109 protein-coding genes, 4 tRNA genes and 1 riboswitch (2 of these 114 only partly in view) are annotated in these 113,022 nt (G+C 61.3%); of the genes, 41 read left to right on the plus strand and 72 right to left on the minus strand.

Annotated elements, in window-relative coordinates; translation table 11 throughout:
- The 4 genes from E9677_RS13575 to E9677_RS13590 all read left to right on the plus strand — a co-directional run.
- On the plus strand, positions 1-382 hold the 3' portion of the coding sequence (locus tag E9677_RS13575; RefSeq protein ID WP_136558606.1) for a hypothetical protein. Its footprint begins 254 nt before the window's first position; 382 of the gene's 636 nt are visible here — the last part of the coding sequence; the start codon falls outside the window, past its left edge; it ends in the stop codon at positions 380-382.
- A 91-nt stretch (positions 383-473) separates the two neighbouring features.
- The gene (locus tag E9677_RS13580; protein ID WP_136558607.1) at positions 474-1,757 is read left to right on the plus strand and encodes a DNA polymerase IV; all 1,284 of its coding nucleotides are present in this window, start codon (positions 474-476) and stop codon (positions 1,755-1,757) included.
- An 8-nt stretch (positions 1,758-1,765) separates the two neighbouring features.
- Positions 1,766-2,563: a YoaK family protein gene (locus tag E9677_RS13585; RefSeq protein ID WP_235882951.1), complete on the plus strand. Its 798-nt coding sequence runs from the start codon at positions 1,766-1,768 to the stop codon at positions 2,561-2,563.
- Between the two features lie 128 nt (positions 2,564-2,691).
- Positions 2,692-3,924: a L,D-transpeptidase family protein gene (locus tag E9677_RS13590; protein WP_136558608.1), complete on the plus strand. Its 1,233-nt coding sequence runs from the start codon at positions 2,692-2,694 to the stop codon at positions 3,922-3,924.
- 3 nt (positions 3,925-3,927) lie between these two features.
- Here E9677_RS13590 and dnaE read toward each other — a convergent pair whose 3' ends face one another.
- Entirely contained in the window at positions 3,928-7,428 is a 3,501-nt protein-coding gene (gene dnaE, locus E9677_RS13595) for a DNA polymerase III subunit alpha (RefSeq protein WP_136558609.1), read from the minus strand.
- Between the two features lie 119 nt (positions 7,429-7,547).
- On the opposite strand from dnaE, the gene E9677_RS13600 reads away from it, so the two are divergent.
- Entirely contained in the window at positions 7,548-7,751 is a 204-nt protein-coding gene (locus E9677_RS13600) for a hypothetical protein (RefSeq protein WP_136558610.1), read from the plus strand.
- A 9-nt stretch (positions 7,752-7,760) separates the two neighbouring features.
- Here the strand turns inward: E9677_RS13600 and E9677_RS13605 are convergent, their stop codons facing one another.
- The 25 genes from E9677_RS13605 to E9677_RS13725 all read right to left on the minus strand — a co-directional run bounded on the left by E9677_RS13605 (position 7,761) and on the right by E9677_RS13725 (position 31,698).
- Entirely contained in the window at positions 7,761-8,450 is a 690-nt protein-coding gene (locus E9677_RS13605) for an ABC transporter ATP-binding protein (RefSeq protein ID WP_136558611.1), read from the minus strand.
- Positions 8,451-8,464: 14 nt separating this feature from the next.
- On the minus strand, positions 8,465-9,772 hold the full coding sequence (locus E9677_RS13610; RefSeq protein ID WP_136558612.1) for a lipoprotein-releasing ABC transporter permease subunit: 1,308 nt from the start codon (positions 9,770-9,772) through the stop codon (positions 8,465-8,467).
- A 64-nt stretch (positions 9,773-9,836) separates the two neighbouring features.
- Entirely contained in the window at positions 9,837-11,159 is a 1,323-nt protein-coding gene (gene proS / locus E9677_RS13615) for a proline--tRNA ligase (protein ID WP_136558613.1), read from the minus strand.
- A gap of 509 nt (positions 11,160-11,668) precedes the next feature.
- The gene (locus tag E9677_RS13620) at positions 11,669-11,941 is read right to left on the minus strand and encodes a DUF1467 family protein (protein WP_136558614.1); all 273 of its coding nucleotides are present in this window, start codon (positions 11,939-11,941) and stop codon (positions 11,669-11,671) included.
- A 153-nt stretch (positions 11,942-12,094) separates the two neighbouring features.
- On the minus strand, positions 12,095-12,499 hold the full coding sequence (gene mce / locus E9677_RS13625) for a methylmalonyl-CoA epimerase (protein ID WP_136558615.1): 405 nt from the start codon (positions 12,497-12,499) through the stop codon (positions 12,095-12,097).
- Positions 12,500-12,554: 55 nt separating this feature from the next.
- Positions 12,555-14,222: a ribonuclease J gene (locus E9677_RS13630; protein WP_136558616.1), complete on the minus strand. Its 1,668-nt coding sequence runs from the start codon at positions 14,220-14,222 to the stop codon at positions 12,555-12,557.
- 18 nt (positions 14,223-14,240) lie between these two features.
- Positions 14,241-15,008: a biotin--[acetyl-CoA-carboxylase] ligase gene (locus E9677_RS13635; protein WP_136558617.1), complete on the minus strand. Its 768-nt coding sequence runs from the start codon at positions 15,006-15,008 to the stop codon at positions 14,241-14,243.
- On the minus strand, positions 15,005-16,450 hold the full coding sequence (nuoN, locus tag E9677_RS13640) for an NADH-quinone oxidoreductase subunit NuoN (protein WP_136558618.1): 1,446 nt from the start codon (positions 16,448-16,450) through the stop codon (positions 15,005-15,007). Before nuoN ends, E9677_RS13635 begins: the two co-directional genes overlap by 4 nt.
- A gap of 18 nt (positions 16,451-16,468) precedes the next feature.
- Complete coding sequence (locus tag E9677_RS13645; RefSeq protein ID WP_136558619.1) at positions 16,469-17,980, minus strand: NADH-quinone oxidoreductase subunit M; 1,512 nt, start codon at positions 17,978-17,980, stop codon at positions 16,469-16,471.
- Complete coding sequence (gene nuoL / locus E9677_RS13650; protein WP_136558620.1) at positions 17,980-19,974, minus strand: NADH-quinone oxidoreductase subunit L; 1,995 nt, start codon at positions 19,972-19,974, stop codon at positions 17,980-17,982. Before nuoL ends, E9677_RS13645 begins: the two co-directional genes overlap by 1 nt.
- 7 nt (positions 19,975-19,981) lie before the next feature.
- Complete coding sequence (gene nuoK / locus E9677_RS13655; RefSeq protein ID WP_136558621.1) at positions 19,982-20,290, minus strand: NADH-quinone oxidoreductase subunit NuoK; 309 nt, start codon at positions 20,288-20,290, stop codon at positions 19,982-19,984.
- Between the two features lie 29 nt (positions 20,291-20,319).
- Positions 20,320-20,934 (minus strand): NADH-quinone oxidoreductase subunit J, encoded by a 615-nt coding sequence (locus tag E9677_RS13660; protein WP_136558622.1) that lies wholly within the window; start codon positions 20,932-20,934, stop codon positions 20,320-20,322.
- A 152-nt stretch (positions 20,935-21,086) separates the two neighbouring features.
- Positions 21,087-21,578, minus strand: a complete 492-nt coding sequence (gene nuoI, locus E9677_RS13665; RefSeq protein WP_136558623.1) for an NADH-quinone oxidoreductase subunit NuoI — start codon at positions 21,576-21,578, stop codon at positions 21,087-21,089.
- Positions 21,579-21,617: 39 nt separating this feature from the next.
- Positions 21,618-22,661 (minus strand): NADH-quinone oxidoreductase subunit NuoH, encoded by a 1,044-nt coding sequence (gene nuoH, locus E9677_RS13670; RefSeq protein WP_136558624.1) that lies wholly within the window; start codon positions 22,659-22,661, stop codon positions 21,618-21,620.
- Between the two features lie 12 nt (positions 22,662-22,673).
- Positions 22,674-24,755 carry an NADH-quinone oxidoreductase subunit NuoG gene (nuoG, locus tag E9677_RS13675; protein WP_136558625.1) on the minus strand — a complete coding sequence of 694 codons (2,082 nt, stop codon included), beginning with the start codon at positions 24,753-24,755 and terminating at the stop codon, positions 22,674-22,676.
- 142 nt (positions 24,756-24,897) lie between these two features.
- Positions 24,898-25,734 (minus strand): 5' DNA nuclease, encoded by an 837-nt coding sequence (locus E9677_RS13680; protein ID WP_136558626.1) that lies wholly within the window; start codon positions 25,732-25,734, stop codon positions 24,898-24,900.
- A gap of 11 nt (positions 25,735-25,745) precedes the next feature.
- Entirely contained in the window at positions 25,746-27,050 is a 1,305-nt protein-coding gene (nuoF, locus tag E9677_RS13685; RefSeq protein ID WP_136558627.1) for an NADH-quinone oxidoreductase subunit NuoF, read from the minus strand.
- 11 nt (positions 27,051-27,061) lie between these two features.
- Positions 27,062-28,189 carry an NADH-quinone oxidoreductase subunit E gene (locus tag E9677_RS13690; RefSeq protein ID WP_136558628.1) on the minus strand — a complete coding sequence of 376 codons (1,128 nt, stop codon included), beginning with the start codon at positions 28,187-28,189 and terminating at the stop codon, positions 27,062-27,064.
- Between the two features lie 18 nt (positions 28,190-28,207).
- A complete protein-coding gene (locus E9677_RS13695) occupies positions 28,208-28,450 on the minus strand; it encodes a hypothetical protein (protein WP_136558629.1) in 243 nt (80 codons plus the stop codon).
- Positions 28,450-29,640, minus strand: coding sequence for an NADH-quinone oxidoreductase subunit D (locus E9677_RS13700; RefSeq protein WP_136558630.1), 1,191 nt, complete (start codon positions 29,638-29,640; stop codon positions 28,450-28,452). Before E9677_RS13700 ends, E9677_RS13695 begins: the two co-directional genes overlap by 1 nt.
- A gap of 17 nt (positions 29,641-29,657) precedes the next feature.
- Positions 29,658-30,260 (minus strand): NADH-quinone oxidoreductase subunit C, encoded by a 603-nt coding sequence (locus E9677_RS13705; protein ID WP_136558631.1) that lies wholly within the window; start codon positions 30,258-30,260, stop codon positions 29,658-29,660.
- A gap of 18 nt (positions 30,261-30,278) precedes the next feature.
- The gene (locus E9677_RS13710) at positions 30,279-30,860 is read right to left on the minus strand and encodes a NuoB/complex I 20 kDa subunit family protein (protein WP_112242695.1); all 582 of its coding nucleotides are present in this window, start codon (positions 30,858-30,860) and stop codon (positions 30,279-30,281) included.
- Entirely contained in the window at positions 30,851-31,216 is a 366-nt protein-coding gene (locus E9677_RS13715; RefSeq protein ID WP_006727567.1) for an NADH-quinone oxidoreductase subunit A, read from the minus strand. The genes E9677_RS13710 and E9677_RS13715 overlap by 10 nt, the downstream gene beginning before the upstream one ends.
- A 265-nt stretch (positions 31,217-31,481) precedes the next feature.
- Positions 31,482-31,558: transfer RNA gene (locus tag E9677_RS13720), tRNA-Asp, on the minus strand.
- Between the two features lie 63 nt (positions 31,559-31,621).
- Positions 31,622-31,698, minus strand: a tRNA-Asp gene (locus E9677_RS13725).
- A gap of 338 nt (positions 31,699-32,036) precedes the next feature.
- Here E9677_RS13725 and E9677_RS13730 point away from each other — a divergent pair.
- A tRNA-Val gene (locus E9677_RS13730) sits at positions 32,037-32,112 on the plus strand.
- A gap of 22 nt (positions 32,113-32,134) precedes the next feature.
- Here E9677_RS13730 and E9677_RS13735 read toward each other — a convergent pair.
- The 7 genes from E9677_RS13735 to E9677_RS13765 form a co-directional block, all read right to left on the minus strand.
- On the minus strand, positions 32,135-32,854 hold the full coding sequence (locus E9677_RS13735) for an NYN domain-containing protein (RefSeq protein WP_136558632.1): 720 nt from the start codon (positions 32,852-32,854) through the stop codon (positions 32,135-32,137).
- Positions 32,855-33,014: 160 nt separating this feature from the next.
- Entirely contained in the window at positions 33,015-33,917 is a 903-nt protein-coding gene (locus E9677_RS13740) for a dihydrodipicolinate synthase family protein (protein WP_136558633.1), read from the minus strand.
- A 97-nt stretch (positions 33,918-34,014) separates the two neighbouring features.
- Positions 34,015-34,746 carry a GntR family transcriptional regulator gene (locus E9677_RS13745; protein WP_136558634.1) on the minus strand — a complete coding sequence of 244 codons (732 nt, stop codon included), beginning with the start codon at positions 34,744-34,746 and terminating at the stop codon, positions 34,015-34,017.
- A gap of 112 nt (positions 34,747-34,858) precedes the next feature.
- Positions 34,859-35,875 (minus strand): NAD-dependent epimerase/dehydratase family protein, encoded by a 1,017-nt coding sequence (locus E9677_RS13750; RefSeq protein ID WP_136558635.1) that lies wholly within the window; start codon positions 35,873-35,875, stop codon positions 34,859-34,861.
- Positions 35,876-35,877: 2 nt separating this feature from the next.
- Positions 35,878-37,194, minus strand: a complete 1,317-nt coding sequence (locus E9677_RS13755; RefSeq protein ID WP_136558636.1) for a UDP-glucose dehydrogenase family protein — start codon at positions 37,192-37,194, stop codon at positions 35,878-35,880.
- 205 nt (positions 37,195-37,399) lie between these two features.
- A complete protein-coding gene (locus E9677_RS13760; RefSeq protein ID WP_136558637.1) occupies positions 37,400-38,725 on the minus strand; it encodes an MFS transporter in 1,326 nt (441 codons plus the stop codon).
- A gap of 32 nt (positions 38,726-38,757) precedes the next feature.
- Positions 38,758-38,922: a DUF2256 domain-containing protein gene (locus E9677_RS13765; RefSeq protein ID WP_136558638.1), complete on the minus strand. Its 165-nt coding sequence runs from the start codon at positions 38,920-38,922 to the stop codon at positions 38,758-38,760.
- Positions 38,923-39,060: 138 nt separating this feature from the next.
- Between E9677_RS13765 and E9677_RS13770 the strand changes: the two genes are divergently transcribed.
- Positions 39,061-40,047, plus strand: a complete 987-nt coding sequence (locus E9677_RS13770; protein ID WP_136558639.1) for an aldo/keto reductase — start codon at positions 39,061-39,063, stop codon at positions 40,045-40,047.
- Between the two features lie 45 nt (positions 40,048-40,092).
- Here the strand turns inward: E9677_RS13770 and E9677_RS13775 are convergent, their stop codons facing one another.
- The 7 genes from E9677_RS13775 to E9677_RS13805 form a co-directional block, all read right to left on the minus strand.
- Entirely contained in the window at positions 40,093-40,299 is a 207-nt protein-coding gene (locus E9677_RS13775; RefSeq protein WP_136558640.1) for a hypothetical protein, read from the minus strand.
- A gap of 161 nt (positions 40,300-40,460) precedes the next feature.
- Positions 40,461-42,659, minus strand: a complete 2,199-nt coding sequence (locus tag E9677_RS13780) for an esterase-like activity of phytase family protein (RefSeq protein WP_136558641.1) — start codon at positions 42,657-42,659, stop codon at positions 40,461-40,463.
- A gap of 98 nt (positions 42,660-42,757) precedes the next feature.
- Positions 42,758-43,660 carry a DMT family transporter gene (locus E9677_RS13785; RefSeq protein WP_136558642.1) on the minus strand — a complete coding sequence of 301 codons (903 nt, stop codon included), beginning with the start codon at positions 43,658-43,660 and terminating at the stop codon, positions 42,758-42,760.
- Between the two features lie 130 nt (positions 43,661-43,790).
- A riboswitch (FMN riboswitch) is annotated at positions 43,791-43,944 on the minus strand.
- Between the two features lie 140 nt (positions 43,945-44,084).
- Positions 44,085-44,360: a DNA-binding protein HupB gene (hupB, locus tag E9677_RS13790; protein ID WP_006727558.1), complete on the minus strand. Its 276-nt coding sequence runs from the start codon at positions 44,358-44,360 to the stop codon at positions 44,085-44,087.
- Between the two features lie 206 nt (positions 44,361-44,566).
- Entirely contained in the window at positions 44,567-46,984 is a 2,418-nt protein-coding gene (gene lon / locus E9677_RS13795; protein WP_136558643.1) for an endopeptidase La, read from the minus strand.
- 463 nt (positions 46,985-47,447) lie between these two features.
- A complete protein-coding gene (gene clpX, locus E9677_RS13800; protein WP_112242673.1) occupies positions 47,448-48,725 on the minus strand; it encodes an ATP-dependent Clp protease ATP-binding subunit ClpX in 1,278 nt (425 codons plus the stop codon).
- 285 nt (positions 48,726-49,010) lie between these two features.
- Positions 49,011-49,646 carry an ATP-dependent Clp protease proteolytic subunit gene (locus E9677_RS13805; RefSeq protein WP_136558644.1) on the minus strand — a complete coding sequence of 212 codons (636 nt, stop codon included), beginning with the start codon at positions 49,644-49,646 and terminating at the stop codon, positions 49,011-49,013.
- Between the two features lie 358 nt (positions 49,647-50,004).
- Here E9677_RS13805 and E9677_RS13810 point away from each other — a divergent pair, with 358 nt between their 5' ends.
- Complete coding sequence (locus tag E9677_RS13810; protein ID WP_136558645.1) at positions 50,005-51,261, plus strand: GGDEF domain-containing protein; 1,257 nt, start codon at positions 50,005-50,007, stop codon at positions 51,259-51,261.
- Positions 51,262-51,312: 51 nt separating this feature from the next.
- The gene (locus tag E9677_RS13815; protein ID WP_136558646.1) at positions 51,313-52,557 is read left to right on the plus strand and encodes a cytochrome P450; all 1,245 of its coding nucleotides are present in this window, start codon (positions 51,313-51,315) and stop codon (positions 52,555-52,557) included.
- Here E9677_RS13815 and E9677_RS13820 read toward each other — a convergent pair.
- Positions 52,547-53,530, minus strand: coding sequence for a helix-turn-helix transcriptional regulator (locus E9677_RS13820; RefSeq protein WP_136558647.1), 984 nt, complete (start codon positions 53,528-53,530; stop codon positions 52,547-52,549). The two genes, E9677_RS13815 and E9677_RS13820, sit on opposite strands and share 11 nt — an antisense overlap.
- A 118-nt stretch (positions 53,531-53,648) precedes the next feature.
- Here E9677_RS13820 and E9677_RS13825 point away from each other — a divergent pair, with 118 nt between their 5' ends.
- Positions 53,649-54,308: a glutathione S-transferase family protein gene (locus tag E9677_RS13825; RefSeq protein WP_136558648.1), complete on the plus strand. Its 660-nt coding sequence runs from the start codon at positions 53,649-53,651 to the stop codon at positions 54,306-54,308.
- A 76-nt stretch (positions 54,309-54,384) separates the two neighbouring features.
- Here the strand turns inward: E9677_RS13825 and E9677_RS13830 are convergent, their stop codons facing one another.
- The 3 genes from E9677_RS13830 to E9677_RS13840 all read right to left on the minus strand — a co-directional run bounded on the left by E9677_RS13830 (position 54,385) and on the right by E9677_RS13840 (position 56,411).
- Positions 54,385-54,621 carry a hypothetical protein gene (locus tag E9677_RS13830; RefSeq protein WP_136558649.1) on the minus strand — a complete coding sequence of 79 codons (237 nt, stop codon included), beginning with the start codon at positions 54,619-54,621 and terminating at the stop codon, positions 54,385-54,387.
- Positions 54,622-54,725: 104 nt separating this feature from the next.
- Positions 54,726-55,070, minus strand: a complete 345-nt coding sequence (locus E9677_RS13835) for a cupin domain-containing protein (protein ID WP_136559062.1) — start codon at positions 55,068-55,070, stop codon at positions 54,726-54,728.
- A 54-nt stretch (positions 55,071-55,124) separates the two neighbouring features.
- On the minus strand, positions 55,125-56,411 hold the full coding sequence (locus E9677_RS13840; protein ID WP_136558650.1) for an O-acetylhomoserine aminocarboxypropyltransferase: 1,287 nt from the start codon (positions 56,409-56,411) through the stop codon (positions 55,125-55,127).
- 169 nt (positions 56,412-56,580) lie between these two features.
- Between E9677_RS13840 and E9677_RS13845 the strand changes: the two genes are divergently transcribed.
- On the plus strand, positions 56,581-57,012 hold the full coding sequence (locus tag E9677_RS13845) for a DUF6455 family protein (RefSeq protein WP_136558651.1): 432 nt from the start codon (positions 56,581-56,583) through the stop codon (positions 57,010-57,012).
- Positions 57,013-57,016: 4 nt separating this feature from the next.
- Here the strand turns inward: E9677_RS13845 and E9677_RS13850 are convergent, their stop codons facing one another.
- A complete protein-coding gene (locus E9677_RS13850) occupies positions 57,017-57,448 on the minus strand; it encodes a CoA-binding protein (RefSeq protein ID WP_136558652.1) in 432 nt (143 codons plus the stop codon).
- 118 nt (positions 57,449-57,566) lie between these two features.
- Here E9677_RS13850 and E9677_RS13855 point away from each other — a divergent pair, with 118 nt between their 5' ends.
- Positions 57,567-57,911 (plus strand): hypothetical protein, encoded by a 345-nt coding sequence (locus tag E9677_RS13855; RefSeq protein WP_136558653.1) that lies wholly within the window; start codon positions 57,567-57,569, stop codon positions 57,909-57,911.
- A 9-nt stretch (positions 57,912-57,920) separates the two neighbouring features.
- Here the strand turns inward: E9677_RS13855 and E9677_RS13860 are convergent, their stop codons facing one another.
- Positions 57,921-58,385: a CoA-binding protein gene (locus tag E9677_RS13860; RefSeq protein WP_136558654.1), complete on the minus strand. Its 465-nt coding sequence runs from the start codon at positions 58,383-58,385 to the stop codon at positions 57,921-57,923.
- A gap of 114 nt (positions 58,386-58,499) precedes the next feature.
- A complete protein-coding gene (locus E9677_RS13865) occupies positions 58,500-58,931 on the minus strand; it encodes a VOC family protein (RefSeq protein ID WP_136558655.1) in 432 nt (143 codons plus the stop codon).
- Positions 58,932-59,363: 432 nt separating this feature from the next.
- Between E9677_RS13865 and rplM the strand changes: the two genes are divergently transcribed.
- The 6 genes from rplM (at position 59,364) to E9677_RS13895 (ending at position 63,693) form a co-directional block, all read left to right on the plus strand.
- The gene (rplM, locus tag E9677_RS13870; RefSeq protein ID WP_136558656.1) at positions 59,364-59,828 is read left to right on the plus strand and encodes a 50S ribosomal protein L13; all 465 of its coding nucleotides are present in this window, start codon (positions 59,364-59,366) and stop codon (positions 59,826-59,828) included.
- 2 nt (positions 59,829-59,830) lie between these two features.
- Positions 59,831-60,295 (plus strand): 30S ribosomal protein S9, encoded by a 465-nt coding sequence (rpsI, locus tag E9677_RS13875; protein ID WP_112242644.1) that lies wholly within the window; start codon positions 59,831-59,833, stop codon positions 60,293-60,295.
- Between the two features lie 153 nt (positions 60,296-60,448).
- Complete coding sequence (gene speB / locus E9677_RS13880) at positions 60,449-61,402, plus strand: agmatinase (RefSeq protein WP_136558657.1); 954 nt, start codon at positions 60,449-60,451, stop codon at positions 61,400-61,402.
- Between the two features lie 68 nt (positions 61,403-61,470).
- Positions 61,471-62,403: an N-acetyl-gamma-glutamyl-phosphate reductase gene (gene argC / locus E9677_RS13885; RefSeq protein WP_136558658.1), complete on the plus strand. Its 933-nt coding sequence runs from the start codon at positions 61,471-61,473 to the stop codon at positions 62,401-62,403.
- Positions 62,404-62,441: 38 nt separating this feature from the next.
- A complete protein-coding gene (locus tag E9677_RS13890; RefSeq protein WP_328591160.1) occupies positions 62,442-62,762 on the plus strand; it encodes a VOC family protein in 321 nt (106 codons plus the stop codon).
- A 106-nt stretch (positions 62,763-62,868) separates the two neighbouring features.
- Entirely contained in the window at positions 62,869-63,693 is an 825-nt protein-coding gene (locus E9677_RS13895; protein ID WP_136558660.1) for a DODA-type extradiol aromatic ring-opening family dioxygenase, read from the plus strand.
- A gap of 1 nt (position 63,694) precedes the next feature.
- On the opposite strand, the gene E9677_RS13900 is transcribed toward E9677_RS13895, so the two are convergent.
- Entirely contained in the window at positions 63,695-64,798 is a 1,104-nt protein-coding gene (locus E9677_RS13900; protein ID WP_136558661.1) for a COX15/CtaA family protein, read from the minus strand.
- A gap of 116 nt (positions 64,799-64,914) precedes the next feature.
- Between E9677_RS13900 and E9677_RS13905 the strand changes: the two genes are divergently transcribed.
- Together E9677_RS13905 and E9677_RS13910 are read left to right on the plus strand one after the other, a co-directional pair.
- Entirely contained in the window at positions 64,915-65,142 is a 228-nt protein-coding gene (locus E9677_RS13905; protein WP_136558662.1) for a DUF2842 domain-containing protein, read from the plus strand.
- A 113-nt stretch (positions 65,143-65,255) separates the two neighbouring features.
- Positions 65,256-66,521, plus strand: coding sequence for a GNAT family N-acetyltransferase (locus tag E9677_RS13910; RefSeq protein ID WP_136558663.1), 1,266 nt, complete (start codon positions 65,256-65,258; stop codon positions 66,519-66,521).
- 19 nt (positions 66,522-66,540) lie between these two features.
- On the opposite strand, the gene E9677_RS13915 is transcribed toward E9677_RS13910, so the two are convergent.
- Positions 66,541-68,745, minus strand: coding sequence for a GumC family protein (locus tag E9677_RS13915; protein ID WP_136558664.1), 2,205 nt, complete (start codon positions 68,743-68,745; stop codon positions 66,541-66,543).
- Between the two features lie 185 nt (positions 68,746-68,930).
- Between E9677_RS13915 and E9677_RS13920 the strand changes: the two genes are divergently transcribed.
- From E9677_RS13920 to E9677_RS25200, 6 genes are all read left to right on the plus strand, one after another.
- Complete coding sequence (locus E9677_RS13920; protein ID WP_136558665.1) at positions 68,931-69,506, plus strand: polysaccharide biosynthesis/export family protein; 576 nt, start codon at positions 68,931-68,933, stop codon at positions 69,504-69,506.
- Positions 69,507-69,509: 3 nt separating this feature from the next.
- On the plus strand, positions 69,510-70,652 hold the full coding sequence (locus E9677_RS13925; protein ID WP_136558666.1) for a glycosyltransferase family 4 protein: 1,143 nt from the start codon (positions 69,510-69,512) through the stop codon (positions 70,650-70,652).
- 109 nt (positions 70,653-70,761) lie between these two features.
- Positions 70,762-72,315, plus strand: coding sequence for an undecaprenyl-phosphate glucose phosphotransferase (locus E9677_RS13930; protein WP_136558667.1), 1,554 nt, complete (start codon positions 70,762-70,764; stop codon positions 72,313-72,315).
- Positions 72,312-73,544 (plus strand): O-antigen ligase family protein, encoded by a 1,233-nt coding sequence (locus tag E9677_RS13935; protein ID WP_136558668.1) that lies wholly within the window; start codon positions 72,312-72,314, stop codon positions 73,542-73,544. Before E9677_RS13930 ends, E9677_RS13935 begins: the two co-directional genes overlap by 4 nt.
- Positions 73,545-73,642: 98 nt before the next feature.
- On the plus strand, positions 73,643-73,900 hold the full coding sequence (locus tag E9677_RS13940; RefSeq protein WP_235882952.1) for a hypothetical protein: 258 nt from the start codon (positions 73,643-73,645) through the stop codon (positions 73,898-73,900).
- Positions 73,901-73,977: 77 nt separating this feature from the next.
- On the plus strand, positions 73,978-74,127 hold the full coding sequence (locus E9677_RS25200) for a hypothetical protein (protein WP_168801209.1): 150 nt from the start codon (positions 73,978-73,980) through the stop codon (positions 74,125-74,127).
- On the opposite strand, the gene E9677_RS13945 is transcribed toward E9677_RS25200, so the two are convergent.
- From E9677_RS13945 to E9677_RS13985, 9 genes are all read right to left on the minus strand, one after another.
- Positions 74,087-75,166, minus strand: a complete 1,080-nt coding sequence (locus tag E9677_RS13945; protein ID WP_136558670.1) for an extracellular catalytic domain type 1 short-chain-length polyhydroxyalkanoate depolymerase — start codon at positions 75,164-75,166, stop codon at positions 74,087-74,089. The genes E9677_RS25200 and E9677_RS13945 overlap by 41 nt on opposite strands.
- A 204-nt stretch (positions 75,167-75,370) precedes the next feature.
- Positions 75,371-75,447: transfer RNA gene (locus E9677_RS13950), tRNA-Pro, on the minus strand.
- A 163-nt stretch (positions 75,448-75,610) separates the two neighbouring features.
- Positions 75,611-76,036 (minus strand): hypothetical protein, encoded by a 426-nt coding sequence (locus E9677_RS13955; RefSeq protein WP_136558671.1) that lies wholly within the window; start codon positions 76,034-76,036, stop codon positions 75,611-75,613.
- A 91-nt stretch (positions 76,037-76,127) separates the two neighbouring features.
- Positions 76,128-76,661: a MerR family transcriptional regulator gene (locus E9677_RS13960; protein ID WP_136559063.1), complete on the minus strand. Its 534-nt coding sequence runs from the start codon at positions 76,659-76,661 to the stop codon at positions 76,128-76,130.
- Between the two features lie 125 nt (positions 76,662-76,786).
- Positions 76,787-77,125, minus strand: a complete 339-nt coding sequence (locus E9677_RS13965; RefSeq protein ID WP_006727522.1) for an integration host factor subunit alpha — start codon at positions 77,123-77,125, stop codon at positions 76,787-76,789.
- A 108-nt stretch (positions 77,126-77,233) separates the two neighbouring features.
- A complete protein-coding gene (locus tag E9677_RS13970) occupies positions 77,234-78,205 on the minus strand; it encodes a beta-ketoacyl-ACP synthase III (RefSeq protein ID WP_136558672.1) in 972 nt (323 codons plus the stop codon).
- A gap of 16 nt (positions 78,206-78,221) precedes the next feature.
- The gene (plsX, locus tag E9677_RS13975; RefSeq protein WP_136558673.1) at positions 78,222-79,268 is read right to left on the minus strand and encodes a phosphate acyltransferase PlsX; all 1,047 of its coding nucleotides are present in this window, start codon (positions 79,266-79,268) and stop codon (positions 78,222-78,224) included.
- Between the two features lie 101 nt (positions 79,269-79,369).
- The gene (locus E9677_RS13980) at positions 79,370-79,930 is read right to left on the minus strand and encodes a YceD family protein (RefSeq protein ID WP_136558674.1); all 561 of its coding nucleotides are present in this window, start codon (positions 79,928-79,930) and stop codon (positions 79,370-79,372) included.
- Positions 79,931-79,993: 63 nt separating this feature from the next.
- Positions 79,994-80,533 carry a ubiquinol-cytochrome C chaperone family protein gene (locus E9677_RS13985; protein WP_136558675.1) on the minus strand — a complete coding sequence of 180 codons (540 nt, stop codon included), beginning with the start codon at positions 80,531-80,533 and terminating at the stop codon, positions 79,994-79,996.
- A gap of 255 nt (positions 80,534-80,788) precedes the next feature.
- On the opposite strand from E9677_RS13985, the gene E9677_RS13990 reads away from it, so the two are divergent.
- Positions 80,789-81,277 (plus strand): outer membrane protein assembly factor BamE, encoded by a 489-nt coding sequence (locus E9677_RS13990; protein ID WP_408014717.1) that lies wholly within the window; start codon positions 80,789-80,791, stop codon positions 81,275-81,277.
- 96 nt (positions 81,278-81,373) lie between these two features.
- Here the strand turns inward: E9677_RS13990 and E9677_RS13995 are convergent, their stop codons facing one another.
- The 4 genes from E9677_RS13995 to ribH all read right to left on the minus strand — a co-directional run bounded on the left by E9677_RS13995 (position 81,374) and on the right by ribH (position 85,842).
- Positions 81,374-83,512, minus strand: a complete 2,139-nt coding sequence (locus tag E9677_RS13995; protein WP_136558676.1) for a sodium-translocating pyrophosphatase — start codon at positions 83,510-83,512, stop codon at positions 81,374-81,376.
- 154 nt (positions 83,513-83,666) lie between these two features.
- Entirely contained in the window at positions 83,667-84,893 is a 1,227-nt protein-coding gene (locus E9677_RS14000) for an MFS transporter (RefSeq protein WP_136558677.1), read from the minus strand.
- Between the two features lie 10 nt (positions 84,894-84,903).
- Entirely contained in the window at positions 84,904-85,380 is a 477-nt protein-coding gene (nusB, locus tag E9677_RS14005) for a transcription antitermination factor NusB (RefSeq protein ID WP_136558678.1), read from the minus strand.
- 3 nt (positions 85,381-85,383) lie between these two features.
- Complete coding sequence (gene ribH / locus E9677_RS14010; protein ID WP_136558679.1) at positions 85,384-85,842, minus strand: 6,7-dimethyl-8-ribityllumazine synthase; 459 nt, start codon at positions 85,840-85,842, stop codon at positions 85,384-85,386.
- Positions 85,843-86,171: 329 nt separating this feature from the next.
- Here ribH and E9677_RS14015 point away from each other — a divergent pair, with 329 nt between their 5' ends.
- A complete protein-coding gene (locus E9677_RS14015) occupies positions 86,172-86,534 on the plus strand; it encodes a hypothetical protein (RefSeq protein WP_136558680.1) in 363 nt (120 codons plus the stop codon).
- A 221-nt stretch (positions 86,535-86,755) separates the two neighbouring features.
- On the opposite strand, the gene ribD is transcribed toward E9677_RS14015, so the two are convergent.
- From ribD to E9677_RS14045, 6 genes are all read right to left on the minus strand, one after another.
- Positions 86,756-87,844, minus strand: coding sequence for a bifunctional diaminohydroxyphosphoribosylaminopyrimidine deaminase/5-amino-6-(5-phosphoribosylamino)uracil reductase RibD (gene ribD / locus E9677_RS14020; protein ID WP_235882953.1), 1,089 nt, complete (start codon positions 87,842-87,844; stop codon positions 86,756-86,758).
- Between the two features lie 3 nt (positions 87,845-87,847).
- On the minus strand, positions 87,848-88,324 hold the full coding sequence (gene nrdR / locus E9677_RS14025; RefSeq protein WP_112242592.1) for a transcriptional regulator NrdR: 477 nt from the start codon (positions 88,322-88,324) through the stop codon (positions 87,848-87,850).
- 12 nt (positions 88,325-88,336) lie between these two features.
- Positions 88,337-89,626 (minus strand): serine hydroxymethyltransferase, encoded by a 1,290-nt coding sequence (gene glyA / locus E9677_RS14030; RefSeq protein WP_136558681.1) that lies wholly within the window; start codon positions 89,624-89,626, stop codon positions 88,337-88,339.
- A gap of 182 nt (positions 89,627-89,808) precedes the next feature.
- On the minus strand, positions 89,809-91,137 hold the full coding sequence (locus E9677_RS14035; RefSeq protein WP_136558682.1) for a L,D-transpeptidase family protein: 1,329 nt from the start codon (positions 91,135-91,137) through the stop codon (positions 89,809-89,811).
- Between the two features lie 300 nt (positions 91,138-91,437).
- Positions 91,438-91,947, minus strand: coding sequence for a transcriptional regulator LdtR (gene ldtR / locus E9677_RS14040; RefSeq protein WP_136558683.1), 510 nt, complete (start codon positions 91,945-91,947; stop codon positions 91,438-91,440).
- A 132-nt stretch (positions 91,948-92,079) separates the two neighbouring features.
- Positions 92,080-92,517, minus strand: coding sequence for a DUF6163 family protein (locus E9677_RS14045; protein ID WP_136558684.1), 438 nt, complete (start codon positions 92,515-92,517; stop codon positions 92,080-92,082).
- Positions 92,518-92,691: 174 nt separating this feature from the next.
- Here E9677_RS14045 and hemB point away from each other — a divergent pair, with 174 nt between their 5' ends.
- The 3 genes from hemB to E9677_RS14060 all read left to right on the plus strand — a co-directional run bounded on the left by hemB (position 92,692) and on the right by E9677_RS14060 (position 95,117).
- Entirely contained in the window at positions 92,692-93,708 is a 1,017-nt protein-coding gene (gene hemB, locus E9677_RS14050; protein ID WP_136558685.1) for a porphobilinogen synthase, read from the plus strand.
- Between the two features lie 69 nt (positions 93,709-93,777).
- Positions 93,778-94,236: an RDD family protein gene (locus E9677_RS14055; protein WP_136558686.1), complete on the plus strand. Its 459-nt coding sequence runs from the start codon at positions 93,778-93,780 to the stop codon at positions 94,234-94,236.
- 119 nt (positions 94,237-94,355) lie between these two features.
- A complete protein-coding gene (locus E9677_RS14060) occupies positions 94,356-95,117 on the plus strand; it encodes an arginyltransferase (protein ID WP_136558687.1) in 762 nt (253 codons plus the stop codon).
- Positions 95,118-95,202: 85 nt separating this feature from the next.
- On the opposite strand, the gene E9677_RS14065 is transcribed toward E9677_RS14060, so the two are convergent.
- Positions 95,203-96,246: a methyltransferase domain-containing protein gene (locus E9677_RS14065; protein WP_136558688.1), complete on the minus strand. Its 1,044-nt coding sequence runs from the start codon at positions 96,244-96,246 to the stop codon at positions 95,203-95,205.
- Positions 96,247-96,410: 164 nt separating this feature from the next.
- On the opposite strand from E9677_RS14065, the gene E9677_RS14070 reads away from it, so the two are divergent.
- The gene (locus E9677_RS14070; RefSeq protein WP_136558689.1) at positions 96,411-98,474 is read left to right on the plus strand and encodes a putative bifunctional diguanylate cyclase/phosphodiesterase; all 2,064 of its coding nucleotides are present in this window, start codon (positions 96,411-96,413) and stop codon (positions 98,472-98,474) included.
- A gap of 72 nt (positions 98,475-98,546) precedes the next feature.
- Here the strand turns inward: E9677_RS14070 and parC are convergent, their stop codons facing one another.
- Positions 98,547-100,823: a DNA topoisomerase IV subunit A gene (parC, locus tag E9677_RS14075; protein WP_136558691.1), complete on the minus strand. Its 2,277-nt coding sequence runs from the start codon at positions 100,821-100,823 to the stop codon at positions 98,547-98,549.
- A 206-nt stretch (positions 100,824-101,029) separates the two neighbouring features.
- Here parC and E9677_RS14080 point away from each other — a divergent pair, with 206 nt between their 5' ends.
- Positions 101,030-102,226 carry a hypothetical protein gene (locus E9677_RS14080; RefSeq protein WP_136558693.1) on the plus strand — a complete coding sequence of 399 codons (1,197 nt, stop codon included), beginning with the start codon at positions 101,030-101,032 and terminating at the stop codon, positions 102,224-102,226.
- Positions 102,227-102,352: 126 nt separating this feature from the next.
- Here E9677_RS14080 and aspS read toward each other — a convergent pair whose 3' ends face one another.
- Positions 102,353-104,143: an aspartate--tRNA ligase gene (aspS, locus tag E9677_RS14085; RefSeq protein ID WP_136558694.1), complete on the minus strand. Its 1,791-nt coding sequence runs from the start codon at positions 104,141-104,143 to the stop codon at positions 102,353-102,355.
- Between the two features lie 391 nt (positions 104,144-104,534).
- Between aspS and E9677_RS14090 the strand changes: the two genes are divergently transcribed.
- Entirely contained in the window at positions 104,535-105,515 is a 981-nt protein-coding gene (locus tag E9677_RS14090) for a restriction endonuclease (RefSeq protein ID WP_136558695.1), read from the plus strand.
- Positions 105,516-105,590: 75 nt separating this feature from the next.
- Here E9677_RS14090 and E9677_RS14095 read toward each other — a convergent pair whose 3' ends face one another.
- Positions 105,591-106,199 (minus strand): TetR/AcrR family transcriptional regulator, encoded by a 609-nt coding sequence (locus E9677_RS14095; RefSeq protein ID WP_136558696.1) that lies wholly within the window; start codon positions 106,197-106,199, stop codon positions 105,591-105,593.
- Between the two features lie 99 nt (positions 106,200-106,298).
- Here E9677_RS14095 and E9677_RS14100 point away from each other — a divergent pair, with 99 nt between their 5' ends.
- From E9677_RS14100 to E9677_RS14130, 7 genes are all read left to right on the plus strand, one after another.
- Positions 106,299-106,730, plus strand: coding sequence for an ABA4-like family protein (locus E9677_RS14100; RefSeq protein ID WP_136558697.1), 432 nt, complete (start codon positions 106,299-106,301; stop codon positions 106,728-106,730).
- A gap of 3 nt (positions 106,731-106,733) precedes the next feature.
- Positions 106,734-107,579, plus strand: coding sequence for a hypothetical protein (locus E9677_RS14105; protein ID WP_136558698.1), 846 nt, complete (start codon positions 106,734-106,736; stop codon positions 107,577-107,579).
- Between the two features lie 134 nt (positions 107,580-107,713).
- Positions 107,714-108,952 carry an MFS transporter gene (locus E9677_RS14110; RefSeq protein WP_136558699.1) on the plus strand — a complete coding sequence of 413 codons (1,239 nt, stop codon included), beginning with the start codon at positions 107,714-107,716 and terminating at the stop codon, positions 108,950-108,952.
- A 97-nt stretch (positions 108,953-109,049) separates the two neighbouring features.
- Positions 109,050-110,459: a multicopper oxidase family protein gene (locus tag E9677_RS14115; protein ID WP_136558700.1), complete on the plus strand. Its 1,410-nt coding sequence runs from the start codon at positions 109,050-109,052 to the stop codon at positions 110,457-110,459.
- A 1-nt stretch (position 110,460) separates the two neighbouring features.
- On the plus strand, positions 110,461-111,348 hold the full coding sequence (locus tag E9677_RS14120; protein ID WP_136558701.1) for an MBL fold metallo-hydrolase: 888 nt from the start codon (positions 110,461-110,463) through the stop codon (positions 111,346-111,348).
- A 115-nt stretch (positions 111,349-111,463) separates the two neighbouring features.
- Positions 111,464-112,609 carry a ribonuclease D gene (rnd, locus tag E9677_RS14125; protein WP_136558702.1) on the plus strand — a complete coding sequence of 382 codons (1,146 nt, stop codon included), beginning with the start codon at positions 111,464-111,466 and terminating at the stop codon, positions 112,607-112,609.
- A gap of 3 nt (positions 112,610-112,612) precedes the next feature.
- Positions 112,613-113,022, plus strand: the 5' portion of a protein-coding gene (locus E9677_RS14130) for a GNAT family N-acetyltransferase (RefSeq protein ID WP_136558703.1). The gene runs 88 nt beyond the window's last position; only the first 410 of its 498 coding nucleotides appear in the window; it begins with the start codon at positions 112,613-112,615; the stop codon falls past the right edge of the window.

Genomic DNA, 113,022 nt, shown 5'->3' on the forward strand with positions numbered 1-113,022 from the left:
TGCCGATGCGGTGGACAGCCTGCATGCGCTCGGCACAGATGCCGACCTCGTCTTCCTGACGGCCATGCCGCCGCGCCATGCCGAGGTACGTCGGAGACTGCTCGACCAGTTGACGCTGACCTTTCCGCTGATCGCGACGGAAGAGGCCAAGGGGCCGATGGTCGCGAAGCTGCATGGCGCAAGGCCCCTGCCCGTCGCCTTCGTCGATGACATGGTCCACAATCTCCACTCCGTCGGAGAACACGTGCCGGACTGCCTACTCGTCTATCTGCCGCCGCCTCTCGAGATCTTCCGGTTCGCCCCCGACCCGCAGGAAACGGTCCGCCGAGTCGAGAACTGGACAGAGGCTTCGAAGCTCATCCGCTCACACTTCACCGCCTGACGAAAGCCGAAGTTTCCGTTGCAAGAACGCGGGCACTTGTCTCGCCTGGACACGCGGCCTATGGTCGATATGTTCAACCTTTGTTCCAGCCATGACCCGCGTTGCCCCGACCCATCCCGGTTTTTGTCGCGACTGCCTGACCGGGCAGGCGGCGGGCCTGCGCCGATGCCGTTCCTGTGGCAGTCCGCGCCTCGTCTATCATTCGGAACTCTTCGACCTTTCGATCGCCCATATCGATTGTGATGCCTTCTACGCCTCGGTGGAGAAGCGCGACAATCCGGATCTCATCGACAAGCCCGTCATCATCGGCGGCGGCAAGCGCGGTGTCGTGTCCACCGCCTGCTACGTGGCGCGCATTCACGGCGTGCGTTCGGCCATGCCGATGTTCAAGGCGCTGGAGGCCTGTCCGCAGGCGGTGGTGATCCGGCCGGACATGGAGAAATATGTGCGTGTCGGCCGGCAGATTCGGACCATGATGGAGGAGCTCACGCCGCTCGTGCAGCCGATCTCGATCGACGAGGCATTCCTGGACTTGAGAGGCACCGAGCTCCTGCACCATGACCCGCCGGCACGGGTGCTCGCCCGCCTCGCAGGACGGATCGAAAAGGAAATCGGCATCACGGTTTCCGTCGGGCTCTCGTATTGCAAGTTTCTGGCCAAGGTGGCTTCCGACCTGCAGAAACCGCGCGGCTTCTCCGTCATCGGCGAGGCAGAGGCGCTGTCCTTTCTTGCCGACAAACCGGTGACGATGATCTGGGGCGTCGGCAAGGCCTTTGCCTCGACGCTGCAGGCCGATGGCATACGCACGATCGGCCAATTGCAGGTTATGGACGAGACCGAGCTGATGCGCCGCTACGGGGTGATGGGACAGCGGCTGGCAAGGCTTTCGCGCGGCATCGATGACCGCACGGTGCATCCCAACGATCCGGCGAAAAGTGTTTCGGCCGAGACGACCTTTTTCGACGACATCCATCGGCTCGACGACCTTGTCGTGCATCTGCGCGAGCTTTCCGAAAAGGTCGCCTGGCGGCTGAAGCGGCACGAGATCGCAGGACAGACTGTCGTGCTGAAGCTGAAGACCTCGGATTTCAAGCTGCGCACCCGCAATCGGCGGCTCGACGATCCGACGCAGCTTGCGGACCGGATTTTCCGGACCGGCATGTCGCTGCTGGAGAAGGAGACCGACGGGACGAAGTTCCGTCTGATCGGGATCGGCGTGAGCGATCTGCAGGATCCCACGCTCGCGGATCCGCCCGATCTGGTAGACGAGCAGGCCGGGCGCCGGGCCGCGGCGGAAGCGGCGATGGACAAATTGCGCGACAAGTTCGGCAAGGGCACGGTCCAGACGGGCTACACCTTCCCGCCCAGGAGATAGTTTGAACCGTGACGCATTTATCCACCAGCATCGGCAACAACCCGAATCAGCGCCAGCCCCCCAAGTCCACCCGGTTGCGGCTGTTGCGGATCACGGTATCCCATCGGCGCATGCGCCGCAACGACCTGATGCTGGGCATGATTCTCGCCTTTGTCGCCGGCGCCATCAATGCGGGCGGGTTTCTGGCGATCGGGCACTACACATCGCATATGACCGGCATCGTCTCATCGATTGCCGACAATCTCGCACTCGGGATCTTTAGGCTGGTCGGCTCCGGGATCGCGCTCCTGGTCAGCTTCACGCTGGGGGCGGCCTGCTCGGCAATCCTGATCAACTGGGCGAGACGGCATGCCCGTCGCCAGCAATATGCCTATCCGCTGGCGCTCGAATCCGTGTTATTGATCGCCTTTGCCGGGATCGGCGCCGTCATTCCGCCGGCTGCCGCAGCACCCGTGACGGCGGTGCTGCTCTGCTTCGTCATGGGGCTGCAGAATGCGACGATCACCAAGATTTCCGGCGCGCGCATCCGCACCACCCATCTGACGGGCATGATCACAGATATCGGGATCGAAACGGGAAAGCTCGCCTATGGACTGGTTGCGCGGCGTCTCAACCATCCGCCGATCGTGACGGATGTCCGGAAGCTCTCCATCCTCCTGCCGATCGTCGGCATGTTTTTTCTCGGCGGATTGATCGGCGCGCTGGGCTTCAAGCATCTCGGCCATGCCTTTTCGCTCCCGGTTGCGGCCCTGCTTCTCGCCGTCGCCTCCCCGCAGCTGCGCCTGCGTCCGCTGTCGCCGCAGTGAGCGCGGAAAGCTGGGGAGACATGATCACAGCCGCGTGACGGCTTGCATCACCCACCCACTGCGAAACTTTTCTTAAACATCGTCACATAGACTTCGGAGGCTTTGTCTCGCGTTCCAAGTGGTCGACCATGTTCCAGCGTTTCGCCCTCGCCTTCAGCTTTTCCCTTCTGGCCAGCACGGCGCTTGCCGCAGACGGCCCCCTGCAGATATTCGTCTCCAAGGCAGATCAGACGCTCACCGTCTATGACGGTGACACGGTGGTCGCGACGACGAAGGTCTCGACCGGCAAGCCGGGACACACGACGCCATCCGGCATCTTCTCGATCCTCGAGAAGCGCAAGTATCACGAGTCCAACCTGTATTCGAATGCGCCGATGCCCTTCATGCAGCGGCTGACCTGGTCGGGAATCGCGCTGCACGAGGGCAAGATTCCGAATTATCCGGCCTCGCATGGCTGCGTGCGCCTGCCGAACGGTTTTGCCAAGACGCTCTTCCAGATGACCGAGCGCGGAGCGCATGTGATCATCACGGATGATCCGGTTGTGCCGCGGCAGGTGACGCATGCCAACCTCTTCACGCCACGGCTGCCGATAGACGATGGTGGTTTGCTGTCCGATGTCGAACTGCGTCCAGGCCGCGTGGAAGCGGCTCTGAAGCCTGTGGAAGTGGCGATGAATGCCGTGCCGCCACGCAGCGGCGCCGAAGCGAAGCTCACGATCGAGGAACCGCCGCCGCTCAGGATCCTGATTACCCGGCGCACGCAGCGCGACGTCGCGACCGATGTCCAGCGCCTGTTAAACAAGGTCGGCTTCGACGCCGGAGTTCCCGACGGCTTGCTCGGCACGCGCACGATTGCGGCGGTCAGGGCCTTCAAGGAGAAACATGCGGTCGAGAAGGATGGTGAGATCCTGTCGAAGCCCTTCCTCGCCGCCCTCTATACCGAGGCCGGCGAAGACCATCCGCCGATGGGGCAGTTGATGATCCGGCAGAAATTCCAGCCGCTGTTTTCTGCAACTGTCGACATCAAGGAGCCCGAAAAGGCGCTCGGCACTCACTTTCTCGAAGCAACCGATGTCGACCGGTTCAAGCGCAAGGCTGAATGGCGCGGCGTGACGCTGGATGACCACCTGGCCGCCGCCACGCAGAAGCGGCTCGGCATCTCAACGCCCGCCGATGACCGTGATGTCTTCACGGCAGAAGCGGCGCTCTCGCGCATCGTCATTCCGGACGACGTTCGCGCCCGCATCGAGACCATGCTGAGCGAAGGTTCGTCGATCACCATCCAGGACACGGGCCTTGGCCCGGAAACTGGAGACGGCACGGATTTCATAACCGTCACCCGTTCGAAGCCGCGCGTCTGATCCTCACACCAGTTCGACATCCAGCACGCCCGGGGTCGAGCGCATGGCGGCGGCGATCTCCGGCGAGATGCGAAAGCGTTCTGTGAGTTCGACCTCGATCTCGCGCTGTCCCTCGTCCTTGATGACGATGAAGGAGACGAGACCGTCACCCCGGGCGTTGAGGCGGGCTGCCACCGCGCGCAAGGGACCGGAATCCCTCACATAGACGCGCATGGCCTTCTGCATGCGGATCGATTGCTCTTCGAGCGATTGGGCCGTCTGGACACGCAGGCCGATGCCCTCGGGGCGCTCCTCGGCCTGGACGGTCAGCACCAGCGATTTTCCCGCCTCTAGCAGGTCGCGATACTGATTGAGCCCTTCCGAGAAGAGCACGGCTTCATACTGTCCAGACGCATCCGAGAAGGTGATGATGCCCATCTTGTTGCCGGTTCGGGTCTTGCGTTCCTGGCGGGAGATGACAGTGCCGGCGAGACGGCCCGCAGAGGCACCCTGTTTCACGGCCATGGAGAAATCGGCGAAGTTCTGCACACGCAGCTTGTCCAGCAGGTCTCTGTAAGCGTCGAGCGGATGGGCGGAGAGATAGAAGCCAAGCACCTGAAATTCGCGCATCAGCTTTTCGGACGAAAGCCAGGGGGTGTAGGGTGCAAAGGCGATACGTTCGGGGCCGCTCGCACCGCCGGAGCCGAACATGTCGGACTGGCCGCTCACCGCATTTTCCTGCGCGCGCTGGGCATACCCCATGATCCGATCGATGCTACCGACGAGCTCAGCGCGGTCGCGGCCGAAGCAGTCGAAGGCGCCGGCCGCGATCAGACTTTCGAAGACGCGACGGTTGATCTGCTTCGGGTCGATCCGCAGGCAGAAATCTTCGATGCTCTCGAAGGGCGTGTCGCCCCTGACATCGACGATGTGGTCGACCGCGCCTTCACCGACACCCTTCAAGGCGGCGAGGGCGTAATAGATGCGGTTGGGGCCGGTCTGGAAGTGACGGAAGGAGGTCTGGACAGAGGGCGGCACGACCTCGATGCCAAGGCGGCCGGCATCCTGACGGAAATCGACCAGCTTTTCGGTGTTCGACATGTCGAGCGTCATCGACGCGGCAAGGAATTCGACCGGATAATGCGCCTTCATATAGGCGGTCTGGTAGGAGACGATGGCGTAGGCTGCGGCGTGCGACTTGTTGAAGCCGTAGTTGGCGAATTTCGCTAGCAGTTCGAAGATGTTGTTGGCCTGGGGCTTGGAGACGCCATTTTTCATCGCGCCGTCGACGAAACGGGCGGACTGCTGGTCCATCTCCGCCTTGATCTTCTTACCCATGGCGCGGCGCAGAAGGTCGGCTTCGCCGAGCGAATAACCCGACAGGACCTGCGCGATCTGCATGACCTGTTCCTGGTAGACGATAACGCCTTGGGTTTCCTTGAGCAGGTAGTCGATCTTCGGATGGATGGAGGCGACTTCTTCTTCGCCGTGTTTGCGGGCGTTGTAGACCGGGATGTTCTCCATCGGGCCCGGGCGATAGAGCGCTACGAGCGCGATGATGTCCTCGATGCAGTCGGGGCGCATGCCGATGAGGGCCTTGCGCATGCCGGCACTTTCCACCTGGAACACGCCGACCGTTTCGCCGCGCGAGAGCATCTCGTAAGTCAGGGTATCATCCAGCGGGATGGCCGCGAGATCGACCTTGTGGCCGCGCTGTTCCTCGACAAAGTCGACGGCGGTCTTCAGGACCGTCAGCGTCTTCAGGCCGAGGAAGTCGAATTTCACGAGGCCTGCCTGCTCGACCCATTTCATATTGAACTGGGTGACCGGCATGTCGGAGCGCGGATCGCGATACATAGGCACCAGCTTCGACAGCGGGCGGTCGCCGATGACGATGCCGGCGGCGTGGGTCGAGGCGTGGCGGTAAAGGCCCTCGATCTTCTGGGCGATTTCGAGAAGACGCGCGACAACCGGCTCTTCGGCGGCGGCCTCCTGCAGCTTGGGTTCTTCCTCGATCGCCTTGGAGAGGGGCGTCGGGTTGGCCGGATTGTTCGGCACGAGCTTGCAGATCTTGTCGACCTGTCCATAGGACATTTCAAGCACGCGGCCGACGTCGCGCAGGGCCGCGCGGGCCTGCAGCGATCCGAAGGTGATGATCTGCCCGACCTGTTCGCGGCCGTATTTCTTCTGCACGTAACGAATGACCTCTTCGCGACGTTCCTGGCAGAAGTCGATGTCGAAGTCGGGCATCGAGACGCGTTCCGGATTGAGGAAGCGTTCGAAGAGCAGCGAGAAGCGCAAGGGATCGACGTCGGTGATGGTCAGGGCATAGGCGACGAGCGAGCCCGCACCCGAACCACGGCCCGGCCCGACCGGGATGTCGTTCTGCTTGGCCCATTTGATGAAGTCGGCAACGATCAGGAAGTAGCCGGGGAATTTCATGCGCTCGATGACCGAGAGCTCGAATTCCAGGCGGTCGCGGTATTCCTTCTCTTCGTAGCCGGGCGCCATGCCGAGGGCGGCGAGACGATGATCGAGCCCCTCCTCCGCCTGGCGGCGCAGTTCGAGCGCTTCCTCTCGTTCGGCTTCTTCCGGATCGTCGCTGCCGCCGGTGAAGCGCGGCAGGATGGGCTTGCGGGTGTCGAGCACGAAGGAGCAGCGACGAGCGATCTCGACCGAATTCTCCAACGCCTCCGGCAGATCGGCGAAGAGCTTCATCATGTCCGCCCGGCTCTTCAGATAGTGGTCCGGGGTGAGGCGGAAGCGGTCGTCGTTTGAGACGATGGCGTTGTGGGCCACGGCCATCAGGGCGTCATGGGCGTCGTAATCGTCACGAGCCGGGAAAAAGGCCTCATTGGTCGCGACCAGCGGCAGGTCATGTTCATAAGCGAGCTGGACCATGCGGCGCTCGTGGCTGCGATCATAGTCACCGTGGCGCTGGAGTTCGACATACAGGCGATCGCCGAACATGCGCTTCAGGGACAGGAGGCGGCTTTCGGCCTGGGCCTTGTGGCCATCCTTGAGCATACGATCCACCGGCCCACCGCCCGCGCCCGTCAGCACGATCAGACCTTCGGTGCCGCTCTCCTCGAACCAGGAGAGTTTGACATGGGTCGGCTGCCCGGCATCACCGCCGAGATAGGCCCGGCTGACAAGGTCGACGAGGCGTTCGTAACCGTCCGCATCCGATGCCAGGACGACGACGGCGGGCAGATCCGGCATGTGGCCGTTACCGCCGCGCTTCTCGCCGGTGGCATCCTCCATGTCGATCGACAGCTGACAGCCGATGATCGGCTGAATGCCATCGCCGAGCGCTTTTTGCGAGAATTCGAGCGCAACGAAAAGATTGTTGGTGTCGGTAATTGCGATCGCCGGCTGCTCGTCGGCGACGGCCTTGCCGAGGATCTTCTTGAGCGGCAGCGCGCCTTCGAGAAGCGAATAGGCGGAATGCACCCGCAGGTGCACGAAACCCGGACCATTGCCCGCTACACCGGTCGCCTGGTCGTCGACGCTGTGTTCGCCCATACCGCTTCTTCCCTGACTGTCTGAATCGGTCGGGATTTTCGGCTTTTGCGGTTGCGAAGTCCAGAAAGAAGTCGGGCGGCAAAGCCTTCCTCACCAGCTTTGCCGCCCGGGAATGTCAGATGGCCATCATCAGCAGAGTCATGCTGGATACGAACACGGCCATCGAGGCAAATGCAGCAACGTCGCGAAGAATTTCGGTCATTTCTGTCTCCTTGTCCCTTTATGTTTTTATTTTGTTCCCTTCTTGTTCCAAAGTCAACCCAAAAAAACCGTGCGCCCCGGCGGAACAATTTCCGCCGGGGTTTAAGAAGACTCAGACTTGAAGGGTGAGGTCAGACCTCGAATTCGACGACCTTGCCGTCCACCAGGGTCACACAACGGTCCATGCGCCGCGCGATGTCGTGATTGTGGGTCGCGATCATCGCCGAAAGGCCCGACTGGCGGACCAATGCTTCGAGGGCGGTGAAGACGTAGCTTGCGGTCTCTGGATCGAGATTTCCGGTCGGTTCGTCGGCGAGCAGCACCAGCGGCGCATTCGCGACTGCACGGGCGATCGCCACGCGCTGCTGTTCGCCGCCCGAGAGTTCGGACGGGCGGTGGTCGGCCCGATGCCCGACGCGCATATAGTCGAGCAGCTGCTTGGCACGCTCGGCAGCTTCCGGCTTGGCGAGGCCGGCGATCAACTGCGGCATCATCACGTTTTCCAGCGCCGAGAATTCCGGCAGGAGATGGTGGAACTGATAGACGAAGCCGACCGATTTCCGGCGGATCGCGGTGCGTTCCTCGTCGCCGAGCTCCTGGCAAGCGACCCCACCGACGGTCACTTCGCCACCGTCGGGATGCTCCAGCAGGCCGGCGACATGCAGTAGCGTCGACTTGCCCGTGCCGGAGGGTGCGACCAATGCCACGGTCTCGCCCGTTCTGAGGGTGAAATCAGCACCTTTGAGAATCGAAAGCACAGTCTCGCCCTGGCCATAATGGCGATCGATGCCGGCAAGCGAGAGAACCACGTCTTTTGCCATGAGTTTCGGCATCCTCATTCGTAACGCAGGGCCTGGACGGGATCCAGGCGCGAGGCCCGCCAGGCCGGAAATATGGTGGCCATGAAGGACAGGCTGAGCGCCATGACGACAACAGAGATCGTCTCGCTCATGTTCATGTCGGCCGGCAGCTGGCTCAGGAAGTAGAGTTCGGGATCGAAGAGTACAGTCCCCGAAATCCAGGAGAAGAACTGACGGATGCTCTCGATGTTGAGACAGACGATCACACCCAGCGCGACGCCGGCCATGGTTCCGACCGTGCCGATCGCAGCCCCCGTCATGAAGAAGATGCGCATGATGGCGCCCGAGGTGGCCCCCATGGTGCGCAGGATCGCGATGTCGCTCGCCTTGTCCTTCACCAGCATGATGAGGCCGGAGATGATGTTGAGTGCCGCCACCAGAACGATCAGCGTCAGGATCATGAACATGACATTGCGCTCGACCTGCAGCGCCGAGAAGAAGGTCTGGTTGCGCTGGCGCCAGTCGGTCAGGAAGATCTGCCGGCCGGCGGCTTCCTCGATCAGCGGGCGCAGCTCGTCGACCGCGTCCGGATCCGAGATAAAGAGCTCGATCGACTGAACGATGCCTTCGACATTGAAATACAGCTGCGATTCCTCGAGGGGCATATAGATGATCGAGGCGTCATATTCCGACATGCCGATCTCGAAGATGCCCGAGACGGGATAGGACTTCACCCGCGGGTTGACGCCGAGCGGCGTGACATCCCCCTCGGGAGAGACGAGCGTGATCGTGTCCCCTGCGGAAAGGCCAAGTTGGGCCGCCATGCGAGATCCGATTAACACGCCCTGCCCCGTGGCAAAGCCGACCAAGTCGCCGGAGCGGATATTGGACGAGACGACCGAGAGCTTGGTGAGATCATCCGGCCGGATGCCTCGGACGAGTGCACCAGTGCCGGCGCCTTCGCGACCCGAGGCAAGGGTCTGGCCCTCGACGAGCGGCAGCGCCATGGTGACGCCGGGCACGGCGGCGAAGCGTTCGGCAAGGCCGGCATAGTCGCTCAACGGCTGGTCGACCGCCTGGACGATCATGTGGCCGTTGATGCCGAGGATGCGCGAGACGAGCTCCGTCCGGAATCCGTTCATGACCGCCATGACGATGATCAGCGTCGCGACACCGAGCATGATCCCGATGAAGGAGAAGCCGGCGATCACGGAAATGAAGGCTTCCTTGCGCCGGGCGCGCAGGTAGCGCCAGGCCACCATGCGCTCGAAGCCGGAAAAGGCCTTAGCGGATGCCGCCTTGCCGGGTGCTGCCGTCTCGTTGCCAGCGTCCGTCGTCGCCATGGTCTCTCCTTGCCTCGGGATCGCGATCTCGGTCACCCACCTCGTGTCGGCTGAGGCTGATGCCTCAAGCCGTCAGCTTGTTGATCGCCGCCTCGATGGTCAGGGTCTCGCGGGCGCCGGTCTTGCGATCCTTGAGCTCGACCTCACCAGCCGCAACAGCCCGTGGGCCCGCGATCACCTGGACCGGAACGCCGATCAGATCGGCCGTCGCGAATTTCGTGCCGGCGCGATCGTCGGTATCATCGTAGAGCACATCCTTGCCGGCGTTCTGCAGGGCGGCATAGAGACGCTCGCAGGTCGAATCGCAGGCCCCGTCGCCAGCCTTCATGTTGATGACAACGGCATCGAAAGGCGCGACCGAGGCCGGCCAGATGATTCCGTTCTCGTCATGCGAGGCTTCGATGATGGCGGGAACAAGGCGCGTCGGGCCGATGCCGTAGGAACCCATGTGGACAAGGTGCTCCTTGCCGTCTGGTCCCTGGACCTTGGCGCCCATCGGCTCGGAGTATTTGGTGCCGAAATAGAAGATGTGGCCAACCTCGATGCCGCGGGCAGACAGGCGATCGCTGTCCGCAATCGTATCGAAGGCTGCCTCGTCATGCATTTCTGATGTGGCGGCGTAAACCGAGGTCCACTTGTCGAAGATCGACTGCAGGCCGTCGACATTGTCAAAGTCGGTATCGACCGAGGGAATGTCGAAATCGACGAAGCTCTTGTGGCAGAAGACTTCCGATTCACCGGTATCGGCCAGAATGATGAACTCGTGGCTGTGATTGCCGCCGATCGGGCCGGTGTCGGCACGCATCGGAATGGCGCGCAGGCCAAGGCGATCGAAGGTACGAAGGTAGGCCACGAACATCTTGTTGTAGGAATGGATCGCATCAGCCTGGGTCAGGTCGAAGGAATAGGCATCCTTCATCAGGAATTCGCGCGAACGCATCGTGCCGAAACGCGGGCGGATCTCGTCGCGGAACTTCAGCTGGATGTGGTAGAGGTTGAGCGGCAGGCTCTTGTAGGACTTGACCGACGAGCGGAAGATGTCGGTGATCATCTCCTCATTGGTCGGGCCATACAGCATGGGGCGATCTTGCCGGTCGCGAATGCGCAGCATTTCCTTGCCATAATCCTCGTAGCGACCGCTTTCCTGCCAGAGCTCGGCCGACTGCAGGGTCGGCATGGAGAGCTCGATGGCGCCGGCGCGGTTCTGTTCTTCGCGGATGATGGCGTTGACCTTGTCGAGCACGCGCTTGCCGAGCGGCAGCCAAGAATAGATGCCCTGGCTCTGCTGGCGGATCATGCCCGTCCGCAGCATCAGGCGGTGGGAGACGATCTCGGCTTCCTTGGGGTTTTCCTTCAGGATCGGCAAGAAATAGCGCGACAGACGCATAACGAATTCCAGATGGTTGTCGATGCCGCCAGATCAGGCGGAATCAGCGATTGAAACGGGTTGTCAGGAAGCGTTCATAGCCGGTTGAACATGAGAAGAAAACCCGCAAGCGCCGTTCGCCCTCCTCGCCCACAGAGGGATATCCCAAGCGGCGGCCGATGGGCGTAACCGCGTCGGTCCGGAGCGGAGAAACTCTGCAAATCCGGTCATTGCATGACCTTCATAAGACAAAATCCGCATCAGAATTTTTTTTGGATGAGTGTAACAATTCTGCAAGATTCAGGGGTGACAACGACCATCGTTTGGGCTAGGTTCAGCCCATAAAAGAGGCAGGGAGTACAAATCTTTGCCACACTCGCGGTCAAGTCTTGGGAGGATCAGATCTCGGCGCGCCAGTTCGCAGCCCCTTAAATGGTGAAGGATCACGCGATGATTTGGAACAAGGTCTTTGGACCTTGTTTTTTTTTGCCTTGCATTCTGGACGGCCCGTTTCAGGGACGTTCCAGGCTTCAGGAGTCCAGGCCCGGCATGATGACGGGGAGGTCATCGAAGCCAATCCCGAAATAGGTGCCAGCGACATACCAAGCGCCATAGATCAGCCCGGAAACCACCGTGTTCAGCAGGAAGATCCGCACCGCACGAAAACGGGTGGGCGCGCTTGCAACCGTTCCCGGCACAACGTTCTGATCCTCGTCCTGGGTCCGCAGGCCGATCGGTAGGACGGCAAACAAAGTCAGCCACCAGATCACAAAATATACAGCCAGTCCCGACAGGATCGACATGATGTCTCACTCCAGACTTGATCAGACACGAGCTCACCCGCCCGAACCGTTCGTCACCCTATAATCGCGGAAGCCGTTCGGCACAAAGACAAAAGCGTCGCAGGGCTTCATGCCGCCCGATCAACAAGACTTCAGCATTTTGTGATTGCTGCGTCAGACCTGCTCGAGCTCGATCAGCGTGCCGAAGAAATCCTTCGGATGCAGAAAGAGCACCGGTTTGCCATGGGCGCCAGTCTTCGGTTCGCCGCTGCCGAGCACGCGGGCTCCGGTGGCCGCAAGCTGGTCACGGGCGGCCAGGATGTCGGTCACCTCGTAGCAGATGTGGTGCATGCCGCCCGACGGGTTCTTGTCCAGGAAGGCCGCAATCGGGGAAGCTTCGCCGAGCGGCTCCAGGAGTTCGACCTTGGTGTTCTCAAGCTCGACGAAAACAACCGTCACGCCATGCTCTGGCAAAGCTTGCGCCTGGGACACCTTGGCGCCCAGCGTGTCGCGGTAGCTCGCGGTTGCAGCGGCGAGATCCGGAACGGCAATGGCGATGTGGTTGACGCGGCCGAGCATGACTTCCTCCTGACTTTGCGGGCAAAGATTAGGTCATCCCTGCCCGCGTCGTCCCTCAGACTTTGGTCAGGAAAACCGTGACGATCGGTTTCTTGCCCCAGACCTCGTTGGCCGTCGAGCGCACCGCACGGCGGACAGCTTCACGGACAGTTTCCAGATCCTTGCGGCGGCTGCGCGGAATGCTCTCGACGGCGCCGAGGACGGCATCATACAGCGTGTCCTCCATCAATTCGCCCTCATGGTCGAGTTCGGGCAGACCAAAAGCCACGACATCGGGGTCGCCGAGGAAATCAAGGCGGCTGTCGAGCAGTACGCTGACGGCAACGTGGCCGACATAGGAGAGCTTCTTGCGGTCGGCGATGCCCATTTCCTCGATGTCACCGACCAGCCTGCCGTCCTTGTAGACGCGGCCGAAGTGGGCCTTGTCGATGACTTCGGCCGGGCCCGGCGCAATGCGCAGCATGTCACCGTTGCGGACGCGGGGAACCGTCGGGACGCCTGCCTGGAGCGCCAGTTCCGTCTGCGCCACGAGATGGGCAGCTTCGCCGTGGACGGGCACGAGGATCTGCGGACGTACCCATTGATACATCTGGAGAAGTTCGTTGCGGCGCGGATGGCCCGAGACGTGCACCAGAGCATCGCTGTCGGTGATGATGTGCACGCCCTGTTCGATCAGGCCGTTCTTGATCTCAAGGATCGCCTTTTCGTTGCCGGGTATGGCGCGTGAGGAGAAGACCACTGTGTCGCCAGCGGTGAGCGCCACATTGCGCATCTCATCACGCGAGAGCTTGGCGAGCGCTGCACGTGCCTCGCCCTGGCTGCCGGTCAGGATGACGACAACCTTGTCGCGCGGGATGAAACCGTACTCGTCCTCGGCGATGAACGGCCGAATGCCCTCCATGATGCCGATGTCCTGGGCGACATTCGTGACGCGCTTCAGCGAACTGCCGAGCAGCAGCACCTCGCGGCCCGCCGCTTCCGCCGCCTGAGCGATCGAACGGATACGTCCGACATTCGAAGAGAAGGTGGTGATCGCCACGCGGCCTTCGGCGGCCTCGATGATCTTCTGCAATCCAGCCGAGACTTCTTCCTCTGACGGGGAGACCCCGTCTCGGACGGCATTGGTCGAATCGCAGAACATCGCCAGCACGCCCTCGTCACCGACGGCGCGGAAGCGGGCTTCGTCCGTCAGGGGGCCGAGCGATGGATTGTGATCGATCTTCCAGTCGCCCGTATGGACGAGATTTCCGAGCGGCGTGCGGATCACGAGCGACATCGGCTCCGGGATCGAGTGGTTGACGCCGATCGCCTCAATTTCGAAGGGACCGACATTGATGCGGTCGCCCTGCTTGAAGGGTGTGATCGGTATTTCGGCGCGCGAGCCTTCGTAGTCGCGCTTGGCTTCCAGCATGCCGGCGGTGAAGCGCGAGGCATAAACGGGAACGTTGAGGCCCGGCCAGAGGTCGTTCAGCGCACCATAATGGTCTTCATGGGCATGCGTGATGATGATGCCCTTGAGATTCTTCCTCTGCTTCTTGATGAAGCGGATATCGGGCAGGACGAGGTCGACGCCTGGCAGATCGGGACCGGCAAAGGTCACGCCGCAGTCGACCATGATCCATTCGCGATTGGACGGCGGACCGTAGCCGTACAATGCGAGGTTCATGCCGATTTCACCCACGCCGCCCAGCGGCAGGAAAACCAGTTCGTCGTTCTTGGCCATTCTTCTTTCCGATCCAGTCTACCCGAAAAACACATCTCCAGCGGCGACCGACATTATTCCGTCGGGGCCCCGGTCGAGCAATAAAATTCCCTTATCATCGATTCCGGAAAATATACCGGAAATCGAGCGGTCCGGCAGGTTCACCGTAATTTTCTCACCGATGCCACAGGCGACACGGCGCCAGCGCCGCACGATCTCTGCAATGCCCCTGCCCTCGTCCCAGAACGCTAAAACCTCGGCCATCTCGGCAAAGAGACGGGCGAAGAACTCCGGCGCCGAGACCGATACACCCTGATCTGCGAGCGAGGTGACCGGATAGAGCGTCAGGTCCGGGCGATGGGCGATGTTGATGCCGATGCCGATGGCCAAAGCCATGCGCCCATCCGTGACGCGCTCGGCTTCCAGCAAAATACCCGAGGTCTTCTTGCGGCCGATCAGCACATCGTTCGGCCACTTGATCTCGACCGGTTCACCACTGGCTGGCATCACTGACAGCACGGCGGCATGCACGGCGACAGCGACGGCAAGCGGCAGCGAGCCGAGTTGTTCTGTCGGCGCAGGATCGATCAGCAGCAGTGACGAATAGAGGTTGCCACGTTCCGATACCCAGGGACGCCCGCGGCGGCCGCGGCCACCGGTCTGGCGTTCAGCCGTCAGCCACAGAAAACCGGAATCGCCCGCGCGAGCGCGGGCGAATGCCTCCGTATTGGTCGACGAGACTTCGTCGAGGGCTTCGTGCCGGAAATCGTCGAGCGAAATCCGGCGCGGTCTTCCGAGGCTGGTCAATTAAACAACGTCTTTGCTGCTGCCTCCGCAGCGGTCCCGAGCGGGCCACCGAAGAGGACGTAACCGACCACGAAGAGACCGGAGAGACCGAAGACGAGACGCAGTTCGATCGAGGTGCGAGCGAACTCACCCTTGGGTTCGTCGAACCACATGACCTTGATGATGCGCAGGTAGTAGTAGGCGCCGATGACAGAGGCCAGAACGCCGATGATGGCGAGCGCATAGAGCTTCGCTTCGATCGCGGCAACGAAGACGAAATACTTGGCGAAGAAGCCTGCGAGCGGCGGAATACCGGCAAGCGAGAACATCAGCGCCGTCAGCACGAAGGCCATGAAGGGACGCGTCGTGGAAAGGCCAGCGAGATCGTCGATGTTCTCGACATTGCCGCCTTCCTTCTGGCGCATCGCCATGATGCAGGCAAATGTGCCGAGCGTCATGACCAGGTAGATCATCATGTAGAGCAGGACGCCGGCAACGCCGGTGTCATTGCCGGCGGCAAGGCCGACCAGCGCGTAGCCCATGTGACCAATGGAGGAATAGGCCATCAGTCGCTTGATGTTCTTCTGGCCGATGGCCGCAACCGAGCCCAGCACCATCGAGGCAATCGCGATGAAGACGACGATCTGCTGCCATTCGGCGAAGATCGGCAGGAATGCGTCGATGACGATACGGACGAAGATTGCCATGGCGCCGATCTTCGGAGCAGCCGCCAGGAAGGCGGTGACCGGCGTCGGGGCGCCTTCGTAAACGTCCGGCGTCCACATGTGGAACGGAACGGCCGAGATCTTGAATGCCAGACCGGCGAGGACGAATACGAGACCGAAGATCAGGCCGAGCGAGGGTTCACCCTGCGACAGAACGGCGGAGATCTGTTCGAAGCCGGTATTGCCGGTGAAGCCGTAGACCAGGGACATGCCGTAGAGCAGCATGCCCGAGGAGAGCGCACCCAGGACGAAATACTTCAGGCCGGCTTCCGTCGAGCGCAGGCTGTCGCGGTTGATGGCGGCCACGACGTAGAGCGCGAGCGACTGCAGTTCGAGCGCCATGTAGAGCGTGATCAGGTTGTTGGCCGAGATCATCAGCATGATGCCGAGGGTCGCGAGTACCAACAGGACCGGGAACTCGAACTTGTCGAGATGGTCGAAACGGGCATGACCGACGGCCATGATCATCGCTGTCACCGAACCGATGAGCGCAAGGATCTTCATGAACTTGGCATAGCCGTCGGCGATGTACGCACCGTTGAAGGCCTGGCCCTCGGCGCCCGAGAAGACGAGCCAGGCGCCGGAGAAGATCAACAGCGCAATCGCCAGGCCCGTGACGACACTGTTCGACCGATCGCCCGAAAACACGCCGATCATGAGCAGCACCATGGCGCCCACGGCCAGGATCAGTTCCGGCGTGACCAGATGCAGGCTAGCAATGAGAGTTTCAACGGTCATGTCCAAAGGATCCTGTCGTCAGTTCGCAATCAGCGCCAGGGACTGGGCTGCTTGCAAGGCTGCGGAGTAGTTGTTCACCAGATTGTCGACGGAGGCTGCGGTCGCATCAAGGATGGGGGCCGGGTAGACGCCGAAGAAGATGGTGAGTGCGATCAGCGGGTAGAGTACGAGCTTTTCGCGGGCATTGAGATCGAGCATGCTCTTCAGGCTCTCCTTTTCGAGCGCGCCGAAGACGACCCGGCGATAGAGCCAGAGTGCGTAGGCTGCCGAAAGGATGACGCCGGTCGCGGCGAAGAGCGCAACCCAGGTGTTCACCCGGAAGATGCCGATGAGGGTCAGGAATTCGCCGACGAAGCCCGAGGTCCCCGGCAGGCCGACATTGGCCATGGTGAAGACCATGAAGGCCAGCGCATATTTCGGCATGTTATTCACGAGGCCGCCATAGGCCGCGATCTCGCGGGTGTGGAGGCGGTCATAGATCACACCGACGCAGAGGAAGAGGGCGCCGGAGACGAAGCCGTGGCTGATCATCTGGAAGATCGCACCCTGCACGCCCTGCTGGTTGGCGGCAAAGATACCCATGGTCACGTAACCCATGTGGGCGACGGATGAATAGGCAATCAGCTTCTTCATGTCTTCCTGCATCAGGGCGACCAGCGAGGTGTAGACGATGGCGATGACCGACAGCGTGAAGACGAAGGGCGCGAAGAAATCGGAAGCCAGCGGGAACATCGGCAGCGAGAAGCGCAGGAAGCCGTAGCCGCCAAGCTTCAGGAGGATGCCTGCCAGGATGACGGAGCCTGCCGTCGGTGCCTGAACGTGGGCATCCGGCAGCCAGGTGTGCACCGGCCACATCGGCATCTTCACCGCGAAAGAGGCGAAGAATGCAAGCCATAGCCATGTCTGCATCTGCGGCGGGAAGTCGTGCTGCAGAAGCGCTGCGATATCGGTCGTGCCGGCATCCCAGTACATCGCCATGATGGCCAGCAGCATGAGCACCGAGCCGAGCAGCGTGTAGAGGAAGAACTTGTAGGATGCGTAGACGCGATCCTTGCCGCCCCAGACACCGATGATGATGAACATCGGGATCAGGCCGGCTTCGAAGAAGACGTAGAAGAGCACGATGTCGAGCGAGACGAAGACGCCGATCATCAGGGTCTCGAGGACCAGGAAGGCGATCATGTATTCCTTCAGGCGCTTCTCGACCGAGGTCCAGCTGGCGAGAACGCAGAAGGGCATGAGCAGCGTCGTCAGAATGACGAACAGCATCGAGATGCCGTCGACGCCGAGATGATAGGAGATCCCCGTACCGAGCCAGGCATGCTTCTCGACCATCTGGAAACCGACATTCGAATTGTCGAAGTTGATCCAGATGAAGAGCGACACGACGAAGGTGAAGACCGTCGTCAACAGCGAGACGTTCAGGATGTTGCGGCGGCCGAGAGAAGTGTCACCACGGGTCAGCAGCAGCAGCGCCACGCCGACCAGGGGCAGGAAGGTGACCGTCGAGAGAATGGGCCAATCGGTCATCAGAGGGAGCTCCCGAGCATCATCCAGGTAACGAGGGCCGCAATGCCGATGAGCATCGCGAAGGCATAGTGGTAGAGGTAGCCAGACTGCAGGCGGACGACCCGCTGGGTCAGGCCGCCGACAGCCGAGGCAACACCGTTCGGGCCATAGGCGTCGATGGTGGCAACGTCACCCTTCTTCCAGAGGAAGCGGCCGAGCGCCTTGGAGGACCGAACGAAGAGGAAGTCGTAGAGCTCGTCGAAGTACCACTTGTTGAGCAGGAACTGGTAGAGCATCCACTGCTGTTCAGCGAGCTTCTTCGGCGCCGACGGGTTCTTGATGTACATGTACCAGGCGGTGACGAAGCCGAGGGCCATGGCGAAGAAGGGGCTCCACTTCACCCACAGCGGAACGTGGTGGAACTCTTCAAGGATCTGGTTGTCGGGAAGCGTGAAGAGCGCGCCCTTCCAGAATTCGACATAGTGGTGACCGAAGAAGTAGTCGTGGAAGATCACGCCGGCGAAGATCGCGCCAATGCCGAGCAGGAGCAGCGGCAGCAGCATGACCATCGGCGACTCGTGCACATGGTGCATGACATCGGCGGAAGCGCGGGGCTTGCCGAAGAAGGTCATGAAGGCCAGGCGCCAGGAATAGAAGCTGGTGAAGAGAGCCGCGATCACGAGCAACGTAAAGGCAAAGCCGCCGACGGCCGAGTGCGATGCGAAGGCCGATTCGATGATGGCATCCTTCGAGAAGAAGCCGGCGAAACCGATTATCGTGCCGGGGATACCGACGCCAGTCAGGGCGAGCGTGCCGATGGTCATCGCCCAGAATGTATAGGGGATGTGCTTCCGCAGGCCGCCCATGTAGCGCATGTCCTGCTCGCCATCGACTGCATGGATGACGGAACCGGCACCCAAGAACAGCAGCGCCTTGAAGAAGGCATGCGTGAAGAGGTGGAAGACGGCCGCGCCATAGGCACCGACACCGAGTGCCACAAACATGTAGCCGAGCTGCGAGCAGGTCGAATAGGCGATGACGCGCTTGATGTCGTTCTGCACGAGGCCGACGGTCGCGGCGAAGAAGGCCGTGATCGCGCCGACGATCGTGACGATCATCAGGGCATCGGGCGAAAGTTCGAAGACGGGCGACATGCGGGCGACGAGGAAGACGCCGGCGGTGACCATGGTTGCGGCGTGAATAAGCGCCGAAACCGGGGTCGGGCCTTCCATGGCGTCAGGCAGCCAGGTGTGCAGCAGGAACTGCGCAGACTTACCCATCGCGCCCATGAAGAGCAGCAGGCAGGCGCCAGTCAGGGCGTGGCTGCGGTCGAGCTGCATGCCGAAGAGGTTCAGAACAACTTCCGGAGCCGCTGCAGGATCGGTCGGCAGATAGGACTGGGCCGAAGCGAAGATCGTCTCGAGGTTGATCGAACCGAACATCACGAAGAGTGCAGAGATGCCGAGGATGAAGCCGAAGTCACCGACGCGGTTGACGATGAAAGCCTTCATGGCGGCAGCCGAAGCCGACGGCTTCTTATACCAGAAGCCGATCAGCAGATAGGACGCCAGGCCTACGCCTTCCCAGCCGAAGAACATCTGCAGCAGGTTGTCCGACGTGATGAGCATGAGCATCGCGAAGGTGAAGAGCGACAGATAGGCAAAGAAGCGCGGCCGATGCGGATCGTGATGCATGTAGCCGATCGAATAGAGGTGCACGAGGCACGACACCGAGTTGACGACCACGAACATGACGGCCGTCAACGTGTCGATACGGAAGGCCCATTCGACGTCGATACCGCCGGACTGGATCCAGCGCATCACGGGAACCTTGATGACCTCGTGGGCCTCATGGCTCATGGCGACGTTGAAGAAGACGATCCAGGAGAGGACCGCGACGATGATCATCAGACCTGTGGTGATGTATTCCGACGCCTTGGCGCCGATCTGGCGGCCAAGCAGGCCGGCGATCAGGAAGCCGATCAGGGGGAGAAAGACGATAGCCTTGTAGATCATGACCCGATCAGCCCTTCATCATGTTGACGTCTTCGACGGCGATGGAGCCGCGATTACGGTAGAAGACCACCAGGATCGCGAGACCGATGGCCGCTTCAGCGGCCGCGACCGTCAGAATGAACAGCGCGAAGACCTGGCCGACGAGGTCGCCGAGGAAGCTCGAGAAGGCCACCATGTTGATGTTGACCGCGAGCAGGATCAGTTCGATCGACATCAGGATGACGATGACGTTCTTGCGGTTCAGGAAGATGCCGAAGACGCCCAGGGTGAACAGCAGGGCACTGACTGTCAGGTAGTGGGAAAGACCGATTTCCATATTTCTTGTTCCTTGACCTCGTGCTCGGCTCAGACGCCCTGGCCCGGCTTGACCTTGACAACCTTGACGGCGGTTTCCGGCGTGCGGGCGACCTGGGCGGAAATGTCCTGGCGCTTGATATTGGTGCGGTGGCGCAGCGTCAGCACGATCGCGCCGATCATGGCGACGAACAGGACGAGACCCGCGATCTGGAAGAAGAAGACGTAGTCCGTATAGAGCACGTCGCCGAGCGCCTGGGTGTTCTGGCGATCCACTACTGCGGGAATAGGCTGGGTGATCGCATTCAGCGCTTCCGGGCTGATCGTGGTTCCGCCGATGACGACGACGAGCTCGACCGCAACGATGAGGCCCACGAGCGCGCCGACCGGTGCGTATTTCGCAGCCCCTGCCCTCAATTCCGTGAAGTCGATGTCGAGCATCATCACCACGAAGAGGAAGAGGACCGCGACCGCGCCGACATAGACGACGAGCAGGATCATCGCCAGGAATTCAGCTCCGGTGAGGAGCAGAAGACCCGCTGCGTTGATGAAGGTCAGAATGAGGAACAGGACCGAATGGACCGGATTCCGAGCCGATATCACCATGAAGGCCGAAGCCACAGCGACAAAGGCGAAGAGATAGAAAAAGAGAGCCTGAAGACCCATGTTGGTGCCTTTTCATCTTCCCCCGGACGAGGGCCCTGCCCCGCCGCCCGATAAGGCGTGACCGATATCCCCATCGGCACGCCCGTTACAAAATTCATCATGTGCCTCGGCGAAGCCCCGCGCTCCGCCCAAGGCGATCGATCCCGAAGGGATCAGCGGTAAGGCGAGTCGATCGCGATGTTGCGAGCGATTTCCCGTTCCCAGCGGTCGCCGTTGTCGAGCAGGCGTGCCTTGTCGAAATAGAGTTCTTCGCGGGTCTCGGTGGCGAACTCGAAGTTCGGTCCCTCAACGATCGCGTCGACCGGGCAGGCTTCCTGGCAGAAACCGCAATAGATGCACTTCACCATGTCGATGTCGTAGCGCACCGTGCGGCGGGTGCCGTCGTTGCGGCGCGGACCGGCCTCGATCGTGATGGCCTGGGCAGGACAGATCGCCTCGCAGAGCTTGCAGGCGATGCAGCGCTCTTCGCCGTTCGGATAGCGGCGCAGCGCATGCTCGCCCCGGAAGCGCGGCGAAACCGGCCCCTTCTCGAACGGATAGTTGATCGTCGCCTTCTGCTTGAAGAAGTAGCGCATCGACAGAAAGAAGGCGCCAACGAACTCCTTGAGGAAGATCGAATTGATAGCCTGGGTCAGAGCAGCCATCTTGTTCTCCTAATCAGCGAAGTGTCCGGGCGGGCGTCATCACGCCCAACCCATCAGCTTCAGCACGAATGCAGTGATGATGACCATGGCGAGCGAGATCGGAAGGAAGACCTTCCAGCCGAGACGCATCAGCTGGTCATAGCGGTAGCGAGGAACGAAGGCTTTCACCATGGCGAACATGAAGAAGACCATCGACGCCTTCAGCACGAACCAGATGATACCGGGTACCCAGTTCAGGAACCAGACGTCGACCGGCGGCAACCAGCCTCCGAGGAAGAGGATCGTGGTCAGCGAGCACATCAGCACGATGGCGGCATATTCGCCGAGCATGAACATCATGTAGGGGGTCGAGCCGTATTCGACCATGAAGCCGGCAACGAGTTCGGATTCGGCTTCGGGAAGGTCGAAGGGCGGACGGTTGGTTTCTGCTAATGCCGAGATGAAGAAGATCACGAACATCGGGAAGAGCGCAAGCCAGTGCCAGTCGAGGAACGAGGCCGGTAGACCCATCATCGTGCCGAGGCCGTCGTTCTGGGCCAGCACGATGTCGGTCAGGTTCAGCGAGCCGACGCAGAGCAGGACGGTCACGATGACGAAGCCCATGGAGACTTCATAGGAGACCATCTGCGCTGCCGAGCGCAGCGCGCCGAGGAAGGGATATTTCGAGTTCGACGCCCAGCCACCCATGATGATGCCGTAGACTTCGAGCGACGACACCGCAAAGACGAAGAGGATGCCGACATTGATGTTGGCGATCACCCATCCGGCGTTGACCGGAATAACGGCCCAGGTCGCGAGCGCGAGCGTCACTGCGACGAGCGGCGCGAGTAGGAAGACGCCCTTGTTGGCGCCGGCCGGAATGACCGGCTCCTTGAAGACGAACTTCAGAAGGTCGGCGAAGGACTGGAAGAGACCCCAGGGGCCGACGACGTTCGGGCCGCGACGCAGCTGAACAGCCGCCCAGATCTTGCGGTCTGCGAGCAGGATATAGGCGATGAAGACCAGAAGGCAGACGAGCAGCAGCAGGGACTGCCCGATCATGATGGCCGCCGGCCACACATAGGTGGAAACGAAATTATCCATGGTCCCCTGCCCTTACTCTGCCGCGGCCTTAAAATTGTTGCGGGCCAATGCCGAGCACTCTGCCATGACGGCCGAAGCGCGTGCGATCGGGTTCGTCAAATAGAAGTCTTTGACCGGCGACGCAAACAGAGACTTGCCCATCTTCCCGGGTTTTTTCGCCAGTGCAGCAATATCGGCCGAAGAGCCGGCTGCAATCTCGTCGATCTCGGCGATATGCGGGTAGGCTTCATAGAGCAGGCCACGCAGCTGCGACAGCGAATCAAAGGGCAGCTTCTTGCCGAGCACGTCGGACAGTGCACGCAGGATCGCCCAGTCTTCGCGGGCCTCGCCCGGTGCGAAACCGGCGCGGTTGCCCATCTGGACGCGGCCTTCTGTGTTGACCCAGGTGCCCGACTTCTCGGTGTAGGTCGCGCCCGGCAGGATGACGTCGGCATAGTGCGCGCCGTTGTCGCCGTGGCTGCCGATATAGACGACGCATTTGGCAGTCTTCGCGGAGAAATCGAGTTCGTCGGCGCCGAGCAGGAAGACGACGTCGAGCGAAGTCAGCATCTGGCCGGCAGCAACCGCACCTTCGCCCGGCACGAAGCCGAGGTCGAGACCACCGACGCGCGAGGCAGCCGTGTGCAGGACAGAGAAGCCGTTCCACTCATCGGTGATGGCGCCGACATCGGCTGCGAGCTTGGCGGCGTTCGCGAGAACCGCCTTGCCGTCGGCACCCGTCAGGGCGCCCTGGCCGATGATGATCATCGGGTTCTTGGCGGCCTTCAGCGCTTCGGCAAAGTTGTTCTTGCCGGAGACGAGTTCGGAAAGGGTTTCCGTGCCGGCGCCGAGATATTCGTAAGGGTAACGCAGGTCGCCGCCTTCGCCGATCACGCCGATCGGCAGGCCGCCACGGCGCCAGCGCTTGCGAATGCGGGCATTGAGAACGGCTGCTTCGTAGCGCGGGTTGGCGCCCACGATGAGGATGGCGTCGGCAGCTTCGATGCCTTCGATGCCGGTATTGAAGACATAAGTCGAGCGACCGAGCGACGGATCGAGTGCCGTCCCATCCTGGCGACAGTCGGTATTCGAAGACCCCAGAGCGTTGACGAGCGACTTCAGCGCGAAGATTTCTTCAACGGAAGCAAGGTCACCGGCGACTGCACCGATCTTGTCAGCTGAGGTCGAGGCAACGGCCGACTTGATGGCGGCGAAGGCTTCGGCCCAGCTTGCAGGCTGCAGACGGCCATCCTTCTTCACATAGGGGCGGTCGAGACGCTGGGTCTTCAGACCATCCCAGATGAAGCGGGTCTTGTCGGAGATCCACTCTTCATTGATCTGCTCGTTGACGCGCGGCATGATGCGCATGACTTCGCGGCCACGCGTATCGACGCGGATCGCTGAACCCAGCGCGTCCATGACGTCGACCGACTCGGTCTTGTTCAGTTCCCACGGACGGGCCGTGAAGGCGAAGGGCTTGGAGGTCAGCGCGCCAACCGGGCACAGGTCGACAACATTGCCCTGAAGCTCCGACGACATCGCCTGCTCGAGATAGGTCGTGATCTCAGCGTCCTCGCCGCGGCCGATCAGGCCGAGTTCGGCGATGCCGGCGACTTCGGTGGTGAAGCGGACGCAGCGCGTGCAGTGAATGCAGCGGTTCATCACGGTCTTGACCAGCGGTCCGATATACTTGTCTTCGACGGCGCGTTTGTTTTCGGTGTAGCGCGAGCTATCGATACCGAAGGCCATGGCCTGGTCCTGCAGGTCGCATTCGCCACCCTGGTCGCAGATCGGGCAATCCAGCGGATGGTTGATCAGCAGGAATTCCATGACGCCTTCGCGGGCCTTCTTGACCATCGGCGTGTTGGTGAAGACTTCCGGCAATTCGCCGTTCGGGCCGCCACGGATGTCGCGCACGCCCATGGCGCAGGAGGCTGCCGGCTTCGGCGGGCCACCCTTCACCTCGACGAGGCACATGCGGCAATTGCCGGCGACCGACAGCCGTTCATGGAAACAAAAGCGTGGAACTTCGGCGCCTGCTTCCTCGCACGCCTGCAACAGCGTGAAATGATCCGGAACCTCGATCTCTTTGCCGTCGATCTTCAGCTTAGTCATATTCGCCTTCCTGCCTCACGCTTCCGCGCATCCTGCCGGGGCATTCCTGCCGCGACTGACAGCCTTTTCCGCACCGGATCAAAAGCCGCCCGATTTATCCCTCAAGCCCGGCGCATCGCCCCCGCGCGGCCGGACACTAGTCTCACTTGCCTGACCGAGCCTTGCCGCCCGCCAACTGGCGCGCCTGGCCTGCCCAGTCGTCTCGCAACACGCGGCCGTCTAGACCCAAATCCTTGTCCAGCGCCGACAGCGCCTTTTCGTCCATGGCCGCCAGGTCCTGGAAGCGGGTGATCCCCCTGCCCTTCAGGACCTGTTCGACCTTCGGCCCGATGCCGTCGATCTTCTTCAGATCGTCGGCCTTGCCAGATACCGTCTTAGGCGCCTTCTTCGGCTTCGGCGCCGGAGCGGCAGCTTCAACCTTGGCCTCGACCTTCGGCTTTGCCTCAGCCTTGGGTGCAGCCTTGGTTTTCGGCGCAGCCTTGACCTTCGGCTTCGGCGTCACCGCGGCCTCGGGCACAGCCTTGGCTTTCGGCGTTGCTGCGGCCTTTGCCTTCGGCGCGGGCTTCGGCTTTTCAACCTTAACAACCGCTGCCTCAACAGGCGCCTTGGCCTTTGCTTTCGGTGCGGCCGGCTTTGCGGCTTTTACCTTTGCACTGGCCTTCGGCGCAGGCGGCTCCGTTCGCGTAACCCCGACTGGCGCTTCCGTCTTCACATCAGGCGCGGCCGCCTTTTCTGCTTCCGCCGCCTTGCGTTCATCTTCAAGCTGGCGTGCGAGCTGGCCGGTCACATCCATGGCGCCCTGGAGGGAGCCGAGGAAGAGCCTGCCCATCTGCGCGGCCATGCCCAGACCAAAGGCCGTGGCAGCGGCCATGGCAGCCGCCGGATTGGAGATGAAGTCGTCGAGACCTTCGGGGGCGCGAGTGTCCGAAGCCTTCTCGTCCGGCCCCTTCTTCCCGCCCTTGTCCGAAGAGCTCGCCATCTTCGTTTCCTTTACTCTGCCGCTTCCATGACCACCCCGTGGGCGATCGCGTTGCGGGTGTATTGATCGATGCGCTTTTCCATCTCCGGACGGAAATGCTTGATGAGGCCCTGGATCGGCCATGCGGCCGCATCACCCAGCGCACAGATCGTGTGGCCTTCGACCTGCTTGGTCACCTGGAAGAGCATGTCGATTTCACGCTTCTGGGCATTGCCCTTCACCATGCGTTCCATGACGCGCATCATCCAGCCGGTGCCTTCGCGGCACGGCGTGCACTGGCCACAGCTCTCGTGCTTGTAGAAGGCAGAGAGGCGCCAGATGGCCTTCACGATGTCGGTCGACTTGTCCATGACGATGACGGCGGCAGTGCCGAGGCCGGAGCCCAGCTCGCGCAGACCGTCATAGTCCATGATGGCGTCCTTCATCTGGGCGCCCGGCACGCAAGGCACCGAGGAGCCGCCCGGGATGACGGCGAGCAGGTTATCCCAGCCGCCGCGAATGCCGCCACAATGCTTCTCGATCAGCTCCTGGAAGGTGATCGACATGGCATCCTCGACCGTGCACGGCTTGTTGACGTGGCCGGAGATCGAGAAAAGCTTGGTGCCGGCATTGTTCGGACGGCCGAAGCTCGAATACCAGGACGCACCGCGACGAAGGATGGTCGGGGCAACGGCGATCGATTCGACATTGTTGACCGTGGTCGGGCAGCCGTAGAGGCCCATGTTCGCCGGGAATGGGGGCTTCAGACGCGGCTGGCCCTTCTTGCCTTCCAGGCTTTCCAGAAGTGCCGTCTCTTCGCCGCAGATATAAGCGCCCGCGCCGTGATGCACGACGATGTCGATGTCGTAGCCGAGCTTGTTGTTCTTGCCGAGCAGACCGTAGTCGTAGCACTCGTCGATCGCAGCCTGCAGGGCTTCACGCTCGCGCATGAATTCGCCGCGGACATAGATGAAGGCATGATGCGCGTTCATGGCAAAGGAGGCGATGACGCAGCCTTCGATCAGGGTGTGCGGATCATGGCGCATGATCTCGCGGTCCTTGCAGGTGCCGGGTTCCGACTCGTCGGCATTGACGACGAGATAATGCGGACGGCCGTCTGATTCCTTCGGCATGAAGGACCACTTAAGACCGGTGGGGAAGCCTGCGCCGCCGCGACCGCGAAGACCGGAGGCTTTCATCTCGTTGATGATCCAGTCCCGACCCTTCTCGAGGATCTGCTTGGTGCCGTCCCAATGGCCGCGCGACATCGCGCCCTTCAGGGACTTGTCCTTGAGGCCGTAGATATTCGTAAAGATGCGATCCTGATCTCTCAACATATCCTAACCTCTCAGCGCGGCTTCTTGCCGAAGACCTTGATGTATTCCGCTTCGCCGCCCTTGGCGAGCGCCTTGGCCTGCTTGACCCAGTCGTCACGTTCGATGCGGCCGGAGAACTTGAGATAGGTGTCGACCCACTCACGCTCCGCCTTCTTCCACTTGGCGATCTGCTCGAACTTGTAGACGCCGAGACCGTTCAGCGTCACCTCGATCTTCGGACCGACGCCCGAAATCATCTTCAAGTCGTCTGGCGTTTCCGGACGCTCGATGCCTGCGGGTCGGTTCTTCTCGTCCATGACGGGAGCAACAGGCGTCGCTGCGGCTTCCTTTTCGACCGGGCGGGCCGTATCGGCATTGTCGCCCTTCTGCTTGACGTTCTCGGCGGCCGCCTTCTTGGCGGTTGCCGGAGTCTTCAGGGTCTTGTCGGTTTCCGGCGCATCCGTCACGGGCTTGGCCGCGTTCGCCGGCGGCACAGACACCTCTTCGGTCTTTGCCGGTGCCGGCGTGTCGTTGAAACGGATCGGCTGAATGTCGTCGGTCAGCGTGGTCGGACCACCGACGGGTGCCGAGAAGATGCGATCGACCTGCGGACCCGGCTTGATGTCGGAACCCTTGCCTGCAGCGAAACGATCGATGATGTGCTCGAGCTGCGTGACCGTCAGATCTTCATAGGCATCCTTGAAGATCATCACCATCGGCGCATTGACGCAGGCGCCCTGACACTCGACCTCTTCCCAGGACAGCGTGCCTTCGGCATTGCGCTCGAAGGGCTCCGGATGGATCCTGGACTTGCAGACGTGAATGAGATCCTCGGCGCCGCGCAACATGCAGGGCGTAGTACCGCAAACCTGGATATGCGCGCGGGTGCCGACCGGCTTCAGCTGGAACTGCGTGTAGAAGGTCGCGACTTCGAGGACGCGGATGAAGGGCATGTCGAGCATCTCGCCGACGTGCTCAATCGCGGCCTTCGTGACCCAGCCTTCCTGCTCCTGCGCCCGCATCAACAGCGGGATCACCGCCGATTGCTGGCGGCCAGCCGGGTATTTGCGGATCGTTGCCTCAGCCCAGGCGATGTTTTCCGCATTGAAGGAAAACCCTGCGGGCTGGAATTGCTCTTCGGCTAGTCGACGAACGGACATACTTCCTCACGCCTTGTCTCAGTTTATGGAACCACACCGCGTATTCGTCACATTGGCGAATTCGCAGGCATAGGCCGAATTGTCTTTCTGGAGGAATACGAAAAGCTTCGAGCCGGTCCAGCTGGAGCTCTTGATCTCGTATCCATCCTTGATCAGCTTGGCCATCGACACTGAATCCCTCGACGAGATCGCGCCGCTCTCCTGGGCCACCGCCTGGGTGGCACCGAGACAGATCAGCGCTGTGACGAGGATTTTCAGCATCAGCGGTCTACTTCCCCGAACACGATGTCGAGCGAGCCGAGGATCGCCGAGACGTCGGCCAACTGGTGGCCGCGGCACAGGAAATCCATGGCCTGCAGATGCGCATAGCCCGGGGCGCGGATCTTGCAGCGATAGGGCTTGTTGGTGCCGTCGGAGACGAGGAAAACGCCGAATTCGCCCTTGGGGGCTTCGACAGCGGCATAAACCTCACCGGCCGGCACGTGATAGCCTTCGGTGTAGAGCTTGAAGTGGTGGATGAGCCCTTCCATCGAGCGCTTCATCTCGCCACGCTTCGGCGGAACGACCTTGCCGTCCAGCGACGAAACCGGACCGGTCTTCGCATCGCCCAACAGACGGTTGACGCACTGCTTCATGATCTTCACCGACTCGCGCATTTCGAACATGCGGATCAGGTAACGGTCATAGCAGTCGCCGTTCTTGCCGACCATGATGTCGAAGTCGAGATCGGCGTAGCACTCGTAGGGCTGCGACTTGCGCAGATCCCAGGCAGCGCCGGAACCGCGGACCATGACGCCCGAGAAGCCCCAGGCCCAGCAATCGTCCAGGCTGACAACGCCGATATCGACGTTGCGCTGCTTGAAGATACGGTTGCCGGTCAGGAGGTCGTCGATGTCGTCGAGTTTTTCCGGGAACTGGTCACACCACTTGCCGATGTCCTCGACCAGCTGGTGGGGCAGATCCTGGTGAACGCCGCCGGGACGGATATAGGCGGCATGCATGCGCGAGCCGGAGGCACGCTCATAGAACACCATCAGCTTTTCGCGCTCCTCGAAGCCCCAGAGCGGCGGCGTCAGCGCGCCGACGTCCATGGCCTGCGTGGTGACGTTCAGGAGATGCGACAGGATACGGCCGATTTCCGAATAGAGAACGCGGATCAGCTGGCCGCGGATCGGAATTTCGATGCCGAGCAGCTTTTCGACGGCCAGCGAATAGGCATGTTCCTGGTTCATCGGCGCGACATAGTCGAGACGATCGAAATAGGGCAGCGCCTGCAGATAGGTCTTTGTCTCGATCAGCTTTTCGGTGCCGCGATGCAGAAGGCCGATATGCGGATCGACGCGCTCGACGATTTCACCATCGAGTTCCAGAACAAGGCGCAGAACGCCGTGCGCGGCCGGATGCTGCGGGCCAAAGTTGATGTTGAAGTTGCGGACGTTGTGTTCGTTCATGGTCCCTGCCCTTCCGCTCACTTGGCCGCTTTTTCATCGCCGGGCAGCACGTAATCCGTGCCTTCCCAAGGCGAGAGGAAGTCGAAATTGCGGAATTCCTGCTTGAGCTCGACCGGTTCGTAAACGACGCGCTTGGCGCTGTCATCGTAGCGAACCTCGACGAAGCCGGTCGTGGGGAAGTCCTTGCGGAGCGGATGCCCTTCGAAGCCGTAATCCGTCAGGATGCGTCGCAGGTCCGGGTGATCCGTGAAGAGGATGCCGTACATGTCCCAGGCTTCACGCTCGAACCAATCGGCGCCCGGATAGACGGGGCAAGCGGACGGCACCGGCTTGAACTCGCCGGTCGCGACCTTGATGCGGATGCGAAGGTTCTGGCGTGGCGACAGCAGGTGATAGACCACGTCGAAGCGGTCTTCGCGCTTCGGGTAGTCGACACCGCAGATGTCGATCAGGTTGACGAAGGCGCATTGCACATCGTCCCGCAGGAAGGTCAGGAGCGAGATCAGGTTTTCCGACTTCGCCGTCAGCGTCAGCTCACCGTAATGGATTTCGCTCGACGCGATCAGCGCACCCCGCATTTCGGCGAGGTAGGAGGCAAGCTCGTTCAGGGCTTCACTCATGTTTTCAGTCCCTTCGCCTTACCGCTCGATCGTGCCCGTGCGCCGGATCTTCTTCTGCAGGAGCATCACGCCGTAAAGCAGAGCTTCTGCCGTGGGGGGACAGCCCGGCACGTAGATATCGACCGGCACGACGCGGTCGCAGCCGCGCACGACGGAATAGGAATAATGATAGTAGCCGCCGCCATTGGCGCAGGAGCCCATCGAGATGACATAACGCGGCTCCGGCATCTGGTCGTAGACCTTGCGGAGTGCTGGCGCCATCTTGTTGGTCAGCGTGCCGGCAACGATCATCACGTCGGACTGGCGCGGCGAGGCGCGCGGCGCAAAGCCGAAGCGCTCGGCGTCGTAACGCGGCATCGACAGCTGCATCATCTCGACGGCGCAGCAGGCCAGACCAAAGGTCATCCACATCAGCGAGCCGGTGCGGGCCCAATTGATCAACTCGTCGGTCGAGGTGACGAGAAAGCCCTTGTCGGCGAGCTCGTTGTTGATCTCGCCGAAGAAACGGTCGTCGCTGCCGATAGGCTTGCCCGTGTTGGGGTCAATGATGCCCTTGGCCTGAGGCGCCACCATCGTGGCGTCGGATTGGATCACTCCCATTCGAGCGCCCCCTTCTTCCATTCATAGATAAAGCCGACGGTGAGAACACCGAGGAAAACCATCATCGACCAGAAGCCGAACCAGCCGATCTCACCGAAAGACACCGCCCAGGGAAACAGGAAGGCGACTTCGAGGTCGAAGATGATGAAGAGGATCGACACCAGGTAGAAGCGGATGTCGAACTTCATGCGCGCATCGTCGAACGCATTGAAGCCGCACTCGTAGGCCGACAGCTTCTCCGAATCGGGCGCCTTGTAAGCCACGGCAAACGGCGCCACGAGAAGCGCGATACCGATGATCAAGGATATACCGATGAAGATGGCGATCGGAAGGTAAGAACCGAGCAGTTCAGTCATCATATCACCCTGCTTGTCTCGCATGCCTGATGGCATCTAGGGCGGAGTCGACAAGCCGTAAAGAGAGTTGCAACGGGCCGTGGTTAGCGCAGGCAGCCACCCAGCGCAAGTCCAACCAAAGCCTTTTCACCCGATACCGGACCGCACCTTACCAGCGGGTAAAATGCCTGTCTCGCGCAATCGCGCGTGCACTGCAAAAAGACACAGCAATGATCCCGCCATCGGCGGCGCGCACTTGGGAGATTTCACTTCGGAGAATTAGAAGTGGCGCGAGTGACGGGGCTCGAACCCGCGACCTCCGGCGTGACAGGCCGGCACTCTAACCAACTGAGCTACACCCGCGCATTTCATGGGGTTGGTCCCATGTCTTCGCTGCCTGAGCAGCATGCCCTGAAGGCTTTGGAATGGCGCGAGTGACGGGGCTCGAACCCGCGACCTCCGGCGTGACAGGCCGGCACTCTAACCAACTGAGCTACACCCGCGCATTTCCAAATCGGGGTTCAAGGCGATCCCCGTCGAGCGGCTTGCCGTTCGATGACCGGCTCTCTACGGGGTTCATTTGGAGGTGTCAAGCAGCTTTCAAGACAAAACCGTGACCGCCCGATTTTTCTGTCGCAGCCCTCCTCCGGGCTCGTCGGCAGCATCTTCTTCGCGACAACGCGCCGCAGGCGGAAAACAAGGATTCTCGTCGCTTATCCACATGACGCGAGCATGCCGCATGACAAAAAAACAAAAAATCTGCATAATCGCTCTTGCGGATTTTCCACGATCCGCATAGATCACGGCCACCGACGCGGCGGACATGATCCGATCAGCGCCCGGGCGATTAGCTCAGTTGGTAGAGCGCCTCGTTTACACCGAGGATGTCGGCGGTTCGAGTCCGTCATCGCCCACCATATTTTCCGTTGCATCTACCGTTCAAGTTTTGCGCAGTCTGATGCGCATTCCTTTTCCTTCGGATTGTTCGACATCGAACGCACCCGATTTGCGAATTAGGTCGCTCAATTTGGACGAACCATAGGTCCGCGAATCGAAATCTGACTTCAGATTGGACAATTGTGTGCCGAGCGCGGACAGCGCGACCCAGCCGTCCTCACTGTCGATATCGGCCAAAACGCGTTTAATGATCGGCACTGCAGCACTCGGCGGTTTCAGCAGCGAAGCACTCTTCGCATCACCACCGGCGACTGGCTGAACTCCAATGTTCTCCGTGTAGATGAACCGTCGGCAGGCCTGCCGAAAGCTCTCAGGCGTCTTCTGTTCGCCAAAACCAAACACGTCAACACCCTGCTCGCGTATCCGCGAAGCGAGCCGGGTGAAGTCGCTGTCGGACGAAACCAGGCAGAACCCATCGAAACGTCCACTGAGCAACAAATCCATCGCATCGATGACGAGGGTTATGTCAGAGGCGTTCTTGCCGGTCGTATATGCGAATTGCTGCTGCGGTATGATGGCATGGCGGGTCAGCGTTTCGATCCAGCCCCGAGATCGTGGGCTGGAGAAATCCCCATAGATGCGCCTGACGCTTGCCTCCCCCAAGCGGGCAATTTCCTCGAACAAGCCGTCGGCGATCTTGCTGGAAGTGTTATCAGCATCAATCAGAACAGCGAGGCGCTTCAGGCGATCGTTGGCTGCCATTCCACATCTCCTGATTTATGGCCAAAGCAAATTGCCACCCCAACCGGCAGTCGTAAAGTTCAACCGTCATGTAAGCATTAGCAAACAAGGCGGTGCCGAAACACCAAAGGCCCGCCGGATCGCTCCGACGGGCCTTTCTCATTCGGATGAAGTCTAAAGCTTACTTCCCGCCCACAGGCCGCGTCGCCGCCGCCTTCTCGACCATCGCAGTCACTTCCGCACGGCGGGCGCCTTCCAGCGGCATGCGCGGCATGCGGACGCGCTCGGAACCGCGACCCATGATCTGCTCGGCGAGCTTGATCGACTGGACGAGGTCGTGTTCAGCATCGAGATGCAAGAGCGGCATGAACCAGCGGTAGATGCGGCGGGCTTCCATCCAGTCGCCACGGTCGGCGGCGGCAACCAGCGCCACCGATTCGGCCGGGAAGGCGCTGGTGAGGCCGGAGACCCAACCCTTGGCGCCCAGCATCAAACCTTCGAGGGCCACGTCGTCGAGGCCGGCGAAGATGTCGTAGCGGTCGCCGAAGGCGTTGATCAGGTCGGTGAAGCGGCGCGGATCCGGCGCGCTTTCCTTGACGGCCTTGATGTTCTTCACGCCGTCGAGGGCTTCCAGCACTTCCGCGCCGATGTTGACGCGGTAGGCGGGCGGGTTGTTGTAGAGCATGATCGGCAGGCCGGTCGCCTCGGCTACCGTCTTGAAATGGGCGACCAGCTCATGCGGCTTCGGCACATAGACCATGGCCGGCAGGAGCATCAGGCCGTCTGCGCCGATCTTTTCCGCGTCGCGGGCATAGGCCGAGGCGCGGCGGGTATCGAATTCCGACACGCCCGTCACGATCGGCACGCGGCCATTCACCACCTCGACGGCGGCCTTCAGAATCGTGCGCTTTTCTTCCGGATCGAGCGAGTTGTTCTCGCCGCAGGTGCCCATGACGATCAGGCCGTTGACGCCATCGTTGACGAGGGCGTCAAGCACACGCTGGGTCGCGTCGATGTCGACCGAGAAATCTTCATGGAATTGAGTTGTTGCGGCGGGGAATACGCCGTGCCAGCCAGTGGTCATGGGAAGCTCCTGTTGATGAGGTGACTTAACCGTATACAGTTTGTCGACAAAAGCAAGAGGCGTGTTTCAGCTACCGCTGAAACGGGTGATTTGCGGGTCAGAGGTTTGGGAGTTTGGCCGCGGCGGCAATGTTGCGCGCCACGTAATCCTGGATCTGGCGGACGATCTGGTCGGCATGGGCAATCGACAGCCTGTCCGCCTCTTGCACATCGCCTGATCGGATCGCCTCGATGATCTTCTCGTGTTCCTCGACATAGCGGCGCGGCAGACGGTCGTCGAAAGTCTGATAGTAGAGGCGCAGGATCCGGCGTCCCTCATCGAGCAGGCGGGCGAAGAATGTGGTGTAGTAGGAATTGCCGGCACGTTCGGCGATGGCGACGTGGAATTCCCTGTTGGCCTCGATCATGGCGAAGGCGTCCTGCGCCTCGACCGCCTGGGCAAAAGCATGCTGGTGGCGGACGATTTCTGCCATCCAGGCCTCGCCGGAGCGCTGGGCAGCACCGCGCGTCGTCACGCGGTACATCAGGCAGAGCGCTTCGAAATAGGTGGGCAGGCTGGAGAAATCGATGACCGCGACGATGGTGTTGCGGTTGGGCAGGCTGGTGACCAGGCCGTCAGAGGTCAGGCGCAGCAGCGCCTCGCGAATCGGTGTGCGCGACATGCCGAAATGCTCGGAGAGGCGCGTTTCGTCGAGCGGGCTGCCCGGCGCGCGCTCCATGGTCAGGATTTCGTGGCGTAGCGCCTTGTAGACCGATTCGCTGCCGGAGCCGCGGATGCGTGCCCCCTCGCCCTTCACGGCCTCGGTGTCTGCGCTGCTTGCCTCGTCCATGCCTGTCGTCCCGCTCTATCGGCAAACGCCGCAGCCTACCGTTCGGTGCCAGAACAGCTGTTAACGGCCACGAAAGTCAAGGCTGGGGTCAACGCCAATGCAGCGTGCTCTCTCAGCCCTGCAATTCCGGGCGGGCCTCGAGATACCATTCAACGAAGGCCTTCACGCCGTCTTCGAGCTTCGTGGTCGGGGTGTAGCCGGTCAGCGCCTGCAGGAGATCAGGTGCTGCATAGGTGCGCGGCACGTCGCCCTTCTGCATCGGCAGCATGTGGCGGATCGCCGGCTGGCCGAGCGCCCTCTCCACCATTTCGACGAAGTCCATCAGGTTTTCAGGTTGGCCGCCGCCAATATTGACGAGGCGGAACGGTGCCTGACGCGACAGGGTCTCGATGTGATCGTCGGGAACGCGATTCGATTCGTCCGGGATCACATGCGAGATGCGGACGATCGCCTCGACGAGATCGTCGATATAGGTGAAGTCGCGGCTCATCTGGCCTTCGCCATAGATCTCGATCGGCTGGTCGTTCAGCATCAGATCGACGAACTTAAACAGCGCCATGTCCGGCCGGCCCCAGGGGCCGTAGACCGTGAAGAAGCGGAAGGCCGTGGTCGGCGTCTTGTAGAGATGGGCATGGGCATGCGCCATCAGCTCCATCGACTTTTTCGTCGCGGCATAGATGGTCAGCGGCTCGTCGGCCCGGTCCGTCTCGCGGAAGGGCACCGTCGGATTGGCGCCGTAGATCGAGGAGGTGGAGGCGAGCATCAGGTGCTTGACCTTGTGGCGCTCGGCAAGCTCGATGATGTTGTAAGAGCCGGTGACGTTGGAGGTCAGATAGGATTGCGGATTTTCCAGGCTGTAGCGTACGCCTGCCTGGGCTGCGAGGTGGATGACCACATCCGGCTTGGCCGTCGCCATGGCCTCTTCGACCGCTGAACGATCCTCCAGCCTGGCAATGACTGGTGTGAATGAGGGATACTGCGCCAGCGCCGCGTGGCGCATCTGCTTGAGCTTGACGTTGTAATAGGGCGTCAGGCCGTCGAAGCCGGTCACGTCATGCCCGTCGGCCAGGAGACGCCGGGCGAGATGAAAGCCGATGAAGCCGGCGGTGCCGGTGATGAAGTAATGCATGCTCAGGCCTTCACCTTCCGCTTGCCGATCGGGACATGGCTGAAGCCGTATTTCTCCATCTCCTCCGGCTTGTAGATGTTGCGCAGGTCGACGATGACGGGCGCCTTCATCTCCTGCTTGAGGCGGCGGAAATCGAGCGCGCGGAACTCGTCCCATTCAGTAACAACAACGATCGCCTCGGCATCGATCGCGATCTCGTAAGGGTTCTTGCCATAGGTCACGGGCCCGAGCACGGCCTTGGCCGCTTCCATGCCTTCGGGGTCGAAGACATGGACGTCTGCACCGCCGTCGAGCAGCGCCTGGACGATGGTGATGGCGGGTGCATCGCGCATGTCGTCGGTGTTCGGTTTGAAGGTCAGGCCGAGCACGGCGATCTTCTTGCCACGCACAGTGCCGTCACAGGCGGCGATCACCTTGCGGCCCATGGCCCGCTTGCGGGTATCGTTGATGGCAACCGTCGTCTCGATCAGCCGCATCGGGCTGCCGTAGTCCTGTGCCGTCTTGACCAGCGCCAGCGTGTCCTTCGGAAAGCAGGAGCCGCCATAGCCGGGGCCGGCATGGAGGAACTTGTCGCCGATGCGCTTGTCCATGCCGATGCCCTTGGCGACCTTCTGCACATCTGCCCCGATATGCTCGCAGAGATCGGCAATCTCGTTGATGAAGGTGATCTTCATCGCCAGGAAAGCGTTCGCCGCGTATTTGATCAGCTCGGAGGTGCGGCGTTCGCAGAAATAGAGCGGTGCCTCGTTGAGATAGAGCGGGCGATAGACCTCACGCATCAGTTCGGTAGCGCGCTCTTCACTCGTGCCGATGACGATGCGGTCCGGGCGCTTGAAGTCGGTGATGGCCGCCCCTTCGCGCAGGAATTCCGGGTTCGAGACGACGGCGATGTCCTTCTCGGGAAACTCCTCGCGGAAGATGCGCTCGATCTCATCACCTGTGCCGACAGGCACCGTAGACTTGGTGACGACGACCGTAAAGCCGGTCACGGCAGCGGCGATCTCGCGGGCGGCGGCGTAGACGTAAGTGAGGTCGGCATGACCGTCGCCTCGGCGAGACGGCGTGCCGACAGCGATGAAGACGACATCGGCATTGGCGACCGGGCCGGCGAGATCGAGCGAGAAGCTCAGGCGGCCGGAGGCGCGGTTATGGGCGATGATCGCCTCCAGCCCGGGCTCGAAGATCGGCACTTCACCCCGCTCCAGCGCCTCGACCTTTTCCGTCGACTTGTCGACACAGATCACCTCGTGACCGAAGTCCGCCAGACAGGCTCCCGACACCAGGCCGACATAACCCGAACCGATCATAACAATGCGCATTCAACACCTATATCGACCAAATATTGTACCCACCCCCGGGCTTGGCCGGTTGTGAAGCATAAAACACGACGCGGAGATGACAAACCGTGAACGCGAGCAGCGTTCTGCAATGAAAATGAAAAAAGTCGTAATCTTCACGCGAGCCTACTGACTCATAGGGCCGATCTAGCTGCCGCCTGCAGATCTGTCAAAGACACTCAAGCTCTCAGGTCTTGCCGACAAGGCTCGAGCGCAGCCTTTGATGAGCCGCCTCATCAAGGGAGAAATTCCACATCAAGGCAATGGCTGCCAGTTTCGGCAGAATGGGCAGGAAGGCATAGAGCGCGGTCAACGTCGTCAGCGCCTGTGGCGTCTGGGTCGCCGTCTGACTTCCGATGAAGCCCGCGAGGTCGAGCAGCGGGAAAACGACGCCAGCGGACAGGGCGACAGCGAGCTTGGTGATGAAACTCCAGGCAGCGAAATAGAGACCGGAGCGCTGTTCGCCTGATGACACGGTGTCGTTGTCGATGACATCGGCCTGAATGGCCGGTGGCAGCGTCAGATCGAAGCCAAGCAGCAGGCCAGTGACGACACAGACGACGGTGAAGGCGAGAACATCGCCCTCCCCGAGGAAGCCGGCGACCGAGAAGACCGCACAGGCGAGTATCATGGCGAAGCACCAGGCGCGGTGTTTGCCGAGGCGTTTCGCGGTTGCGACCGCCAGCGGCACACCGGCGATCGCGCAGAGGAAATAGATGAAGAGCAGAGGGCCCTGCATGGCGGGAGCACCGAGGCGCTGGCCGACGAAATAGATGAAGAGTGATGCGGGGATCGCATTGGCGAAGCTGTTGAGCAGGAAGGCGGAGGCGAGCCGCAGGAAGGGGCCGTTGGCGCGCAGATGGCGGAAACCCTCCCGCAAGGACAGCTTGCGCCGGGAGAAGTCTACCGGCTCGGGCACATTTGCCACGGCAAGCAGGCCCGCGAGAGGCAGGGCGACGGCAATGAAGACGGCGATCCAGGCAAGGCCATGGAAGCCGACCGCCGTATCCAGGCCGCCGACGAAGGGCAGCGTGATGGCAATCAGCGAGCCGACGAGGGTCGCCCCTTCCCGCCAGGCGGAGAGCTTGACGCGGGCCTGGTAGCCGGTCGCAAGTTCCGCCCCCCAGGCCGTGTAGGGCAGCAGAGACCAGGTGGCGCCAATCGAGAGCGCGACACCCCAGAAGGCAAGATAACCGACACCGGCATCCTGAGGCGGCCAGAAGAGCATGAAGGCCGCGAGCGCCGTCAGCGGCGTCGAGATCAGAAAGAAGAAGCGGCGACGACCGAAGCGGGAGCGGACCCGATCGGAAAGCCAGCCGAACAGTGGATCGGTGATCGCATCGATCAGGCGGATACCGAGCAGCACGGCCCCGATCGTCGCCAGCGACATGGCGAAGTGATCGGCATAGAAGGTCGGCAGCACGATGTAGAAGGGAAGCGCGATCGCAGCCATGGGGATCGCGGGCAGAGCGTAGAACGCGAGGCGGGAGGACGCCGGAGCCTGGTCTGTCATGGGTGTCCGATCACTGGTCTGTTTGTACTTGTTTACGGCTTGTCGGCGCTTCCGGTTTTGCCGGATCGACGGCACCGTTCGGAACAGTAGACGACGTTCTCCCAGTCCCGCTCCCACTTCTTGCGCCAGGTGAAGGGTTTGCGGCAGACCGGACAGGTCTTCTGGGGCAGATCGCCCTTGCGGATCATCTTCGACATTCACTTCTCCGGCTTCCTGCCCTCGCAATTCGGATTTGACGCCGGAGCGGATCACTTCAAGACAATCAAGCAGTTGAAGCTTGCCACCCCCTGCCCCACTTGCTAGCTCGGAACCGCAATCACGGGAGAGACAATACGATGCGAGAACATTCCTTCGGCCGGACAGAATTCACCGTCAGCGATATCGGCTTCGGTGCCTGGCAGATCGGTGGATCCTGGGGCGAAGTATCGGAGGCCGACGGTCGGGCGGCACTCAATGCGGCCCTAGATGCGGGCATGACGTTTATCGACACGGCAGACGTCTACGGCGACGGCCGGTCGGAGAAGATCATCGCCGAGGTGCTGAAGGCGCGGGGCGGCACGCGGCCGATGGTGGCGTCCAAGGCCGGGCGGAGGCTCAACCCGCATGTGGCTGATGGTTACACCAAGGCCAATATCGAGGCCTTCATTGACCGGTCGCTGAAGAACCTCGAAATCGACAGCCTTGATCTCGTGCAGCTGCACTGCCCGCCGACCGACGTCTACTACCGTCAGGAGATGTTCGAGGGGCTGGAAGAGATCCGCAAGTCCGGCAAGATCAAGCATTACGGCGTGTCGGTCGAAAAGGTCGAGGAAGCGCTGAAGGCAATCGAATATCCGGGCGTCGTCTCGGTGCAGATCATCTTCAACATGTTCCGCCAGCGCCCGGCTGCCCTCTTCTTCCAGGAAGCCAAGCGGCGCAATGTGGCCGTGATCGCGCGCGTGCCGTTGGCAAGCGGTCTGCTTTCGGGCAAGATCACGGCTGCGACGCAGTTTGCCGCCGAAGATCACCGCAACTTCAACCGCAATGGCGAGGCCTTCGACGTTGGCGAGACCTTTGCCGGCGTACCCTTCGAGACGGGTCTTGCTGCGGTCGAAGAAGTTCGCAAGCTGGTGCCGGCTGACGCCTCGATGGCGCAGTTTGCGCTGCGCTGGATCCTGATGCACGAGGCCGTCACCGTGGTGATCCCCGGTGCACGCAATGGCGAGCAGGCCAAGGCAAACGCTGCGGCCTCCGATCTCGCGGCCCTGTCTGCCGATGTCATGGCAGCGTCGCGCGAGGTCTATGAGCGGCTGATCGCGCCGCATGTGCATCACCGCTGGTAACCAGGCTTCAGGGGCGCCGTCACCGGCGCCCTTCTTTTTCTGCGATCAGCGACCGGTAATGCGGCGAGGATCATCTATGTAGCAGATCAAAGTCGAACCGATCATCAGAGCCAGATAGGTCAGAAAAAGCTTCCAGAGTGTGGCCATCGTTACCAACTCTATACCCCAGAAGCAGAGAGCGAACAGCGTCGCGAGCGCGATCGTCGCCACCACGCAAACAGGTCTCAGAACGTTGACGACTTGAGTGATCATCACAATCTCCTTCATTGCCATCGCGATTGTATATCGCCACACAGCACAATCAACCGCTGAAGGGTGAGACTGGTTAACTGCGCAAGGAACGGGTTCAAACATGGAAAAGGTCGGGTGAGCGATCACCCGGCCTTTTCTGTTTCGGAGCTTGGATCTTTCGATCAGTTGGTGCCCTGCAGGTTCACTTCCCAGAACAGGGTCTCGCCAGACGAGTCATCCACGCCGTCGTTGTCGGTGACGGCAAAGGCCTTGCCCGATGCGTCGAAGGCGAAGCCTTCGAGCTTGTCGACGACGTAGCCGTTGGTGGCAGCCTTCAGGTCGGGGATGAAGTCATGAACTTCTTCCTTGGTGACGGTCGGCAACTGCTCGCCGATCTTCCCAGGCTTCAGATCGGCAATGGCGACGCGGTAGAGCTTCTTGAGCTTGGCGTTGTCGCCGATCTGGTTGTCACGTTCGACGATGTAGACTTGGTCGCCATGAGCAGTGATTTCCGACAGGCCGACCCAGCCTTCACCAGCCGCTTCCAGCGGATAGCGAACGGCGCCCCATTCCTTGGACTTCGGGTTGTAGGAGAGGAGTTTGACCGAACCCTTTTCGTCATCAGCCCACTCGCGCTGAACGGCCATCCAGAGCGTCATGTCGTCACCGGTACCGACACTGGTGATGCCTTCGAGCCCGAAGCGGGTCTGGCCGGCGAGCAGTTCCACGGGGAAGCCGATCTCGGCCTTGATCTCGCCCTTGGCATCGACGTTGTAGAGGCCGTGGCCGACGAGCTTGGCAGCATCGCCTTCCGACGCCAGCCAGAAGCCGCCCTTGCCGTCGAGTGTGATGCCCTCGAGGTCGAGCTTCTGGGCAGCAGAACCGCCGCGCGTGATCGGCAGGGCCGTGGTGATGACGGCCGGCTTCTGCGTCGCGTCGATCGTGAAGATCGTCGGCTGCATGGCATAGAAACTGTCATTGACGGCATAGAGCGTGCCGGCCTTCTCGGCATCGCCGACGAGACCCGAGAGAGCGCCCCAACCGATCGGCGCGCCATCGACCATGGCGGACTGGATCATCGGATAGGCGGGCGTGCCTTCAGCCAGCTCATAGAGCATGACATGCGACCGCGCCCCACCGTCTTCCCCGAGATCGACCTCGTTCGCCGTGACGAACAGGTTGCGCGAGGGAATGGCAACGGCGCCTTCAGGGGAGACGCCCGACGGCAGAAGCTGGGTGAGTTCCGGCTCGGCGCCGGTATCCTTGTAGACGGCGGCGATCGACGAACGCTCGGCGAGAACGAAGAAATAGTTCTGGTCGCCGAAGGTTGCGGCTTCCAAGCCTTCCGGCTCGACGCCCTTAGAGCGGGCGCGCTTGTCGGGGAAGTGACCGATCTGGGCGATCGCCATTTCCAGCGAAGCACCCGATTCGTAAGCAACCTTGCCAGTCTTGTCGAAAATGGTGAAGCCGCGTGAACCGCCGTTCCAGTCGCCTTCATTGGCGATGACGAGGCGGTCGTTGTCGAGCCACTTCACAGCGTCAGGCTCGCGCGGAACGCCGTCCTTGGTGCCGGTGAACTTCAGCGCACCGTCCGACTTGGTGTCGATGCCGGTGAGATCGACCGTACCGGCGGAGAAATGGGCCTTCACTTCGCCGGTCTTGCCGTCGACGATGGCAATGTGGTTGTTTTCCTGCAGCGTCACGGCGATTTCGCCGAGATCGTTGATGGAGACAAATTCCGGCTCCGGATCTTCAGGCGAGATCTCGGCGAGGCCGGTCAATGCGACCCGCTTCATGGTGCCGCAATCGGCAACGCCGTCCGTCAGGGAGAAAATGACCAGATCGCCAGCCGGCATCTGCGGCAGGGCGCCATCATTGAGCTCTTCGTCGCGTTCGTTCTCAATGGCGATGGCAACAAAGCTCTTGTCCGGCGACACGGCAACCGAATCCGGCTGGCCGCCGATGTCGCAGGTGCCCTCGACAGTCTTGCCGGCGATGTCGACCACGGCGAGCTTGCCCGACGGGTTGGTGAAGCTCTCAGACGTGTTGACGCCGACGAGAACCTTGCCACCGGCGACGGAAACAGAAGTCGGTTCGCCGTCCATCATCAGCACACCGGCAGCCTTCGGTGCTTTGGCGTCCGTGATGTCGATGAAGCCGATGCCGCCGAGCGGGCTGTCGGAATAGATCAGGGTATTGCCGTCTTCCGAGGCCGTGATGATCTCGGCCGAGGTGGTGGAAAGCTTTTCCTTGTCAGCCGGCAGATTGGTGGCGACCGGGAAAGCGGCAATACGGTTGAAGACTTGCTCAGCTGTGGCCGGCAGGGCCACGGATGCGAAAAGCGCCGCCGTCAGGGCGACGCGGGAAAGACCATGGGTCATCGGGAAACCTCCAGTATCCAGAAATGGAACAAGGGGGTTTTGGGGCAGTCCGATGACAGTCGGATGACAGTTGGCCGGTCATCCGACGAATCCTCACATCAGGCCGCCTGGGACGTTTCCTTGCCCGCCTCGCGCAGCATCAGGAAGAGCGAAGCTCCGAGGATCAGCAAAGCCCCGAGCCAGAGATAACCGCTCGGCGCGTAGCCAAAGACGACCCAGCCGGCAAAGACGTTCAGCGGCAGCTTGAGGTCGTCGAAAGGCTGGACATAGGCTGCATCCGCCGCGTTGTAGGCGAGCGTGAGGAGGTATTGGCCGAAGGCCGTCAGCAGACCGGCGGCAAGTAGCAGCCAGAGAGTGAGCCCTTCCGGAACGGCAAAGCCACCGGCGACCGCGAGCCCCGCATTGATCGGTGTCAGCAAGACGAGGAGCCAGACGGTCACGGTCTCGGGTGCTTCGTAGTGCGTGAGGTTCTTCATGATGAGGGAAGAGCCGCCCCAGAGAAGTGCTGAAATGACCGGCAGGAGGGAAGCCAGCGTGAACGTATCCGACCACGGCTGCAGGATGATCATCGCGCCGATGAAACCCGTGAGCGTCGCGAGCCAGCGATCGCGACCGACGGTCTCGCCGAGGAAGAGGCGTGCCCCGATGATGATGAAGAAAGGCGAGGTCATGACGAGTGCGATGGCCTGCCAGATCGGCACGGTGGCGAGGCCCGTCACCCAGGCCTGGACACCGAAGGCGGCGAGCAGGACGCGCAGGATGTGGCGGACCCGATAGGCCGTCTTCATGGCGCGCAGGCCGAGCCGGAAGAGCAAGGGAAGCGAGAGGACGAGGGCGAAGCCATATTGCCAGAAAGCGGTCGAGGCCGGCGGGAAGCCGAGCGTCATGGCGAGCCACTGCGTGACGACATTGAGTGCGGCGAAGGCGATGCCCGCAAGCACCATGAAACCGGCGCCGAGAACGGCCCGGGAGCGCAGAATAGAAACCGAGCTCTGATTCATGTCATGTTTCCTTTCCAAAGGACCAACACAAATCAGGACAGATGAGGGCGAAAACCGCACCCGGACGGGCACGGACCTGCGCAGCAACGCCTCCCGGATCCGCAGCGAGCGGATGAAGGGCGCGGCCTGACCTCATTCTCTTTCATCCGGACTTTAACCGTCGGCTCCGGAATCACACCGGATCTGCTGACCCTGCCCTCCCCTAGGTGAAGACAGGCGCTCGCGGGCTTCGAGGTTTCCCCCTTACCGCCGGTGGGGAGTTTCACCCCGCCCTGAGAACGAATGCCGGATAATCCGGCACGACAGAAATATGACACGTTTTGCTGCAGCGCAAGATGGGCAAAAAGAAAGCCCGGCACGAAGCCGGGCTCACCAGAGTGTCAGCTGACCATCGGCACCGAAGGGTGGCGACGGTCACGACGGATCAGCTGTTGACAGCGTCCTTCAGGCCCTTGCCAGCCGTGAACTTCGGAACGTTGCGAGCCGGGATATCGACTTCAGCGCCGGTGGACGGGTTGCGGCCCTTGGAGGCTTCGCGACGGGCGACGGTGAAGGCGCCGAAGCCAGCGAGACGGATGTCGCCGCCGTTCTTCAGTTCAGCCTGGACCGTTTCAAAAACGGCATCAACGGCAGAGGCAGCGTCAGCCTTGGTGAGGCCAGCCTTCTCGGCGACCGCGGATACGAGTTCGTTCTTGTTCATGTTTCCACCCTTTCTGATTGGTATGAAACGACTCAAATGATTAAGTCGGGCGGAGAATACGAAAGCTTCTGCCCTTCGCAACTCAAAAGCACCCGAAAGCCCCGGAAAACAAGCCTTTTAAGCGGCTTTTCACAAAAAAGGCTGGCATAAATGCCAGCCTTTTTGTCGGTTTTGGAGCTTTGTGGCTCACTTATGGCAGATTTGCCTCAGTGAGCGATGGTTGCACCGGTTTCATCGGTGCCGTCGACCACGCCGATCGCCGGCGTTTCAACGGTTCCATCCCACTCGATCGGCTCGGGTACACGGACCAGAGCGTGGCGGATAACCTCGCCCATCCGGGATACCGGAACGATCTCCATGTTGTTCTTCACGTTGTCCGGAATGTCCGCCAGATCCTTGGCGTTCTCTTCCGGGATCAGCACCTTCTTGATGCCACCGCGAAGGGCTGCGAGCAGCTTTTCCTTCAGGCCACCGATCGGCAGGACACGACCGCGCAGGGTGATTTCACCCGTCATGGCGACGTCCTTGTTGACTGGGATCCCAGTCATGATCGAGACGATGGCCGTTGCCATGGCAACACCGGCGGAAGGACCATCCTTCGGGGTGGCGCCTTCTGGAACGTGGACGTGGATGTCGGACTTGTCGAAGCGCGGAGGCTCGACGCCGAAATCGACGGCGCGCGAGCGGACGTAGGACGCCGCTGCGGAAATCGATTCCTTCATCACTTCCTTCAGGTTGCCGGTCACCGTCATGCGGCCCTTGCCCGGCATCATGACACCTTCGATGGTCAGCAGTTCGCCGCCTACTTCCGTCCAGGCAAGACCCGTGACAACACCGACCTGATCCTCGCCCTCGGCTTCGCCATGGCGGTAGCGCGGGACGCCCAGATATTCGTTGATGTTGTCACCGGTGACAGCGACCGAGGTCACCTTGCCCTTGATGATTTCGGTCACGGCCTTGCGGGCGAGCTTCATCAGTTCGCGTTCGAAGGAGCGCACGCCGGCTTCGCGGGTGTACTGCTGGATGATCGCCATGATCGCCGAGTCGGCCACGGAGAATTCCTCCGGACGCAAGGCATGTTCCTTGATCGCCTTCGGCAGCAGATGCCGCTTGGCGATTTCGAGCTTCTCATCCTCCGTGTAACCAGCAATGCGGATGATCTCCATACGGTCCATCAGGGGACCCGGGATGTTCAGCGTATTGGCGGTCGTCACGAACATGACGTTCGACAGGTCATATTCCACCTCAAGATAGTGGTCCATGAAGGTCGAGTTCTGTTCCGGATCCAGCACCTCGAGCAGGGCCGAGGACGGATCGCCGCGGAAATCCATGCCCATCTTGTCGATTTCGTCGAGCAGGAAGAGCGGATTGGACCTCTTGGCCTTCTTCATCGACTGCACGATCTTGCCGGGCATCGAGCCGATATAGGTGCGGCGGTGACCGCGGATTTCGGCTTCGTCACGAACGCCACCGAGCGCCATGCGCACGTATTCGCGGCCGGTCGCCTTGGCGATCGACTTGGCGAGCGAGGTCTTGCCGACGCCCGGAGGGCCGACGAGGCAGAGGATCGGGCCCTTCAGCTTCGTCGCACGTGCCTGGACGGCGAGATATTCGACGATGCGTTCCTTGACCTTGTCGAGGCCGAAGTGGTCCTCATCGAGGGTTTTCTCAGCCGCGTTGAGGTCGATCTTGACCTTGGACTTCTTGTTCCAAGGCAGGCCGAGCAGCCAGTCGAGATAGTTGCGCACGACGGTGGCTTCCGCCGACATCGGACTCATGTGGCGCAGCTTCTTCAGCTCGGCATCGGCCTTTTCCTTGGCTTCCTTGGAAAGCTTGGTCTTGGCGATGCGCTCTTCCAGTTCGGCCATCTCGTCACGGCCGTCTTCGCCGTCGCCGAGTTCCTTCTGGATCGCCTTCATCTGTTCGTTGAGGTAATACTCGCGCTGGGTCTTTTCCATCTGGCGCTTGACGCGCGAGCGGATACGCTTCTCGACCTGCAGGACCGAAATCTCGCCTTCCATGAAGCCGAGCGCCTTTTCAAGACGCGTCTTCACGCTCACCGTTTCCAGCATTTCCTGCTTTTCGGTGATCTTGATGGAGAGATGCGAGGCAACGGTGTCGGCCAGCTTCGAGTAGTCCTCGATCTGGCTCGCGGCGCCGACGACCTCGGGGGAGATCTTCTTGTTCAGCTTGACGTAGTTCTCGAACTCCGAAACCACCGAGCGGGACAGAGCCTCGATCTCGACCGGATCTTCGGCCGGTTCGGCCAGAATGCTCGCCTTGGCTTCGTAATAATCTTCGCGGGCCGTATAGGCCTCGACCTTGGCGCGGGCACGTCCTTCGATGAGCACCTTGACGGTGCCGTCGGGCAGCTTCAGGAGCTGCAGGACATTGGCGACGGTGCCAACTTCGTAAATGGCGTCCGATGCCGGATCGTCATCACTCGCATTGATCTGCGTGGCCAGCATGATCTGCTTGTCGGAGCCCATCACCTCTTCAAGAGCGCGAATGGATTTCTCTCGTCCGACGAACAGCGGGACGATCATGTGAGGAAACACCACGATGTCGCGCAGAGGAAGCACCGGATAGGTGTTCGCCTCATTTGCAGCTGACGTATTCGTCATTTCACTTCCTTTCCAAGATCCCGGGGAAACCGGGACAAAATGCCGACCCAAAAAGCGGCGTCAGGCATATTTTTCGATCCTCCAACAAGTGGAGTGGCATTCCCACCAATTCAAGCCTGTCACCGGGGCCGATCCCGAATCTGTGACATCAGCATGACAGACCTTGTCGGCTTTCACACTACTCCGTGTAGCTGATGCGAACCATACGCGTGACCTCGTCGCTCCGATGGTCGTCGGCCAGTCGCATGGATGATCAGGGACGCGGATACGCGGTATCAGCAGGGCGACGCACAAGCGCTCACTATTGCTTCAGTTCTAGCCCAATCGGCGGGCCTGACAACAGCGCAATACCGTAAAAGGGCACCGGGCCTGGGATAACCACAGGCAGCACCAAAAAAAGATCGCCGAAAACGAAAGAGCCCGCCACGAGGGCGGGCTCTTCGTCAGGATCGATGTGGTGCGATCAGGCGGAGGCGTTGGCCTTCTCTTCCTGACGATCAGCATAGATGTAGAGCGGACGAGACTTGCCGTTGACGACGTCGTCAGAGATGACAACCTCGCGAACGCCTTCCAGTTCCGGCAGTTCAAACATCGTGTCGAGCAGGATCTTTTCCATGATCGAACGAAGTCCACGGGCGCCGGTCTTGCGGGTGATCGCCTTGCGAGCGATTTCACGAAGCGCGTCCTCGTGGAAGGACAGTTCGACGTCCTCCATTTCGAACAGGCGCTGGTACTGCTTCACAAGCGCGTTCTTCGGCTCGGACAGGATCTGGATCAGTGCGTCCTCGTCCAGGTCTTCAAGCGTCGCCAGGACTGGCAGACGACCGATGAATTCCGGGATGAGGCCGAACTTGACGAGATCTTCCGGCTCCAGTTCACGCAGCACTTCCCCGACGCGGCGATCGTCTTCCGCCTTCACCGTTGCGCCAAAACCGATCGAGGTCTTTTCGCCACGGGCGGAGATGATCTTGTCGAGGCCGGCAAAGGCGCCGCCGCAGATGAACAGGATGTTGGTCGTATCCACCTGCAGGAATTCCTGCTGCGGATGCTTGCGACCGCCCTGCGGCGGAACGGAAGCGACCGTGCCTTCCATGATCTTCAGAAGCGCCTGCTGGACGCCCTCGCCCGATACGTCGCGGGTGATCGAAGGATTATCCGACTTGCGGGAGATCTTGTCGACTTCGTCGATATAGACGATGCCGCGCTGAGCGCGCTCGACATTGTAGTCCGCCGACTGCAGAAGCTTCAGGATGATGTTTTCGACGTCCTCACCGACATAGCCGGCTTCGGTCAGCGTCGTTGCATCCGCCATGGTGAAGGGCACATCGATGATGCGGGCCAGCGTCTGGGCAAGATAGGTCTTGCCGCAGCCGGTCGGGCCGACGAGCATAATGTTCGACTTCGCCAGTTCGACATCGCCGCCCTTGGAGGCATGCGACAGGCGCTTGTAGTGATTGTGCACGGCCACCGACAGGATCTTCTTCGCCTGCTTCTGACCGATCACGTATTCATCGAGAATCTTGATGATGTCCTGCGGCGTGGGAACGCCGTCGCGAGACTTGACCATCGAAGACTTGTTCTCTTCGCGGATGATGTCCATGCAGAGTTCGACGCATTCATCACAGATGAACACAGTCGGTCCGGCAATCAGCTTGCGGACCTCGTGCTGGCTCTTGCCGCAGAAGGAACAATAAAGGGTATTCTTGGAGTCACCGCCGTTGCTTCCGCTGACTTTGCTCATGTCTTTATCCTTCCAGCACGCCGCGCCACCGCAGTCACGGCAGGGCGGTCACTCACACTGTCCGGCTCCCACCGCCGCCGTTGGGGGGAACCTCTTCCGATCCGGAGCTACTAGCCGATCCGACCATGTCGGAGCGGCGGCAACGAAAACTCCCAGTCTCGGCAGACTATGTCACAAAGATTCAACATAGCCTTAATCACACTATTAGCGCTTTTACGCCGACTTTAAACCCCGCCTGCCATCACGTCTGCCGGCATCTGGTGATGCCGGCAGCAGAAGCGTGGATCAAGCCGACGGTGCGACGCCTTCCATTTCGACGCGCGATGTCAGGATACGGTCGATCAGACCCCATTCCTTGGCTTCGCTCGATTCCATGAAGTGGTCGCGATCGAGCGTGTTGTCGACTTCGTCATATGTCTTGCCGGTATGCTTGACATAGATCTCGTTCAGACGACGCTTCATCTTAATGATGTCACGAGCATGGCGCTCGATGTCGGAAGCCTGTCCCTGGAAGCCGCCCGACGGCTGATGAACCATGATGCGGGCGTTCGGGGTGGCAAAACGCATGCCCTTCTCGCCGGCGGCCAGCAGCAGCGAGCCCATGGAAGCGGCCTGGCCAACGCAGAGCGTGGACACAGCCGGGCGAATGAACTGCATCGTGTCGTAGATCGCCATGCCGGCGGTGACGATGCCACCCGGCGAATTGATGTAGAGCGCGATTTCCTTCTTCGGGTTTTCGGCCTCGAGGAAGAGAAGCTGGGCGCAGACGAGCGAGGCCATGGTGTCTTCGACCGGCCCCGTCAGGAAGATGATCCGCTCCTTCAGCAGTCGAGAAAAAATGTCGTAGGAGCGCTCGCCACGATTGGTCTGCTCGACGACCATCGGCACCAGAGCGAGAGCGGTATCAACGGGATTTCTCATGTCGGTCCTTTTTAAGCCTCTCCCCGACACATCCGGTGGCGGGAATCACGTAATCTTTGTCAATCCCTACATAGAGTGTCCGCACCCCGACATTCAAGACACGAGGGCGGGATATCCTTAATGGTCGAAATGCGCTCAGCGCTGCAGATCCTGACTTTCCGGCCAGTCGACAGAGCCGTGGTAGCCATCACGTCTTATCGATACACAAGAAACGGCTAACATGGTGAAATTTCGGTAACTCTGCCCGTTGCACACGTCCGGGAACCAACAGGATCCTGCTGGTTTTAATAGTGACTGTTTAACCTGCTTGAGCCATTCTGGGGCGATAGTCTGCCTAAATCATTTCAGGAATTGCATCGTGATCGACGTGAAGACTGCGTTTTTGCTCTGGGTTATCCAGGCCAACACGCTCGCGATTCTGCTCATCGCCATATGGCTGCACGCCCGCGACCAGCGACATTTCCTCTGGTTCGGCCTCGGCTTTCTCCTGCATGCCAGCGGCCTAGGCCTGGTCGGCATCCGCGGGCAGATCCCCGATTTTCTCTCGATCCAGGTGGCCAACACTATTTCGCTGGTCGGCTTCAGCCTCTGGGCAAAGGGGTTGGCCGCCCTCGACCATAGGCCGGCGCCGCGTCTTATCTGGATCCCGCCGACCCTCTGGATCGTCCTAAACCTCGTGCCTTTCATCCGGGACGAGTTCGCATTCCGGGTCTCCCTCTACAATGCCGGCGCCTCGATCGGTTTTCTGATGCTCGCGGTGATCGCATCCCGCGCCCGCTTCAGTACGAGCCGCAACCGGGCTCTTCTTACCTTTCTCTGGGGTGCACAGGCCATTGCTGGCATCGGCTACACCGTCTTCGTGCTCTTTCAACGTCCGACGAGTTTCTCCGACAATTTCTTCGGCATGTGGATGGGAACGATCGCCGTGATCGGCTTCATCACATCGGTCGTGATCCTCGCCAAGATCACGATGGATCGCTCGGAGGAGCAACTGCAAGCGCTGGTTCGCACGGATCCGCTGACAGGGGCACTCAACCGGCGCGGTTTCGCCGAGGCCTATCAGGGGCTGGTGGAGAGTTCGCCCCTCGACACGCTGGGGGTCCTGGTATTCGACCTCGATCACTTCAAGCAGATCAACGATCGGCATGGCCACACGACCGGCGACCGGGTGTTGCAGGAATTTGCGCAGGTCTGCCGGTCGCTGCTACCCCAGCGCGCGGTCTTTGCGCGTACCGGCGGCGAGGAATTCGCGGCCGTGCTGGCGATCTCGGAGCCCAGGGATGCAGCGCTCTTTGCCGAAACCGTACGCCTGGCGCTCGCCGATCGCAGCATCCCGACGGATGATGAGGCGATCTCCGTCACGACCAGCGTCGGCATTTCGGTAAGCCCGCTCCGTTCGGCCAATCTCGACCACCTCCTGTCGGAAGCCGATCTCGCGCTCTACACGGCGAAGGCGCAGGGGCGAAACCGGACCTCGGTTCGCGCCGGAAACAGGATCGTCACCGTTCCGCCGAGCCGCGAAGAAAGTCCGCTGCAAGAGGTCGATCGCCAGGCCGACCGCCAAGTGGCCATCCTCAATCGCATCTCCGCCGTTGCCCACAACCTGGAAGACTGAGTGCCAGCGACTGCCCTTGCGCTCGGGAATGCAGAGGATAAACAGAACGGCATGACACAGCATTCCTTCCTCGCCATCGATCCGGCTACGCGCCGGGTCTCGCTCGATGCCCGCGATCCGGCCTTTTACGGCGATCCGAACCGCGCTTACGCCGCGCTGCATGCGGCCTGTCCCACCTTTTACTGGGAAGAGCAGAAGCAGTGGTTCTTCACCGGCTACGACCATGTGAACGCCCTTCTTCGCGATCGCCGATTCGGCCGACAGATCCTGCATATCGCGACGCGCGAGGAACTGGGCATGCCAGAACCCGCTGAGCACACCCGGCATTTCGACAAGGCAGAGGAACACTCGCTGCTCGAAATCGAGCCACCGGAGCACACGCGCCTCAGAACGCTGGTCAACCGCGCCTTCGTCTCGCGTCATGTGGAGAAGATGACGCCGGAGATCGAGGCGCTCGCCAACCGGTTGATCGACGGCTTCGAAAATGACGGCAAGACGGAGCTTCTCGCGAGCTTTGCCGACATCATTCCCGTGACGATGATCGCGCGAATGATCGGGATCCCTGAGGAAATGGGCCCGCAGCTCCTGAAATGGAGCCACGACTATGTCGGCATGTATATGTTCAAGCGCAGCCGCGCCGACGAAGAGGCCGCCGATCGTTCGGCGAAGGAGTTCGCCGATTATGTGCGACAGGTGATCGCCGAGCGGCGGGCCGAGCCACGCGACGATCTGCTCAGCCACATGATCCATACCGAGCACAAGGGCCAGTTCCTTACTGAAGATGAGCTGATCTCGACGACAATCGTGCTGTTGAATGCCGGGCACGAGGCGACCGTGCATCAGATCGGCAATTCGGTTCGGGTCATCCTAGAAAGCGGCATCGATCCGGCGACGATGTTCAGCGACGAAAAGACGACCGAAAGAACCGTCGAGGAGACGCTTCGTATCGGTGCGCCCGTACATATATTCCAGCGCTGGTGCCTGGAACCCTGCGAGATCGACGGCGTGTCCTTCAAGCGTGGCGACAAGGTGAGCCTGATCCTGGCGGCTGCCAATCTCGATCCGCAGAAGTTCTCCGATCCGCTGACCTTCAAGCCTGCCCGAGACGAAGGTGCCAATCTCTCCTTCGGCGCCGGCATTCATTTCTGCATCGGTGCGCCGCTCGCCCGTCTGGAACTCAACATCGTGTTGCCGCTGCTCTTCCGGCGCCTGCCGGGTCTGAAGATCGCCGAGGCACCCACCGTCAAGGATGTCTATCATTTCCATGGCCTGGAGCGGCTCGACCTTACCTGGTGAGGTCGGCCGCGTCGGCGTAGCGGGCAGTCAGGGTTTCGACTGCTTGACGCATGGCGAGACGCAAGTCCGGCGGGTCGATGACCTCGGCCTCCGTTCCGAGCTTCAACATTTCCGACACGGCCATGCGTTCGTGCGCCACGGGCAAACGGACCGTCCGCCAGCCGTTTTCGTCGGCCTCGCCGATGTATTCGAGGTTGGCTCGCACATAAGGGGGCGCCATGTGCTCGATCTCCTTCAGCCCCCATGCCGAGAGACGGATCGTGGCCCGGTTGGGATAGAGCTCCACTTCGAGCCGCCGCGTGTTCTCTGTCCAGTAGGTGGCGAGATCAAAATCTTTCGGCCAGTCGAAGCGCTCTTCGGTGACGATCAGGTCGAGCACGCGGGAAATGCGGTAGGTCCTCGGCGTCTCGTCGACACGCGCAACGAGATACCAGGCGCCGCCCTTCATGACGATGCCGAGAGGCTCGGCGACCCTGTTCTTCTCCGCCTTCCAGGAGCGATAGCGCATGCGGATGCGCTTGGAATTCCAGACAGCATCGGCGATCGCCTGTAGATAGGCGGGCTGCTCACCCTCGGCGAGCCAGGCCGGGGCGTCGAGGTGGAACTTCGACTGTATCCGACGCGCGCTTTCGCGCAGATCCTCGGGCAAGGCAGCGGTGAGCTTCTTCTGGGCACCCGCCATCAGCGAACCCAGGCCGAGATCGGCGGCAGCACCCGGGATGCCGGAGAGAAACATGGCCTCCGCTTCGGCTGGGGTCAGACCATTGAGGCGAACGCGATATCCGTCGAGGAGCCTGTAGCCGCCATCGGAGCCGCGCTCGCTGTAGACAGGGATGCCCGAGAGGGAGAGGGCATCGACATCGCGGTAGATGGTGCGCACCGAGACATCGTTTTCCTCGGCCAGCGCCTCGGCGGTCACCAGCCCCTTCGCCTGCAGGGTGGTCAGAATGTTGATCAGGCGGCTGGCACGCATCGAAAAAATCCTCATCTCGACGAGAACACTAAACCAACCTGACACATTCTGACAGGTATGGTGGCGCAATCTCTCTTCATCGCCACACGGCGTGATGCATTTCAAAGGGAGACACAAGATGACCAAGAACCAGCCGATCACCCTCTTCTATTCGCCCCAGACCCGCGCCACCGGTGCGCGTGTGCTGCTGGAAGAACTGAACGTTCCTTACGAATTGCATGTTCTGAACATGAAGGCCGGCGAGCAACGGCAGCCGGCCTATCTGGCGATCAACCCACTCGGCAAGGTGCCGGCGGTGCGCGTCGGTTCGTCGCTCGTGACCGAGCAAGCAGCCATCTATCTCTATTTGGCAGATCTGTTTGCCGAGGCCGGCCTCGCGCCGGCATTCGACGATCCCGATCGCGGTGCCTATGTCCGCTGGCTGTTCATCGCCGGTAGCTGCTTCGAGCCGGCTGTGGTGGACCGCTACCTGAAGCGGGAGCCGGCATCTCTCAATGACACGCCTTATGCGAGCTACGAGTCCCTTATCGACATGCTGGAAAACGCGCTGACGCCTGGCCCCTACCTACTCGGCGAGCGCTTCTCGGCAGCCGACCTGCTCTGGGGCATCGCCTTGCACTGGACGACGATGTTCGGTCTCGTGGAGGCGCGCCCGGCCTTCCAGGCCTATATGAAACGCCTCAACAATCGTGCGAGCATTCAAAAGGTCTCGGCCGAGGATGCCGCGATGGTCGCCGAGCACGAAGCGGCGGTACAGCAATCTTTGAAGGCGGGCTGACGTCCTCAGGCGTCCGCCGGTCGCACGCGCTGGACCGGGTCGATCCCATCGGGGAGATCGGCCCGGTCAAAGCCGGTCAGATCCAGTTCCGGCTGTCAGCAGCAGCACAGCCATAGGGCGGCGGATTGTTGGGGAATGTCTGCCGCAACTGATCGCAACCCCATTTGCGGATCGCGAGCGGCAGGCGGCTGTTGATTTCGATGCCCACCTCATCATAGGGGCTGCCGGTATTGCTGACATAGGCGTACCAGCGCCCACCGACGAGGATGGAAAGCGCGACGAGCACGATGAGTGCCACACGGAAAATCTTCATAAATCATACCCTTGCTGAAAACGGCAGGGGCGTCCTAGACCCGTCGAAGAATAATCTCCAGTGATCCGCGCCACACGAGGCTGCAGAATTCTTCGCGCAGAGGTTTACAGCCGGATGACATAGTCCTTGCGAGTCGTTTCAAGGACTTCCCAGGTTCCCTTGAAGCCGGGTCTGAGGATCAGGCGGTCGCCTGCCTTGAGATGGATCGGCTCCCCGTCATCTTCGGTGACAACAGAGTGGCCTTCGAGAATGTGGAAGTATTCCCATTCGTCGTAAGAGATCCGCCACTTGCCCGGCGTCGACTGCCAGATGCCGGCATAGATGCCGCCGTCCGCTTCCTCGATGTTCCAGGTGGTGAAGCGCGGGTCGCCTGAAATCAGGCGATCGGCGGCGGGAGCGCCCTCTTCTGGCGTGACGGTGGAGGGATCGAATGGCAGGGACAGGCTCATCATGGTCTCCGAAATGAGGGGCGGCGATGTTCGTGCATCGCCGCCCTTGGGGTATCAGGCAGAGGCAAGAGCCTGCTCGAGATCAGCGATGATGTCTTCGGCGTCCTCGATGCCGATGGACAGGCGCACCACGTCAGGTCCGGCACCGGCTGCGATCTGCTGGGCTTCGGAGAGCTGTGCATGGGTCGTCGAGGCCGGATGGATGATCAGCGAGCGCGTGTCGCCGATATTGGCGAGATGCGAGAAGAGCTTCAAGCCGCCGACCAGCGCCTTGCCGGCTTCAAGCCCGCCCTTGATGCCGAAGGTAAAGACGGAACCGGCGCCTTTCGGCGAGTAACGCTTCTGGAGCGCATTGTTCGGGTCGTCGGGCAGGCCGGAATAGTTCACCCATTCGACCTTGGGATGGCTCTTCAGCCAGGTCGCCACCTTCCTCGCATTGTCGCAGTGGCGCTGCATGCGCAGCGGCAGCGTCTCGATGCCGGTCAGCAGCAGGAAGGCGTTCATCGGCGCAATCGCCGGCCCGAGGTCACGCAGGCCGAGGACGCGGCAGGCGATGGCGAAGGCGAAGTTGCCAAAGGTCTGGTGCAGCACCACGCCGTTGTATTCCGGGCGCGGCTCGGACAGCATCGGATACTGGCCAGGCTTGGCCGACCAGTCGAAGGTGCCGCCATCGACGATGACGCCGCCCATCGAGTTGCCGTGACCGCCAAGGAACTTGGTGACGGAATGCACGATGATGTCAGCGCCATGCTCCAGCGGACGGATCAGGTAGGGGCTCGCCATGGTGTTGTCGACGATCAGCGGCAGGCCGTGGCGATGGGCGACCTCGGCGATGGCTTCAATGTCGACGAAGGTGCCGCCGGGATTTGCAAGGCTTTCGATGTAGACGGCCTTGGTCTTGTCATCGATCTGGGCAGCGAAACTTTCGGGATCGGCGGGATCCGCCCAGCGGACCTGCCAGCCGAAATTCTTGAAGGCATGGCCGAACTGGTTGATCGAGCCACCATAGAGCTTCCTGGCCGCGACGAAGTTGTCACCGGGCTGCATCAGCGAATGGAAGATCAGGAGCTGGGCTGCATGGCCTGAGGCAACCGCAAGTGCTGCCGTACCGCCTTCGAGAGCCGCAATCCGCTCTTCCAGAACGCCCTGGGTGGGGTTCATGATGCGGGTGTAGATATTGCCGAACTCCTTGAGGGCAAAGAGATTTGCGGCGTGATCACTATCGTTGAAGACGTAGGCCGTGGTCTGGTAGATCGGCGTGATGCGGGCCCCCGTGGTGGGGTCCGGCTGGGCCCCGGCATGGATGGCAAGCGTGGCGAAACCCGGATTGTTCTCCGACATTTTTCTAGTCCTCCCTTGATGACTTCGGGCGGGATCATAGTCGGTCGTCACGGCTTGTCAGCCCGCATTTTTCCAAAGTGAGGCGCGCTTGAGGAAATTCATGCTTGATCGAGGTCAATGCAGATGCGCGGCGCGCTGGCATGCTTCTTCATAGTCGAAGGAGACACCCATGACACTGACGATCGCCGATCCGGTCCGCCACACCGTGCAGCAAGTGCTTTCCTGGTTTGCCCAGGGTTTTGAACAGGCCACGCAGAGCGACATGCTCGCAGGCCTCTCCGATGCCGAAGTTGAGGCGCTTGCCGACGACTGCGGCATCAGCGCTCATCAATTGCTGGCGCTCGTGAAGGCCGGTCCGCATGCCGCAGACGAAATGCCGGCAATGATGCGGGCGCTCAACATCGATCCGGCGGAAGTCGAGTACCGGTTGCGCCGGGTCTTTCGCGACATGCAGATCACCTGCGCGCAGTGTTCGTCCAAGGACACCTGCCGTCAGCATCTGCAGCAAGGCAAGGCCGAGCAGACCTTTATCGACTATTGCGGCAATGCCGATACGCTGAATGCGCTCTGGGCCAATCCGGACCTTCTGATCGAAGCCTGAACCTTTAGAGACCGAGCCTCGGGATTTCGATCGCCGGGCATCGGTCCATGACGACGCTGATGCCGGCGTCTTCGGCCGGCTTCACGGCTTCGTCGTCGCGCACGGAGAGCTGCCCCCAGATCACTTTTGGCAGCTTCGGCAAGGCGAGCGCTTCGGAGACGACTTCACCCAGATATTCCGGCGCACGGAAGACGTCGATCATGTCGATCTCGTCTGGAATGTCGGTCATGGTGGCAAACACGGCCTGGCCAAGGATTTCCTTGCCGGCCTGACCGGGATTGACCGGATAGACCTTGTAGCCCTTCGAGAGCAGAAATCGCATCACGCCGAAGCTCGGACGATCGGGCTTGGGGGATGCACCGAGCAGCGCGATGGTTTTCACCTCACCGAGGATCGCCCTCAGCTCGTCTGCGCTATAATGATCGTGATCGGCCATCTGCATCTCCTCTTTCGTCGTAACAAGACGATTAGATGGGGTTGCGACCGCCTGCAACAAGGCAGGGAACCGCCGCGACGCGCTACACGTTGATTGAACGCCGAGAAGGAGGAACGTTATGCGACTGTCTCACCTTGCCATCATGACGATCGCTACCATGACGCTGGCTGAGCCCGCGCTTGCGATCTCGCGGTACAATTCGACCGCCCTCACCTGCGATCAAGTGCGCCAGCGCGTGATCAACGAGCGTGCGGTCATCTTGCGTTATGCGTCGACACGGGTGAAGGGCATGACGCTCTACGACCGCTACGTGACACGCAGTGCGATGTGCGATCCGCACGAATATGCGGAGCGCGCCTATGTGCCGACGCGAGACACCAATCGCTGCCCGGTCTTGAACTGCCAGGATTATGATCCCGAAACGCGGCGTTTCGGCTTCGGCAAGCCCGTCATCCGATTCTAAGGCTGGCGTTCAGGCCGCGTGCCCCTGTGCCGAGCCCGGATGCATGCGCTCGTAAACCAGTGGATATTCGGACACCAGCGCCCGGTTCATCACGACCTTGATGCCGGCCGCTTCCGCCCTTGCGGCAGCCGCATCGTCGCGGATGCCGAGCTGGCACCAGATCGCTGCCGGACGTGGGCTCATCGCCAGCACATCCTCGACGATGCCGGCGAGATGCTCCGGGCGACGAAAGACGTCGACGAGATGGATGGGTTCAGCAATTTCGGCAAGCGAGCCATAGACGCGTTGGCCGAGGATCAGCTCACCGCTGTGCAGCGGGTTGACCGGAAAGACATGATAGCCCTTGCCCAGCAAAAATCCGGATATCCAGTGACTGGGGCGCTTGTCGTCCGTCGAGGCACCGATGACGGCCACGTTCTTGGCCGTCGCCAGGATGTCGGCGAGGTAGCTGTTCGGATAGGTGTCGTGGTTCATGGCGTTCCTCCCGGCCCGCTAGGGCCTTTGGTTCACCCGTCCTTTAATGTCCCGACGTTAGTGTAGGCTCCGGGGGTTAACGACACCATTGAAGGATCGTTCAAATGCCGCCGATCAGTCAGGCAGCACAACGTGGCCGTGCTCGTCCTGCGGGAAGAAGGGATTGAAGGCAATTTCCCAGAGATGGCCATCGGGGTCGGCGACATAGCCGGAATATCCACCCCAGCTCACCTTCTCCGGCGCCTTGACCAGGGTAGCGCCACAGGAGATGACAAATTTCACCACCGCATCGACACCGATTTCGCTCGAAACATTGTAAGCGAGCGTCACGCCCGAGAAGCCGGAGGGCGTGTTTTCCACCTTCGCGTCTTCGGCGAGACTTGCCCGGGAAAAGAGACCGAGGGCGGTGCCCTTCAACTGGATGAAGGTAATGTCGTCGTTGGAGGCAGAGGATTTCGTCCAGCCCAGTCTCGCATAGAAATCTGAGCTACGGGCGACGTCTGCGACGCCGAGGGTAATGAGCGAGATCCGACGTTCTAGCGACATGGTTTTCTCCATTCAGGGGCGCCTGCCGATACGTTCGGTTTATGTTTTCATTATGTTCATGCGAATATTAGCCAAATCATAGGTTGCGATGGAGCTGGCCGACACAATCGTTCCATTTACTGCAGAAGTGGAATAAATCTTTCCGCACTTCGTCCGTGTCCAATCGAAAGCACCTGACAAGAGTGACTGCGGCCCCTCAAATGGGGTAAAATAATACCCCATTACTATCGTATTGATTTTGCTAACACTTTCTGACGACCGCTCAACCGAGCAGATCTTGACGTCCTCCTGCTGTGGTTCTATACCGCTCTCCGGACTGCGGCCCTTCGGGACTGCATTCTTTTTTGCGCAGAACACGCGCGAAACAAGCAACAAGAAACGCCTGCAGTTCTCGCAAAACGGGACCGCAGGATCACACTGAAAGAGACCCCTATGTCTACCTTCGTTCAGAAGCCTGCAGAGGTGGAGAAGAAGTGGATCCTCATCGACGCCGAAGGGCTCGTTGTCGGCCGCCTCGCCACCATTATCGCCATGCACCTGCGTGGCAAGCACAAGGCCACCTACACCCCCCACGTTGACGACGGCGACAACGTCATCGTCATCAATGCCGAAAAGGTCGTACTGACCGGCAACAAGTATGCCGACAAGAAGTACTACTGGCACACCGGTTATCCGGGCGGCATCAAGGAGCGTACGGCTCGCCAGATCATCGAAGGCCGCTTCCCGGAGCGCGTTCTCGAGAAGGCCGTCGAGCGCATGATCCCGCGTGGCCCGCTCGGTCGTCGCCAGATGAAGAATCTGCGCGTCTACGCCGGCACGAACCACCCGCATGAAGCTCAGCAGCCCGTCGCTTTCGACGTCGCCTCGCTGAACAGCAAGAACACAAGGAGCGCCTAAGTATGGCCGATCTTTCTTCCCTGAAGGACCTTGCCCCGGCACAGGACGCAGCTCCGGCTCACGTCCGCAAGGTCGACTCCCTGGGTCGCTCCTACGCCACCGGCAAGCGTAAGAACGCTGTTGCCCGCGTGTGGGTCAAGCCGGGCACCGGCAAGATCACCATCAACGGCCGCGAATTCCGCACCTATTTCGCCCGTCCGGTCCTGCAGATGGTTCTGCAGCAGCCGATCGTCGCAGCTGCCCGTGATGGCCAGTTCGACATCATCGCGACTGTCGCCGGTGGCGGTCTGTCCGGTCAGGCTGGCGCTGTTCGTCACGGTCTCTCGAAGGCCCTCACCTACTTCGAGCCGGGCCTGCGTCCGGTTCTGAAGAAGGGTGGCTTCTTGACCCGCGACAGCCGCGTCGTCGAGCGTAAGAAGTACGGCAAGGCGAAGGCCCGTCGTTCGTTCCAGTTCTCCAAGCGTTAATCGCTGGATCACCGGAAACGGAAATCAAGGCGGGGCTTCGGCTCCGCCTTTTTTGTTTTCGTCCGACGTCCAACCGGGTCGCAACGGATGGAGGCTTGACCGGGGAAGCCGACCGTCTAATTTGATCAAATTTTTCAGAGGGAGAAGCGCATCATGGCCAGCAAATCGATCGACAACGCCTTTACCGCAAAGACCGTGCGCGGTGCGGCGACCGATCCGACCTATGCGGGCGTGCTCTCCTTCATGCGGCGGAAGTATTCGAAGACGCTTGATGACGTCGACGCGGTCGTGCTCGGCATTCCCTTCGATGCGGCCGTCTCCAACAGGCCCGGCGCCCGGTTCGGACCGCAGGCGATCCGTCGCGCTTCGGCGATCTTCGACAATGATCCGCAATATCCCTTCTCGCGCGACCTCTTCGAGCAGATGGCGGTCATCGACTATGGTGACGTGCTGCTCGATTACGGCAATCACCAGCAGACTCCTGCCCTGATCGAACAGGAAGCGGCTAAAATCATTGCGTCTGGCGCCTATCTGCTCGGCCTCGGCGGCGACCATTTCATCACATGGCCACTGCTCAAGGCTCATGCTGCAAAGCACGGACCGCTGGCGCTCGTGCATTTCGATGCGCATCAGGACACCTGGGATGACGACGGCCAGCGGATCGACCATGGCTCCTTCGTCTGCCGCGCCGTGCGTGAAGGCGTCATCGACCCAGCTAAGTCGATCCAGATCGGCATCCGTACGGACGCGCCAGAAGATTTCGGCATCCGGATCATCCCGGGCTACGAGGTCGAGGACTTAGGCGCACAAGCGATCGCCGATACGATCCTTGCACATGTCGGTGCGGCGCCGACCTACATGACCTTCGACATCGACTGCCTGGACCCCGCCTATGCGCCGGGCACGGGTACCCCGGTCGCGGGTGGCCCATCCTCGGCCAAGATGCTCTCGGTGCTGCGCAAGCTCGGGCCCCTCGATATCCGCGGCTCTGATATCGTCGAGGTGGCGCCGGCCTATGACCACGCCGACATCACCGCAATTGCCGGTGCGACGGTTGCGATGTATATGCTGGGCTTGCGCGCGGAAAAGCTTGCGACACGCGCCTGACACATTGATTCAACACACTCACAATCAGATTCCGCATTCTCATCCAAACCTCTGACGGGACTAGACAAATGGCATCGAAGATCTTCATCGACGGCGAACATGGCACAACGGGTCTGCAGATCCGCACGCGCCTGGCCGACCGCCGCGATCTGGAACTTCTGTCGATCCCGGAAGCAGAGCGGCGGAACGAGAAGATGCGCGAGGATATGTTGAACAGCGCCGATATCGCGATTCTCTGCCTGCCCGATGACGCGTCGAAGCAGGCTTACGAGATGACGGCAGCGAACAACAATGTCCGCCTGCTCGACGCGTCCACAGCCTTCCGCGTGCATCCGGACTGGGCCTATGGCTTTGCCGAAATGGACAAGGCGCAGAAGGCGAAGATTAGAGGCGCGCGCCATGTCTCCAATCCCGGCTGCTATCCGACCGGTGCGATCGGCCTCATCCGGCCGCTTCGGGCTGCCGGCATCCTGCCGGACGGTTATCCGGTCACGGTCAATGCGGTCTCGGGCTATTCCGGCGGCGGCAAGCAGATGATCGCGCAGATGGAAGATGTTGGTCATCCCGAGCATCTCGCCGCCAACAACTTCCTCTATGGCCTGACGCTCAAGCACAAGCATGTGCCGGAGATGCAGACGCATGGACTGCTCGACCGCGCACCGCTCTTTGCCCCCTCCGTTGGCCGTTTCGCGCAAGGCATGATCGTCCAGGTCCCGCTTTTCCTTGAAGACCTGGCCTCCGGCGCGACCGTTGACAGCATCCATGATGCGCTCGTCGCCCACTATGCGGGTCAAGACATCGTCAGCGTCGTTTCGCTCGGGGACAGTGCCAAGCTGCCGCGCGTCGATGCCGAGGAACTGGTCGGCCAGGACACGATGAAGCTCTTCGTCTTCGGCTCGACGGGTGGCGCCCATGTCAATCTCGTGGCCCTGCTCGACAATCTCGGCAAGGGTGCATCGGGGGCAGCCGTGCAGAACATGGACCTGATGCTGTCGGCATAGGTCACAGCCCAAAGGCGAAAGCCTTCTACGACGCGGTTATGCCGACCATCGGTGCATCCTGTGTGACTGTGACGGCTGCCGAAACCGGGGGCACCTATGAAGGTGCCGGCTACGGCGTGGGTGGAAAGCCATCCTTCTGGATCGGCATCGGCGCGCGCACCAAGGGCTCGCTGCACATTGCCTTCGTGGCCGAGAGCCGTGCCGCAGTCGACGCATTCTATGCAGCGGCAATTGCTGCCGGCGGAACCGACAACGGGCCTCCAGGGATCCGCGCGCATTACCATCCCAACTATTACGGCGCGTTCGTTTTCGATCTCGACGGGCACAACATTGAGGCCGTCTGCCACAAACCGGAGTGAGCAGACGTGTCAGTCGTTCACAATTACCGAACGAAATGTCGAGCATCCTCCTGATTATGGATGACCTTCTTGCGTGATAGTGTCGTTGCGAAAGTGAGGCACCCCGATGAGCCAGCGTCTTCCGGTTTATTTCATTCCCCATGGCGGCGGCCCCTGGCCATTCATAGAGTTCCCGCGCGATGCCGAAGGCAAGGCGCCTTGGGATGACCTGCGCGCCTTCCTGCAGGACCTCGATGCTGAGATCGGACATCGGCCGAAGGCCGTTCTGGTCGTTTCCGGCCACTGGGAAAAGGAACCGGTTCCAACGGTGAGCACGGCTGCGAAACCCGGCATGCTGTTCGACTACTACAATTTTCCGCCGCACACTTACGAGCTCTCCTACCCTGCCCCGGGCTCGCCTGACCTTGCGGCCCGTGCAAGGGCCTTGCTTGCCGAGGCCGGGATCGACAGTGCAGAGGATGACAAGCGTGGCTTCGACCACGGCGTGTTCATCCCCTTCATGCTGGTCTACCCCGATGCGGATGTGCCGATCACCATGATTTCGCTCAAGAATACGCTCGACGTGGAAAGCCATGTGGCGATCGGCAAGGCGCTTGCACCTTTGCGCGACGAGGACGTTCTGATCATCGCCTCGGGCATGAGCTATCACAACATGAAGATGTTCCGGCAGGCTGAGCCCAGCCATGTGAAACAGGCGATCCGTTTCGATGACTGGTTGACGGAGGCCGTGGCGGCCCCGGCCAGCGACCAGCGCGAGACGGTGCTCTCGACCTGGGACAAAAACCCCGATGCCCTGGCCTGCCACGTGCCGGACCACGATCACCTTGTGCCCCTCTTCGTGGCGTCGGGTGCCGCCGGCAGCGATGCAGGCCGACAGGTCTTCCGCGGTGAATTCCTCGGAAAGCCCTACTCTGCCTATCGCTTCGGCTAACTCAGTCCCGAACCTCGACGAGCACTGGCTTCGGGCGTTCGCCATAGAAGCCGCGCAGATGCGCGACCGCAAAAGCAAGTACCACCAGCGCCATTCCCTGATGGGTGACGCCAGCTGACAGCGGGACCTGCGTGACGAGGGTAACGATACCGATCACCGCCTGGATGCTGATCAGGGCAAAAAGGACCACGCTGCGGCGGGCATGGGTGGTCTGAGGCGCCGTACGCAGACACTGAACCATGTGCACCAATGCTGCGGCAAACAGAAGATAGGCACCGATGCGGTGGATGTACTGGACCGTCTTCGGGTTCTCGAAGATGTTGATCCAGGCCGGCGCCTGGACGAAGAGGCCCTGTGGCACCCAGGCGCCGTCCATCAGCGGCCAGGTGTTGTAGCTGTAACCGGCATCGAGCCCCGCGACGAGCGCACCGAGATAGATCTGGACGAAGGTCATGATCAGCAGGACGCCGGCAAAGAGGCCGCTCTTCTCCGTCGGCGCGGCATCATCCGTGTGCGGAGATAGGCTGCGGTAGATCCACACACAGCTCGCAAAGATGAAGCAGGCCATCATCAGATGCACGGCCAGGCGATACTGGCTGACATCGACGCGTTCGCTGAGGCCCGACGAGACCATCCACCAGCCGATGAAACCCTGCAGGCCACCCAGTGCCAGAAGGCCCACAAGCGGCGCTCGAATGCTGGGCTCGACCTTGCCGCGGATCCAGAAGTAAGCGAGCGGCAGGGCGAAAATCAGCCCGATCATGCGGGCGAGAAGCCGGTGAGCCCACTCCCACCAGAATATGAACTTGAACTCGTCGAGGCTCATGCCCTTGTTGATCTGCTGGTATTCGGGGATCTGGCGATAAAGCTCCAGCTCCTCCTCCCACTCCGCGACCGTCAGTGGCGGAATGACCCCATGGATCGGCTTCCACTGGGTGATAGACAGGCCGGAATCTGTGAGGCGCGTGGCGCCGCCGACGAGCACGAGACAGAACAGGGCGAAAATCACGACGCCGAGCCACATACGGATCGCCTTGCGGTCGGCATCCACGCGGGCGATTTCCTTCCGAACCTGCAACTCGGCTCCTGTCAACACAGCTGTCATAGGTCAATCCTCTTTTAGCCCGTTGATTTGCATCAGTCAGCCGTGCAAAACAAGCCCGCCGGTTTGCGGCAAGCGGTCGCGTCGCAGAGGGGCGCGATGTCGAATAGGAATGAGGCATGACCAAGCGCCCGAAGCTGAGATCCTTCATCGGCACGATCCTGATCATCCTGATCGTATCGATCTATGCCCTTCTCGCGACGACCATCGCCACGGCGACCCTCGCCACGGCGCCCTGGTGGGGGCATCTCCTCTATTTCCTTCTGACCGGCCTGCTCTGGGTGATCCCCGCAATGCTGGTCATCAAATGGATGGCCGGCCCGTTCAAGAAGAAGGATGTGGATTAACCGAGCCTTAACCCTCGCAACTGGCGAAAACGCCGAAAGCCGAGGCGATAACCGTTTGTTCGCAGTGTCTGCCTAAGCTGCCGCTCATCTCTGAAACCGGACGGGATGGGGACATGCGAGCCCATATGCGCCATGATGCAATGGCATTTGCCGAGGATCTGCCCGATGACGACCTTGCCGTCGTGACAGGCGGAGCTACGCTCGACACGCCGGCGGGCAGGCTGTCGCTCACCATCCACCACAGCATGGCGCCGCTGGAAGCCGGCTGGCGAGAGCTCGAGGCCGATTCATGGAACTCGCTGCATCAAAGCTATGACTGGTGCTGTGCCTGGGTGAAGACCCACGGCAATCCGCTTGTTCTCGTGGAAGGCCGTCTCGACGGCCAAATGGCCCTCCTGCTGCCGCTGGAGATCGAACGCAGTTTCCTGCTGCGCAGGGCGCAATTGATCGGGTCACCTTTCACGAATTTCAACAGCGGCCTGTTCAGTGCTCCGTTCAGGCGGGCCGCCGCCGACATCGCGCCGCATGACCTGGAGGCCTTGTTTGTCGAGGCGCTGCGCGACCATGTCGACCTGCTCAGCCTTACCCATGTGCCGCTCGATTGGCGCGGTGAGCGGCATCCGCTGGCTGCACTTCCGCATATCCGAAACCAGAACGCTTCCTTTCAGCTGCCGCTCGCCGCGACAATGGAAGAGAGCATCGCGCCGCTCAACGCCAAGAGCCGCCGCAAGAAGTATCGCACGCAGATCCGCAAGCTGGAGGCGGCGGGCGGTTATGACCATATTCGGCCAACGCAGGCCGGCGAACAGCGGGCTCTGCTGGAAACTTTCTTTCAGCAGAAGGCCGCCCGCTTCGCCGCCGTCGGCCTGCCGAACGTCTTTCAGCCGCCGGAAACTCAGGCTTTCTTCCGCATGCTCATCGAAAGCGACAGGGGCGGCAGCGACGTGCCGCTGGAACTTCACGCAATCCGTCTCAAAGGCGAGCATGACGGCAAGATCGCCGCGATTGCAGGCCTCTCTCGGAAGGGCGATCACGTCATCTGCCAGTTCGGCTCGATCGACGACAGCCTGGTGGCCGATGCAAGCCCGGGAGAATTGCTGTTCTGGCTGATGATCGAACGCAGCGCACTCACGGGTGCGGCCGTTTTCGACTTCGGTATCGGCGATCAGGACTACAAGCGTCGCTGGTGCAACACTCAAACGGAGCACCATGACATTCTGCTGCCAATCAGGCCTGCAGGCCGGTTTGCGGCCATGACCCATCGGGGCATGACGCGAACAAAGACCCTGATCAAGGGCAACCCACATCTCTACGCACTGATCCAGAGGTGGCGTGCGATGGGCACAAGTGGACAGCCGCCGGCGAAATCCGACGACTAAGACACTTGCTTTCTCGAGATCAGGCCGCGTCGCGGGTGCGGCGGGCCGGCGGATTCTTGACGGACAGAAGCACCAGGTCCCTGTAGCCGACATCCTCGAAGGCGATCATGATTTCGGCAAGCTCTTCCGCTTGCGGTTCGGGCGCCGAGAGAATGATCTCATGATGGCCGTTGCGGCTCAGGCGCGCGACACCGTCGGCATTTGCCGGGCCGCATTCTACAAGCACGATGTCATAGACGTCCGCCAAGGCATCGACAATCATGGAGAGCCTGTCCGCACCGCGCATGGCCTGGCGAATATCTGCATTCCCCTGTGGCACGATGTCGGCCGAAGACGAGTGGTCCGAATGGATACAGTCGGCAAAGGCTGCCTCACCCGTCAGGAGATCGGTAATGCCAGGCAGGTCACGCCAGTTCGCCATCAGATGGCTCGGGCAGGCAGACCCGGTCATGTCGACAAGCACGGTGCGATGGCCGCGATCGGCTAGCTCACGGGCAAGCGCCACGGTTCCGGCGGAACCGTCATCTCCCGAAGGCGAGATCGCGAAGGCAATCCGAGCCTCTTGCTCCACCAGATAATCTGCAACAGACGCGACTGAGAATTCGTCCGACTCTTCGGCAGACGCAACCGGCAGAGCGTCTGCTTCGTGTTCCTCGGCAACCGCCTGTTCCACCTCTTCCACCAGCGCGGCATCCGGAGCGACACTCAGCAGGCTTGCTGGCATTTCGTCCTGCGGGCGAGCGCGGGGCACACTGGCGACAGCGGCGTAATCTTCGGGTTCCTGCTCCTCCCGGCGGGTGACGACCGGTGCCATGGCGCCGGTCGGACGCAGGGCGCGACCGCTGAACAGCTCGGCCAGCATGACTGCAACAGCCGAAAGGATCAGCGTCGAGAGCGTGGCGACGATGGTGATCGGCAGAACCTTGGGGAAGCTCGGCTCCTGGGGCTCGATCGCGGTGGAGATCACCCGCGCATCGGCCGGGCTCGCATCCTTGCCGAGACGCGATGAGGCCTCGCGGTAGCGGGCGAGATAGGTCTCGAGCAGCTGGCGCTGAGCGGTTGCCTCGCGCTCAAGGGCCTTCAAGCCGACTTCGTCTTCGCCGGAACGCGCGGTATCGGCCTTCAACGTGTTCAACTGCGCAAGCAGTTGTGTCTCGCGCTCGCGGGCAACGGCCGCCTCGTTGTCGAGGCTGGCGGCAACCCGCAGCGATTCGACCTGAACCTGCTCGCGGATACCGGAGAGCTGGGCGCGGAGCGCCTTCATCTGCGGGTGACCTTCGAGCAGGCGGGTGGAGAGGTCGGAAATCTGGGCGCGGATCTGTGATTCCGTCGCCTTCAGGCGCTGGATCGATTCGGAGCGCGCGATCGCGTCCAGCGTATCGGTCGACTTGCCGGCCTTGATGCTGGTGCGTAGGTTTTCGGCCGTCGCTTCCGCATTCGCGCGTTCACCACGGACCCTCGCGAGTTCGGTCGAAATGTCGGATAGCTGTTTGCCACTGAAAGAGCTCTGGTCGGCACCCAGCGTCATCAGGCCGGCCGACGAGCGATATTCGGCAACTTTTTGCTCGGCCTCGCGCACCTTTTCCCGCAGGTTGGCGATTTCGGTTTCCAGCCAGCGCACGGCATCGGAGTTGCTGTCGAGCTTGGCGCCGCTCTGCAGCGACCTGTAGACGTCCATCATCGCATTTGGTACGGCCGCCGCGAGCTTCGGGTCCTTCGAGGTGAACTCGATGCCGATCACGCGTGACTTGTCGACCTGGTAGACATTGAGCTTTTCCTTGAAGGCATTGATGACCCGCTCTTCGGGCGGCAATTCCAGCGGATTCTTCGTCAGACCGAAGAGGACCAGGAAATCGGTCATGGCCGACGGGCTCGAATCCGGATCGAACTCGGTTCGTTCGTTCAGCTTCAGATCACGGGCCACCTGCTTGATCAGGTCGACCGACTGGAGCAGCTGAACCTGGCTTGCGATGTTCAGCTCGTCCGGCATGGGTTCAGCAGTGGAAGACGCGGTGCCCGAAGCCGAGAAGTTCGGCTGCCGCGATTCGATCAGCAGCTTGGCATCGCTCTTGTAACTCGGAGAAATGGCATTCGCGCCGACGAAGGCGAGTACGCCGACGAGAGCCGTGGCCGCAAGGATCCTCCCCTTCCGCTGCCAGACGGCGCGAAAGAGCTGGGCGAGGTCGATATCGACGTCATGTTGATCGCGGTCCACACTCGGCATTACAGACTCCCGGTACATCTCGCCCGCGAAAGTAAAGGATCATGGTAACTCAAGGGTTAATCCGGATCCGCCCAGTTTTGTCGCTTCGTTCATAACCACGGCCGCCGGTCGTTTACCCGGCATTAACCCTAACCATTCGATAACAGGGCAACGAAGATGCGAATTCACTGGGAGCGCAACAGCGCATGGCAATGGTCGGCAAACAGGCGATGGTTCTGGTCGCGAGCGCGTTCCTGTCGGTCGCACTGACCGGCTGCGCGAGCTACAAACCTGCGCCGAAGGTCTTTCACGAAGCCACCATTCAGCCTTACCGCCTGGACAGCGGCGACCGGCTGCGCGTCACCGTCTTTGAACAGCCCAGCCTCTCCAACACCTACACGGTCGACCAGGCAGGCTATATCGCCTTCCCGCTCGTTGGCCAGGTCGCGGCGCGTGGTGCCACCATCACCCAGCTCGAGGGGGCGCTCGCACAGAAGCTCAAGCAGGGCTTCCTGCGCGATCCCGACGTTTCCATCGAGGTTGATCGTTACCGCTCGATCTTCCTCATGGGTCAGGTCGGGCAACCGGGCCAGTATGCCTATGTGCCGGGCATGACCATTCTCAATGCCATCGCTGTCTCCGGCGGCTTCAACAGCCGGGCGAACCAGCGCGACGTCGATGTGACCCGCAAGATCAACGGGCAAATCATCACGGGCCGCGTACCGATCACGGATCCCATTCTTGCCGGAGATACCGTCTACGTTCGCGAGCGGCTGTTCTGATCAATGGCAGAAGCCCCGCCCCTGCGCATCGTCCATTGCTTTCGATCGCCCATCGGCGGGATCTTCCGGCACGTGCGCGATCTTGCCGAACAGCACAGTGCCGCCGGCCATCAGGTCGGCATCCTCTGCGACAGCTCCACCGGCGGCGCCCATGAAGACCGCCTGTTCGAGCAAATCATGCCCTACCTCTCGCTCGGCGTCACACGCTTCCCGATCGGCCGCTCCGTCGGGCTGAAGGACATGGCGGCGCTTGCCGAGGCTTACAAACTCATCAAGGAATTGCAGCCGGACATCCTGCATGGTCATGGCGCCAAGGGCGGCGTGATCGCACGATTGATCGGCTCACTGCTGCGGGTTCGAAGGTATCGCGTCGCCCGCCTCTACTCACCCCATGGCGGCAGCCTGCATTTTGCGAGCAGGTCTCTATCCGGCCAAGGGGTCTTCGCTGCCGAGCGTATTCTCGAACGCATGACGGAATCGATCTCCTTCGTCTGCGACTACGAGCGACGCACCTATGAGGCCAAGATCGGCAAGCCGCGCTGCGCGGCCACCCGCGTTTACAACGGCATCAGCGAACGCGACTTTGCCCGCATTCCTGTGCGGCCCGATGGCGTGGATTTTGCCTACATCGGCATGCTGCGCGACCTGAAAGGTCCGGATGTCTTCATCAATGCCTTCGCCGAAGCCGAGCGACTGGTTGGCCGGCCCTTGAGCGGCCTGATCATCGGCGATGGGCCCGACCTCGAAAACTATCGCCGGATGGTGGAGCAGAAGGGTCTCGGGCGGCGGATCGACTTCCGTCCCGCCATGCCGATTACCCAGGCCTTCGGCTATTCCGATATCATCGTCGTGCCATCGCGCGCCGAAGCCATGCCCTATATCGTGCTCGAAGCCCTTGCCGCAGAGAAGGCGGTCATAGCCTCACTGGTCGGGGGCATTCCCGAGATCCTCGGCAGTGACAGCGAGGCGCTGATCGAGCCCGGTCGCGCCGATCTCTTCGGCGCCACCATGGCCAAGGCCCTCACCGACCCGGATTGGGCGAAGCGCACCATGCCCGGTCCGGAAGCATTCCATTCCCGTTTCTCCGCGGTCGTCATGGCGCGGGAACTCGAGGCGCTCTACCGGGCACAACTCGCACGGATTTGAGCCAGACTGTGCCAAAGCGATGCGTGACCACCCCGTTCCTGAGGGGTTCCTAAAGCGTTTCTTAGGACCTTCCGGGTAGTCTCCCCGCACACACGTGCGAGAGTGAGCCATGAACAAGGTCGACAAACCCGCGGCATTCGATCTTGACGCGCTGCGTCGCGGTCAGACGACCGCCGACACTTCACAGAATCTCGACGGCGAGGGCAATGCCGAGATCAGCGCGCTTGCCCGACAGATCGCCGGCCAGTACGCAGTGGTCAATTATTCCCCGAGTATTGTGATCGGCCAGCTGCGTTTCCTGGAATTCTTCAGTCTGCTCGGGATTGCGCTTGCGACGAATTTCTTCCTTGCCCAAAATCCGGGCGGCCATTTTCTCGACAGCGGTATCAGCGGCATCGTCGGCGCCCTGCTCGCGCTCCTCTTCATGCAGGCGAGCGACTGCTACCATGTCTCCATCCTACGGTCGCCGATGCGGTCCATGGCCCGGGTTCTCGGAAGCTGGACGGCGTCTGTCGGCCTCGTCGCGCTGACCAATCTCCTCTTCGTCACGCATGACACCAACTATCGGACCATGCTGGCCGTGCTCTTCGGAACGGGCGCCCTGTTCCTGCTCGTCGAGCGCAACCTGATCGGGCTGGCGATCCGCCGCTGGGGACGCAATGGCGTCATGGAACGCCGCGCGGTGATCGTCGGCGGCGGCAAGCCGGCCAAGGATCTCATTCGGGCACTGGAACAGCAGCCGGAAAACGACATACGCATCTGCGGGATCTTCGACGACCGCAATTCCACCCGCTCGCCCGATGTCGTCGCCGGTTACCCGAAGCTCGGGACGGTGGCCGAACTGGTGGAATTCGCGCGGCTCGCCCATATCGACATGATGATCATCGCGCTGCCGCTGAGCGCCGAAGCGAGGATCATGCAGCTCCTCAAGATGCTGTGGGTTCTGCCGGTCGACATTCGCCTCGCGGCCCATTCCAATAATCTGCGCTTCCGCCCGCGCGCCTATTCGCATGTCGGCGCGGTGCCATTGCTCGACATTCTGGACAAGCCGATCCGCGACTGGGATTCGGTTGCCAAGCGTGCCTTCGACATCTTCTTCAGCGTTCTGGCGCTGGTCCTGCTGTGGCCGGTGTTCATCGCCACTGCCATTGCCGTAAAGACGACCTCCAAGGGGCCGGTCTTCTTCGTGCAGAAGCGTCACGGCTTCAACAACGAGGTGATCAACGTCCTGAAATTCCGCTCGATGTATACGGAGATGAGCGACCCGACGGCGAAGAACGCCGTGACCAAGAACGATCCGCGCGTCACGCGCGTCGGACGCTTCATCCGCAAGACATCGATCGACGAACTGCCGCAGATCTTCAACGTGCTGCGCGGCGATCTCTCGCTCGTCGGGCCGCGTCCCCATGCCGTGCTCGGCCAGACGCGCGACAAGACCTTTGGCGAGATCGTCGAAGGCTATTTCGCCCGTCACCGGGTGAAGCCCGGCGTCACCGGCTGGGCCCAGATCAATGGCTGGCGCGGCGAGATCGACACCGACGACAAGATCAAGTTCCGCACGGCTTATGACCTCTACTACATCGAGAACTGGTCGCTCTGGTTCGACCTCAAGATCCTGTTCCTGACGCCCATCAAGCTGCTCAACACGGAAAACGCCTATTGAGCGCCGTTGACGCCCAGATCCGGCCCTTCAACCCGCAGGCCGCTGCCGTCCAGCTCATGATCTCCTGGATCATGGCCTTCGGCGTCTTCCTGTCGGGCTTCGTGATCTCGGAGCCGGCCCCTTATGAAGTGCTCATGGTCGGCCAGGTCGCCCTGTGGTTCCTGTTTGGCCTGAAGATATCCCGCGCGGTCGCGCCGCTTCTCGCGCTCCTGCTGATCTTCAATGTCGGCGGCCTGCTCGCAATCATGGTGCTGCCGACCATTCTCACCGACCAGGTGCTCTACGTCGCCGTATCGATCTTCCTGGCGCTGACCGCGGTCTTCTATGCCGCTGTCATCGAAGACAGGCCACAGAGGCTGAAGCTGATCTTCCAGGCCTGGGTGGCTGCGGCCATGATTACCGGCATGCTCGGCATTCTCGGCTATTTCCATGCCTTTCCCGGCTCGGAGATCTTCACCCGCTACGACCGTGCCATGGGTGCTTTCCAGGACCCGAACGTCTTCGGCCCCTTCCTCGTCGCGCCGATGCTCTATCTGCTGCACGGGATGCTCAAGGGCCGGCTGACGGAATCACCGCTCCGGATCCTTGGTATCCTGATCCTCTCCTTTGCCGTCTTTCTGTCCTTCTCGCGTGCCGCCTGGGGGCTCTTCCTCTTCTGCGCCATGGCCCTGGTGTTCATCATGCTGCTCAAGGAGCGCACCAATGCCTTCCGCCTGAAGATCCTGGTTCTGTCGCTGACAGCCGTCGTCCTCATGGTGATGGCTTTGGTGGTCGCCTTGCAGTTCGAGAAGGTACGTGGGCTTTTCGAGACCCGTACCCAACTCGTGCAGGAGTATGACGGCGGCCATCTCGGTCGTTTCGCCCGCCACCGGCTCGGCTTCGAAATGGCGATGGAAAAACCACTCGGCATCGGTCCGATGATGTTCGGCAAGATCTTTCCCGAAGACGAGCACAACATCTATCTGAAGTCACTGATGGCCTATGGCTGGATCGGCTTCATCTCCTACATGAGCCTGATCGTCTGGACCGTCTCCATGGGATTTCGCTACATGCTACGAGAAAGACCCTGGCAGCCCTATCTGATGATTTCCTGGATCGTGCTGATTGGACACATGCTGGTTGGCGTGGTCATCGATACGGATCACTGGCGCCATTTCTATCTCGTGCTTGGGATCGTCTGGGGCTGCGGAGCAGCCGAATGGCGATATCAGCGGGCGAAACGAGCCTGACCGGAACGGTGGGCTCGTCTCGCGCGCATTGAATTTCCTCAGAAGAGCCCCATACTAACCTAATGATCACACCCGCACAGATACGCGCGGCGCGCGCGATGCTCGACATCACCATCGACCGGCTCGGCCAGGAAAGCGGCGTACCGGTGCTTCTGATCCTTCAGATCGAGTCGTCGAAAGGATATGACGCAACCCCGCAGCACTACGCAGCGCTGAAGAGCGCGCTGGAGCACCTGGGTGTGATCTTCCTTGAGCCCGGCGAAGCGGGCCCAGGCGGCGACGGCCTGCGCCTTGTCGCACGCGCCAGCGATGACGGGATGCGCCCCGAGCAACTCACCGCCGCCAACGACGATTGAGTTTTTCCGATATAACGATGGAACAATAAGCCGGCTCCTCGCTTTTCCTGTCCGACACAACAGACAGGAGAGTTTTCATGAGCCGAAACAATGGTCTTTACCTCATCATCGGTGCACTCGTCGTCGCCGTCATCGGCCTCGGCATTTATGTCTACCAGGAAGAGCAGGAGCCCAGCGGCGTCGAGCTCAAGATTGGCCAGAACGGCGTTTCGATCGAGGAGAACTGATCGCCGTCCGTTTCGCGGTCGCCTTACGCGGCCGGATGAACATCTCGAAGAATTGCTGGGGGGCGCCGATGGCGCCCTCAAGCATGTAGGGTTGGCGCTTTTGATTGGCATGCCGGGCAATCACGGGCAGACCGTGGTCCAGACCGTCCAGAAGGCGGTATTCGACGAGTACCTTGCCGACAGCATCCCGCCAGATCAGTGAGGCGCCTTCCGCCCTCACCTCCCGAGACCCGGACGCCTCATCCAGACCGTAGAGATCGAGCCATTGCGCAAGCAGCGCCTCGGCATTCAGTGGCGACACCACTCGGTCCGCCCCGCCCTGCCAGATCGATACGGCGGGCATGGTGCTGTCTTCAGCACTGCCGACGGATCTTGCCAGATCACCCCATTCCTGGCGGCTGCGGCGACTTCCGGACTTCATCACGGACAAGGCCCCCATGGCATCGCGAGCCGCCCCGAAAGGCAGGCCGCCGACGACCTGGCCGGCGGCAAAAAGATCGGGATAGGTGACTAGCATGGCATTGCCCATTGCGCCGCCGGCGGACAGACCCTGGACGAATATCCTGTCACGGGCGATGCCGTGGCGCTCGACGCTGTGCTCGATCATCTGGCGGATCGACATCAGTTCACCCCGGTCCCGTGCGACCATGCTCGGCCGAAACCAGTTGAAACAGAGGTTGCGGTTGTTCGCCCGGGTCTGCTCCGGATAGAGCAGGACGAGGCCCTTGTCCCGCGCAAGCCGGCTCCATCCGCTGCCGCGATGATAGTCCTCCGCCGTCTGGAGGCAGCCATGCAGCACCACCACCAGGGTCTGCGGCTCGCGTCGGACAGGCGGCACATATTCCATCATGCGCAGGCGACCTGGATTGCTGCCAAAGGCATTGACCTGAACCAGGACAGAGCGGGGAGCCCGCGGTTTGGCCACCTTTGGCGCTTCGGGCAGGCGGAATTTCGGCATGGCCTTTTGGAGACTGCGACTGAGGCGCTTCTGGCTGCGCAGCATGGCGGAGAGCGGAGACATGGAAAACTTGAAGCGCATGGGGATCGCGGCTCCCTTCGAACCTTGATCCAATATAATGCTGCATTGCAGCAAGCGTAGGATAAATGGAAAGAAAAGCTGTGAAACCTGGGCAACAGCTCCTAAGCCATTCACATTGCGCAAATAAAAAGGACCGGGCATCCTTACGACACCCGGTCCTTCAAACCGTTCGACCAGATCAAGTGATTGATCCGTCGCCGAAAATGGTCGGAATGGCGGGATTCGAACCCACGACCCCTTGACCCCCAGTCAAGTGCGCTACCGGGCTGCGCTACATTCCGTCACCGGCAAATCGACTGGATCGCTCGTTCCGAAATTCTGGAAGAACTCACGTTCTGCAAAGAATGGCGGTGTCGACCGACCCGTTCGACAGCACGTTCCCTTTAGCCAGTCAGCTATTTCTGCGCAAGGGGAAACTCTGAGGCTTGGGAAAAAATGCGGGCGTCAGTTGAGCCGCTGCATCAGGGCCCGGATCTCCTCGAAGCGGCGTCGTTCTTCCGGCTCCTCACTGTTGGCGGCATAACAGGTCGAATCCATGCAGAAGCGCGTCACCTGAAGCGGCTCCGCTCCACGCTCGAACTGGCATTCGATTTCATCGGTGATGTCCTGAGGCTCCGAATCCATGCGAGTCGAATAGGTGAGACGGGCGCCAGGCGGATCGAGTTCCGGGAAGGACTGGACAACGCCGACCTTCAGGTCCTTCACCATCAACATGCTTTCGGCGACGAAGACGCAGGCATCTTCGACCGTTGAAGGCCGAGGCTCTGTCGCGCTGCTGGATGCAGCCTGCTCGCCCTGGGTATCCTGAGCATGGGCCGGGATGACGGCGAGAAGGGAAAGGATGGGGATCGATATCAGAAGACGTTTCATGGGACCTCGCGCGGGTTGCGTGTGGTGCCTGAACGCCTTTGAGCACCGCGATGTTCCACGTCGGAGGCTGGGCCACCGACAGGGCCCTCCCTCACCGTACCTGGTCGAGCAGGCGCTTGCATTCCAGCAGGTCGAAGAGCGCTTCCTGAAGCAGGGCACGGTCTTCCTTGCCGACCGAGCCCTTACCGACCGAGATCTCCGGCGCATCGTCTCCGGCATTCCCGCCGAAACCGAAGAATCTGCCACTGGCCCGAATCTTGGGACGTCCGACGACCTGATCCTCGTCGAGATTGACCTTGGGCTCGTCTCCCTTGGAAGCACTGGCGGCGACGAGCGCTTCCATCGTCGCGACATCACCTGTGGCGACTGCCATGACAAACTTGTTGCCATTGGTCTTCAGCAGCTTCTGCACGCCCTTGATCGTGTAGCCCTGATCATAGAGCAGGTGGCGAATGCCCTTCAAAAGCTCGATATCATCAGGTCTATAGTAGCGTCGCCCCCCGCCGCGCTTGAGAGGCTTGATCTGCGGGAAGCGCGTTTCCCAGAAGCGCAGGACGTGCTGTGGCAGATCGAGATCATCCGCCACCTCGCTGATGGTGCGGAAAGCATCCGGGCTCTTGTCCAACTGCATCGCAACGCTCCTCGATCGTCACGCGGGCGCGCGACTCGGCTCATATTTCAACGGTTTGAGGATAGTTTTTCAAGCACTCGGTGACCGGAGGGCAAATGCTCCACCGGTTTTGGCCGATATCAGGCCGCGGGGTTCGCCGGCTTCTGCTTGGCCTTGCGGGCAATATGGGCGCGCAGGATGCGCTGTTTCAGGACGTTGGACGCCTTGAAGGTCATGACACGACGCGGAGAAATCGGCACTTCCTCGCCCGTCTTCGGGTTTCGGCCAATGCGCTCGTTCTTGCTGCGAACCTGGAAGGTAGCAAAAGACGACAATTTCACGGATTCGCCGCGTACGATGGCGTTGCAGATCTCGTCGATCACGGTCTCGACCAGTTCGGCAGATTCCGTTCTGGAAAGACCGACCTTGCGAAAAACTGATTCTGCCAGATCCGCACGCGTCACTGTCTTCCCGGCCATTGTTCTCGCCCGCCTAAATCAATGATCTTGTTGAATTGGGCAAAGACTATTGCCCTTGGCCGCGACGGTCAAGTGCTTGTCGGTGCGCAATTTTTAGGGTTTCAAATGCTACCAGCGCAGCAGGACCGCACCCCAGGTGAAGCCGCCGCCCATGGCTTCGAGCATGACGAGGTCGCCCTGCTTGATGCGACCGTCTCCGGCAGCGGTGGCGAGCGCTAGCGGAATGGACGCTGCGGACGTGTTGCCATGCTTGTCGACGGTGATCACCACCTTCTCGTCCGGGATGCCGAGTTTCTTCGCAGACGCATCGATGATGCGCTTGTTGGCCTGGTGAGGAACAAGCCAGTCGACATCGTCCGCCGTCGTGCCGGTCGCGTTGAAGGCTCCCTCGATCACGTCGGTGATCATGCCCACGGCATGCTTGAAGACCTCGCGGCCTTCCATGCGCAAGTGACCGACCGTACCCGTGGTGGAGGGGCCACCATCGACATAGAGCTTCTCGCGATGCACGCCGTCGGAGCGCAGATTGGACGTCAGCACGCCACGGTCGGCAATGGTGCCCTCGCCTTCCTGGCCTTCCAGAATGATTGCGCCAGCGCCATCACCGAAGAGAACGCAAGTGGTGCGGTCGGTCCAGTCGAGAATGCGGGAGAAGGTTTCCGCGCCGATGACGATCACGCGCTTCGCCATGCCGCCACGGATGTAGAGATCGGCAGTCGCCACGGCGTATACGAAGCCGGAGCAGACGGCCTGCACATCGAAGCCGAAGCCGTGATGCATGCCGAGGCGGTTCTGAATGTTCACCGCCGTTGCCGGAAAGGTGTTGTCCGGCGTGGAGGTCGCACAGATGATGAGATCTATATCGGCGATGGTCAGACCGGCACGGTCAAGCGCCTCCTGGGCAGCGGCGGCGCCGAGCGAGGCGGTCGTTTCGCCTTCACCGGCGATGTAGCGCTGCTTGATGCCGGTACGCTGGACGATCCACTCGTCCGACGTCTCGACCAGGGTTTCGAGATCGCGATTGGTCATCACCCGTTTCGGGAGCGAAGCTCCGAAACCGCGAACTACAGAACGGATCATGGATGTTTCCTACCTTTCACGCTGCTTCGGGGCCGGCCGGAGACGGGTGCCGCGCGTGATATTTTTTCAAGTCGTTTTCGATCTTCTGCGTGAGACCGTTTCGGGCCATGTCATAGCCCACGTCCAGCGCCGCCGCAAAGCCTTCGGCGTCTGTGCCGCCATGGCTCTTGATGACGATGCCATTCAGGCCGAGGAAGACCCCGCCATTGACCTTGCGCGGATCCATCTTCTCGCGCAGGCGGTCGAAGGCGCCCTTGGCGAGGATGTAGCCGAGCTTCGCCATCCAGGTACGCGACATCGCAGCACGCAGATATTCGGCGATCTGCTTTGCCGTGCCCTCGGCAGTCTTCAAGGCAATATTGCCGGTGAAGCCTTCGGTCACCACGACATCGACGGTACCCTTGCCGAGGTCGTCACCTTCGACGAAACCGTAATAGTCGATCGTATCGAGACCCGCTTCGCGGATCAGGCGTCCAGCTTCCTTGACCTCTTCCTGCCCCTTGATCTCTTCCACGCCGACATTGAGCAGGCCGACGGTCGGCTTTTCGATTTCGAACAGGGCGCGTGCCATGGCACCACCCATAACGGCGAAATCGAGCAATTGCTGGGCATCGGCACCGATACCGGCACCGACATCGAGCACGATGCTCTCGCCAGACAGCGTTGGCCAGATCGCGGCGATGGCCGGACGTTCGATGGTCGCCATGGTGCGCAGGCAGAACTTGGCCATGGCCATCAGCGCGCCGGTATTGCCGGCAGAAACGGCAACATCCGCCTGACCCATCTTCACGGCCTCGATGGAGCGCCACATGCTGGAGACATAGCGGCCACGGCGCAGCGCCTGGCTCGGCTTTTCGTCCATGGTGACGGAAATTTCGCAGTGATGGAAAGTCGACTTTTCCTTGAGCTTCGGAAACTGTGCAAGGATCGGCAGGCAGCGTTCCTGCTGGCCGTAGAGGAGGAAGGTCGCATCGGGATGACGCTCGAGCGCCTTGGCGGCTCCAGGGATGACCACTTCGGGACCGAAGTCGCCCCCCATGACGTCGACAGAAATTCTGATCACTTAGACCTGACCCTTCTTCATCGCTGGCCAGCGATATTTTCGGCCAAAATACCGCTTTTCCTTCGGCACACAACCCACCCGCAGGTGCAGATGGGGGATGATCAATCCTTTTTCCAGTCCTTCAGGACCGCAAACGGCGACGGCTTCTTTTCCTCTTCGGCCTTGCTCTCGATGTGCCCGGAGAAGGCCACGCCCTCCTTCTTCGGGTAGGGATCGATGTCGAGGGCGGCGAATTCTGCGACCAATGCGCCGGCGTCGATCGTATCGCCGGTGAACTGTTCGGGAAGGTCGGGACCCTCGGGATCGAGAACCATCTCACCGGCACCGTCGAGCACGATGCGGGCGAGCTTGGAGCCCTCAGGCACGAAGATCTGGTCGATTTCCTGGTCGATATGCGAAATGACCGGCTCCAGCGTCACGACGCAGGCCTGCACCAATTCACCGGACACACGCCCCGTGATCCGGACGCCGTCCTTTTTCCAGCGAGCGATCTGCAGATCCGCAGAGAGCTTGTTGACGGCTTCCACCCGCCAGAGGTCGGCAAGGCCCGCGCGCTCACGCTCGTCGGCCTCCACACGCACCCGCACTGGATTGGCCGAGATGTGGCCGACCTTCACCAGATAGCGGAACTCGCGCGGGTCGTTCGTATTGCTGCTTGTCATGTTCCTTGTCCTCGTTCTGCCGTCCGGCCCGAAGCGTCCGCACCCGAAGGCGCAGGACGCCGTTCAGGCGCCGGGGACGGCGATGCGGGCCATGCCCGTCTCTATCTCGTTCTCATCCAGGGTCGCCAGCGCCTGCTCGGCATCGAACATCCAGTCGGCGAGCGTCAGCATGGACGGCGCCGTCTCTCCCTCTTCAGGATGGATGTTGCGCTTGAGTGCGGCTTCGAGCGCCTCTCGGTCGTTGCGATCCAGCGCGCCGGCATAGGATTCCAGACGGCCGTAATACATGCCGGCGAGCTTCTTCATGCGCTTGGGCACGCCCGGGTCGCCGACGCCCAGTTCGCGGATCGAATGATCGACGTCCTCGAAGAAGGCATCGATGATGTTCTGGGCGATCTCCTGGCCACTGCGGGGGGATTTTGCCGTGCGACGGAAATAAAGAATAAGCATGACCGTCAGCATCTCGAACCGACCGATCACAGTGTCCGGAACATGCATGTCGAGATAGAAGGCAGGTGTGCGAGCGGCCGCCGTCAGCGCACCATATTGGCGCTCGACGATCACCTGATTGTTTCTTTTCTGCCTGAAAAAGCCGAATACCATCCAATATCACCAAAAAGAGCCGACCGAAGTGGTGAGCCCGGACGTGGTCGTGTTGCATGATTGCGAAAGCTGGTTTACCGAAGCAGGCGTGAATTGCAATGCCGAACTCCGGCCCGGATGCCGCATCTCGTGGCAGAATGACCGAGAAAACGGCAGCGCCTTCATTGCGGCAGCTTTCCCCGGAAAGGCCACAATGCTATGCGCAGAAGCGATCCGGCATTTAAAGTGCCATCGACAGTCATGGGAGACGTTTGCGTGGACATTCGGATATTCAAGTCGGACAGGAAGCTCCTGAGCGCGACCGCACTTGCTGTTGCCGTCACACTCGGCCTTTCCGCCTGCCAGACCTCCGAGGTCTTCCACAACGGCTATGTTGTCGACCAGGCGGCGCTCGATCTGGTTCCTGTCGGCTCGAGCCGCGAACAGGTTCTGCTGTCGCTGGGCACGCCGTCGACCACGGCGACCTTCGACGGTGAGGTGTTCTACTACATCTCCCAGAAGCGCACCCGGACCGTCGCTTTCATGAAGCAGCGCCTCGTCGACCAGCAGATCCTCGCGATCTACTTCGACAAGGACGGCGTCGTGGCGCAGCGCGCCAATTACACCCTGCAGGACGGCAAGGTGTTCGACACGATTTCCCGGACGACCCCGACCGGCGGTCGCGACCTCACCTTCCTGCAGCAGCTGCTCGCTGGCGGCGGTGGTGCGGCCAACAGCGTTCGCAACATTCTCGGCGGCCAGTAAGGCCGCCTCCGCCCGGAGACGGTATCGTCCACCGGGTTCCAGACATGAGAAGACCGCGGAAGTCGCCTTCCGCGGTCTTTCTTTTTGTTTGCAGTCTCAGCCAGCCAGGACGGCGAGCAGCAGGAGCGCCACGATGTTGGTGATCTTGATCGCGGGGTTCACAGCAGGTCCCGCCGTATCCTTGTAAGGATCGCCGACGGTGTCACCGGTGACGGAGGCCTTGTGGGCGTCCGAACCCTTCAGATGCTTGACGCCGTCCTTGTCGATGAAGCCATCCTCGAAGCTCTTCTTGGCATTGTCCCATGCGCCACCGCCTGATGTCATCGAGATCGCGACGAAGAGGCCGTTGACGATGACACCGAGCAGAGATGCACCGAGGGCCGCAAAGGCTGACGCCTTGGAGCCGGAGATCAGGAGCACGCCGAAATAGACGACGAGCGGAGCCAGAACCGGCAGCAGCGAGGGGATGATCATTTCCTTGATCGCGGCGCGGGTCAGGATGTCCACGGCCCGGCCGTAATCAGGCTTTTCGGTCCCCTGCATGATGCCCGGCTTTTCGCGGAACTGCCGACGCACTTCCTCGACGATGGAACCGGCCGCACGGCCGACGGCCGTCATGGCGATGCCGCCGAAGAGGTAGGGGATCAGGCCACCGAAGATCAAACCGGCGACGACGTAGGGGTTGGAAAGATCGAAGGAGATCGGCCCCATGTCGGCGAAGTAAGGATATTGGGCACTGTTCGCCGCGAAGTAGGCCAGGTCGTTCGAATAGGCAGCGAACAGAACGAGGGCGCCGAGACCGGCAGATCCGATCGCATAGCCCTTGGTGACTGCCTTGGTGGTGTTGCCGACGGCGTCGAGCGCATCTGTGGACTTGCGCACTTCCGGCGGCAGGTGGGCCATTTCGGCGATGCCACCGGCATTGTCCGTGACTGGACCGAAGGCGTCGAGGGCGACGATCATGCCGGCCAAGCCGAGCATGGTGGTGACGGCGATCGCCGTACCGAAGAGGCCGGCGAGCTGGTAGGTCGAGATGATGCCGCCGACGATGACGATGGCCGGAAGGGCCGTCGATTCCAGCGAGACGGCAAGGCCCTGGATGACGTTGGTGCCGTGACCGGTCACCGAGGCCTGGGCGATCGAGTTGACCGGGCGCTTGTTGGTGCCTGTGTAGTATTCGGTGATCACGACGATCAGGGCCGTCACGACAAGACCGAGAATACCGCAGAGGAACAGGTTCATCCCGGTGATGTCCATTCCAGCCACGGTGCCGATCGAGCCCCAGCCGATGGTGAGCGAGGTTGCCAGCGCGAGACCGCCGACCGACAGGAGGCCGGTCACGATGAGACCCTTGTAGAGCGCCCCCATGATCGAGCCGCTGGTGCCGAGCTTGACGAAGAATGTGCCGATGATCGAGGTAATGATGCAGGCGCCGCAGATCGCGAGCGGATAGATCATGGTGATGTCGAGCACGGCCGAGCCGGCGAAGAAAATCGCGGCCAGAACCATGGTGGCGACAACCGAGACGGCATAAGTCTCGAAGAGGTCGGCTGCCATGCCGGCGCAGTCGCCCACGTTGTCGCCGACATTGTCGGCGATGGTGGCCGGGTTGCGCGGATCGTCTTCCGGGATACCGGCTTCCACCTTGCCGACGAGGTCCCCACCGACGTCGGCGCCCTTGGTGAAGATGCCGCCACCGAGACGGGCGAAGATCGAGATCAGCGAGGCGCCGAAGCCGAGCGCCACGAGCGCGTCGATGACGTCGCGCGAGCCGCTTTCATGACCGAGGATCGCGGTCAGGATGTAGAAGTAGATGGAGACGCCGAGAAGCGCGAGGCCCGCGACCAGCATGCCGGTGATGGCACCGGACTTGAAGGCGATATCGAGGCCTGCAGCGAGGCTGTGGGAGGCCGCCTGGGCCGTGCGCACGTTGGCGCGGACCGAGACATGCATGCCGATGAAGCCTGCTGCACCCGAGAGCACTGCACCGATCAGGAAGCCGATCGCGGCCGTGCCGGAGAGAAGAAACCATGTGGCGACGAAAACGACGGCGCCGACGATCGCGATGGTCAGATATTGCCGAGTGAGGTAAGCCTGCGCACCCTCGCGAATATAACCTGCAATTTCCTGCATTCGGGCATTGCCCTGGTCCGCTGCGAGGACCGAGCGCGTCGCCCAGACCGCGTAGACCACGGACAGAAGCCCGCATAATATTACGCCTAGAAGAACCGTCATTCGCAATACCCTCCCGTATTGCCCGCGCCTCACTCATCGCGGGCCGTGACTCGCAGACTCAGGCCCCCTCCTCTGAGACCTCGTCAACGCGAGGCGAGATTGCGTCGCGCTTTTCACGGCGTCAAGTACGGATATTTCGCGGTGTAGAGGGAACTTAGGCGGTTTTTCGGGCGGCTGCGCGGAGCTGGAGAAGGACGAGGATCAGGCAGAGGATCGTCACCGGCCAGATGACCAGGTTCATCACGGACCAACCGAAGGCGGTGAAGATCTTGCCGGAAGAAAAGGACGACAACGCCACAGTCGAAAACAGGAGGATGTCGTGGAAGCCCTGCACCTTGTCGGCCTCAGCCGGGCGGTAGCTCGACGCAACGATCGCGGTCGCACCGATGAATCCGAAATTCCAGCCGATGCCGAGCAGCACGAGCGCACCCCAGAAATTCCAGAGCGCAATGCCCCAATGGGCAACCACCGCGCAGGACATCAGGATCAGCAGGCCGGCGGCGACGACCTTCTCGGCGCCGAAGCGCGTGATCAGAACGCCGGTGAAGAAGCTCGGCGCGAACATGGCGATGACGTGCCACTGGATGCCGAGGGTCGCGAGTTCCGAGGAAAAGCCGCAGCCGATGACCATGGCGAGCGGGGCACCCGTCATCATGAAGGTCATGAGGGCGTAGGAGCTGATGCCGCAGATCATGCCGGTCATGAAGCGCTGGGTCATGACGATTTCACTGAGAGGCCTCGTCGGCCCGGTGGCTTCCGCCTTCTTGTCGGCCATGGTCGGCAGTTTCAGGAAGAAGAGGACGGCGATTGCGCAGAGAAGCAGCGGCACCATGCCGAGAAAGGCGCCGGCAAAGGTGACGGGTGCCAGTGCGTCTTTCAGCCAGATCGCGATCTGGGGCCCGACGATCGCCGAGATGATGCCGGCGGCGAGGATCCAGGAGATGGCCTTGCCCTTGTAGAAACTCGGTGAAGCATCGGCGGCGGCAAAGCGGATCTTTTGGGTGAAGCCGCCGGATATGCCCATCAGCATCAGCGAGAAGGCGAAAAGCCAGAAGTTGGACTGGATGAGGGCGAAGGCGGCAAGCGCGCTACCGAGGGCGCCCATGAGCGCGCCGACCATGAAGCTTTCGCGGCGGCCGAGAACCCGTGAGGCCGCAGCCACGACGATAGCGCCCACGGCTACGCCGACGTTGAAGCCGGTCAGAGGCGCCGTCGCGAGCGACTTGTCGGCACCGAGCATCTGAAAGCCGGCAAGGCCGCCGACGGCAAAGGCGAGAGGCGGCGCGGAGCCCAGGATCGCCTGGGCAACCGCGAGCAGACCGACGTTGCGCCGGGCGGTCGTGAGTTGTCCGTCCAGCCCTGCCCCAGTCGTCCCGTCCATCTGCCTATTCCTATTTTTGCGCCGGGGCGCGAACCTGCTTTGCAATACGGTCGAGAACGGCGTTCACCAGCTTCGGTTCGTCATCGGGGAAGAAGGCCTGCGCGATCTCGACATATTCCGTTACGATGACGGCGATGGGCACATCCTTGCGCTCGATCAATTCGAAGGTGCCGGCGCGCAGAATTGCGCGCACCGTGCTGTCCATGCGCGACAGCGACCAGTCGTCCTGGAGCGCACCGCGGATCATCGGGTCGATCTTTGCCTGGTCGCGCACGACGCCAGCCACGATCGAGCGGAACCACGAGGCATCCGCCTTCAGATAGGTTTCGCCATCGACTTCCTGGCCGAGACGATGCGCTTCGTATTCGGCCACGACTTCGAGCACACCTGACCCGGCGATATCCATCTGATACAGAGCCTGCACAGCGCCGAGGCGGGCTGCGCCACGCTGGTTTGCCGGCTTCACCTGCTTGTCTTCGCCCGTCATCACTCAGCCACCCAGTTTCTGCTTTAGTTCGATCATGGTCAGCGCAGCGCGGGCTGCAAAGCCGCCCTTGTCCTTGTCGCTGCGCTTGACACGCGCCCAGGCCTGCTCGTCGTTCTCGACGGTCATGATGCCGTTGCCGATGGCGAGCGATTCCGAGACGGCGAGGTCCATCAGCGCACGCGAGGATTCGTTGGCGACGATGTCGAAGTGATAGGTCTCGCCGCGAATGACCATGCCGAGTGCGACGAAGCCGTCGTAGTGAGTGCCTTCATCGTCCATTGCATCGAGCGCCATGGCGATTGCCGGCGGAATTTCGAGTGCGCCGGGAACGGTGATGAGGTCGAAGGTCGCGCCAGCCTCTTCGAGTGCGTGCTTGGCACCGTCCAGAAGGGCGTCAGACATGTCGTCGTAGAAGCGTGCCTCGACGATCAGCAAATGCGGCGAAGCCGTCTTGTTTCCCATGGGTCTGATCCGATCTTGAAATTTGATTGCGGCCGCTGGCCGAACAGAAACGCGGTCAAACCACGCCATATCATGGAAGGCAAGTGTTTTTGCGTCACGGCGGGGATGCACCGGGCGGGCGCCTCGGCACAGCTCAGACACAGGGCTCGACGGGCCATTGTTCCATCCTCGCTAATATTGACGGAAATCGGGCTACTCACGTGACAAATGTTTAATGAAAATCAGCCTCTTACGGTCTGGATGCTGCCACAAATCGATCCCACGTTCAGTCTTGCAAGCGAGCGACGGAATCCCCCGCCATCGCAAACATCCTCGAAAGGACTAGGACCATGAATCGCTTTGCATCCATCCTCAGCGCCACCGCACTCTCCGCTGTCGCCTTCGGTGCCGAAAGCTATGCCGCCATGCCGGCCGCTGGCGGCATGCCCGACAGCAAGATCGAAAGCACGATCCAGACAATGTCTCCCAAGGACTTCAATGTCGTGCGAATGGATTCGCTGAAAACCCATGACGCGGCCAATGAACGCTTCGGTAGCCTTGCTCCCACCTCCCAGGAAGCACGGCTGGTCCAGGCCTCTGTCATCGCAAATCGCCCACTCGCCCAAAAGCTGGAAGCCCAACATGTCGAGCTGACGAATATCGTCGGCGCCGAACAGGCCGCGGATGGCGGCGTCACCTTCTACGTCCGCTGACGTTCAACTCTCCTCCCTGTCCCCACCTGCCCCGCGTCATTGGCGCGGGGCTTTTTGCTTGGGAACAATCAGACGCGATGATCCGTTTCTGAGCCACAGGGCGCGGAGGACCGGGCCCTACCAGACCACAGGCAACAGGAGGTCCCCATGGGTCGCGGCATTCTTCTCTGGCTTCTCGGTATCCCGATTCCGCTGATCATTCTGATCATGCTTTTCTGGGGTTAAATCCAGGCGGAGGCCGGCAGGCGATCGTAGATCTGCAGCCGGTCCTGCCCCAGAGTTCGCTCTTCGATGAGGGCGAACCCAGGCGGCATTTGTGAAACGGTGATGGGCGAGGATATTCCGCCCTCCCCCACGACGATCTCACCGGAGTAAAGGTGGATCCGATCGACAAGGCCTCGCGACAGCAGATCTGTCGCCACCCGCGCGCCGCCCTCGACCATCAGCGAAGAAATCCCGCGCCGCGCGAGCATGGACAAGAGTTCTTCGACACCCTCAAGCTCGACAATTTCTACGCCTGTTTCTGCCAGTGCTGCACGGTTCCCTTTGCTTCCGTGCGATACGGCGACGAGCACGGGCACGGCGCCCGCAGTGCGTGCGAGCTTGGAGGTTGCCGGCAACTCCGCCCTGCGGTCGAGCACGACGCGCAAGGGTGACGCCTCTTCCAGCCCCGGCAGCCTCACCGTCAATTCAGGATCATCCGCCAGTGCCGTACCGATGCCGACGAGGATCGCATCACTGGATGCCCGCAGCAGATGGACTTCCTTCCATGCCTCTGGACCAGTGATCGCCACCTGCCCGGCGCCCTTGCGTCCCAGCATGCCGTCGGCGGAAACAGCAAGTTTCAGGGTAACTTGCGGGCGTCCCTTCGTCTGGCGCGTGAGGTAGCCGGACATGGCACGCCGCGCATCCTTCTGCAGGACGCCGATCGTCACCTCGATGTCGGCATCGGCGAGCATCTTGAGCCCCTGCCCCGAGACCCGTGGATCCGGATCCGCCACGGCGACGACGACGCGGGAAATGCCGGCGGCAATGATGGTATTGGCACAGGGTGGTGTCTTGCCGTGATGCGAACAGGGTTCGAGGGTGACATAGGCAGTCGCTCCCCTGGCCTTGTCTCCGGCTTCGGCCAGCGCCTGTGGCTCGGCATGCGGGCGACCGCCCAGTGCCGTCACGCCCCGTCCGACGACCTGGCCGTCTTTCACGATCACGCAGCCAACTGAGGGATTGGGGCCGGTCCGGCCGACATGGATCTGGGAAAGCCCGATGGCCTCCCGCATGAAGCTCTCGTCCCGGGCAGTGATAGACACGCCTCAGTCCGCGGTGCTGTCGCGGGAGATCTTCGCGTTGATCTCAGCGATGACGTTTTCGAAGTCCTCGGCATGGGAGAAGTCCCGATAGACCGAGGCGTAGCGGACGAACGCCACGTCATCGAGGGTCTTCAGGGCTTCGAGAACCTGCAGGCCGATTTCTTCGGATGAGATTTCGGTTTCACCGGAGCTTTCCAGACGGCGGACGATGCCAGACACAGCGCGTTCGATGCGGTCGGGATCGACCGGGCGCTTGCGCAGTGCGATCTGGAAGGACCGCACCAGCTTGTCTCGGGCGAAAGGCGCCTTGCGGCCGGTCTTTTTCAAGACCATCAGTTCGCGCAACTGCACCCGTTCGAAGGTGGTGAAGCGCCCCCCGCAATCCGGACAGATGCGCCGCCGGCGGATGGAGGTATTGTCCTCCGCCGGTCGCGAATCCTTGACCTGAGTCTCGTCCGATCCACAAAAGGGGCAGCGCATCAGCGTCCAGCCTTACATGTAGGGGTACATCGGGAAACGGTCGGTGAGAGCCACGACCTTCTCGCGAACGGCACCTTCGACGGCGGCATTGCCTTCATCCGAGTTGGCGACCTTCAGGCCATCGAGAACCTCGACGATCAGATTGCCGATTTCAGTGAATTCCGCTTCCTTGAAGCCACGGGTCGTGCCGGCAGGCGTGCCGAGACGGATGCCTGAAGTGACGAAGGGCTTTTCCGGGTCGAAGGGAATGCCGTTCTTGTTGCAGGTGATGAAGGCGCGGCCGAGGCCGGCTTCCGCACGCTTGCCGGTAGCGTTCTTCTTGCGAAGGTCGACCAGCATCAGGTGGTTATCGGTACCGCCCGAGACGATGTCGAGATTGTGCTTGATCAGCGTGTCGGCCAGAACCTTGGCGTTCTTCACGACCTGGGCAGCGTAATCCTTGAATTCCGGCTTCAGCGCTTCACCGAAGGCCACGGCCTTGGCGGCGATGACATGCATCAGCGGGCCACCCTGGAGGCCCGGGAAGACGGCCGAGTTGAACTTCTTCGCCAGATCCTCGTCGTTGGTAAGGATCATGCCACCGCGCGGGCCACGGAGCGACTTGTGGGTCGTCGAGGTCGCGACATGGCAATGCGGGAACGGCGACGGGTGCTGATCACCGGCAACGAGGCCGGCGATGTGGGCCATGTCGACCATCAGGTAGGCGCCAACGGAGTCAGCGATCTCGCGGAAGCGTTTCCAGTCCCATGTGCGGGAATAGGCGGTGCCGCCGGCGATGATCAGCTTCGGCTTGTGCTGCTCTGCCTTGCGGGCCACATCTTCCATGTCGAGCTGGTGGTCGTCTTCACGCACGCCATAGGAGACGACGTTGAACCACTTGCCGGACATGTTGACCGGAGAACCGTGGGTCAGGTGACCACCGGAGTTCAGGTCGAGGCCCATGAAGGTGTCGCCCGGCTGCAGGAGCGCGAGGAAGACTGCCTGGTTCATTTGGCTACCGGAGTTCGGCTGAACGTTGGCGAAGTTGACGCCGAAGAGCTTCTTGGCGCGCTCGATCGCGAGTTCTTCCGCGATATCGACGAACTGGCAGCCGCCGTAATAGCGCTTGCCCGGATAGCCCTCGGCATACTTGTTGGTCATGATCGAGCCCTGGGCTTCGAGCACGGCGCGGGAGACGATGTTTTCAGAGGCGATCAGCTCGATCTCATGGCGCTGGCGACCGAGTTCCTTCTCGATCGCACCGAAAATATCCGGGTCCGTATCGGCGAGAGAACGAGAAAAGAAGGCATCGTTGTTCGACATGATCGCAGGCTCCTCAAAAGCGTTTGATGCTGTGGGGTCTTAACGTTCCGCAGTCACGAGAGCAATACGGAGAGCGACATTTGCGGATCAATTGACGCTTCATGTCGAAACGCCGCAGCCCCCGAAAAAGAAAAGCCGCGCACGAGGCGCGGCTTGGGATCGGTCGAGTACGGCGAAGGCACTTATTGAAGTGGGACGAAGTCCTCTTCCACCGAACCGGCGAACTGTTCGACGCCGATGTTGGCCTGGAGCGCCAACTGAGCGTCGCCGTCCTTCTGGTAGATATCGTCGCGGAACTGGACGATGTTGTCGTTGGTCGACCAGGCGGTGATGTAGACGATGTAGACAGGCACTTCCGCGGCCAGCTTGATCGGGTTGTTCTGGCGGGTCGTGATGACGCGCTCGATCTCCTGGCGCTGCCAGCCCTCGGTGTCACGCAGGAGCCAGGTGATCAGGTCACGCACGTTCTGCACACGGATGCAGCCCGAGGATTCAAAGCGCATCAGCTTGTTGAACAGGCCCTGCTGGGGCGTGTCATGCATGTATTCGTTATGCGGATTGTGGAAGTTGATCTTCGTTGACGCCATGGCGTTGATCTTGCCCGGGTCCTGACGGAACATCAGGTTCGGGGCCTTCTCGGCGTTCCAGTCGACGGTTTCCGGCGCCACTTCATTGCCGTTGCCATCGAACAGTCGGATGCTGTTGCGCGTCAGATAGGTCGAATCCTTCCGCATCAGCGGCACGATATCCTTTTCGATGATCGAGCGCGGCGCGGTCCAGTAAGGGTTGAGGATGACCTCATAGATCTTGGAATTGATCATGTGGGTCGGACGGTCGATACGCCCAACGACAGCGGTGTTGCGCAGCGCCACACGGTCGTTCTCCACGGCTTCCACCGAAGCGCCCGGCACATTGACCGTGACGTAACGGGGACCGAGATCGCCCGACATGGACTGAAGGCGGACGAGATTGGTGTTCAGCTGGTTCAGGCGCACGTCGGCACCGACATTGAGCGCCTTGACGGTGAACTCGCCGAGCACGCCGTCTTCCGGCAGGCCGTGACGTGCCTGGAAGCGCTTGACCGCAGCATCGACGTAGGAATCGTAGGAATCGGAAAGCCCGGCTTCCCGCGGAAGGTCACCCGCGATCATCAGACGCTGGCGCAGACTCTGGACCGACGGATCCATGGCGCCGATGCGCAGCGCGCCCGGTGCGTTGACTGTCGGCCAGCCGCCATTGGCCACGATCGTCTGGTACTGACCGATGGCCTGCTGCATGTAGGCGAGATTGTTCGGGCTCAGCATGGAGCTGTTGGACGAGACGGCTGCAGCCGTTCGCGAAGCCTGGGCGTCGAACTGGTCGTCCCAGTTGCCACGACGCGGTGCATTGATCAGATCGTCGATCGCGTCCTGCGCCACGGCCTGGCCGGCGAATGCCGCGGCACCGGCGGCTGCCGCACCGCGGAGGAGCGATCGGCGCGAGAGAGCAACAATACCAGACTTATTGGACATATTTTCTACCGTTTCATCCTGAACCTGAACCAAACGCATAACGCGCCATGGTTAACAAAGCGCCGCCACGAGGGCTGAAATGTGCGTTGCGGGGTCGATCGGAGGCTGTCGAGACACCCCCTTTTTCTGTCTCCGGCGGTCCCATATCAATATGGCCAATTCGTGTCACCAAGGGGTTGTGTCACGGGAGTGTGTAGGTTCTCCTGGGTGTCGCGAGGCTTGAAATGCGAAAACCGGACGCTTCGCAGGAAGCATCCGGTTTCGAGCGGTGGATCGCTTGTGGAGGTCGTTCAGGACATCTCAGAGGCGATACATGATGCTATCGTTCCAGAAGCGATCGAGGCGCTGCAGGAGCTTGTTCATCTGGGTGAATTCGTCGGTGCCGATGCCGCCGACCTTCTGGATCGAGCCGATGTGGCGCTCGTAGAGCTTGGCGACGGTTTCGGCGATCTCCTGGCCGGCATCGGTCAGGCTGATACGGACCGAGCGACGGTCGACGCGCGAGCGCTGGTGGTTGATGAAGCCGAGGTCGACGAGCTTCTTGACGTTGTAGGATACGTTCGAGCCCAGGTAGTAGCCACGCGAGCGCAGCTCACCGGCGGTCAGTTCCGAATTGCCGATGTTGAAGAGCAGGAGGGCCTGGACGGCATTGATGTCGGAGCGGCCCTTGCGGTCGAACTCGTCCTTGATGACGTCGAGAAGGCGGCGGTGAAGACGCTCGACGAGGTGGAGGGATTCGAGGTAGAGCGAACGGATCGCTTCTTCCTGCGGGTCGAGAGTGGTCGGCTGCGGCTTGAGCTTGGTGTTCATATCGGTCTGCCTCACTGTTTTGTTTGGCGGTGTTGGTTTTTTCTCCCGCCTTGGTGAGGACCGTATCCAATGCGCATAAAATTCTATTTAAAACGCAGGCTTAACAGAGGCTTACCGAAGCCTCTCATCGTATCAGGGTAAATCAACCGTTATACGCTCCTGCTTGTGTCTCCCTTCGATCCACAACGCCAGGCGGAACAGGAGATAAAGCACGAAGACCGCCGAGTGCATTGTGACCGCAAGCGGGTTGCGACCGAAGACTTCGGGCCAGACGGTGAACATCAGCATCTGACCACCAGCGGCGAGAAGCCACATGACAGGCCCCCAGGAGCCAGCGAGCCAGAGACCGAGGGCCGCCACGGGGAAGACCACGGCGAGGCCGGTGGCCGCCACCCGCCAGGGTGTGGCGAGGAGGTCGAAACGTCCCAGCCCGTCGTGACTGAAGCCGACGAGCAGCGCCCAGTATTGCAGGCCGAACCAGAGGCAGGCGAGCGCCACAATGCGCAGAAATAGGACGAAGATGGTCTCCGTCAGGCTTCGAATGGGCGTGTTCTGCGAATCAGGTTCCATGCGAGCGAGGATAGGCTCGCGGTGAGGGCTTCGCCAGCAGCAGCACTGCCCCCTCCCCTCCTGATCGCGCTTGCATGCTGCGACCCTTTGATCCGGCCGTCATTGCCGCCTTCCGTTTTGCAAGCTTCCGGCATCGTGCTAATCAGCAGCCTGATACAGACGAGGATCAGGCTCATGACGGACAAGACACATCTGGTAGACGCAGTCACCGGTCACCGGCGCATGCGCCGCCTACGCAAGGCAGACTGGCAGCGCCGCATGGTCCAGGAGAACCGTCTGACCGTCGATGACCTGATCTGGCCGATCTTTGTTGTGCCAGGATCGAACATATTGGATCCGATCGCTGCCATGCCCGGCGTTTACCGGATGAGCGTCGACAAGGCTGTTGAAGCCGCAAAAGAAGCCGCCGACCTCGGCATCCCGGCGCTTGCGACCTTCCCCAATGTGGAGATGGCGTTGCGCGACCAGACCGGCTCGGAAGTCCTGAAGAGCAACAACCTCCTCAATCAGGTTACAGCTGCGATCAAGAAGGCGGTTCCGAACATCGGCGTCATCACCGACGTCGCACTCGACCCCTTCACCAGCCATGGCCATGACGGCATTCTCCGGGATGGCGAAATCGTCAACGACGAGACGGTCGACCAGTTGGTGCGGGCGGCGATTGCCCAGGCCGATGCCGGCTCCGACATCATCGCGCCCTCCGACATGATGGACGGCCGGATCGGCGCCATCCGGCGCGGGCTGGATGCCGCGGGACACCAGGATGTCGGCATCATGTCCTATGCGACCAAGTTCGCCTCCTGCTATTATGGTCCCTATCGCGAGGCTATCTCGACGAGCGGGCTGCTGAAGGGTGACAAGAAGAGCTATTACATCGACCCGGCCAATGGCACGGAAGCCGTGCGGGACGCTGCCCTCGATGTCGAGGAAGGTGCCGACATGCTGATGGTGAAGCCGGGCCTGCCCTATCTCGACATCTGCTGGCGCCTGAAGGACGCCTTCGGCTTGCCGGTCTTTGCCTATCAGGTGTCGGGCGAATACAGCCAGATCAAGGCTGCGGCCGCCAATGGCTGGATCGACGGGGAGCGTGCGATGCTGGAGACGCTTCTCTGTTTCAAGCGCGCCGGCTGTGACGGCATTCTCACTTACTTCGCGCCCGAAGTGGCCAGACTTCTCGCGAAACAGGGCTGACCCTCACGGATTATTGTATTCGCCATCGGGCTCCCCATATCTGCAACATAACCGCACAAGGAGCCCGACATGAGCCTCGACAGCAACCCGACCTATGCCGCCCCCGAAGACTGGCGCGCCTATAGCGGCGTGCTTTCGCGGCGTGTCTTCGCCTTCCTGGTCGATTATTTGTTCATCGGTCTCCTCTGGATCCCGGCGGCAGTCGTCGTCTTCTTCCTCGGCGTGCTGACGCTCGGGCTGGGCTGGCTTCTCTATCCGATCCTGTTCTTCGTCGTCGCCGGTCTCTATTTCGGCATGTCGCTCGCCGGTCCCTCCCAGGCGACGCCGGGCATGCGGATGATGGGGATCGCCATGGTCCGCCTCGACGGTCGCAAGATCGACTTCGTAACGGCGATCGCGCATCTGGCGCTGTTCTGGATCCTGAACTCGGTGCTGACGCCGCTGGTGCTGCTGGCTGGCCTCTTCATCGAACGGTCGCGCCTGGTGCATGACCTCCTGCTCGGCACCGCCGCCGCCCGCACCTACTAAGTCTCGAATCTCTTTTCGTGACAATGCACTCCGGCTTTCGTGCCGGAGTGTTGACCTTTTTCATTCTTGCGCCATCCTAGCTCGAACAGGACTGGCTAGAGGATTCTCTTCGGCAGCAGATGAACACGCAGACCTCCCCCTCCCCCCAATTCTATCTGACGGCGCCAGCGCCGTGCCCGTATCTGGCGGGGGAGATGGAACGGAAGGTCTTCACCCACCTCGTCGGTCCGCGCGCCACCGAAATGAACGATCTTCTGACCCAGGGCGGTTTCCGCCGGTCGCAGAACATCGCCTACAGGCCGGCCTGCGAATCCTGCAGGGCCTGTGTCTCCGTCAGAGTTCTCGTGAACGAGTTCGAGATCAGCCGCAGCTTCCGGCGTATCGAGGCCGTCAACAGCGACATCATCGCGACCGTCTTCCCCGCCCAGCCGTCGACAGAACAATTCTCGCTTTTCCGCCAATATCTCGATTATCGCCACCAGAACGGCGGCATGTCGGACATGTCGGCGCTCGACTATGCGATCATGGTGGAAGACAGCCACGTACAGACGCGGGTGATCGAATACCGCCTGCGCACGCCCGGTGACGGGATCTCGCCCCAACCACGCGGCGAACTGATTGCGGTCGCCCTGTCGGACCTGATGAGCGACGGGCTGTCGATGGTCTACTCGTTCTACAATCCCGAAATGGAAAAGCGGTCTCTCGGCACGATGATGGTGCTCGACCATATCCGCCGGGCAAAGGCCCTCGGCCTGCCACATGTCTATCTCGGCTACTGGGTGCAGGGCTCAAAGAAGATGGGCTACAAGACCCGATTTCAGCCGCAGGAGCACCTGATGAGCCAGGGCTGGGCCCGTTTCACCCCCGAAATTGAGGGTTGAACCGCTCGATATTCAGCTACGAACGTCCCGTTTCGGGACAGGCAAGCCCTCCACCGCCTAAATCGCGGCGGAGGGCTGCTTCATTTCAGGACAGTTTGCGAATGATGCCGTAGACAATGTTCTTGTTCTGGCCGAAACGGATCGTGCATTCGACATCCAGGCCTTCGCTAGCCGCACGCATGATCCGCCACATGTCTTCTTCCGAACGCAGCAGCAACGCCCAGTTCATGAAGGTTTCCATGTAGCCGTCGTCGGGTACTTCCTGCGAGAAGTTGGCGAACAGGAAGGTGCCGTTCGGCTTCAGCATCTGCAGGCAACGCTGGGACAGCTTGATCGCCACTTCGTCGGCCAGATAGTCGTAGAGGCCGGCGGCATAGACGAAGTCGAAGGTGCCGAGGGTCTGGGCGCGGGTCAGAACCGTGCGAACGGATCCGTTGACCGCTTCCACCGCCGTGCCGGCGAATTCGCTCGCCACGGCACCGACGCTCAGTGGATCCTGATCGAGCGCGAGCCAACGCTTGATCGTCTTGTCTTTCAGCGCCTGCGACATTGCGCCTTCGCGCAGATGACCCGCAGCAATCGTCAGGATCTCCGCGTCACCACCGCGAGACGACGCGACGTCATCGACGAATTGTGCAAGCAAATCACGCCTTTCGCGAACGGCGACACAGGCCGGCGACTGGCTTGTGAAGGCATGCACCTCCTTGCCCATCGGGCTTGCTGCATCCAGCATCGGCTGCACTGACGGATGGCCATAGATGAAGTCGAGCAAGCCCGCATCGCCCGAATAGCCACGCGGCTTTTCGAAAGACCAACGGGTGAAGGGATCTTCATGGAAGTGGCGTGCAATCGCGTGGGTCTGTGCCACCGGGATCAGCTGTTCCCAGAGCTTGAGGGAGTAGCGGTTGCGCAGACCATGGAGGCCCGTGAGCAGGCGAAGCATGATCTGTCCCACCGGAGTTTTCTGCTCGAATTGCTGCTCTGCCATCCGGAGGTGAAGTGCCAATTCGGCACGCGCTTCCGTGACTTGCTTGTCGCTGACCTCAGACGAAGTCGAGAAGACTTTCGCAGCAATAGAGTCCGGCGTGATCAGGCTCTGCCCATCGAATGCAATCTCCAAATCGCTCACACTTCGCTCCTTTTTCAGTCAAATCTGATATTAATTCTTTGTAAACCATAATCGCAGAAGCCGATAAGTGCACTCCGAATTTAGTCAGACTTTAAAACATAGTTAATACGTGAGCCGCCTAGTGTAGCACGGCGCTCGACGTGCGCGTTGACGATGGAGTCGTGATGGATCGGGTGATCAAGAGCCCAGTACGCGGTTATCGCGACGCAAATTCGCAGATGCAGGCTGCGGCGCGATCCGGCGGGAGCCGGTCTGACCGTCAGGTCTACAGTCCACCGGCAGTCGATGCCAAGACACTGCCCGCCCCTGCCCTGAAGGCACTGTACCAGCTACATCGCAGTTCGACGCAGTTGCGTCAGACTCGGCAAGGGCTCTGGCTCGCCGTTCTTGTATACCTTTTCTTCGGCGTGGCCGATGCGCTGCTCATACCCGATGTCGCGATGCAGACGGTGACTGCACGCTTGGTCGTCGCCGTATCGGCACTCGCGGTGGTGGAAGTCCTGGTCGCCCGAGGCGTCGACCTTCGCTGGGTCGATCTGAGCTGTGCGGCAACGGTCGTCATGGGATATCTCGCCTGGCTGGTCCCTTCGACCCAGACGACTGCGGAAGACGCCTTCCGGTACTATATGCTCTTCGGCACGATCTTCATGATGAGTGCCAACCTGTTCTTCAACCTTGTCTTCCGCTTGTCGGTTCTGACTTCGATCACCATTCTCGTCATATTCCTGATCAGCATGTTTTATGCACCCGCACTCTCGCTCGGTCAGAGCGCGGTGGTCATTCTGTTCTACATTTCGTGTTTCCTGTTCACCTCATATGTGAACTGGAAGCTCAACGAAGAGCGCTACAACGTCTTTCTGAATGCTATCGAGGCTGCACATCAGCACGACGAAGCCGAGAAGCGCGGCGTAGCGCTGGAGCGACTCTCCAATACGGACTACCTGACCGGCATGGAGAACCGTCGCGCCGTCGATCGGCGACTGCGCGACTACTGGACTGACTGGCAGACCGAGGGCAAGGCATTTGCGGCCATCCTCGTCGATGTCGACTTCTTCAAGAAGTACAACGACTTCTACGGTCACCAAGCGGGCGACCGATGCCTCATTCTCGTGGCGAACATTCTCAGTGAAACGCTGAAACCGCTGAATGCCTCGGTCGGCCGCTACGGCGGCGAGGAGTTCATCGTTTTGTCGCGCGTGACAGGCCGCGACCAGGTCATGGCGCTCGGCGAGATCATCCGCAGTGCCGTCGAAGGCCTGCATCTCGTGCATGACCAGAGGCGCGACGGACAGGCTTTCGTCACGGTCAGCGTCGGCGCCTCCTATACCCGTCCGCAAAGTGGACCGAAGCTGGAGCGCATCATCAACGAAGCCGACCGGGCGCTCTATTCCGCCAAGGCAAACGGCCGCAACTGCATCCGTCTCTTCAATCCGAACGACCCGCTGACCAGCGACGACAACGAGAACATCGCGGCCACGCTGCGCATGGCAATCAAGAATGACCTGGTACATCTCGTCTACCAGCCGATCCAGAACCTGAAGACCGGCCGCGTCGAGGCCGTGGAATCGTTGATGCGGATGAAGATGATCGACGGGACACCGCTCTCGCCGGCACAGTTCATTCCGGTCGCCGAACGCACCGGCGCCATTCTCGACCTCGGCCTCTGGGCGATCCGTCGTGCCTGCACCGAGGTGCTGGCAACGGGCGTCGCACCGATGGCGAGCGTCAACGTGTCGGCCATCCAGCTCAAGTCGCGCGGGTTTGCGCTCGCCGTCTCGACCATCCTGGAAGAAACCGGCGTTTCAGGCTCGCAACTCGCCTTCGAGATCACCGAGGGCATCGACATGGAAGGGCAGTCGGATGTCATCCGCTGCATCACCGACCTCCAGGCGCTCGGCATCCGCATCTGGCTCGACGACTTCGGTACCGGCTTTGCCGGGCTTTCCTGGCTGCGCCTCTTCCCCTTCGACACGGTCAAGATCGACCGCTCTTTCCTGCAGGATGCCCGCCGGCCGGCCGGACGCGCCATGCTCGAAGACATCATCCGCCTCATCCGCAATCGCGGCCTGAAGATCCTGATCGAGGGCCTCGAAACCGCTGACCATGTCGAGTTGATGCATGAACTCGGTATCGAACTCGGCCAGGGCTACTATCTCGGCCGCCCGGTGCCGATCGACGAGGTGCGCATCAAGGCCTTCCCACGGCTGGCGAGCGTCAGCGGACGCTGACATCAGGAATAATCGTCCGCACAAAAAAGCCGGCCGCAATGCGACCGGCTTCTTGGTTTCATGTCCGGGGTATTAGCCCGAGAATTTGCCGCTGCGCGGGAAACCCTTCGGGACAAGGCGCCCGGCCGTCGCGCGGTCGCCGAGCCATTCGACCAATTCGTCCTTCGTCTTGGTGAAGGTGCGGCCGGCACTATCGGCCCAGGTCAGACCGTCTGCGATCGCAAAGCACTTCACGTCGGAGATGCCGCCATCCTTGTAGCGCTGCAGGCGCACGCCCTTGCCGCGGGTCATTTCCGGGATCTGGGCGAGTGGGAAAACGACAAGTTTGCGGTTTTCGCCGACCACGGCGAGATGATCGCCGCTCACGGGCACCACGAGCTTGGCCTCATCCGGCATACCGACATTCATCACCTGCTTGCCCTTGCGGGTATTGGCCACGACCTCGCCCTCCGGCACGATGAAGCCGTTACCGGCGGTCGAGACGAGGAGCAGCTTGCGGCTTGCATCGTGCACGAAGGCGGTCAAGACGTCTTGGTCGTTTTCCATATCGACGATGATGCGCAGTGGTTCGCCGTGTCCACGGCCACCCGGCAACTTGTCGCCGCCCAGCGTGTAGACCTTGCCGCCCGTCGTCACGAGCAGGATCTTGTCCGTCGTCTGGGCCGGGAATGCCACCTTCAGCGCATCACCTTCCTTGAAGGTCAGCGCTGATGTGTCCGAGATGTGGCCCTTCAGCGCGCGAATCCAGCCCTTCTCGGAAATGACGACGGTGATCGGCTCTTTCTCGATCATCGCCTGCTGGATCGCCTCGACATCCGCGCTCGGGGCGTCGGAGAAGACGGTGCGGCGGCGGCCGAGTTCGGTCGCCTTGGCGTATTTCTTCTTCACCTCGCCGATTTCCCAGGCGACGGTCTGCCACTGCTTGTCATTGGAGGCGAGCAGGGATTCGATCTCGGCTTTCTCCGCCGACAGCGCATCGTGCTCCTTGCGGATCTCGAATTCCTCGAGCTTGCGCAAATTGCGCAGGCGCATGTTGAGGATGGCTTCGGCCTGGTTGTCGGTCAGATCCCATTTGGCGATCATCACCGGCTTGGGCTCATCCTCCTCGCGGATGATGCGGATCACCTCGTCGAGATTGAGATAGGCAATCAGCAGGCCGCCGAGGATTTCGAGGCGCCGGTCGATGGCCGCCAGGCGGAACTTCGAACGCCGGACGAGGACGTCCTTGCGGTGGGCGAGCCATTCGCTCAGCACCTCGTTGAGCGCCATGACCTTGGGCACCTTGCCCTGGGACAGCACATTCATGTTGAGCGGGATGCGGCTTTCGAGCTCGGTGAGCTTGAACAGCGATTCCATCAGCAGCGTCGCATCGACCGTGCGGCTTTTGGGCACGAGGACCAGGCGCACGTCTTCCGCGCTTTCGTCGCGCACGTCTTCGAGCAACGGCAAGCGGCGAGCAATCAGGAGTTCGGCGATCTTCTCGATCAGGCGCGACTTCTGCACCTGGAACGGGATCTGCGTGACGATGATCTGGTAGCCACCACGGCCCAGGTCCTCGATCTCCCACTTGGCGCGCACCCGGAAGCCGCCGCGACCGGTACGGTAGGTCTCGAGCATCGAGGCCCGGCTCTCGACGATCACGCCGCCGGTCGGGAAGTCGGGTCCCTCGATGCCGCCGCGCTCCGGATGGGCAGGATCGGCAAACAGCTCCTCGACGGTGGCGCCTGGGTTCTTGATCAGATGGAGCGCTGCATCGCACAGTTCGTGGGCATTATGCGGCGGGATAGACGTCGCCATGCCGACGGCGATGCCGGTGGCACCATTTGCGAGAAGGTTCGGGAAGGCGCCCGGAAGCACCGTCGGTTCGTCGTCTTCCTCGTTGTAGGTCGGGCGGAAGTCGACGGCGTCCTGGTCGATGCCTTCGAGCAGAAGGGCTGCGACATCGGTCATGCGGGCTTCGGTGTAACGATAGGCGGCCGCACTGTCGCCGTCGATATTGCCGAAGTTCCCCTGCCCGTCCACAACAGGATAACGCTGGGAGAAATCCTGCGCGAGGCGGACCAGCGCGTCATAGACCGACTGGTCGCCATGCGGGTGGAACTTACCGATGACGTCACCGACGATACGGGCGCATTTCTTGAAGGCCGAGTTCGGCCGGATGCCCATTTCGCTCATCGCGTGGATGATGCGGCGATGCACCGGCTTCAGTCCGTCACGGACGTCCGGCAGCGCGCGATGCATGATCGTCGACAAGGCATAGGCGAGATAGCGCTCTTCGAGCGCCGCCTTCAGGTCGACCGGAAGAATGTGATCGCCACCCTCATCGGGCGGAAGCTGATTTGTCCCCATGGGTCTCACCTATCGGAGAAGACCCGCAACGGCAAGGAAACCGGGGATTCTGCCTGTGGATTAAGGGGCTGTGACCGTCATCACGCCACATTCACTCGGCACCGGTCTATGGCGAAAAGCGGTGGACGTTTTTTCAATCCCCCTTATAAATATCGCCGACCTTTTGGGCACGCCATGCGCGGCCAACAGCAACAGAGGACCTCGTCATGACCTTGTACCGTTCCACCCGAATTCTGCTCGCGGGCGCCGCGCTTTGCGCGTTCACTGGCCCGGCGCTTGCGCTGGACGGACAGGATTTGCTCAAGAAGATCAATGCCTCCTTCGCCACCGGCGGCACGAGCATCACGGCAGACAGCATCGAAGTCGACGGCTCGGACGTCATCCTCAAGGGTCTCAAGCTCGGCGTCGAGGGCCCGGCGGCTGAAAAGCCCCTCGCACTCGAGGAGCTGACGCTCCAAGGCGTCAGCGAGGAAGATGACGGCTCCTACTATATCGAGCGCGTAGAATTCCCCGAGGTCAACGTCACCGAGGAGAAGTCCACCTTCAAGGTCCAGGATCTCTACCTTTCCGGCGTCTATGTGCCCGGCGACGCCAATGCCGAGGGCATTGATTCGCTGATGTTCTACGAAGAAGCTCATAGCGGCCCGGTCGACGTCACCGTTGACGGGAAGCCCGTCTTCTCGATGGCGGAAGCCGTCGGCACAATGGGCCTTTCTGAGGATGAGAGCACGATCACCTTCGAGGGAACGGTGACCGGCGTGAAGGCCGACCTCAGCACCGTCGAAGATCCGAAGGCCAAGGAGACGATCGCAGCACTCGGCCTCACCAGCCTCGACGGCAACATGAACATGTCCGGTAGCTGGGAAGTCGAAAGCGGCACGATCGATATCGAAGACTACTCCATCGATTTCGCCAATGTCGGCAAGCTCAGCCTCGCCTTCTCCATGTCCGGCTACACGCTCGATCTCGTCAAGCAGATGCAGGAACAGGCCCGCATGATGCAGGCACAGCCGCAGAACGAACAGGCTCAGCAGGCCGCCGGCCTCGCGATGCTCGGCCTTGTCCAGCAGATGTCGCTGGTCGATGCGCAGATCCGCTTCGAGGATGCCGGGATCACCAAGCGCGGTCTGGACTATGCCGGCAAGAGCCAGGGTGCAGACGGCGCGACGATGGGGCAGATGGTCAAGGGCATGGTGCCGCTGCTGCTCGCTCAGGCCAAGCTCGGTGCGCTGCAGAACGAGGTGTCGGCTGCCGTCAACGCCTATATCGACGATCCGAAGGCGCTGACCATCGCGGCAGCTCCCGCCAACCCGATTGCCTTCCCGATGATCATGGGTGCGGCCATGGGCGCGCCGGAGACGATCCCCAGCCTGATCGGACTGAAGGTCACCGCGAACGACTGATCGCCTCTTCGGTCACGATACGAGCCCGGCCCGCGAAAGCAGCCGGGCTTTTTTCATGTCCTGAGACAAAACGAAAAAGGCCGGGATCGCTCCCGGCCTTGGTCATATCCAAATCCCTTAGGTGGATCAGTCCTTCTTCGGCTGCGGTACGACGCGCAGCGACAGATCGCGCAGCTGCGCGGGCGTGGCCGGCGACGGTGCGTTCATCAGAAGGTCCTGAGCCTGCTGGTTCATCGGGAAGATCGAGATCTCGCGCAGGTTCTTCGCACCGACGAGCAGCATCACCACGCGGTCGATACCGAAGGCGCAGCCGCCATGCGGAGGGGCGCCGTACTGGAAGGCGCGGTACATGCCGCCGAAGCGTTCCTCGACGTCGTCCTTCGACAGGCCGACCTTCTCGAAGGCCTTGACCATCAGTTCCGGCGACTGGTTACGGATCGAGCCCGAGGCGATTTCGAAGCCGTTGCAGACCGCGTCATACTGATAGGCCTTGAGCGATAGCGGATCCTGGCTTTCAAGCGCTTCCAGACCACCCTGCGGCATCGAGAAGGGGTTATGGGCGAAGTCGATCTTCTTTTCTTCCTCGTTGTATTCGTAGAACGGGAAGTCGACGATCCAGCACATTTCGAAGCGGTCGCGATCGACGAGGTTCAATTCCTCGCCGGCGCGGGTGCGGGCTTCACCGGCAAACTTGTAGAACTTGGCCGGGTCGCCGGCGACGAAGAAAGCGGCGTCGCCCGGCTCGAGGCCGAGCTGCTGGCGGATCGCTTCGGTGCGCTCTTCGCCGATGTTCTTGGCGAGCGGGCCAGAGCCGGCGATCTTGCCGTCCTCTTCCTTCCAGAAGATATAGCCAAGGCCCGGCTGGCCGGTGCCCTGTGCCCAGGCATTCATCCGATCGCAGAATGCGCGCGAACCGCCGGTCTTGGCCGGGATCGCCCAGATCTCGACCTTCGGGTTGGACGCGATCATGCCGGCGAAGACCTTGAAGCCGGAATCACGGAAATGGTCGGTGACGCCTTCCATGACGATCGGGTTGCGCAGATCCGGCTTGTCGGAGCCATATTTGCGGATCGCGACGTCGTAAGGGATACGCGGCCATTCCTTGGTGACCGGCTTGCCTTCGGCGAACTGCTCGAAGACTTCAGTCATCATCGGCTCCATCGTCGCCCAGACATCTTCCTGGGTGACGAAGCTCATCTCGACGTCGAGCTGGTAGAATTCGCCGGGCAGACGGTCGGCGCGCGGGTCTTCGTCGCGGAAGCAGGGCGCGATCTGGAAATAGCGGTCGAAGCCGGCGACCATAAGCAACTGCTTGTACTGCTGCGGCGCCTGGGGCAGCGCGAAGAACTTGCCTTCATGGATGCGGCTCGGCACCAGGAAGTCGCGCGCGCCTTCCGGCGACGAGGCCGTCAGGATCGGGGTCGAATATTCGGCAAAACCGGCAGCGGCCATGCCTGTGCGCATCGACGAGATGATCTGGGTCCGCTTGACGATGTTCTTGTGCAGCGTTTCGCGGCGCAGGTCGATGAAGCGATACTTCAGGCGCACGTCTTCCGGATAGTCAGGCTCGCCGAAGACCGGCAGGGGCAGTTCCTTGGCGGCCGAGAGAACCTCGATCTCCTGGGCGTAGAGCTCGATCTCGCCGGTTGCCATGGCCTTGTTGGTGGTCTCTTCCGAACGGGCCTTGACCAGGCCGTCGATGCGGATGACCCATTCGCCACGCACGGTCTCGGCCAGCTTGAAGGCCGGGCTATCGGGATCGGCCACGACCTGGGTAATGCCGTAATGGTCGCGCAGGTCGATGAAGAGCACGCCGCCATGGTCACGGACACGATGGACCCAGCCCGAGAGGCGGACGGTCTGACCGACGTCGGACTTGCGAAGAGCGGCACAGGTGTGGCTGCGGTAACGATGCATGATGTCGTGCTTTCCTGGACTGGTAGACGGCTGGCGGGCACAAGAATCCGGCACACGGCCAGCCGATAGAAAATCGGGCGGAAAAGCGCATGGTGCGCCTGATTTGTCAAGGCTGGAGGCGTTGGGCGTGGGTTCGTGTGGATTTGGCGGGAGGGGCCGAGAGCAGATCACCCGGTCCAAAGGCCAGGATGAGATAACTGCCATACCGCGGCGGCGCCCTCTATAGCCCCGCCCGAACCCAATGCGAACATTTGCGCTCGGGATAGGCCTTGGTCGATGTCATCCACAGCCGCATCAAGCCTCACAATTAGGTAAGCCGGTGAACGAATTGCCATATAATTTGGTAGACCGTGTATTATCATAGTCTTTATGAATCGGTGCGGGAAATGGGATGCAGTTTAAAACCAGGAATATGCGCGCGCTAGCGGAGTGCGTCATAGGGGATGCGAAGCATTTTCCTTACCGCTCCAGCTTCTACATCAGCGAGTTTTTCGAGGACTGCGACTTACCATTTCGGCACGACGGCTCCACTCGGGTGATTTGGGCAACCGAAAGGCTCACGGAATTATTAGCCGAGCCGTCGACCCGGCCGAACGCCTTACCGCCTAGATTCGTCCACCTGTTTAGGACATTAATGGATCGTTCCGAGGCTGTTGATAGTGACCCTGATCGGGCATTGGCGCTCGAGGAACTCAATGCGCCTCTACGGAAGGAGGGTTACGAAGCCTACTTCGATGAGGGGGCAACGCTTCAGTTCCGGCACATCAAGACCAATAAGGTCACGGAGGTCTCGAACCCGCACCGACCGTTCGCGCCCGAAGAAATAAAGAAGCGGACGCAATTGTCGGACTACCTAGACAAATGCAGCGAGGACGAATTGATCGAGGAGATCCTGCTGCCCATGTTCCGGCAGCTAGGCTACCATCGCATAACCGCAGCCGGTCACGCGGACAAACAGCTTGAGTACGGCAAGGACCTTTGGATGCGTTTCACGTTGCCGACGATGCACGTGATCTACTTCGGCATACAAGCGAAAAAGGGCAAGCTCGATTCATCGGGCGTCACTAAAACTGGCAACGCCAACATCGCAGAAATCTACAACCAGGTCTCAATGATGATTGGTCACGAGATATTCGATCCAGAGCTTAACCGGCGCGTCCTTGTCGATCATGCCTTCATCGTGGCAGGCGGTGAAATCACCAAGCAGGCGCGAAATTGGCTCGGCGGCAAGCTGGATCAAAGCAAGCGAGCTCAGATCCTCTTCATGGACCGTGAGGACATTCTTAATCTTTTCGTCGTCACCAACATCCCACTCCCAGCAGATGCCGTGCCTAAGGTCCGATTCGAGCCAACGGACGACATACCGTTTTAGGCGCGAGGTTCAGATCGGATTATTAAAACCAAATTCCGACCCCAGTGCGGACGGTCACCGACTCAACTATTCCCCTCACTCCGGCAAAAGCACACTCGCCAGATCCAGCGGCGCGACAAACGGCTCGCAGCCGGTGCCGCCATCGCCCTCCGGTGGCAGCTTGCCGTCGATCATCAGATGCGCATGGCCGTGGATCTGCGACCAGACGAGTTGCTCGACGGCCGCCCTGCCCTCCGGCGTGTCCAGCTTCATGCGCTTTGCCACCGGCCACGAGATCTCCTCGAGAACGGCATGGGCGGCGTTGGCGGGCGGGCCGATGGCCGGGTCGTCCCAGTCGAGGCGGTTGGCGGTGAACATCAGGCGGAAGAGATGTGGGCGGGACCTGGCAAAGTTCAGATAGCCGCGGGAGGCAGCCCGTAGCTGCTCTGCCGGATCATCAGGGGCTGCCGCCATGGCCTCCCGCATCGAGGCGGCAAACAGCCTGAAGCCTTCGACGGCAAAGGCGGTCATCAGGTGCCGCAGGGTCGGGAAATGATGCTCGGGTGCCGCATGGGACACGCCAACCCGGGCGGCGAGCTTGCGGAGCGTCAGGCCCTCCAGGCCCTGCTCCTCGAGCATGTCGAGCCCGGTGCCGATCAGCGCCTGGCGCAGGTCGCCATGGTGATAGGATTTCTGTCTTGCCATGCCCCTTCATAACCGCTGGAAACCACCTCGTCAAAATCAATCTTGACATTGCCAAGTTATCCCGCATGCTTATCTTGTCACCGCCAAGATGAGGCTCCCATGTCGCCCGATACCGTGTTTTCGATTACCAGCAGCACCGCCATGGCCGGCTGGTTGCTGCTCATCCTCGCGCCGCGCTGGGCAGCCCTCATCGGCTTCATTCGTTTCGGGCTGATCGGGGCGCTGTCGCTCACCTATGCCGTGCTCATCCTCGTCTATTTCTTCCGCGTCGAGGGCGGCGGGTTTGGCTCGATTGCCGAGGTGCGGGCGCTCTTCATGAGCGATCCGGTGCTGGTCGCCGGCTGGGTGCATTACCTCGCCTTCGATCTCTTCATCGGCACCTGGATTGCCGTCGAGGCCGACAAGCGCGGCTACAATCGCCTGCTGCAGGCGCCGATGCTGGTGGCGACCTTCATGTTCGGCCCGGTGGGCCTCCTCCTATTTTATCTCACCCGCGCGACGGAAGCCGCGCTCAGCCCCCGAAAGGCCTGACCGATGACCATGCTCTTCAACGACAGTGTTGCGCTCGCGCCATCGCCGGATCTCGCTGCTGCCGAACAAAGAACCCGCCGCCTGTTGAGTGTCGGTATCGGATTGCAGGTTGCCCTCGCCGTCCCGAGCCTGATCGCACTCGGGATCGACGATCGCCTGCTCAACGACATCAGCGTGTGGAGCAAGCCGTTGAAGTTCCAGGCCTCGCTGATCCTGATGCTGGCGACGCTGCTCTTTCTTCTGCCGCTGATCGAAGCACGGACCCGCGCCGGGCGCGGCGTCTGGCTCGCAAGTCTCGTCGCCGTGATCACGGCGAGCGGCGAGATCCTCTACATCACCCTGCAGGCCGCCCGGGGCCGAGCCTCGCATTTCAACGACAGCACGCCTGTCGAGGCGATGGCCTACAGCGTGATGGGTGCGGGGGCCGCCCTTCTCGTCCTGTCGAGCCTGGTGACCGGGGTCTATATCCTGCTCCGGCCGCGACCCGGCGCACCGACCGCTTTGCGGCTCGGCGGCGGCTGGGGCCTCGTTCTGGGCAGCGTCGCGACACTGTTCACCGCCTTTGCTCTCGGCAGCGGCGCGATCGACGGGCCCGGCCACTGGGTCGGCGGCATCAAGTCGGATGTCGGCGGCTTGCCGCTGTTCGGCTGGTCGCGAACCGGCGGCGATCTGCGCGTGCCGCATTTCTTTGCCACCCACATCATGCAGGCATTGCCGATCCTGGGCCTCGGTCTCGACAGGTTCGCGCCGCGCTTCGCCAGACCCGGCATCGCGCTCGGCGCGCTGGTCTCGCTCGCCGTCGTTGGCGCAACCTTCATCCAGGCCGTGCAGGGGCAACCCTTCCTCTGACGTTAAAATCTGGGCGCGTGGCGGCAGGCTTGGATTTTAGTCTGTCGCCGCTCGCCAAACAGGTCTAGGAATTCGGACCTGCCACGGCACCGACTCAAAAACCACACGCCCTCGCCGCGGCCCGCAGGCCCTTCATGCATGACATCCGCCCCCTCATCCCGCTTCTCATCACCGCCGGCATCCTGATCGGCGGCAACGGATTGCAGGGCACCTTCATCGCGCTGCGCGGCATCGAGGAAGGCTTCAGCACCTCCGTGATCGGCATGGTGGGGGCGGGCTATTTCATCGGCTTCGTGTTCGGCTGCGTTTACATCACCAAGATCATGCGGGCGATCGGGCATATCAGAGCCTTTTCGGCACTTGCCGCCATCGCATCCGCCGCCTCGATCATGATGGTGCTGGTGATCGATCCGATCTCCTGGTTCTTGATGCGTCTCGTGCAGGGCGTCTGTTTTGCCGGCTTGTTTGCCGTCGTCGAAAGCTGGCTGAACGCCCGCGTCACCAATGCCACCCGGGCGCGCACGCTCTCCGTCTACCGTTTCGTCGATCTCGGCTCGGTGACAGCGGCGCAGTACATGATCCCGCTCTTCGGGGTCTCCGGCATCGATCTCTTCGCCATCATCGCCATGGCGCTCTCGCTGTCGCTGGTGCCGATCTCGTTTGCCGACAAGACGAGCCCCGCGCCGCCGAGGGACGTGAAGTTCGACATCAAGGTGCTCTGGTCGGTCTCGCCGCTCGCCACCGTCGGCTGCATCGTCATCGGGCTCACCAATTCAAGCTTCCGCTCGCTCGGGCCGATCTATGCCGATGGCATCGGCCTGTCGGTGACCTCAATCGCCACCTTCATGAGCATCGGCATCTTCGCCGGCATCGTGCTGCAATATCCGCTCGGCCATTATTCCGACAAGCTGGATCGCCGCGTGATCATCCTCGTCTCGACGATCGGGGCCTTGCTCGCCTCGATCTTCCTCGCCTTCCTGGCGGGCGAGAGCGAAATCGCCAATTTCATCGGCATCTTCGCCTTCGGGGCCTTCGCCATGCCGCTTTATTCGCTGTGCTCGGCCCATGCGAACGACCACGCAGCACCCGGTCAGCATGCGCTGATTTCGGCTGGTACCCTGTTTTTCTGGTCGATCGGCGCGGTCGTTGGACCACTCTTCGCCTCCTTCCTCATGGAGGCCTTCGGGCCGCACGCGCTGTTTGCCTATGTGATCGTGGTGCTGACCTTCTTCGCTGCCTATACGCTCGCCCGCATCCGGGCACGCGATGCGGTGCCGACCGAAAAGCGGCGCATGCGCTTCCGCAGCCTGCTGCGCACCTCGGCCTTCTTCAGCAAGCTCGCGACACCGCCGAACGAGAAGGACGGCGGTTGATCCGCCCGGTCTTGGCTGCGACAGCATGGCCAATCGCAACTATTGCTGATCTGAAGCCTCAACTTTAAGAGGGATGTGACCAGCGAGAGTTTCGACCGTGACCTTTGTTTCCAGACGCACCCTTCTCAAATCCGCCGCCGTTCTGGGCGCCTACGGCACCGGCCTCGCGGTGATGCCGCGTCTCAGCCAGGCGCTCACTGCCACTGACCCCATCGAGATCGAGGCTCTGACCGGCGATGTGCCTCTCGACGGCAAGCAGGCGACGCGTGGGGTGATGCGCTACGGGCTTGCCGGCCAGCCATCCACCGATCCCTCGCCCCCGATCCTGCGTGCCAAACGCGGGGAGACGTTCAAGGCACAGCTCATCAACCGGCTCGACGAGCCGACCACGATCCACTGGCACGGCATCCGCCTGCCGAACGATCAGGACGGCGTGCCCTTCGTCACCCAGCCTTACGTTTATACCGGCGACCGGTTCGACTACGCCTTCTCGCCACCGGATGCGGGGACCTTCTGGTATCACCCGCATTGCAACACACTGACGCAGATGGGCCGCGGGCTGGCCGGCGTGCTGGTGGTCGAAGATGACAGGGACCCCGTCTTCGACGGCGAGGTAGTGCTGAATCTCAGGGATTTCCGGCTCGGCAGCGACAGCCAGTTCATCGAACAGTTCAAGCCGCGCGATGCGGCGAAGACCGGCACGTTCGGAACGCTGCGCACCGCCAACTGGCAACCTGAGCCGCGCTATGACGTGCCCACCGGTGGACTGGTGCGACTGCGCATCGTCGCCACCGACGTTACGCGCATCTACAATCTGCGGCTTAATGGAGCCGAGGCGCAGATCATCGCGATCGACGGGCATCCGGTGCCGGAGCGCAGGGCGCTCGACATGGCCGTCGTCTCGCCCGGGCAGCGACTGGATCTCGCGGTTCGTATCGCCGACAGCGAAGGTGCGGAGATGGTGCTGGAGGATATCAGGCCCTCGACGCCGAAGGTGGTGGCGCGGTTCAGGGCGGTCGGTTCATCGCTCAAGCGCAATCTCGGGGATCTCGGGCCTCTTGCAGTAAACGCGGGCGTAGAGGCCGATCTTTCCAACGCGACAGAAATCCCGCTGCTGCTCAGCGCCACCGCAGAGAACTCGGCACGCGATTCGATCTGCGGCTCTATCGGTTATTCCTTCTGGGCGATCAACAAGGTGCCCTATCCGGGCGACACGCCCGATCCGACCGCACCGATCGCGGACCTGAAGTTGGGTCAAACCTATCTGCTCAATGTCGAGAACGTGACGCCCCATGCGCATCCCATCCATCTGCATGGCATGAACTTCAAGGCCATCTCTTCGAACAAGCGAGAAGTCCAGCCGCTCGTCTCGGATACCTACCTTGTGCTGCCGGATGAAAAGGTCCAGCTTGCGCTGGTGGCCGACAATCTGGGTGATTGGGTCTTCCATTGCCACATCATCGAACACCAGAAGACCGGCATGACCGGCTATTTCAAAGTGACATGACATGAGCCTTGCCGAGACGATGCGCATCCTCCAACCCTATCCTGATATCTTTGCCTATTACGATGGACGCATCCCCGGCAAACGCCTGCATTCGGAAAAACCCAACTGGCTGGACGACGGCGCTTACGGTCTCGGCGTTGCGAGCTATGCGATCGTCTCGGGAACCGAGGCGCTGGTCTATGACACGCATATTTCCTTCGACCATGCGCGCGCCATCCGCAGCCATCTCTCCAGCCTCGGCGTCACCAGCATCCGGGTCGTGCTCAGCCACTGGCATACCGACCATGTCGCGGGAAATGCGGGCTTCCTCGACTGCCCGATCCTGTCGAACAAGCTGACGCGCGACACGCTGATCGAAAAGCGCAAGGTGCTCGTCGCCAAGGACCCGCCGATCAATCCGGTCGTCATGCCGACCGAGACCTTTGACGGCGAGATGACACTGGAGGTCGGCGACATCACGGTAAAGCTGATGCAGTTCGACATTCACAGCGCCGACGGCACCATTCTCCTGCTGCCACATCTCGGCGTGCTGCTGGCCGGCGACACGCTCGAAGACAGCGTCACCTATATCTCCGAGCCCGATAACACGGCACGTCATATCGCCGAACTCGACCGACTGGCGAAGCTCGACTTCACCAGCATCCTGCCCAATCATGGCGACGAGCAGGTGATCGCATCCGGCGGCTATCCGCCGTCGCTGGTGACCGCCACGCGCGACTATCTCACGCGGCTGGTCTTGCGTCTCGACGAACCCGGACTGTCGGACGAGAGCCTCGAGAGCTTCATAGCGCCAGAACTTGCCGCGGGAACCCTCACCTACTTTGCACCTTACGAGGCCGTCCACGGCCAGAACATCGCGGCTCTCAGGGGTGCCAAACCCGACGAATAAGGGGACATTGGCCCTGCGATGCCCGCTGCGGTCTGCTTTCCCGGCCGTTCATATTGACAAGCAAGGCCAGAAGGGAAACTAAGGTTGATCCTGTAGTTTCCATGACCGAGCCGAAATGATCGATACCACTGCCGCGCTTGAAGAGGCCTGCCGCCTCCTCGCTCAATCCGATTTCATCACGATCGACACGGAATTTCTCCGCGAAACGACCTTCTGGCCGGAACTCTGCCTTATCCAGATGGCGAGCCCGGAGCATGAATACATCGTCGACCCGATGGCCAAGGGCATCGACCTCAAGCCCTTCTTCGAGCTGATGGCCAATTCGGCGGTGGTGAAGGTCTTTCATGCGGCCCGCCAGGACATCGAAATCATCTTCCATCTCGGCGATCTTCTGCCGCATCCAATCTTCGATACGCAGGTTGCGGCGATGGTCTGCGGCTTCGGCGACTCGGTCTCCTACGACCAGCTCGTACAGAAGATTAAAAACGTCCATATCGACAAGACTTCCCGCTTCACCGACTGGAGCCGCCGTCCGCTATCGGAAAAACAGCTCGATTATGCGCTGGCCGACGTCACCCATCTGCGCGACGTCTATCTGAAGCTGAAAGGCCAGCTGGACGCCGAAGGCCGGGCGGAATGGCTGACCGAAGAGATGGCGATCCTCGAATCCCGCGAGACCTACGATCTGCCGCCGGAACAGGCCTGGCAGCGGCTGAAGATGCGGCTGCGCAAGCCGACGGAACTTGCCGTCATGCAGTATGTCGCCGCCTGGCGCGAGCGCGAGGCTCGCTCGCGCAACGTGCCGCGCTCGCGCGTGTTGAAGGACGATGCGATCTACGAAATCGCCCAGCAGCAGCCGAAGGATACCGAAGCTCTCGGGCGCCTGCGCACCATCCCCAAGGGCTGGGAGCGGTCCAGCTCGGGCGCTGCCATCCTCGAACAGGTCAATACGGCGCTCGCACTTCCTAAGTCCGAGATGCCGCATCTGGAGCGCCACGCCCATGCGCCTGAGGGCACCCAGTCGGCCGTCGAGCTGCTCAAGGTTCTGCTGCGCCTCACCTCTGAAAAGCATGGAGTCGCCTCCAAGGTCATCGCCAACAGCGACGATCTGGAAAAGATCGCGGCCGAAGGCGAAAAGGCCCAGGTGGCAGCACTTCAGGGCTGGCGCAAGGAGCTGTTCGGCGACCTGGCGCTCAAGCTGATCTCCGGCGGCGTCGGCCTGCGCTTCGTCGACAAGCGCGTCGAAGCAGTGGAGTTCTGATCCGTGCCGGCGCTTTCCCTGCGCCGCGCAACGGAGGCCGATATCCCGTTCATCATGGAGACCGAGCGCAAGCCGGGCTATGACCAGTTCATCGGACGCTATGACGTTGACGAACACATGGCGCAGCTTGCGAACCCCTCGTTTGCGTACCTGATCGGCGAGGATGACGATGGCCAATCGCTTGGCTTCGTCATCCTGATGGATCTCAAACGGCGCGACGGCAATGCCTGCGTCAAGCGCATCGCGGTTGCCAGCCCGGAAAAGGGTGTCGGCACAGCACTGCTGGCGGGCGCCGTCGACTTTGCCTTTCTCGAAACCAATGCCCATCGCCTCTGGCTCGACGTTGTGAGCGGCAATCTCCGGGCACAGGCCGTCTACCGTAAAATCGGCTTCATCCAGGAAGGCGTGATGCG

Origin of the sequence: Peteryoungia rhizophila (genome assembly GCF_004912145.1) — a bacterium.
Lineage (GTDB): Bacteria > Pseudomonadota > Alphaproteobacteria > Rhizobiales > Rhizobiaceae > Allorhizobium > Allorhizobium rhizophilum.

Bases quoted from the DNA above. Each gene is read 5' to 3' on its own strand.
- E9677_RS13900 (WP_136558661.1), bottom strand. From the start codon at position 64,798: ATGACAGCTGTGTTGACAGGAGCCGAGTTGCAGGTTCGGAAGGAAATC.
- ldtR (WP_136558683.1), bottom strand. From the start codon at position 91,947: ATGAACACCAAGCTCAAGCCGCAGCCGACCACTCTCGACCCGCAGGAA.
- E9677_RS13930 (WP_136558667.1), top strand. From the start codon at position 70,762: ATGAACAAGGTCGACAAACCCGCGGCATTCGATCTTGACGCGCTGCGT.
- E9677_RS13910 (WP_136558663.1), top strand. From the start codon at position 65,256: ATGCGAGCCCATATGCGCCATGATGCAATGGCATTTGCCGAGGATCTG.
- nusB (WP_136558678.1), bottom strand. From the start codon at position 85,380: ATGACGGGCGAAGACAAGCAGGTGAAGCCGGCAAACCAGCGTGGCGCA.
- E9677_RS14015 (WP_136558680.1), top strand. From the start codon at position 86,172: ATGAATCGCTTTGCATCCATCCTCAGCGCCACCGCACTCTCCGCTGTC.
- E9677_RS13620 (WP_136558614.1), bottom strand. From the start codon at position 11,941: ATGTCGATCCTGTCGGGACTGGCTGTATATTTTGTGATCTGGTGGCTG.
- E9677_RS13760 (WP_136558637.1), bottom strand. From the start codon at position 38,725: ATGACAGACCAGGCTCCGGCGTCCTCCCGCCTCGCGTTCTACGCTCTG.
- lon (WP_136558643.1), bottom strand. From the start codon at position 46,984: ATGACGAATACGTCAGCTGCAAATGAGGCGAACACCTATCCGGTGCTT.
- E9677_RS13695 (WP_136558629.1), bottom strand. From the start codon at position 28,450: ATGCTGAAAATCCTCGTCACAGCGCTGATCTGTCTCGGTGCCACCCAG.
- glyA (WP_136558681.1), bottom strand. From the start codon at position 89,626: ATGTCGAACAACGATGCCTTCTTTTCTCGTTCTCTCGCCGATACGGAC.
- E9677_RS14110 (WP_136558699.1), top strand. From the start codon at position 107,714: ATGCATGACATCCGCCCCCTCATCCCGCTTCTCATCACCGCCGGCATC.
- nuoH (WP_136558624.1), bottom strand. From the start codon at position 22,661: ATGGATAATTTCGTTTCCACCTATGTGTGGCCGGCGGCCATCATGATC.
- E9677_RS13860 (WP_136558654.1), bottom strand. From the start codon at position 58,385: ATGAACCACGACACCTATCCGAACAGCTACCTCGCCGACATCCTGGCG.
- E9677_RS13915 (WP_136558664.1), bottom strand. From the start codon at position 68,745: ATGCCGAGTGTGGACCGCGATCAACATGACGTCGATATCGACCTCGCC.
- E9677_RS14080 (WP_136558693.1), top strand. From the start codon at position 101,030: ATGACCTTGTACCGTTCCACCCGAATTCTGCTCGCGGGCGCCGCGCTT.
- dnaE (WP_136558609.1), bottom strand. From the start codon at position 7,428: ATGGGCGAACACAGCGTCGACGACCAGGCGACCGGTGTAGCGGGCAAT.
- proS (WP_136558613.1), bottom strand. From the start codon at position 11,159: ATGCGTCTGTCGCGCTATTTCTTGCCGATCCTGAAGGAAAACCCCAAG.
- E9677_RS13680 (WP_136558626.1), bottom strand. From the start codon at position 25,734: ATGGCGAGCTCTTCGGACAAGGGCGGGAAGAAGGGGCCGGACGAGAAG.
- E9677_RS13690 (WP_136558628.1), bottom strand. From the start codon at position 28,189: ATGTCCGTTCGTCGACTAGCCGAAGAGCAATTCCAGCCCGCAGGGTTT.
- speB (WP_136558657.1), top strand. From the start codon at position 60,449: ATGGCCAGCAAATCGATCGACAACGCCTTTACCGCAAAGACCGTGCGC.
- E9677_RS13920 (WP_136558665.1), top strand. From the start codon at position 68,931: ATGGCAATGGTCGGCAAACAGGCGATGGTTCTGGTCGCGAGCGCGTTC.
- rplM (WP_136558656.1), top strand. From the start codon at position 59,364: ATGTCTACCTTCGTTCAGAAGCCTGCAGAGGTGGAGAAGAAGTGGATC.
- E9677_RS14095 (WP_136558696.1), bottom strand. From the start codon at position 106,199: ATGGCAAGACAGAAATCCTATCACCATGGCGACCTGCGCCAGGCGCTG.
- E9677_RS13895 (WP_136558660.1), top strand. From the start codon at position 62,869: ATGAGCCAGCGTCTTCCGGTTTATTTCATTCCCCATGGCGGCGGCCCC.
- nuoI (WP_136558623.1), bottom strand. From the start codon at position 21,578: ATGGCTGCTCTGACCCAGGCTATCAATTCGATCTTCCTCAAGGAGTTC.
- E9677_RS13770 (WP_136558639.1), top strand. From the start codon at position 39,061: ATGCGAGAACATTCCTTCGGCCGGACAGAATTCACCGTCAGCGATATC.
- nuoG (WP_136558625.1), bottom strand. From the start codon at position 24,755: ATGACTAAGCTGAAGATCGACGGCAAAGAGATCGAGGTTCCGGATCAT.
- nuoK (WP_136558621.1), bottom strand. From the start codon at position 20,290: ATGGAAATCGGTCTTTCCCACTACCTGACAGTCAGTGCCCTGCTGTTC.
- parC (WP_136558691.1), bottom strand. From the start codon at position 100,823: ATGGGGACAAATCAGCTTCCGCCCGATGAGGGTGGCGATCACATTCTT.
- E9677_RS13845 (WP_136558651.1), top strand. From the start codon at position 56,581: ATGACACTGACGATCGCCGATCCGGTCCGCCACACCGTGCAGCAAGTG.
- E9677_RS13750 (WP_136558635.1), bottom strand. From the start codon at position 35,875: ATGCATTACTTCATCACCGGCACCGCCGGCTTCATCGGCTTTCATCTC.
- E9677_RS13605 (WP_136558611.1), bottom strand. From the start codon at position 8,450: ATGGCAAAAGACGTGGTTCTCTCGCTTGCCGGCATCGATCGCCATTAT.
- E9677_RS13980 (WP_136558674.1), bottom strand. From the start codon at position 79,930: ATGACAAGCAGCAATACGAACGACCCGCGCGAGTTCCGCTATCTGGTG.
- E9677_RS13710 (WP_112242695.1), bottom strand. From the start codon at position 30,860: ATGGGAGTGATCCAATCCGACGCCACGATGGTGGCGCCTCAGGCCAAG.
- E9677_RS14120 (WP_136558701.1), top strand. From the start codon at position 110,461: ATGAGCCTTGCCGAGACGATGCGCATCCTCCAACCCTATCCTGATATC.
- E9677_RS25200 (WP_168801209.1), top strand. From the start codon at position 73,978: ATGAGCCGAAACAATGGTCTTTACCTCATCATCGGTGCACTCGTCGTC.
- E9677_RS13825 (WP_136558648.1), top strand. From the start codon at position 53,649: ATGACCAAGAACCAGCCGATCACCCTCTTCTATTCGCCCCAGACCCGC.
- E9677_RS13820 (WP_136558647.1), bottom strand. From the start codon at position 53,530: ATGCGTGCCAGCCGCCTGATCAACATTCTGACCACCCTGCAGGCGAAG.
- E9677_RS13945 (WP_136558670.1), bottom strand. From the start codon at position 75,166: ATGCGCTTCAAGTTTTCCATGTCTCCGCTCTCCGCCATGCTGCGCAGC.
- E9677_RS13940 (WP_235882952.1), top strand. From the start codon at position 73,643: ATGCTCGACATCACCATCGACCGGCTCGGCCAGGAAAGCGGCGTACCG.
- E9677_RS13995 (WP_136558676.1), bottom strand. From the start codon at position 83,512: ATGACGGTTCTTCTAGGCGTAATATTATGCGGGCTTCTGTCCGTGGTC.
- E9677_RS13850 (WP_136558652.1), bottom strand. From the start codon at position 57,448: ATGGCCGATCACGATCATTATAGCGCAGACGAGCTGAGGGCGATCCTC.
- E9677_RS13590 (WP_136558608.1), top strand. From the start codon at position 2,692: ATGTTCCAGCGTTTCGCCCTCGCCTTCAGCTTTTCCCTTCTGGCCAGC.
- nrdR (WP_112242592.1), bottom strand. From the start codon at position 88,324: ATGCGCTGCCCCTTTTGTGGATCGGACGAGACTCAGGTCAAGGATTCG.
- ribH (WP_136558679.1), bottom strand. From the start codon at position 85,842: ATGGGAAACAAGACGGCTTCGCCGCATTTGCTGATCGTCGAGGCACGC.
- E9677_RS13610 (WP_136558612.1), bottom strand. From the start codon at position 9,772: ATGGCGACGACGGACGCTGGCAACGAGACGGCAGCACCCGGCAAGGCG.
- E9677_RS13855 (WP_136558653.1), top strand. From the start codon at position 57,567: ATGCGACTGTCTCACCTTGCCATCATGACGATCGCTACCATGACGCTG.
- E9677_RS13580 (WP_136558607.1), top strand. From the start codon at position 474: ATGACCCGCGTTGCCCCGACCCATCCCGGTTTTTGTCGCGACTGCCTG.
- E9677_RS13890 (WP_328591160.1), top strand. From the start codon at position 62,442: ATGCCGACCATCGGTGCATCCTGTGTGACTGTGACGGCTGCCGAAACC.
- E9677_RS13805 (WP_136558644.1), bottom strand. From the start codon at position 49,646: ATGAGAAATCCCGTTGATACCGCTCTCGCTCTGGTGCCGATGGTCGTC.
- E9677_RS13600 (WP_136558610.1), top strand. From the start codon at position 7,548: ATGGCCATCATCAGCAGAGTCATGCTGGATACGAACACGGCCATCGAG.
- E9677_RS13765 (WP_136558638.1), bottom strand. From the start codon at position 38,922: ATGTCGAAGATGATCCGCAAGGGCGATCTGCCCCAGAAGACCTGTCCG.
- E9677_RS13740 (WP_136558633.1), bottom strand. From the start codon at position 33,917: ATGACCACTGGCTGGCACGGCGTATTCCCCGCCGCAACAACTCAATTC.
- E9677_RS14105 (WP_136558698.1), top strand. From the start codon at position 106,734: ATGACCATGCTCTTCAACGACAGTGTTGCGCTCGCGCCATCGCCGGAT.
- E9677_RS13985 (WP_136558675.1), bottom strand. From the start codon at position 80,533: ATGGTATTCGGCTTTTTCAGGCAGAAAAGAAACAATCAGGTGATCGTC.
- hupB (WP_006727558.1), bottom strand. From the start codon at position 44,360: ATGAACAAGAACGAACTCGTATCCGCGGTCGCCGAGAAGGCTGGCCTC.
- E9677_RS13700 (WP_136558630.1), bottom strand. From the start codon at position 29,640: ATGAACGAACACAACGTCCGCAACTTCAACATCAACTTTGGCCCGCAG.
- E9677_RS14055 (WP_136558686.1), top strand. From the start codon at position 93,778: ATGAGCCTCGACAGCAACCCGACCTATGCCGCCCCCGAAGACTGGCGC.
- E9677_RS13840 (WP_136558650.1), bottom strand. From the start codon at position 56,411: ATGTCGGAGAACAATCCGGGTTTCGCCACGCTTGCCATCCATGCCGGG.
- E9677_RS13630 (WP_136558616.1), bottom strand. From the start codon at position 14,222: ATGGCCAAGAACGACGAACTGGTTTTCCTGCCGCTGGGCGGCGTGGGT.
- E9677_RS13835 (WP_136559062.1), bottom strand. From the start codon at position 55,070: ATGAGCCTGTCCCTGCCATTCGATCCCTCCACCGTCACGCCAGAAGAG.
- nuoL (WP_136558620.1), bottom strand. From the start codon at position 19,974: ATGATCTACAAGGCTATCGTCTTTCTCCCCCTGATCGGCTTCCTGATC.
- E9677_RS13715 (WP_006727567.1), bottom strand. From the start codon at position 31,216: ATGACTGAACTGCTCGGTTCTTACCTTCCGATCGCCATCTTCATCGGT.
- E9677_RS14090 (WP_136558695.1), top strand. From the start codon at position 104,535: ATGCAGTTTAAAACCAGGAATATGCGCGCGCTAGCGGAGTGCGTCATA.
- aspS (WP_136558694.1), bottom strand. From the start codon at position 104,143: ATGCATCGTTACCGCAGCCACACCTGTGCCGCTCTTCGCAAGTCCGAC.
- E9677_RS13785 (WP_136558642.1), bottom strand. From the start codon at position 43,660: ATGAATCAGAGCTCGGTTTCTATTCTGCGCTCCCGGGCCGTTCTCGGC.
- E9677_RS13925 (WP_136558666.1), top strand. From the start codon at position 69,510: ATGGCAGAAGCCCCGCCCCTGCGCATCGTCCATTGCTTTCGATCGCCC.
- E9677_RS14000 (WP_136558677.1), bottom strand. From the start codon at position 84,893: ATGGACGGGACGACTGGGGCAGGGCTGGACGGACAACTCACGACCGCC.
- E9677_RS13645 (WP_136558619.1), bottom strand. From the start codon at position 17,980: ATGACCGATTGGCCCATTCTCTCGACGGTCACCTTCCTGCCCCTGGTC.
- rnd (WP_136558702.1), top strand. From the start codon at position 111,464: ATGATCGATACCACTGCCGCGCTTGAAGAGGCCTGCCGCCTCCTCGCT.
- E9677_RS13705 (WP_136558631.1), bottom strand. From the start codon at position 30,260: ATGAGTGAAGCCCTGAACGAGCTTGCCTCCTACCTCGCCGAAATGCGG.
- E9677_RS14070 (WP_136558689.1), top strand. From the start codon at position 96,411: ATGGATCGGGTGATCAAGAGCCCAGTACGCGGTTATCGCGACGCAAAT.
- E9677_RS13775 (WP_136558640.1), bottom strand. From the start codon at position 40,299: ATGATCACTCAAGTCGTCAACGTTCTGAGACCTGTTTGCGTGGTGGCG.
- E9677_RS13780 (WP_136558641.1), bottom strand. From the start codon at position 42,659: ATGACCCATGGTCTTTCCCGCGTCGCCCTGACGGCGGCGCTTTTCGCA.
- mce (WP_136558615.1), bottom strand. From the start codon at position 12,499: ATGCTCGGCCGCGTCAACCACATCGCCATTGCCGTTCCGGATCTCGCC.
- E9677_RS14100 (WP_136558697.1), top strand. From the start codon at position 106,299: ATGTCGCCCGATACCGTGTTTTCGATTACCAGCAGCACCGCCATGGCC.
- E9677_RS13660 (WP_136558622.1), bottom strand. From the start codon at position 20,934: ATGGGTCTTCAGGCTCTCTTTTTCTATCTCTTCGCCTTTGTCGCTGTG.
- E9677_RS13905 (WP_136558662.1), top strand. From the start codon at position 64,915: ATGACCAAGCGCCCGAAGCTGAGATCCTTCATCGGCACGATCCTGATC.
- nuoF (WP_136558627.1), bottom strand. From the start codon at position 27,050: ATGTTGAGAGATCAGGATCGCATCTTTACGAATATCTACGGCCTCAAG.
- E9677_RS13830 (WP_136558649.1), bottom strand. From the start codon at position 54,621: ATGAAGATTTTCCGTGTGGCACTCATCGTGCTCGTCGCGCTTTCCATC.
- E9677_RS14035 (WP_136558682.1), bottom strand. From the start codon at position 91,137: ATGTCCAATAAGTCTGGTATTGTTGCTCTCTCGCGCCGATCGCTCCTC.
- rpsI (WP_112242644.1), top strand. From the start codon at position 59,831: ATGGCCGATCTTTCTTCCCTGAAGGACCTTGCCCCGGCACAGGACGCA.
- nuoN (WP_136558618.1), bottom strand. From the start codon at position 16,450: ATGACCGTTGAAACTCTCATTGCTAGCCTGCATCTGGTCACGCCGGAA.
- E9677_RS13745 (WP_136558634.1), bottom strand. From the start codon at position 34,746: ATGGACGAGGCAAGCAGCGCAGACACCGAGGCCGTGAAGGGCGAGGGG.
- E9677_RS13755 (WP_136558636.1), bottom strand. From the start codon at position 37,194: ATGCGCATTGTTATGATCGGTTCGGGTTATGTCGGCCTGGTGTCGGGA.
- E9677_RS14060 (WP_136558687.1), top strand. From the start codon at position 94,356: ATGAACACGCAGACCTCCCCCTCCCCCCAATTCTATCTGACGGCGCCA.
- E9677_RS13865 (WP_136558655.1), bottom strand. From the start codon at position 58,931: ATGTCGCTAGAACGTCGGATCTCGCTCATTACCCTCGGCGTCGCAGAC.
- E9677_RS13955 (WP_136558671.1), bottom strand. From the start codon at position 76,036: ATGAAACGTCTTCTGATATCGATCCCCATCCTTTCCCTTCTCGCCGTC.
- hemB (WP_136558685.1), top strand. From the start codon at position 92,692: ATGACGGACAAGACACATCTGGTAGACGCAGTCACCGGTCACCGGCGC.
- E9677_RS14045 (WP_136558684.1), bottom strand. From the start codon at position 92,517: ATGGAACCTGATTCGCAGAACACGCCCATTCGAAGCCTGACGGAGACC.
- E9677_RS13965 (WP_006727522.1), bottom strand. From the start codon at position 77,125: ATGGCCGGGAAGACAGTGACGCGTGCGGATCTGGCAGAATCAGTTTTT.
- argC (WP_136558658.1), top strand. From the start codon at position 61,471: ATGGCATCGAAGATCTTCATCGACGGCGAACATGGCACAACGGGTCTG.
- E9677_RS13970 (WP_136558672.1), bottom strand. From the start codon at position 78,205: ATGATCCGTTCTGTAGTTCGCGGTTTCGGAGCTTCGCTCCCGAAACGG.
- E9677_RS13815 (WP_136558646.1), top strand. From the start codon at position 51,313: ATGACACAGCATTCCTTCCTCGCCATCGATCCGGCTACGCGCCGGGTC.
- clpX (WP_112242673.1), bottom strand. From the start codon at position 48,725: ATGAGCAAAGTCAGCGGAAGCAACGGCGGTGACTCCAAGAATACCCTT.
- E9677_RS13735 (WP_136558632.1), bottom strand. From the start codon at position 32,854: ATGGCAGCCAACGATCGCCTGAAGCGCCTCGCTGTTCTGATTGATGCT.